Raw genomic sequence first — 115,343 nt, forward strand, 5'->3', positions numbered from 1 at the left:
TCGTGGTCTGACTTCTCTCAAGGACTTACGACATGCACCTGCGCTGGCTCGCTGTACCCGTCCTGATGGCCATCGGCAGTGTCGCAATGGCTGCCGATTGCCCGCCGTTGCTGGAGGGCCAATTGCCCAAGCTGCGTGCCAAGGAATCCATCGACCTGTGCCAGCGCTTTGCTGGCAAGCCGCTGGTGATCGTCAACACCGCAAGCTTTTGTGGGTTCGCCCCTCAGTTCAAAGGCCTCGAAGCCCTGTATCAACGCTACAAGGGCGACGGGCTGGAAGTGATCGGCGTGCCGTCGGACGACTTCAAGCAGGAAGCCAAGACCGGCGAGGAGACCGCCAAGGTCTGCTACGTGAACTACGGCGTGACCTTCACCATGACCGAGCCGCAAAAGGTCAAGGGGCCGGACGCGGTGCACCTGTTCAAGGTGCTGGCCGAGCAGACCAACGCGCCGAAGTGGAATTTCTACAAATACGTGGTGGACCGCCACGGCAAGGTGATCGCCAGTTTCTCCAGCCTGACCAAGCCGGACAGCCCGGATCTGATCGAGGCGGTGGAGAAAGCGCTGGCGTCCAAACCCTGATTGACCGCTATTGAAAAGCCCCGCCTCCTTTGCAGGAGAGCGGGGCTTTTTTGTGCGGCGGTGAATCAGAACTTGTACGTTGCACCCAGCGCGTAGCCCCAGGCGCTGTTTTTGTACTCGGCGTTGTATGGGGTGCCTTTACCGGTACGGTTGACGTTGACTTCTTCTTCCCACAGGTAGGACAGAGCCGCGTCGATAGTCAGGTCATCGGTGGCATTGAAGCCTGCACCGAAGCTCACGATCTTACGGTCGCCCGTCGGGATACGCACCGAGCGGTCCGTGTTGTTGGTCGGCGATTGGTCAACGGTGAAGCCTGTACGCAGGACCCATTGCTTGTTGACCTGGAACGATGCGCCGATGGCCGACGCCCAGGTGTCGTGCCAGTTTTGATCTTCGTTGATGCGGCCGATCGCGCCGTTTGCGCCACCGAGCAATGCGGGTACACCTTCGTTGTTGACCGTAATAGCTTTCAGGCGACTCCAACGTGTCCAGGTGCTGCCTGCGTACAGCGTCCACTGGTCATCGAGTTTATGGGTGACCGAAAAGTCCACGGATTCCGGGGTGGTGATGTCCAGCGAGGCGTCGTAGCGCGCGCCGTTGTACGGACCAAAGCCCACGCCGGAAATGTCCGTATGGCCTTCAAGCTTGTACTTGACCTTGGAGGTGTAGGTAATACCGATGTTGGTTCTATCGGTAGGGCTGACCAGTACACCCACTTTGTAACCCAGGGCGGTGTCGTCACCCTTGATGTCTACCTTGCCGTCGTTGCGGCCGAAGGTGGCTGCCAGTGGGGTGGCGGACGTCAAGTTGCCGCTGATTTTGTTGAACGTAGGACCGAAGCCGACGGACACGTAATCGTTGAAGGCGTAGCTGACGGTCGGCTGGATGGTGATGACTTTAACTTCACTTTTCTTGCCGTAGTACCGGCCGGCGAAGCCACTTTCGTAGTCGGTAATCAGGCCGAACGGAGCGTAGACACCCAGGCCGAATGCCAGGTCGTCGTTGGCTTTCTTGACGGCAAACAGCATGGGCACGGCCGTGAACGGAACCATATCGCCGTCATTGGTGCCGCGTGGGGCGCCACCACTGGTGTTCTTGATATCGGTCTTGGCATCGATTGCCGCAACGCCGGCCGTGATCTGGTCGCGTTTCAGGCGGGACATCCCGGCAGGGTTACCAGCAATGGTACTTGCATCATCGGCAGAAGAAGAGCGACCTGCGAACCCCGTACCCATCCCGCTGACGCTCTGTTCGTTGAGTGCGAAACCGCTTGCGAACAGGTGGGAGGATGCCATGGCAACGGCGAGGCCAAGTGTGGTCTTGAGCATTACTTTTTTCATTATTAGAACTCCGTGTGATCACCGCTGCGGAAAGTATCAATAAATTTAAGATCGCGCTACTGGCTGAAACGCTGGAGATAGAGCGGTTTTGTAGGACAATCCGACCAGGGTTCAGGCTTTTTGGCGAATCTTGCAAATTGCCCGGTCAGCAAACCTCGTGATTCATGGGTGAAACACAGGTTTGCCAAGCTTGAGTGAAATCTCGCAGCCTTCCATGAGGATGAAAAATTTCTTTCCAGATACGTGCCATGGCTAAAACATCGCCTGGCGCGGGCAGTACGCGACGCTGCTGTTCCACCAAAAGCCAGGCAATGGCCGTGGCATAACGCAGGTTGACGGTGAGTTCGAGCTGAGGGGCGGTGAGGAATGCGTGTTGGCTTGCCAGCCCGCGTACCAGGCTGGCACGTTCGGGGTCCAGCGCCAGGTAGTTGTCCCAGAGTGCGCGGTGGCGAGGTTCGGTGATGCTGTACAGGCCGTGCCCGCGCCGGTCGTGCAAGGCCGAGCCCAGTTCGGACTGGCTCGCTGCGATCCCGAGCAAAAGGGCCTCGGCAGTCGGGTTATGGCAGCCCAGGTACTTCAGCGTCGGCTGGATGACATAACGACACAATTCGCTGGCAGCGATTCCCATACAGGCCTCAATCCGTGGAAGTGGTCGACGAGACCTGAGAAGGGGGCTTTGGCAGCAGTGAATCGGATCTCAGGCTCGCCGAAAGCGGATCACGCCGCTTGAGTTGAAGTGTAGTGTCATATTTGTGATGTAAAGGACTGTTTTTAAAACATCTTCGTCATTTAGTTATAACGTTTATATCTATTTGAACTTAGTGCAAAAACTCAATGCTGAAATTCCAGGCAATAAAAAACCCTGTGTTTTAAACAGGGTTTTTTGTGTTTCAGCCACGCGGGTCGATCAGGCGGTGAGCGCCTGACGGGTACGCTCGATCACGGCCTGCAGCGGTTCTGCGCTGGAGTATTGATCGGGGTACAGGCGTTCGCTGTGACGAGCGATGCCGTGTTCGTTGACCAGGGTGAAGCTGAAGCAGCCTTTGCGAGCGGCCATGATCAGGCAATTCATTGGAGCAAAAGCGTTGGTGAGGGTGCGAATGGCATCCTGAGTATGGATTTGAGCGTTCATATTATTGGTGTTCCTACAAATGACACGGGTTAAGAACCGTGCAACGTTAAAACGTTCCAGTAACGTTGATCACCATTGATCAAACGAAGAACCCGACTGGAACAAAGCAGCCAGTTTGAAGCGCTAATAAGTTAGGCGCGCTTGGGCTGGCAGGTAGGTACTTAGGAGGGCAGGCATCACAACAGGGGCAAAGGTTCTAGGCCCGGGGTGAAGATCCTGATCAATTTGCAGGCTGGTTCGGTCAGAGTATTTGAACTTCGCGACACCCTTTGCTTGATCAAAGGCTGTGTCGTCGCAAGCGATACCTGGAAACCATCGAGGTGGTCGATCCCATGTTGTTCAGGGGAGTTGTTCGACCAGAATTGACTTTCAGCTTGGTACTAACGCCGCGGATAGTAACGGATTGAAACGGCGAATGGAAGTGTGCTAGCCAAAAAACTTTGCTCAGCCGCCCAGCAGGTACCGGTAGACCAACACCGTGGCGGCCGCTGCCAGTGAGCAGCCCAACCCGTAGGCTGCCAGCGTCAGTCGAAGCGACTGGCCAGTCTCGACCACCTTCATCACATCGCCCATGTCGTTGATCCGGCCTTCGCCCAGCTCGATGCTGAGGCTCACGGCCGTAAAGGCAGCCGACAGCAGGATGGCAATCGCAAACAACGCACCGTCCGGGGAGGGCAGTGCCGCATTGATCCCCAGGGAAATCGCACAAATAACCAGTAACAACACGGCGAACAACAGAATTCCTTTCATCGACCCACTCACCGTTACGCTCCAGGTCGGAGAGTGTGGCGAGCCAGAGGGGATTTGAAAAGTCCCCTTGCCCAGCCTCCCGGTAACATTTTTGTAGCGTATCGCTTCCAAAAACGCCGGGTATATAACCATCGAGGGGGTACTTGTGCACATTCGTTGCGCACGGTGTAACCCGTGCATCACAGGCGTGTGCGGGCCGCCATTAGCCTGTAATGGAAATTTAAGTCAATGAAAAATCTGGCTTTTTTTTATTGGTGAAAAAATCGTCAGTTTGACTGCGGCCCCCATTCCATGGGGCTTTGCGCGTGATAAAGGGGGGTTGTCCACTGAGTTATCCACAGCTTCTGTGGATTGTCCCGAGCGCTTGCTCTAGATCGGGCATGAAGCGTTTTTTCAGCTTTACGTAGACGAAAAAAAGAGTAGAGTGGCGCGCCTTCCGATCTGTCCCACAGTGCTTTATGAAGTTTCGCTCAGTATCACCTTCTGTTACCGACGCCCCTCAGACTGTTACCGCACCCAAGCGCTTCTCCTTGAAGGTTGCCATGTGGCTGCTTGACAGCCCGCGCCTGGGCCACAGCACCAACGTCAAGCACTTTGCAGGTCGTTTGCTCAAGCAGCCGGCGCGTGAAGGCGTGGTCGCCGCCCAAAGTCGCCTGGGCGAACTGATGTGCCGTGAATGCGGCAACGCTCGCGACCGCCGTATCGGCCACGACCTGCTGCGCCTGGCCGCCCGTGCCGGTGACCGCCGCGCCCAACGCGAACTGGGCCAGGTCGAAGACTGAGGCTGTCGCGCAGCCCTGTGCTCCGTTAACCTTGTTCTTTTTCGGTAATGGCAGATATGGCTATGGTGTTTGACTGGACCAGTATCGCCCTGGGCCTCGCGGGTGCGGCAGTTCCGTTACTGGCGGTGTGCTGGCAGATTCAGCGGCGCTTGAACGCACGGTCGACGGGCTGGGAACTGCTGGAAGAGCGCCTGGCCACTGCCCAGCTCGCCCAGGAAGGCCTCGCCGCCCAGTTGGACGCCAGCCGCGACGAGATCAGCGATCTCAGCCACGCCAATGCCGCCAAGCAAGCCGACCTCGCCGCCGTGCGCCGCGAAGTCGAACTGCTGCAGGTCGATCGCGACAACGCGCGCGACGCCGCCCACGCCTGGAACCTCGATCGCAGCGCCAAGGAGACTGAATTGCGCCGCCTCGACGCGCTCTCGGCGTCCCTGCGCGCCGAACTGCGCGAGCAACAGGACAGCCATCAACAGCGCCTCGCTGACCTGCAAGGCTCACGGGATGAGCTGCGGGCGCAGTTCGCCGAGCTGGCCGGCAAGATCTTCGATGAGCGCGAGCAGCGCTTCGCCGAAACCAGCCAGGAGCGCTTGGGGCAATTGCTCGATCCGTTGAAGGAGCGCATCCAGTCCTTCGAAAAGCGCGTGGAAGAAAGCTATCAGAACGAAGCGCGTGAGCGCTTTTCCCTGGCCAAGGAGTTGGAGCGCCTGCAGCAACTCAACCTGCGTCTGTCAGATGAAGCCACCAACCTGACCCGCGCGCTCAAGGGCCAGAAAACCCAGGGTAACTGGGGTGAGTTGATCCTCGAGCGTGTGCTGGAGCACGCAGGCCTGGAGAAGGGCCGCGAGTATCAGACCCAGGTCAGTCTCAAGGGGCCGGATGGCGAGCGTTTCCAGCCGGACGTGCTGATCATGTTGCCCGGCGATAAACAGGTGGTGGTGGACTCCAAGGTCAGCCTCACCGCCTATCAACAGTTTGTCGCCGCGGAAGACGAGGTGATTGGCCAGGCCGCGCTGAAGCAGCACGTGCTGTCGCTGCGCAATCACGTCAAAGGCCTGGCCAGCAAGGACTATAAACGTCTGGAGGGCCTGCACAGCCTGGATTTCGTCTTGCTGTTCGTGCCCATCGAAGCGGCGTTTTCGGCAGCGTTGCAGGCCGAGCCGAACCTGTTCCAGGAAGCCTTCGATCGCCATATCGTCATCGTCAGCCCGACCACCTTACTCGCCACGTTGCGGGTGATCGACAGCCTCTGGAAGCAGGAGCGTCAGAGCCAGAACGCCCGTGAAATCGCCGAGCGAGCGGGCTGGCTGTACGACAAGTTCGTGTTGTTCATCCAGGACCTGGATGAAGTGGGTAACCGTTTGCAGCAGTTGGATAAGGCTTACAGCGCGGCGCGGAACAAGCTGACAGATGGACGCGGAAATCTGGTCAGCCGCACCGAACAGTTGAGGTTGCTGGGCGCGCGTGCGAGCAAAAGCCTCCCTGCCGATTTGCTGGAGCGCGCCATGACTGATGCGGATGGCGTCGCCCATCTTCCTGAATAAGCCCGCAGCAAAAATGCCGGGTCAAAGAGGCAGGTGGCGACTCAGCAACGCCCGCAACGCCGCTGGCTTGACCGGCTTTGCCAGGTAATCCAACCCCGCCGCATGCACCTCGGCCACCATCTCCGGGCGGCCGTCGGCGCTGATCACCACCCCGGGAATCGGCTCGGCCAATTGCGCCCGCAGCCAACCCATCAACTCGGTGCCGGTTTCGCCATGGTCCAGGTGGTAGTCCACCAGTGCCAATTGCGGGCGCACGCCCTCGGCCAGCAACGCGGCGCATTGCGCCTGGTCGGTGGCAGTCCACACTTCGCAGCCCCAGCGACTCAACAGGCTGCGCATGCCAATGAGGATGCTCTCTTCGTTATCCACGCACAGCACCTGCGCGCCGCTCAGCGGCAAGCCGTTGTCCTGCGTGGGCTTGGGCTGCGCGATGGCTTGGTTGCGTGCCAGCGGCACGCTGACGCTGAACACACTGCCCTTGCCCGGCCACGAGCGCACGCGCAGGCGATGGCCCAACACCCGGCACAGGCCGTCGGCAATCGCCAAACCCAGTCCCAGGCCTTTTTCGGCGCGGGTCTGGTGGCTGTCCAGGCGTTTGAATTCTTCGAAGATCACCTTCTGTTTATCGGGCGGTATGCCGGGGCCACGGTCCCACACTTCCAGGCAGAGTTCGCCCTTGCGCCGGCGTACGCCAAGCAACACGGGCCCGTCGGCATAACGGAACGCGTTAGTCAGGAAATTCTGCAGAATCCGCCGTAGCAACTTGATGTCACTGTCGACGCGCAGGCGACTGCCGCGCAGGCGGAAGCCCAGGCCTTGTTCCTGGGCCAGGGCCTTGAACTCTGCGCCCAGGGTGTCGAATAGCTCATTGAGTACAAACGGCTGGCGCTGCGGATTGATCTTGCCGTTTTCCAGGCGCGAGATGTCGAGCAAGTCGCTGATCAGGTCCTCGGCCGAGCGCAGCGAACTGTCCAGGTGTTGCACCAGTTGCCGGGCCTCAGTGGACAGGCCATCGTTCTGATGCGAGAGGGCGGCGGAGAATAGCCGCGCGGCGTTCAGTGGTTGCATCAGGTCATGGCTGACGGCTGCCAGGAAGCGCGTCTTCGACTGGCTGGCCGATTCGGCAACGCCCTTGGCTTCGGTCAGCGCGACGTTGAGTTGGGACAGCTCATGGGTGCGCTCGGTGACCCGCTGCTCCAGCCCTTCATTGGCCTCGGTCAGGGCCTGCTCGGCTTCGCGGAACGCGGTGATGTCGGTGAAACTCATGACAAAACCACCGCCGGGCATCGGGTTGCCGATCAGCTCGATCACACGACCGTTGGGGAACAGCCGTTCGGACGTATGCGCGCGGCCCTGGCGCATCCAGTGCAGGCGTCGCGCCACGTGCACCTCGGCCTCGCCCGGGCCGCACAGGCCGCGCTCGGCGTTGTAGCGAATGATGTCGGCAATCGGCCGGCCCACGCTGATCAAGCCGTCGGGGTAGTTGAACAGCTCCAGGTAGCGGCGGTTCCAGGCCACCAGCCTGAGCGACTGGTCCACCACACTGATGCCCTGAGTGATGTTCTCGATCGCGCCTTGCAGCAGCGCGCGGTTGAATTGCAGGACTTCAGACGCTTCGTCGGCGATGCGTACTACATCCTCCAGCTGCATTTCCCGACCTTCAATTGCGGCTTTTACTACAGCGCGCGTTGACGATGCGCCGAGTACACCGGCCAGCAGGCGTTCGGTGTGGGCGATCCAGTCATTGTCGGCATTCTGGTTGGGGTTGAAGCCTTTGCCCTGGCGGTAGGCAAAGCGGATGAAGCTCTGCTGTGCGCGTTCCTCGCCGACGAAACGTGCCGCCAGGCTGAGCAGGTCGCTGATCTGTACCGACAGCATCGAACGCGCACTGGCACGCTGGCTGATCTCCTGTCCGATGAAACGCCCGGCCTGCCAGTGTTCGGACACCCGTGTGCGCGACAGCATCGACACCCACACAAACAGCGTGAAGTTACCGGCCAGGGAAAACACTGTGCCCAGGGTCAATGAAGTCACCGACAAGCCCAGCGGGTGTGAATGCATCCATGTCAGCCCTGGGAAAAGGTCGAGGGACCAACCCAAGCTTTTCGCCGTCACCGGTAGGACCAGGGTGTAGAACCACAGGAAGGTGCCCGCGGCCAACCCGGCGAACACGCCGCGCCGGTTGGCCTGCTTCCAATACAACGCACCGAGCATGGCCGGGGCCAGTTGAGTCACGGCGGCAAAGGCGATCTGGCCGATGGTGGCCAGGCTGGCCGTGGAGCCGAGCAAGCGATAGCTCACGTAAGCCAGCAGCAGGATGATCACAATGCTGACCCGGCGCACGGACAGCATCCAGTGGCGGAATACTTCGAACGGCCGCTCGGCGCTGGAGCGGCGCAACAGCCACGGCAGCAGCATGTCGTTGGATACCATGGTCGACAGGGCGATGCTTGCCACGATCACCATGCCGGTCGCCGCCGATGCGCCACCGATGAACGCCAGCACCGCCAGGGCCGGGTGCGCTTCCGCCAGGGGCAGGCTGATCACGTAGGAGTCCGGCAGCACTGAGCCTGGCAACAACATCTTGCCGCCCAGGGCGATGGGGATCACGAACAGCGCGGCGAGAATCAGGTAGGCGGGGAACACCCATTTGGCCAGGCGCAGGTCCTGCGGGTCGATATTCTCCACCACGGTCACATGGAACTGCCGGGGCAGGCAGATGATTGCCATCATCGCTACGCCGGTCTGCACCACCATGGAGGGCCAGTTGACGGTCTCTTTCCAGTATTCCTCCAGGCGTGGCGCGAGCATCGCCTGACTGAACAGGTCGCCGAAACCGTCGTACAGGCCGTAGGTTACAAACGCGCCGACGGCGAGAAACGCGAACAACTTGACCAGAGACTCGAACGCGATCGCCAGCACCATGCCGCGGTGGTGCTCGGTGGCGTCGAGGTTGCGCGTGCCGAACACAATGGTGAACAGCGCCAGCACCAGCGACACGATCAGCGCGGTGTCTTGGGCGCGGGTACCGGTGGTATCGGCGCCGGCGCCAATCAGCAGGTTTACCCCCAGTACGATGCCTTTGAGTTGCAGGGCGATATAAGGCAGCACGCCCACCAGGCAGATCAGTGCAACCACCACGGCCAGGGATTGGGACTTGCCGTAGCGTGCAGCGATGAAGTCAGCGATGGAGGTGATGTTTTCCTGCTTGCTGATCAGAATCATCTTCTGCAGCACCCAAGGTGCCAGCACCAGCAAGATCACGGGGCCCAGGTAGATCGGTAAAAAAGCCCACAGTTGTTCAGCGGCCTGGCCTACAGCCCCGAAGAACGTCCAACTGGTGCAGTAGACGGCCAGCGACAGGCTGTACACCCAGGCACGCACGCGCGGAGGCAAGGGCGCGCGACGGCGATCACCGTAGAAAGCGATGGCAAACATAATGGCCATATAGGCCAGGGCAACGGCGGCGATCAGCCCGCTGGACAGCGTCATGGTAACTCCGAGCATAAGAACACCCGGGCATTCCAGGCCCGGTTGGACAGTCTCGCATGATGCATGGGGTTAGTCAGTGTCGACCAAGGTCGTGTGAGGGCGAATGTCGCAGGGGCCTAGCGCGGTGGCAGGGTTTTCTGGCGCAGGATATAGATTGTCACCAGCACGGCACTGGTCAGCATGAAACCGCGTGCCCAGGGCAGGGGCACCAGGTAGCAGGAGAAGCCGATGCTCACCCACATCAGGCCGATGGCGTAGACCTTGCCCTTGAGGGGGATGCCGTTGCCCTCCAGATAGTCGCGTATCCACGGTCCCAGGCGCGGGTGCTCCACCAGCCAGTGGTAGAAACGCGGGGAACTGCGGGCGAAACAGGCGGCAGCGAGGAGCAGGAAGGGCGTGGTGGGCAGGACCGGCAGGAAAATCCCGATCACCCCTAGCGCTACGCTGAGCCAGCCGATGGCCAGCAGTGCGTAGCGCAGGAGCAGCGAGCGATTGCCCATGGGTGTCACGGGCGACCGGCTCAGTGGTGACGAGGCTTGAGAATCGCCGGTTTTTCGTCAGGAGCGTTGCACAGCAGGTACAGGGCGGTCAGGGCTTCCGGGATCTGGACGATCATGTCGTCCATCAGGTTGGCGTCGGAAGCGATGTCGGCGAACTCCGGTTGGTCGTCGAACAGGCCCGAACCGACCATGATCGGCAGCAGCATTTCGCTGACTTCTTCCTCGGCGGTCTCGAACCAGGCCGCTTCACGCAGGAACACGCCTTCCATGAAGCCGATGCACCAGCCGCGCAGATCGGAGTCGTCCGGTTCTTCGCCCAGGTCCAGCTCGCATGGCAGCTCGAATTCCTCGTCGGAGGCCAGTTGGCGACCGATGTGGGCCTTGAGGGCCAGCAGGGTGGATTCGATCTCTTCGCGTTGGGCAGCGTCGGCGTAGTGCGGTTCTTCGGCGAACAGCGCGTCGATCCACTCACGGTCAGGAACCGGCTCGGAACAGATGGACAGGGCGGTCAGGTAGCCGTGGGCGGCCACGTAGTCCAGCGCCTCGTCATGCAGCTCATCGGCGTCGAGGAAGGCTTGCAGGCGGGTTAGTTGCTCAGCGAAGGACATTGAAGGACTACCTTGGGAATAAACGATGCTGAATTCTAGGCTTTCTTGAGCGCCCAGGCCAGCCGCACTGCATTTTAGATCACGCTCGCTATTCGTCAGTGGCGCCCTTTGCCGGGTGTGCGTCGGGTATACTGCCGCGTTTTGTGATGCCCCTGCAGGCCAAGCGCCAACCCGCGAAAACTTCGCTTACGGATTATTTTGCGTGAGCCCGCGTTTTTTCGGCCAGCCTGTACAGAGGGATTTCGGCGATATTTTGGAGTTTTACATGCTCGAGCAGGCTCAACGCGTCCTCAAGGACATCTTCGGCTACGACAGTTTTCGTGGCCGCCAGGGTGCGATCATTGAGCGCGTGGCCAGTGGCGGTGACGCGCTGGTCTTGATGCCTACCGGCGGCGGCAAATCCCTGTGTTTCCAGGTGCCCGCGTTGCTGCGCAATGGCCTGGCCGTGGTGGTGTCGCCCCTGATCGCTTTGATGGACGACCAGGTGGCCACCCTCGAAGAACTTGGCGTCGCTGCGGCTTCCCTGAACTCCACCCTGAGCCCCGAGCAGCAGCGCGACCTGGCCGCACGGATCAAGCGCGGTGAAGTAAAAATGCTTTACCTGGCCCCCGAGCGCCTGGTGCAGCCCCGCATGCTGGCGTTTCTGCAGAGTCTGGAAATCGCCCTGTTCGCCATCGACGAAGCCCACTGCGTGTCGCAATGGGGTCACGATTTCCGTCGCGAGTACCTGCAACTGGGGCAATTGGCCGAGTTGTTCCCCGATGTGCCGCGCATTGCCCTGACCGCCACCGCCGACAAGCGCACCCGTGAAGAAATCGTCGAGCGCCTGCACCTGCAGAACGCCGAGCGCTTCCTGTCGAGCTTCGACCGTCCCAACATTTTCTACCGCATTGTCCCGAAGGAGCAGCCACGCAAGCAATTGCTGGCGTTTCTTTCCGAGCGGCGCAGCGATGCAGGCATTGTCTACTGCCTGTCACGCAAGAAGGTCGATGAAGTGGCGGCGTTCCTGTGCGAGCAGGGCTACCCGGCGCTGCCGTATCACGCCGGCCTGCCCAACGAAACGCGCTCGGCGCACCAGAAGCGCTTCCTCAATGAGGAGGGCCTGATCATGGTGGCGACCATTGCCTTCGGCATGGGCATCGACAAATCCAACGTGCGTTTCGTGGCGCACATGGACCTGCCCAAATCCCTTGAGGCGTACTACCAGGAGACCGGTCGCGCCGGCCGTGATGGCCTGCCGGCGGACGCGTGGATGGTCTACGGCCTGCAGGACGTGGTGATGCTCAAGCAGATGCTGCAGAACTCCGAAGGTGACGAGCGCCACAAACGCCTGGAGCAGCACAAGCTCGATGCCATGCTGTCGCTGTGCGAAGAGACCCGCTGCCGTCGCCAGACCCTGCTGGCGTACTTCGATGAAGACATGCCCGAGCCCTGTGGCCACTGCGACAACTGCACCGACGGCGTACAGACCTGGGATGCCACCGAACCCGCGCGCCAGGGGTTGTCTGCGATCTACCGCACCGGCCAGCGTTACGGTGTCGGGCACCTGGTGGATGTGTTGCTCGGCAAGGACAACGAAAAAGTCCGCAGCTTTGGCCACGAGAAACTCTCGGTCTACGGTGTCGGCAAGGCCCGCGCCGAGGGTGAGTGGCGTTCGCTGTTCCGGCAGATGGTCGCCCGTGGCCTGGTGGATATCGATATCGAAGGCTTCGGCGGCCTGCGCCTGAACGACAGCTGCCGGCCGTTGCTCAAGGGCGAAGTCAGCCTGGAGCTGCGTCGCGACCTCAAGCCACAGACGACTGCCAAGACCAGCACCAGCCAGGCCAGCCAACTGGTGCGTGGCGAAGAGCGCGAACAATGGGAAGCGCTGCGTACCCTGCGGCGCAAACTGGCCCAGGAGCACAGCGTGCCGCCTTACGTCATCTTCCCCGACTCCACGTTGCTGGAGATGCTGCGCGAACAGCCTACGACGATGTCGGAAATGGCCCGGGTCAGTGGTGTGGGCGCACGCAAGCTGGAGCGTTACGGCCATGCGTTCCTCGAAGTCCTTGGCGGGCAGGCCGAGGCGCCGAAGGAAGTGGCTGATATCCGTCATGAACTGATCAGCCTGGCGCGCGCCGGCATGACCCCGATCCAGATTGCCGGCCAGTTGCAGTGCTCGGAGAAGAACGTCTACACCTTGCTGGCCGAGTCCATCGGCCAACAACAGCTGTCCCTGGAGCAGGCTCTGGATTTGCCGGAAGACCTGCTGGGCGAAATCCAGGATGCGTTCCTCGACGGAGAGGGCGAACTGCCAGCTGTTGCGGAGATTGCACCGCTGTTTACCGGGCGTGTGCCTGAAGGGGTTCTGTACTGCGTTCGCGCCGCTTTGCAGTCGGAATTCGAAATTTAGTACGCCAATTACGACAATGTAACGAATCAGTACAGAGCAGCGCTTGCCTGTTGGCAGGGCTCATGCTTAGCTGACTAATAATTAGCCACACTTTGTTTTCAGTCTAAATCATGAGTTTTTTATGCCGTTAACCGATCAACACCGTTTTGGCATGCAGTTGGCGCAAATGTCCCGAGGTTGGCGCGCCGAGCTGGATCGCCGCCTGGCGGGGCTGGGCTTGTCCCAGGCGCGCTGGCTGGTGCTGCTGCACCTGGCGCGTTTCGAGGAAGCACCTACTCAGCGCGAGCTGGCGCAGAGTGTTGGCGTCGAAGGGCCCACTCTGGCCCGCTTGCTGGACAGTCTGGAAGGCCAGGGCCTGGTGCAACGCCAAGCCGTGGTGGAAGACCGTCGCGCCAAGCGCATCCTGTTGTGTGACACCGCGCGACCTTTGATCGATCAGATTGAGACCATTGCCACCCAGTTGCGCAGCGAACTGTTCGTGGGCGTGGATGAAGAGGACATGAAGGTGTGCATGCGCGTGCATGGGCACATTCTGGCGAATCTGGAAAAGTCCTGATCCCGGATACAGCGCAGATCAAAATGTGGGAGGGGGCAAGCCCCCTCCCACATTAGAACGTCTGGCCCAGGTTCAGGTACACCGCCTTCTGGTTTGCATCGTTGAACCCATAGCTGAAATTCAGCGGCCCCAACGGTGTATCGAACCCCAGGAAAATACTCGCCGCGTTGATGTAGCCACTGTCGAACTCATTGTCGTTGTTCCACGCCCGGCCGCGCTCCAGTGACGCGCCCAGGTATAACGGGAAATCCAGCGGCAAGTAGGAGCGTGGCGTCAGCCGGCGGTAATACACCGCACGCATCAGGCTGATGTTCTGCCCCGAAATCGCATCCTGGCGGAACCCCGACAGTTGCCGCGCGCCGCCCAGCAGGAAGCTGGAAATCACCACGTCCGAATCATCCAGGGTGCGCCCGTAGCGACCGCCCAGCACCAGCGTGTCCGGGCCGTGGCTCATGGCTTTGTCCAGCTTGAATTCCCATTGGCGGTAGCGCTGGTCCGAACCCAGCCCCGGTTCGAATTCGCGGTACGCCAGGCCGATGTCTTCACCGGTGTGAGGGAAGTACACGTTGTCCAGGGAGTCGAAGGAGTACTTGAGCTCGTAGAAGCCTTCGCTGAAGCTCACACTCGGCAGATCCCGGTCGCCGATGCGCACGTCGGCCTTGCCCCAGGCCTCGCCGACGCCAAAGCGTATCTCGCCGCTGTTGCCGATCTGGCGGCCGACGTTCAGGCCAAATCCGTAGCGCTCCAGGCGGTATTCGGAGATGGGGTCGTTGTCCAGGATCAGCTCGACGTTTTGCGCCTGGGCGCTGAGGTAGGGCGCGACGAAGTAGCGCGAGCCGGTGTCCATCGGCTGGTAGAACTCGCTGTAGAGTTCCTGGCGATCACCAATCTGCACGCGGGTCAGCCATTCCGCGCCCAGGCGGTTGATGCCGTTCACGCGGTAGCTGGCGCCGAGGTTGAAGGCACTGTCGCCGCGCATGTCATCCGACAGGTTGAGGCCCAGGCGCAGGTAGTCGGTGCCGGCGCGTTTGCCACGCGCGCTGATCACCAGGGTGTTGTCCTTGCCCTTCTTGACCACGCGGTATTGCACCTGCTCGAAGTAATCCAGGCCATAGAGGGTGCCCATGTCGGTTTGCAGGCGGCCCAGGTTGAGCGGTTCGCCCAAGGGTTGGCGAATGTAATAGCGGATAACGTCTTCGCTGACCTTGGAGTCGTTTTCCACGTTGATCGCGGTGATCACCGGCGTGCGTTCGCCGGGTGTACGCGCTGCGGCCAGTTCTGGGTCGATGGGGGTGGCAGGGCGCAGGTGGGCCAGGCGTGCGTCGAGGGCGCGGGTGGCGCGGTAGCCGGCGTCGATCATGTCCTTGGCGCGACCGAAGTCTGTCACGCCATACGCGGCCAGCGGCGGCTGGATCAGCACGTCCTTGGGGTGCAGGGCCTTCAGTTGTTCTTCGGAATTGCTCCGGGTCATCAGGGTGATGGACTGGTTGAGTACATCCACCACGGTGGCCAGTTGCTTGCGTGAGCGCAGCGGGGTGCCGATGTCGACCACGATGGCGATGTCCACGCCCATCTCGCGCGCCACATCCAGCGGGATGTTGTCGGTCATGCCGCCGTCCACCAGCAGTCGGCCGTCGAGTTCCACCGGGGCGAATACGGCCGGGATCGACATGCTGGCGCGGATCACCTGAGGCAGGTGGCCCTTGCTGAACACCACTTTCTCACCGGTGGTGATATCGGTGGCCACAGCACGGAAAGGGATGGGCAACTTGTCGAAATTACGCGTATTGCTGCTGTGGGCGAACATGCTTTCCAGCAGCAGCGCGAGGTTCTGGCCCTGGATGACGCCCAGTGGCAGGCCCAGGCTGCCATCATCGCGGAAGCTGAGTTTCTGCTTGACCAGGAAGTCGCGGTCATCCTGCTTGCGGCGAAACGGCACGTCTTCCCGGGGTGGCGCGTCGGACAGTGCCTGTTGCCAGTCGATGCTCAGCGCGAGCTTTTCGAGTTCATCGATCTTGTAGCCCGAGGCATACAGCCCGCCGATCACCGCGCCCATGCTGGTGCCGGCAATCGCATCGATCTGGATGCCTTGCTCTTCCAGGGCCTTGAGCACGCCGATATGGGACAGGCCTCGCGCGGCACCGCCGGACAGCACCAGGCCGATTTTCGGGCGTGGGGTTTCGACGGCTTCGGCGAGGAGGGGCAGCAGGCATAGGCACAGGCAGGACAGCAGGCGGCGCATCATGAATCTCGAGGCAGGGCGATAAAGGCCGGTATTATAGCCGCCCGAGCCGCCAAGCCCGTTATGCCAGGAGCCTCTCAAATTATGTCCGCCAGCAAACCCGAGATCGTCATCACCTATTGCACCCAATGCCAGTGGCTGCTGCGCGCGGCGTGGCTGGCCCAGGAGCTGTTGAGCACCTTCAGCGATGACGTGGGCAAAGTGTCATTGGAGCCCGCAACCGGCGGTGCATTTCGTATCACTTGCGATGGCGTGCAGATCTGGGAGCGCAAGGCCGACGGGGGTTTTCCGGAGGCCAAGGTGCTCAAGCAGCGTGTGCGCGACCAGATCGACCCACAACGCGACCTGGGTCACAACGACCGGACGCAGTGAAGGTCACCCCCCATGACGGGGGGTAACCGGGCTGCTGTTACACAGACATCTTTTGCTTGATGAACCCGATGAGCCACGTCAGTACCAGGCCGCCCAGGCCGCCACCGGCGATGTTGGTACCGACCGTCGCCACATCCAGCGCCGCGGCGCCTGACGTGCCGGTGAAGTACGCAAGTATCTGCCCCAGCACCAGGCCGCCAATGCCACCCATGAGGGTATTGAGCCCGGTGCCGAGGGTCTGCTTGGTCATGCCGGCCACATTGCCGCCGACCGCACCGCTGACGATTTGTACCAGTAGGTTGATGAACATTTCCATGATGAAACCCCTGCATAGCGTTAATGGAGTGACCACTCGCTTGCAGCAACTTCAAACGTCACGGCTGTCGTCGAGAAGTCTTTATCCGTTGAACGACGACAGACTGTTGCGGATCGCCGGAGTATAGATCAGGCCGTGGCCGCCGGCTGTTTGGCTTGACTGGCGCCGCCCATCAGGCCTGAAAGCACGATGGCGACGATGATCAGCGCGCCCCCCAGCAGCATGCGCAAGGTCGGGGTTTCGGCGAACAGCAGCCAAGCCATGGTGATGCCGTAGACCGGTTCCATGGCAAACACCACCGAGGCGGTGCGCGCCTTGATCACCGCAAGGCTGGCGACAAACAGGCTGTGGGCCAGCCCGGTGCAGAACACGCCCAGCAGGCCGATCCACAGCCAGTCGAGGGCGCGCACCTCTGCCAGTCCTGGTGCGGCGACGGGCAACAGCAGTGCCGCCACGATCACGTTCTGGCACAGCGCTGCCTGCACCGCAGGAATGCGCCCGGAGCTGGCGCGGTTGTTCAGCGACAGCAGCGAGAACAGCAGCCCTGAGGCAATCCCCCAGAGCAGGCCGCCGGTGGCTTCACTGGCGAGATTGAAGTCGGGGGTGACCAGCACCAGGCCGATGCTGACCAATACCACCAGCACCCCTTCGTTGGCACGGATGCGCTCGCGGAAGATCAGCCCTTCCAGAATCACGGTAAACGCCGGGAACGCCGCGAACCCGAGCGTCGCGACAGCCACGCCGCCGACCTTCACCGCAATGAAGAACGTCACCCAGTGCGCCGCCAGCAACACGCCGCTGACGAGCAAGCGTTGCCAGTCGCGGCGTTCGAGTGTTTTCCAGGGGGCGTTGCTGGCAAAGCGCGCGAACACCGCAAGGGCCAGCACGGCGAATGCGGCGCGACCGAATACGATGATGGCCGGCGAGGCGGCCGCCAGTTTGCCGAATACACCGGTGAGGCCAAACATCAATGCGCCGATGTGCAGGGCGCCAAGGGCTGAGCGGGGAGTCATTGCGATCCTTGTTTCAACAGGAGTGACAAGCACCCAGTCTAGAGGGTCGGGTGTGCCGGTGTCTGTCGTGCGGCTCGCGCTGTTTATCGCCAGACTCTTCCTACACGGCGCGCCGCAATGCTCCAGGCGAGGCGCCAAACTCCCGCAGCATCGCGGCGGCAAATGCGCTTTGCGAGCCATAGCCGACGCGTTCGGCGATTTCGCCGATGGCCAGCGCGGTGGTGCGCAACAGCTCCAGGGCCCGGTGCAGGCGCCGGCTGCGGATGTAGTCCATCGGTGTCTGCCCGCATTCGCTCATGAACCGTGCGTGCAGGCGCGCCACCGACAGCTCGGCGATACGCGCCAGGTCGGCCACCTGCAGCGGGTGCGCGACGTGGCGCTGGATGTGCGCGTCGAATTCGGCGTAGGGCAGGCGTCTGCCCGGCAGTGGTAGAGATGTGGGCGCGTTGAGGCTGGCCAGCAACAGCACGGCACCTTGTTGCACGATCAGCGGATCGTTCACCGGGCTGTGGGCCAACCATTGCACGAGCTGGTGCTGGCGCGCATCCAGCGTCAGGCGCGCCGGTTGATCCAGCAGGCGCCGGCTCGCGTCCGCATGCTCGCCGAGCGATTGCAGCACCCAGTGCTCATTGGGCACATCCAGCACCAGGCAGCGGCTCCCGTCGCGGCTGTCGCATGCGTGATGGGCAGCGTAGGGCAGCACCATCACGCTGCTTTCCCGCACTTGGCTGCCGACGCCTTCGACCTCGAAGTCCAGGTGCCCGGACAGGCCGAATACCAGCTGTGCGTGGTCATGGCTGTGGACGATGGGCGCTTGGGTGTAATGGCGTAGCGTGAGGATCGGTCTCATCGCGGTCTCCTGGGCAGGCTGTGGCAGTCTACAACGCTTCTTGGGCGTCCGGCGCTGTCATCAGACTGACGCACCGCTGTCATGGGCTATTAATCGCGGTGGCGCAAGCTCGCGAAAACAGCGTCGAGGGATGCCCATGACCCGTGCCGAGTTCACCAAGCCCAGCCGCAAGCAGCGAGTTCGTACCCTATGGATTTCCGATGTGCACCTGGGCACCCGGGATTGCCAGGCCGAACATTTGTCTCAATTCCTCAAGGGCTACCACGCCGACAAAGTCTACCTGGTGGGCGACATCATCGACGGCTGGAAACTGCGCGGCGGCATGTATTGGCCCCAGGCTCACACCAACGTGATCCGGCGCTTGCTGACCATGGCCAAGCGCGGCACCGAGGTGATCTACGTGACCGGTAACCACGACGAATTCCTGCGCCGTTATTCCAAGCTGATCCTGGGCAATATCCAGCTGGTGGACGAGGCGGTGCATGTGACCGCCGATGGTCGGCACCTGTTGGTGATCCACGGCGACCAGTTCGATGTGATCACCCGTTATCACCGCTGGCTGGCGTTTCTCGGCGACTCGGCCTACGAATTCACCCTGACCTTGAACCGTTGGCTGAACCACTGGCGGGCGCGTTACGGTTATGGCTATTGGTCGCTGTCGGCTTACCTCAAGCACAAGGTGAAGACCGCCGTGAGCTTCATCAGCGATTTTGAAGAGGCCATCGCGCATGAAGTCACCAAGCGTGAACTGCATGGGGTGGTGTGCGGGCACATCCACCACGCGGAGATTCGTAAGGTGGGCGAGGTGGACTACCTCAACTGTGGGGATTGGGTGGAGTCGTGCACGGCGTTGATCGAGCACTGGGATGGCAGTATCGAGTTGTATCGGCTGGCGGATGCGCAGGCAAAAGAGGCACTGCTGAAGGCTGAAATGGCCACGGTCTAAAGGGCAACTCCGTTTGAATGTGGGAGGAGCTTGCCCCTCCCACATTTTACCCCGGCTCCTTCAGTTGGAGACGTCGGCTATTGCAGCTGCGAGGAATGTAAGGCGTGTCGCATCAATCCCCGCCACGTTCGCCCGCCCTGAACTCACCATGTACACGCTGTGTTTCTCCCGCAGTTGCTTGACCTGCTCGGCACTCAAGCCGGTGTAGGAAAACATCCCGCGTTGTTCGCCAATGTGCGCAAACCGCTCAGCCAATCCGTGGGGCGCCAATGCCTCGACCAGCCCGGAGCGCAAGTGCGCAATCCGCGAGCGCATGGCCTCGACTTCATCACTCCACAAGGTTTTCAGCGCCGTATCGCCGAGGATGGTCGCGACGACGGCAGCACCATGATCCGGTGGTGTCGACCACAGGTTGCGCGCGATATTGGCCAGTTGGCTGCGCACATCCGTCAGCTTCTCGGCGTCCGCTGCGCACACGATCAACGCGCCGACGCGGTCGCTGTAGAGACCGAAGTTCTTCGAGCAGGAACTCGTCACCAGCACTTCCGGCAATTGGGCGGCAAACAGGCGCACCGCCCAGGCGTCCTGCTCCAGGCCATCGCCAAAGCCTTGGTAGGCGAAGTCGATCAGCGGCAGGAGCTGGCGCTCGCGGACGATCTGCAAGACCTGGCGCCAATCGTCCTGTGACAGGTCGAAGCCGGTCGGGTTGTGGCAGCACGCGTGCAGCAGGACCACATCGCCTTGGGGCACCGTGGCGAGGGTCGCCAGCATCGCCGATACGTCCAGGCGGTTGTCCGCGCCGACGTAGGGGTAGTGGCTGACCTTGAGCCCGGCCTTGGCGAAGATGCTTTCGTGGATCGGCCAGGTCGGGTTGCTCAGCCATACGCCACGGCCCGGCAGGCTGTGGGCGATGAAGTCGGCGCTCAGGCGCAGGGCACCGGTGCCGCCCGGCGTCTGGGTGGCGCCGGCGCGGCGTTCGTGGAGCAGGGCGGAGTCAGCGCCGAGCACCAGTTGGCTGACCAGCGTGCCAAAGGCGGCATTGCCGTGGCCGCCGATGTAGGTCTTGGTGGCTTGCGTGTCCACCAGACGCTGTTCGGCCAGCTTCACTGAATGAGGAATCGGCGTCAGGCCCTGGTCGTCCTTGTAGACGCCCACGCCGAGGTCGAACTTGTTCGGGTTGGTGTCCTGGGCGTAAAGGTCCATCAGGCCCAGGATGGGGTCGCCGGGTACGCGGCCAATCGCATCGAAATGCATTACTTGCGGCCCTCGGCGTCCTTGGCCACGTCGTCGGTGCGTGCGGCCATGATGAAGTCGTTGCGGTGCAGGCCTTTGATGGAGTGGCTCCACCAGGTCACGGTGACCTTGCCCCATTCGGTGAGCAGGCCCGGGTGATGGCCTTCGGCTTCGGAGATTTCACCCATGGCGTTGGTGAAGGCCAGGGCGAACTTGAAATTCTTGAACAGGAAAACCTTTTCCAACTGCATCACGCCGTCGCGCACTTCGATGTTCCAGTCGGGAATCTGCTTGATCAGTACCGGCAGCTCTTCATCGCTGACTTGCGGGGCATCGGCGCGGCAGGCTTCGCAGTGGGCTTGGTTCAAGGTGGTCATGTGAAGGTGTCCTGAATTCGAGTAGATGAAGGTCAGTGGCGTTACCCTAAAGCAACGCGGGGCCAGGGAACAGACTCACCTGGCATCAAAACGTGAGGATCATGCTGCCTTGGGTTTTGGTGGGAACTTGGGCGCGTGCAGGCCGAGCTGCATGCCACGCTCGACCATGCCCATGATGTCTTCCTGGGCCACCTCGAACAGGCGCTTGAGGTCGGGCAGCACGAAGTACAGCGGTTGCAGGATGTCGATGCGATACGGTGTGCGCATTGCCTCCAGCGGGTCGAACACCTGGTGCTCGGGTTCGGACGACAGGCTGTACACCGTCTCCTTGGGCGAGGACAGAATGCCGCCACCGTAGATGCGTCGGCCTTGGGGGGTGTCTACCAGGCCAAACTCGATGGTCATCCAGTACAAGCGCGCGAGGTACACACGTTGCTCCTTGGTGGCCGCGAGGCCGAGCTTGCCGTAGGTGTGGGTGAATTCGGCGAACCATGGGTTGGTCAACAGCGGGCAGTGACCGAAGATCTCGTGGAAAATGTCCGGCTCTTGCAGGTAGTCGAGTTCTTCACGGGTGCGGATGAAGGTCGCCACCGGGAACTGCTTGCTGGCGAGCAGCTCGAAAAAGGTCTGGAAGGGGATCAGCGCCGGCACGCGGGCGACCTGCCAGCCGGTGGTCTCGGCCAACACCTGGTTGATTTCGCCCAGTTGCGGGATGCGGTCATGGGGCAGGGCGAGCTTGTCGATGCCGTCCAGGTATTCCTGGCAGGCGCGGCCCTCGATCACCTTCAACTGGCGCGTGATCAGGGTGTTCCACACCGCATGCTCTTCTTGCGAATAGTGGATAAAACCTTGCGCATCGGGCTCGCGGGCCACGTATTGCGTCTGCTTCATACGGCTCTCCTGCTAGGCATTCGTTCTTGTTATGTCCTGCGATACCTCTATAGATAACCCGCTGCGAGCAGGATTCCATCTGCGTGCTGGGCGCTATTGTGGGAAAAATCACCCAGATTCGTAAACTTATCGTTACGCATACCGTGCTTGTCGTTGCGGCGGGCTGGGAAATGGCCGTCAACTGTCACATAATCTTGACGACTATCTGCGCCCAGCAGCAAAAAGACGCGGCGCCTTCCCACTTTTCGGGCTTTTTCATGCGTATCAAAGTGCACTGCCAGAACCGCATCGGCATCCTGCGGGATATTCTCAATCTGCTGGTGGAGTACGGCGTCAACGTCGCCAAGGGCGAGGTCGGCGGTGAGCATGGCAATGCCATCTACCTGTTCTGTCCGAACCTGGTGAACATGCAGTTCCAGGCGCTGCGCCCGCAGTTCGAGGCGATTGCCGGCGTTTTTGGGGTGAAAAGAGTCGGGCTGATGCCCAGCGAGCGCCGGCACATGGAGCTCAACGCGCTGCTCGGGGCCCTGGAGTTTCCGGTGCTGTCCATCGACATGGGCGGTTCCATCGTCGCAGCCAACCGCGCGGCGGCGCAGTTGCTGGGTGTGCGCGTTGACGAGGTGCCGGGCATCCCGTTGTCGCGTTACGCGGAAGACTTCGACTTGCCCGAATTGGTGCGCGCGAGCAAGTCGCGGATCAATGGCCTGCGGGTCAAGGTCAAGGGCGACGTATTCCTGGCGGACATCGCGCCGCTGCAATCCTCCGAGCACGATGACAGCGAGGCCATGGCCGGCGCGGTGCTGACCCTGCACCGCGCCGACCGTGTCGGTGAGCGCATCTACAATGTGCGCAAGCAGGAGCTGCGCGGTTTCGACAGCATCTTCCAAAGCTCCAAAGTGATGGCTGCCGTGGTGCGCGAAGCCCGGCGCATGGCACCGTTGGATGCGCCGCTATTGATAGAAGGCGAAACCGGCACCGGCAAAGAGTTGCTGGCACGCGCCTGCCACCTGGCCAGTCCTCGTGGGCAGTCACCGTTGATGGCGCTCAATTGCGCAGGGTTGCCCGAGTCCATGGCCGAGACCGAGCTGTTCGGCTACGGCCCCGGCGCATTTGAAGGCGCGCGGGCCGAGGGCAAGCTGGGGCTGTTGGAACTGACGGCGGGCGGTACGTTGTTTCTCGACGGCGTAGGGGAAATGAGTGCGCGGCTGCAGGTGAAATTGCTGCGCTTTTTGCAGGACGGTTGCTTCCGTCGTGTCGGCAGTGATGAAGAGGTCTACCTGGATGTGCGGGTCATCTGCGCAACCCAGGTGGATTTATCCGAGCTGTGTGCCCGCGGTGAATTCCGCCAGGACCTGTATCACCGGCTCAATGTGTTGTCGCTGCATATTCCACCGTTGCGTGAATGTCTCGACGGGCTGGCGCCGTTGGTGGATCACTTTCTCGATCAGGCCAGTCGCCAGATCGGCTGCCCGTTGCCCAGGCTGGCGCCAGCGGCCATGGACCGCCTGAGCCACTACCACTGGCCGGGCAACGTAAGGCAGTTGGAAAACGTGCTGTTCCAGGCGGTGTCGCTGTGCGACGGCGGGACGGTCAAGGTCGAGCACATCCGGTTGCCGGACTATGGCGTGCGTCAGCCGCTTGGCGATTTTTCGCTGGAGGGTGGCCTGGAAGAAATTGTCGGGCGGTTCGAGAAGGCGGTGCTGGAAGCCTTGTACGCCGAGCATCCCAGCAGTCGGCAGATGGGCAAGCGTCTGGGGGTGTCGCATACCACCATCGCCAATAAGCTGCGCGACTACGAAATCCTCAAGACCGATAAATAACCCAATGTGGGAGGGGGCTTGCTCCCTCCCACCGTTGTTCTTTGGCACCCATCAGACCTGCGTTTGCCGCAGGCGGCAGTAGTCCGCCGTTTTTTCGACTCGCGCACAACCCGGAATTCACCCCACCTCACGGCAAACCCCCGCCCCGCCTGGACTTCACCCTATTTCAAAAAGTTGGTTCGCAAATTGCTTAAGCCTCATCAGTACAGCGGTGGGCGGCAAGCGTCCGTCAGAAAGAGGAAAGAGCGTGGACAAGTACCTTTATGTGGCAATGACCGGTGCCAGCCAGAATGCTCTGGCGCAGAAGGCCCATGCCAACAACCTGGCGAACATTTCCACCAACGGTTTCCAACGTGACCTGGAGCAGGCGCGTTCGATGCCGGTGTTTGGCGACAGCTTTCCGGCGCGGGCCTTTGCCCTCACCGAACGCCCGGCCACCGACTTCAGCCCCGGCGCGATGATCGAAACCGGCCGCGACCTGGACGTTGCCGTCAGCGGCGACGGCTGGATGGCCGTGCAGACCCCGGACGGTGGCGAAGCCTATGTGCGCAGCGCCAGCATGAACGTCGATGCGCTGGGCGTGCTGCGTGCTGGCAACGGCATGCCGATCATGGGCAACGGTGGCCCGATCGCCGTGCCGCCGCAGCAGAAAATCGAAGTGGGCGCCGACGGCACCATCAGCATTCGCGCCATGGGTGAAGGCCCGCGCGTGATGGCCGAAGTGGACCGTATCAAGCTGGTCCAGCCCGACCTCAAGAACATGACCAAGGGCCTCGACGGTGCCATCCACACCAAGGATGGCCAGCCGGCCCAGGCCGATGCGAACGTCAAGCTGACCTCGGGTTTCCTGCAGGCGAGCAACGTCAATGCCGTAGAGGAAATGACGGCGGTGCTGGCGCTTTCCAAGCAATTCGAGCTGCACGTCAAGATGATGAACAGCGCGAAGGAAGACGACCAGGCCATGACTCGCGTCATGCAGATGAGCTGATTGCAGCCCACTAACTAATTTGTGATGCGGCGCCAACAAACAGGCGCACAGAGGAGAACAGCATGCTTCCGGCTCTATGGGTTGCCAAAACCGGTCTGTCCGCCCAGGACACCAACCTGACCACTATCTCCAACAACCTGGCGAACGTGTCGACCACGGGTTTCAAACGCGACCGCGCCGAGTTCCAGGACCTGCTCTACCAGATCAAGAAGCAGCCAGGCGCCCAGTCCACCCAGGACAGCGAGCTGCCGTCGGGCCTGCAACTGGGTACGGGTGTGGCGATTGTCGGCACCCAGAAGAACTTCAGCGCCGGTAACCTGCAACAGACCGGCCAGCCGCTGGACATGGCCATCAACGGCCGTGGTTTCTTCCAGATCCTGCAACCAGACGGGACCACGTCCTACACCCGTGACGGTACTTTCCACCTGGACTCCAATGGCCAGATCGTCACCGCCAACGGTTTCTCCCTGGAGCCCGCCGTTGTGGTCCCGGCAGATGCCAAGACCTTTACCGTCGGCAACGACGGCACCGTGTCCATCACCGTTGCCGGCAACCCGGCCTCCCAGGTGATCGGCAACCTGCAAACTGCCGACTTCATCAACCCGGCCGGCCTGCAGGCGATGGGCAACAACCTGTTCCTGGAAACCGCTTCCAGCGGTGCGCCGCAAATCGGTACCCCGGGCCTGAACGGTTTCGGCACCACCCTGCAAAGCACCCTGGAAACCTCCAACGTGAGCACCGTTGAAGAGATGGTCAACATGATCACCACTCAGCGCGCCTACGAGATGAACTCCAAGGTGATTTCCACCGCTGACCAGATGCTCTCGTTCGTTACGCAGAATCTGTAATCAAGTCTATGGGGCGCTTTTGAGGCGCCTGCAACACCGTGAGGTAAGGGTCATGAGTCGCTTTGTTTCTGTCTTGGCATTGAGTGGGATCGCCGTGCTCGCGGGCTGCGTTGCCCCGACGCCGAAACCCAATGACCCGTACTACGCGCCGGTGTTGCCGCGCACGCCGTTGCCGGCGGCGGCCAACAATGGCTCGATCTACCAGGCCGGTTTTGAGCAGAACCTGTACAGCGACCGCAAGGCGTTCCGGGTCGGTGACATCATCACCATCACCCTGAACGAACGCACCCAGGCCAGCAAGAACGCCAACTCCCAAGTGGGCAAGAACAGCACCGCCAGCCTTGGCTTGACCTCGCTGTTTGGGGCGGTACCCAACGTCAATAATCCGTTGAGCGATGGTGACCTGACCCTGAACGCCGGCTATAGCGGCACCCGCGCCACCGACGGCAAGAGTGCGGCGGGCCAGGGCAACAGCCTGACCGGTTCGATCACGGTGACGGTGGCGGACGTCTTGCCCAACGGCATCATTGCCGTGCGCGGCGAGAAGTGGATGACCCTCAACACCGGTGACGAGTTGGTGCGCATTGCCGGCATGGTTCGCGCCGATGATATTTCCACGGACAACACCGTGCCTTCCACGCGGATTGCCGATGCACGCATTACCTATTCCGGTACCGGCGCATTTGCTGATGCAAGCCAGCCAGGCTGGCTCGACCGTTTCTTCCTCAGCCCGCTGTTCCCTTTCTAGGTGGCCACTTTGACACTCAAACAGCTGATGGCTGCCGCACTGTTGCTGGGCTTGAGCGCCGTCGCCCAGGCCGAGCGCCTCAAGGACATCGCCAGCATCTCCGGCGTGCGTTCCAACCAGTTGATCGGCTACGGCCTGGTGGTGGGGCTCAACGGTACGGGTGACCAGACCACCCAGACCCCGTTCACCCTGCAGACCTTCAACAACATGCTCTCGCAGTTCGGCATCAAGGTGCCGGCGGGGTCGGGCAACGTGCAGCTCAAGAACGTCGCGGCGGTGTCGATCAGTGCCGACCTGCCGGCGTTCTCCAAGCCGGGCCAGGTGGTGGACATTACCGTGTCTTCCATCGGTAACTCCAAGAGCCTGCGCGGCGGCACCTTGCTGATGACGCCCCTCAAGGGTATCGACGGCAACGTCTACGCCATCGCCCAGGGCAACCTGGTGGTGGGCGGGTTCGACGCCGAAGGCCGCGACGGTTCGAAGATCACGGTCAACGTGCCTTCCGCCGGGCGTATTCCGGGCGGCGCCACGGTGGAGCGCACCGTGCCAAGCGGCTTCAATCAGGGCAACAGCCTGACCTTGAACCTCAACCGTTCGGACTTCACCACCGCCAAGCGCGTGGTCGACAAGATCAACGACATGCTCGGCCCTGGCGTGGCCCAGGCCATCGACGGCGGCTCGATCCGCGTCACCGCGCCGCTGGACCCAAGCCAGCGCGTGGACTACCTGTCGATCCTGGAAAACCTCGAAGTCGATCCAGGCCAGGCCGTCGCCAAGGTCATCATCAACTCGCGTACCGGTACCATCGTGATCGGCCAGAACGTCAAGGTGTCGCCGGCCGCGGTGACCCACGGCAGCCTGACCGTGACCATCACCGAAGACCCCATCGTCAGCCAGCCTGGGCCTTTGTCCAACGGCCAGACGGCGGTGGTGCCACGCTCGCGGGTGAATGCCGAGCAGGAAGCCAAGCCGATGTTCAAGTTCGGCCCTGGTACCACGCTGGATGAGATTGTCCGTGCGGTGAACCAGGTGGGCGCAGCGCCCGGCGACCTGATGGCGATCCTTGAAGCGTTGAAACAGGCCGGCGCCTTGCAAGCCGACCTGATCGTGATTTGAGGCCATGGTCATGGACATGCGCAAGAGCGGTATAAGCAGCACGGCGGACTCGGGGTCTTACTCCGACTTGAACCGGCTTAACCAGCTCAAGGTCGGCGACGACAAGAACAGCGAAGGCAACATGCGCAAAGTCGCGCAGGAGTTCGAATCGCTGTTCCTGAACGAGATGCTCAAGTCGATGCGTTCGGCCACCGATGCCCTCGGTAAGGACAACCCGCTGAACACCCCGGCGGCCAAGCAGTATCAGGAAATGTACGATCAGCAACTGGCGGTTTCGCTGTCTCGCGAGGGCGGCGGCATCGGCCTGGCTGACGTGCTGATGCGCCAGATGCAAAAGAACAAACCGGTGGAAGCCCAGGCGGCCACCTTGCAAGGCCCGGCGGCAGCCGAAGCGACGAAGAAGGCCGACGTGCCAACCGAAATCGCCGCCGGCACCCAGGCCACGGGCCCCTTGGGTCGCTCCAATGGCCAGCGCCCGCTGTGGGCCTACCGCGTCGCCGAGCCCCAGGCCGGCGCGGCGGCTGCCCACGGCAACGACATGGAGCTGATGAACCAGCGCCGTATCTCGCTGCCGAGCAAACTCACCGACCGCCTGCTGGCCGGCATCGTGCCAGGCACCGACACCAGCGTCGCCAAGGCTGCGCCGCTGCGTAACAGCGCCGCCGCTGACAACGTGGTCAACAGCACCGCGCGCAGCGTGGCCGTGCGCAATGACCGCATGCAGGTCTACGGCCGCGCCGTGGCCCAGCCACCACTGGCGCCGGCGAAAAAAGCCTTCAGTTCCCAGGACGAATTTGTCGCCACCATGCTGCCGATGGCCAAGGCGGCCGCCGCGCGCATCGGCGTCGATCCGAAGTACCTGGTGGCCCAGGCCGCGCTGGAAACCGGTTGGGGTAAATCGGTGATGCGCGCCGAAGACGGCAGCAGCAGCCACAACCTGTTCGGCATCAAGGCCGGCCAGAGCTGGCAGGGTGGCCAGGCCCGCGCGATCACCAGCGAGTTTCGCGATGGGGCGATGGTCAAGGAAACGGCGCAGTTCCGTTCCTACGATTCCTATCAAGACAGCTTCCACGACCTGGTGACCTTGCTGCAAAGCAATGATCGCTATAAAGAAGTGGTGAAATCGGCCGACAACCCGGAACAGTTTGTACGCGAGTTGCAGAAAGCCGGTTACGCCACCGACCCGGCCTACGCCAGCAAGATTTCGCAGATCGCCAAAACGATGGACAGTTACCAGAATTATGCTGCCGCTGGCGCAACCACACATTTATAAGGTCTGAACCATGAGTTTGCTCAGTATCGGGATGTCAGGGCTCAACGCCGCTCAAGGATCGTTGTCGGTGTTGAGTAACAACATTGCCAACGCCAACACGGCGGGGTACTCGCGCCAGCAGAGCGCTCAGGTCGCCAATGCGTCGAACCAGTATGGCGGTGTGTTCATCGGCAGCGGCACGACGTTGGCCGACGTGCGTCGGGTGTACAACGAGTTTCTGGATGCGGCGTATCAGAACAGTACGTCGTTGAGTGCGGATGCCACGGCGTACCAAGGCCAGATCGGCAGCGTGGACAAGCTGCTGTCGGATCGCACCACCGGGATGTCGGCAGTGCTCAGCACGTTTTTTGCCACCTTGCAGACCGCGTCGTCGAACCCCAACGACCTGTCGGCCCGGCAACTGCTGGTCACCAATGCACAAACCTTGAGCAATCGTTTCAACTCTCTGTCGACGCAGCTCACCCAGCAAAAAGAAACCATCAACAGTCAGTTGAGCACCATGAGTGATCAGGTCAACCAATTGACCACCTCGATTGCGTCGCTCAATAAAGAAATCGCCCAGGCCCAGGGTTCGGCCAACACGCCGCCGGCCAACTTGCTGGACTCGCGCAACGAGGCCGTGCGCGCACTGAATGAATTGATCGGGGTGACCGCCACTGAAAAGAACGGCCAATTCAGTGTCACCACTGGCAGTGGCCAGTCGTTGGTGGAAGGCAGCATTTCCAACAAGATTTCTGCGGTGCCGAGCAAGACCGACAACAGCCAGTACACCATCCAGCTGAGCGTCAGCGGCACTACCCTGGACCTCGGTTCGGTGATCAGCGGCGGCAGTATCGGTGGCCTGCTGCGTTATCGCAGTGATGCGCTGATGCCCGCGATCAACGAGTTGGGACGCCTGGCGATTGCCACGGCCGATACCATCAACAACCAGTTGGGCCAGGGCCTGGACCTGAATGGTGATTTCGGGATCTCGCTGTTCAAGGACATCAACAGCGCAACCGCCATCGCGTCGCGCAGCCAGGGCGCATCGGGCAACAACCCCGACGCCAGCAACCTGAACGTGACGATCACCGACAGCAGCAAGCTGACGACACAGGACTACAAAGTCACCTTCAGCGACGAAAACAACCCGAATATCGTGACCGTGGTGCGCTCGGACGGCAAAGCCATGGGCACCTTCGACATCACCGCGAATAACCAAGTGCCGATGGACGGCTTCACCCTCGCGCTCGATGGCAAGGGCACCATGAAGTTCGGCGACAGCTACAAGGTCAGCCCGACGGCCACCGGTGCGAGCGCGATTGGCGTAGACATGGCCGACGCCAACAAGCTGGCGTTCGCCGGTCCGTTGATCGGTGAAAGCGGCAAGACCAATTCGGGCACGGGCACCTTTACCCAGCCGACCCTGACCGTGCCGTTGGACATCCATGGTGGCGCTGCCACTGCGCAGTTGCGCACCAATATCGAAGGCCTGATGCCGGTCAAGATGGTGTTCGGCAAGCCTGCGGCCGATGGCACCCAGTCGTACACGATCAACAATGCCCAGGGCAAGGCGATCGGTACCGGCACCATCATCCCGGGGCAGGGCAACAAGATCACGGTCAACGTGCCCGAGCTGGATGCCAGCGGCGCGGTGATCCCGAACTCCGGCTTCAGTTTCGACACCACCGTCAATGGCTCGCCGGCTGACGGTGACAGCACCACGTTTTCGTTCAACAGTGGCGGCAAGTCCGATGGGCGCAACGCCCAGCAGTTGCTCGACCTGCAAACCAAGGCCACCGTTGGCCTGGGCGATGGCAACGTCGGCGTGAGCCTGACCGGCGCCAACAGCCGCCTGGTTTCCCAAGTGGGTGCCAAGGCCAGCCAGTCCGGGGTTGACGTTGCGGCCACCGGTGCATTGCTGGCCGCCAACAAATCGGCGCGCAGCTCGGTGTCCGGGGTCAACCTGGATGACGAGGCGGGCGACATGATCAAGTTCCAGCAGTACTACACCGCGTCCTCGCAGATCATCAAGGCTGCGCAGGAAACCTTCTCCACATTGATCAATAGCCTTTAAGGGAGTCTGGGACGATGCGTATTTCTACACAGCAGTACTTCGAAACCAGTTCCGCCAAGTACCAGGAAAACTATTCCGGTGTGGTGAAGGCCCAGGAACAGACCTCCAGCGGTGTGCGCGTGCAGACGGCGGCGGATGATCCGGTCGCGGCCGCGCGCTTGCTGATGTTGCAGCAGCAGAAAGACATGCTGGGCCAGTACAATGGCAATATCGACACGCTCAAAAACGCGCTCTACAGCGAAGAAAGCGTGCTGAAGAACATCAACTCGGCCATTCAGCGGGCCAGCGAGCTGGCACTCAAGGCGGGTAACCTCGGCATCAGCGACGCGGACCGCAAGTCGACGGCGGCTGAAATCGGCTCCCTGGAAGATCAGATCATGGGTCTGCTCAACACCAAGGATGCCAGCGGCAACTATATGTTCTCCGGCAGCAAGACCGACACGCCGCCTTACTCGCGCAACAACGACGGTACTTACACCTATCAGGGCGATGACACTGCCTTGAACCTGCGGGTGGCAGAAAACCTGTCGGTGCCGATGGGCGACACCGCGAAGAAAATGCTCGAAACAGCCTCCAACACTGGCCGCACGCAAGCGACGCGTGTACTGGCTGACCCGCTCGTGGATGTGGACGACGGCAAGGTGACGATCTCGGCGGGCCTGATTGCGTCGGGCGTCGATGTGAAGTTTGCCGACGGCCAGCCTTACACCGTGAAATTCCTCAGCAGCACCCAGTACACGGTCACTGACGGCACGGGCAAGGACATCACCTCCGAGATCCCGGGCAACGGCACCTTCGACTCGACCAAAGAGGGTGGCTCGACCATCAGCCTGCGCGGGGTCAAGTTCGACATTGGCCTGGACTTGGGCAAGGACGTGTTGCCCGGCGCGCCGGCGGATGCGCTGGTCAAGGACCGCGAGTTTACCCTGGCCCTCAAGCCGGACTCCTTCAGTGTTTCACGCACCGCGAGCAACCCCAGCACGGCGCAGTTGACCGGTGGTTCGGTGAGTGATCCGGCGGCTTATGCGAGCACCTTTCCCAACTCGGGTCTGGTGGTCAAGTTCGGCGCAGGCGGTACCTATAACGTCTACGCGCAGCCCTATTCGGCGGACAGCAAGGCCATCGCCAGCGACACCCTGGCAGCTGGCGCGACCTCGATCACCGTGGCGGGCGTCACGCTGGGCGTCACCACCACACCGGCGCCGGCAGAAGGCGACCAGTTCCTGGTAGGCGCTACCAGCAACAAGAATGAAAACGTGCTCGACACCCTTAGCCGCCTGCGCAGGACCCTCGAGACACCTTCGGATGGCAATCCGGCGGCGCAGAAGGAACTCAAGGACGTGGTTGCCCGGTCCATCGGCAATTTGACCAACGCGTACAGCCAGATCGACCAGGTCCAGGGGGATATCGGTGCACGCTTGAACATCCTCGATATCCAGGCCGAAGAAAACACCAGCCTTGGTCTGGCGAACACCTCGACCATGAACTCGCTGGGCAATATCGATTTCGCCGAAGCCTCCATCAACCTGAACCTGCAGCAAACCATGCTGCAAGCCTCTCAGTTGGCTTTTGTGAAAATCTCGCAGCTGAGCCTGTTCAACAAGATGTAACCGGCCCGCTGCACGACAATGGCCCAGCCTGGAAACAGGCTGGGCCATTGTCGTTTTTGCGGCTTAATTGTTTGAAGGTTTTGCATAAACCACACACAATTAGGTGACCTGCGAGTCATAAAGCGCATCTTCACTGTATCGTGTGAAAAGGATAAGTCGTCTCAGAGTCCTTGCGGGGCGGCTTTCAACGAGTTTTTTTCGGGGTCGTCCCCTTTTATTGTCAGCACCCGGCGGGGCAGTTCGCGGGGTGATCTCCAGCTATTTAGTATTGGGAAGCCACAATGATTGGCATAAAAAGCATCGCCAGTTACGTGCCGGCCGACGGGATCGATAACTACGCCCAGGGTGCCAAATTCGCCAAGGATGAAGAGTTCATCATTGGCAAGATCGGTTCGGCGTTCCTGCCGCGCAAGGAAGCTGCGCAGGAAACCTCCGATCTGTGTGTCGAGGCGGTCAACGCTTTGTTTGCCAATAACCCGGATTTGAAGCGCGAGTCCATCGACGCGCTGATCGTCGTCACCCAGAACGGCGACGAAGAGGGTTTGCCCCACACGGCTGCCATCGTTCAGGACAAACTCGGACTGCCGACTCACGTCGCCGCGTTTGATATCTCCCTGGGCTGTTCGGGCTACGTCTACGGCATCTACGCGATGAAAGGCTTCATGGAAGCCGCCGGCCTGAAAAACGGCCTGCTGATCACCGCCGACCCGTACTCGAAGATCGTCGACCCGGAAGACCGCAACACCACCATGCTGTTCGGCGACGCCGCCACCGCTACGTGGATGGGCGAAGACGCTCCCTGGTTGCTGGGCAAGTCCAAGTTCGGCACCGACGGTTCCGGCGCGCCGCATTTGAAGGTCAGCGACGGCGTGTTCTTCATGAACGGCCGCCAGGTGTTCAACTTCGCCCTGCTCAAAGTACCGGCGCATTTGCACGAACTGCTCAACGAGTCGGACCTCAAGGCCGACGAGATCGATGCCTTCTGCATTCACCAGGGCAGTGCGGCCATCGTCGATGCCGTGGCGCGTCGTTTTGAAGATGCGCCGGTGGACAAGTTCATCAAGGACATGGTCGAGACCGGCAACACCGTGTCGTCGAGCATTCCGCTGCTGCTGGAAAAGCACGTGATGGACGCGTCCTGGAAGCGTGTGGCCATCAGCGGTTTTGGTGTGGGCCTGTCGTGGGGCTCGGCGATTCTCTATCGCCCATGAGGCGGTAATCGTCTCGACAAAAAACGCCGATGATCGCGAGGTCATCGGCGTTTTTTATTTGGCGCCAGAAAAGCCAATGAATGCGGGGTTTTGCTCTACGCTAAACCCTTGAATTGCAAGGGGTGGCACCGCGCCAGCAAAAAAATCAAAAAAAATCCTCAAGCAACTGCCTGCCACGACGATAACTATTACGTAGGTTCTCTAGGCCACACCCGGCGGTTGCCAGGGCCGGAAGCCGCAGTATCCAAACCACGAGGATTTCGTCATGGCATTATCAGTAAACACCAACATCACTTCCCTGGGTGTCCAGAAGAACCTGAACAAAGCTTCCGACGCTCTGAGCCAGTCGATGAACCGTCTGTCCTCCGGCCTGAAAATCAACAGCGCCAAAGACGACGCTGCCGGCATGCAGATCGCCAACCGTCTGAACAACCAGGTCAAAGGCCTGAACGTTGCCATCGCCAACGCCAACAACGGCGTGTCGATTGCCCAGACCGCTGAAGGCGCAATGCAAGAATCCACCAACACCCTGCAGCGTCTGCGTGAACTCGCCCTGCAAGCGGCGAACGGTGATAAAAGCGACGCTGACCGTGTTTCCCTGCAGCAAGAATTCACCGCTAAAGTGGGCGAGCTGAACCGTATCGCCAGCACCACCACCTTCGGTGGTCGTAACCTGCTGGACGGCTCGTTCAACAACGTAGCGTTCCAGATCGGCGCCAACGCTAACGAGACTATCTCGTTCGGTATGACTGATATCAGCTCGACTGCGCTGAAAGGCAACTATAAAGAAGCTAGCGTTAACAGCACTGCGCTGACTGGTCTGGCAGCTACCGCTACCGGTTCGGTACTCACTGATAAAGCCACTGCTACTGGTACTGCTGCTGTCGGCACTACTGTGGCTACTGATAGCATCAAAATCAACGGTACAACGATCAATCTCGTTGCTGCCCTTCCTGCTGACAAGGGCGCAGCTGCAGTTGATGCTATCAACAAGCAGACCGCCACTACTGGTGTTACTGCCAGTGCCGACGCTAACGGTGTTCTGACACTGAGCTCGACCAAAGCAATCACGATTGCAGCGGGTGATACTGCCGCTGCCATCCCAGGCCCACCCGCAGTCCCTGCCAAAACTGATGGTTTGGCAAACCTGAACCTCGCTGCAGCTACCGTTGCCCCAACCAGCAACTTGACCGCTGCCGGTTCGATCACTGTGAACGGTACTGCGGTAGCTTGGGCTAAAGGTGCCACCATGGCATCCGTTCTCACCAGTCTGACCACTGCTGCTGGCGGCGCTGCAACTGGCGCTTCTGCTACCTTCGCCGAAGGTCGTGTCAAACTGACCTCTGGCAACGGTGCAGACATCAAGCTGGCTAACACTGATAGCGGTTCGCTGTCGCAGTTGGGTCTGTCTGCCGGTACCACCCAGGCAAAATTGACCGACGACACTTCTATCTCCGTCAACGGCGTAGAAGTCAAGTTCAAGAAGGGCGACACCGCTGACGCAGTTGTAGCTTCGATCAACAGCGCAAGCACCGGTGTACAGGCCAGCAAAAACGCTGACGGTACTCTGAGCCTGTTCGCAGACAAAGATATCACCATCAAGGACGGCAGCGCTGGTACCGGTCTGAAAGCCCTGGGCCTGACCACTGTTGCTGGTAATGGCACCAAAGCTGCCGTCACCATGGAGACCAGCGTTTCCGACCTGAACATCCTGACTGCCGCTTCCTCGCAGCAGGCCATCCAGGCTCTGGACGACGCCATGCAGCAAATCGACAGCCAGCGTTCGCAGCTGGGTGCCGTACAAAACCGTTTCGCCAGCACCGTAGCCAACCTGCAGAGCATTTCGCAGAACTCCTCCGCTGCCAAAGGCCGCGTAGAAGACGCTGACTTCGCTTCCGAAGCTGCTGAACTGACCAAGCAACAAACCCTGCAACAGGCTTCCACTGCGATCCTGTCCCAGGCCAACCAACTGCCATCCTCTGTTCTGAAGCTGCTTCAGTAATAGGCGGTAGCGGTTAAATAACGGGAGGGTGCGTGAATAACGTGCCCTTCCGTTTTTTCAGTTTGGAGGTGATGACATGGACATGAGCATCAAGCTGAACACGCCGTACCCGGCTGGCGTTACCCCGCCCAGCGTCGCCCCTGCTGCCCAGGCCAAGCCTGCGGCCAACAGTGAAGCGCCTGCGAGCGAAGAGCCACAGCGCGTAGCGCTGGAAAAAGCAGTTACTGATATGCGTGAGTTTGTGCAGGCTTCACAGCGCAACCTGGATTTTTCCATCGATGACTCCACCGGCATTGTGGTGGTCAAGGTGATCGCCACCGACAGTGGTGAAGTGATTCGACAGCTTCCTTCGGAGACTGCGCTGAAATTGGCGCAGAACCTGAGCGATGCCAGCAGCCTGCTGTTCGACAGCAAGGCCTGAGTTGGCACGAAACATGTTTCTGAATGCGCCATAGGCGCGTGAGCGCCAAAAAAACGGCCGCTTCAGGACAAGGAGAATAAGCAAATGGCTAGTTCAACGATTTCCGGCCCAGGTTCGGGCTACAACACCCAAGGTATCGTCGAGGCACTGGTGGGGGCTGAAAAAGCACCCAAGCTCGCGCAGATCACCAGTCAGCAAAAAGACGCGACGATCAAGTTGTCGGCGGTCGGCTCGATCAAGACGGCGTTGGAAGCCTACCAGGCGGCGATCACCAAGTTGAACAGCGCCTCGGCGTTCAACGGCCTGTCTGCGACTTCTTCTGAAGAAAAAAACGTCAAGGTCACCTTGGGTGATGGCGCCTCCAGTGGCAAATACACCCTGCAGGTCACGAACCTGGCGACCGCGTCCAAAGTCACCACCGTGTCGAATGCAGAAGGCGCCTCAGGCAAAGCCAACAGCACCGACGAGGCGCAGACCCTGACCATCAATCAGTCGGGCAAGAGCTACGACGTGGTGATCGCGGGTGGGGCCACGCTCAAGGAAGTGCGCGAGGCCATCAACACCCAGTTGTCTGCGCAAGGCATCAGTGCCAACGTATTGAGCGACTCCAATGGTGCGCGTCTGGTGCTCACGTCGACCAACAGCGGCGAAGGCACCGACATTACGCTCAGCGGTGACTCGGAGCTGGTTGCCGGCTACGACAAGGGCAAGCCGCCGACGAATGCCAAGTACACCATCGATGGCGTCGAAATGTCGTCCGCTACCAACAAGATCGATTCCGCTATCAGTGGCGTGACCCTGGACTTGCTGGACGGCGATCTGACCAAGCCGACCACCATCACCGTGGCCAGCAACACCGATACCCTGAAGACCTCGGTGCAGTCGTTCGTCACCGCCTATAACGCGTTGACGACCGCCATCAACGCCCAGACCAAAGTCACCGCGACCGGCGATGCGTCCACCACCGTTGCGGGTGCGTTGACCGGCGATGCTTCGATGCGTCAATTGGTGAACAGCTTGCGTTCGGAGTTGGTCGGCGGCAGCGGGGCGGGCAGCATCTCCAGCCTGGCGCAGATGGGTGTCACCACCGATCAGAAAACCGGCCTCTTGAGCCTGGACGACAAGACGTGGGACAAGGCCGTGGTCAAGGGCGCAGGCGACATCGCCAAGCTTTTCACGGGCGACAGCGGCCTGATCACCCGTATGAACAAAGCCACTGCCAGCTATGTGGGCACCACCGGTACCTTGGCCACGCGCGCCACCGACCTCAACGACAAGTTGAGCAAGTTGACCACCGAGTCGACCGACCTGGACACCCGCATGGAAGCGCTGAAAAAGTCCCTCACGGCCAAATACACCGCGATGGACACCATGATTGCCCAGCTCAACGCCAGCAGCTCGAGCATCATGACCACGCTCAATTCGTTGAACAACAAGAAAGAGTGATTACCGGGGGCGCTCCGGCGCCCTATAGCGGCATTACCGATGGTCCGGCGCTTTTGGCGCGGATTAAAGAATTATGTGACCGGGTCGACAAACTGGTTAAGCAAACCTATTCGACATTGGCCAGTTACGAGGTAGCAACATGAACCCGATGAGAGCCCTTCGCCAGTACCAGAAGGTCAATTCCCACGCCCAGGTCTCCGAGGCCAGCCCGCACCGCCTGGTGCAGATGCTGATGGAAGGCGGCCTTGATCGTATGGCGCAGGCCAAGGGCGCATTGAGCCGTGGTGATATCGGGCAGAAGGGACTGATGCTGGGCAAGGCGATTGAGATCATCTCCGGCCTGCGTGACGGCCTCGAGCCTGAGAAAGCGCAAGACCCTGCCTCTGTGCAGCAGTTGGATGCCCTGTACGACTACATGAGCAACCGTCTGGTAGAAGCAAACCGTGTGAACGACGCCGACATGATCGACGAAGTCGCCCGCCTGCTGATTACCGTAAAAAGTGGCTGGGATGCCATCGCTCCGCAATAAGGCCAACCGCCTTGAGGTACACGTCATGAGCCACGCACTGCAACGTATCGATGAAGCCCGCGAAGCCCTGATCGGCGCGCTGGCCGAGCGCAACTGGGACGCCGTCGGCGAGCTGGATATGGACTGTCGTGCGGTGATTGACGAGGTGCTCACCGAGGCGCCGGTGGATGAGCTGGCGCTGCGGGAAAAACTGGAAAGCCTGCTGGCCGTTTACCAGCAATTGCTTGAAGTGACGACCGGTGAACGCCAGGCGATTTTCGAAGAGATGTCGCAGATCAACCAAGCGAAAAACGCGTCAAAGGTTTACCATCTGTTCGGCTGAACGGGCGCAGTTAATCCGACCGGCGCGTCATATATTTGACTGTGTCAGCATTTTTGACTTAACTAGTGCTGTTTTCAGATTTCAGACGTCTATAGAGTAAGAAGTCCTACGGTCGTCTCGATTGCCTTCATTCCGGGGCAGGAAGTTTTACTAGGGAAGTTGCTATTGCATGTGGCGTGAAACCAAAATTCTGCTGATTGATGACGATAGCGTCCGCCGCCGCGATTTGGCGGTGATTTTGAATTTTCTTGGCGAAGAAAATCTTCCCTGCGGCAGCCATGACTGGCAGCAGGCGGTTAGCTCGTTGTCGTCGAGCCGTGAAGTCATCTGTGTGCTGATCGGGACGGTAAACGCTCCTGGCGCAGTTCTGGGCTTGTTAAAGACACTGTCTACCTGGGATGAGTTCCTTCCGGTGTTGCTAATGGGCGATATTTCTTCTGTCGACCTGCCTGAAGACCAGCGCCGCCGGGTTCTGTCCACCCTGGAAATGCCGCCCAGCTACAGCAAATTGCTCGACTCCCTGCACCGTGCCCAGGTCTATCGCGAGATGTATGACCAGGCACGTGAGCGCGGTCGCCACCGTGAACCCAACCTGTTCCGCAGCCTGGTTGGCACCAGCCGTGCCATCCAGCACGTGCGCCAGATGATGCAGCAAGTGGCCGACACCGACGCCAGCGTGCTGATCCTCGGCGAGTCCGGCACCGGCAAGGAAGTGGTTGCGCGCAACCTGCATTATCATTCCAAGCGCCGCGACGGGCCTTTCGTGCCGGTCAACTGCGGGGCGATCCCGGCAGAGCTGCTGGAAAGCGAACTGTTCGGCCACGAGAAGGGCGCCTTTACCGGGGCGATCACCAGCCGTGCCGGGCGTTTCGAACTGGCCAACGGCGGCACCCTGTTCCTCGACGAAATCGGCGACATGCCGCTGCCGATGCAGGTCAAGCTGCTGCGCGTGCTGCAGGAACGCACCTTCGAGCGCGTGGGCAGCAACAAGACCCAGAGCGTCGACGTGCGCATCATCGCAGCGACCCACAAGAACCTCGAGAGCATGATCGAGGTCGGCAGCTTCCGCGAAGACCTCTACTACCGCCTCAACGTTTTCCCGATCGAGATGGCCCCGCTGCGTGAGCGCGTGGAAGACATCCCGCTGCTGATGAACGAACTGATCTCGCGCATGGAGCACGAAAAGCGCGGCTCGATCCGCTTCAACTCCGCCGCGATCATGTCGCTGTGCCGCCACGGCTGGCCGGGCAACGTCCGCGAACTGGCCAACCTGGTGGAGCGCATGGCGATCATGCACCCCTACGGTGTGATCGGTGTCGTCGAGTTGCCGAAGAAATTCCGCTACGTCGACGACGAAGACGAGCAGCTCGACAGCCTGCGCAGCGACATGGAAGAGCGCGTCGCCATCAACGGCCATACGCCGGACTTCGGCAACACCGCCATGCTGCCGCCTGAAGGCCTCGACTTGAAGGACTACCTCGGCAACCTCGAACAAGGCCTGATCCAGCAGGCCCTGGACGACGCCAATGGCATCGTCGCGCGTGCCGCCGAGCGCCTGCGTATCCGCCGTACCACCCTGGTGGAGAAGATGCGCAAGTACGGCATGAGCCGCAAAGAAGGTGATGAACAGGCAGATGATTGACGCCTGTTTTTCAAGCCGCTGATTTATCAGCGGTTTTTTTTCGGCACAAGTATTGCTACAGCCCTCGCAACGTTCCGTTTAACTGACGGTCAGCCAAGCGAGAGAGCATGATGCCCCACGCCGCCCAATTAGCTTCCAGCCCTGCCATCCCGGGGCTCGTTCCGTCTGTTGAACAGCAAAGCCGCCAGGGCCTGGAGCAGGCCTTTTCGCTGTTCAACCAGATGTCCAGCCAGCTGACGGACTCCTACAGCCTGCTCGAAGCCCGTGTGTCCGAGCTCAAGGGCGAGCTGGCCGTGGTCAGTGCCCAGCGCATGGAAGAATTGGCCGAGAAAGAGCGCTTGGCCAACCGTCTGCAGAACCTGCTGTCGCTGCTGCCCGGTGGCGTGATCGTCATCGACGACCAGGGGCGTGTGCGCGAAGCCAACCCGGCGGCCTGCGACATGCTTGGCCTGCCGCTGGAGGGCGAGCTGTGGCGTCACGTCATCACGCGCTGCTTTGCGCCCCGTGAGGACGACGGCCACGAAATCTCCCTGAAGGACGGGCGCCGCCTGTCGATCGCCACCCGTTCCCTGGACGCCGAGCCTGGCCAACTGGTGCTGCTCAACGACCTGACTGAAACCCGTCACCTGCAAGACCAGTTGGCGCGGCATGAGCGTTTGTCGTCCCTGGGGCGCATGGTCGCTTCCCTGGCGCATCAGATTCGCACGCCGTTGTCCGCCGCGTTGATCTACGCCAGTCATTTGACTGACGAGCAACTGCCGCCAGCCACGTCCCAGCGTTTTGCCGGCCGCCTGAAAGAGCGCCTGCACGAGTTGGAGCACCAGGTGCGCGACATGCTGGTGTTCGCCCGTGGCGAACTGCCGCTGACCGACCGCGTCACCCCGGCCCAACTGATGCAGGCGCTGCAAGCGGCTGCCGCCACCCATATCCAGGACACCCAGGTGCGCTGGCAGTGCGACGGCCAGCTCGGTGAGCTGCTGTGCAACCGCGACACCCTGGTGGGCGCCTTGCTCAACCTGATCGAGAACGCCACCCAGGCCAGCGGTGCCGGCGCGCGACTCAAGGTGCACCTGTACAGCCGCGGCCAAACCCTGCGCCTGTGCATCAGCGACAGTGGCAGTGGCATCGACCCGGTGGTGCTCAAGCGCCTCGGCGAACCCTTTTTCACCACCAAGACCAACGGCACGGGCCTGGGCCTGACCGTGGTCAAGGCGGTCGCACGCGCCCATCAGGGAGAATTGCAGTTGCAGTCCCGCGTGGGGCGTGGCACCTGTGCATTGATGACCTTGCCGCTGTTTACCAGCACGGCAAGCGCGGAGTAATAGAGAAATGGCTATCAAGGTTTTGTTGGTGGAGGACGATCGCGCCCTGCGTGAAGCATTGGCTGACACGCTGCTGTTGGCGGGCCATGACTACCGGGCGGTCGGTTCTGCCGAGGAAGCCTTGGAGGCGGTCGAGCACGAGGCCTTCAGCCTGGTGGTCAGCGACGTGAACATGCCCGGCATGGACGGCCATCAGTTGCTGGCCTTGCTGCGTGCGCGCCAGCCGCAATTGCCGGTGCTGTTGATGACCGCCCACGGCGCCGTGGAGCGCGCGGTGGACGCCATGCGCCAGGGGGCAGCGGATTACCTGGTCAAGCCGTTCGAGCCCAAGGCGTTGATCGAACTGGTGGCGCGCCATGCCCTCGGCGTGATCCCGGCCAGTGAAGGGCAGGGCCCGATTGCCTTCGAGCCGGCCAGTGCCCAGTTGCTGGAGCTGGCGGCGCGTGTGGCGCGCAGCGATTCCACCGTGTTGATTTCCGGTGAGTCCGGTACCGGCAAGGAGGTGCTGGCGCGCTATATCCACCAGCAATCGACCCGCGCCACGCAGCCGTTCATCGCGATCAACTGCGCGGCGATCCCCGACAACATGCTCGAAGCCACCTTGTTCGGCCATGAAAAAGGCTCGTTCACCGGTGCCATCGCGGCCCAGGCCGGCAAGTTCGAACAGGCCGACGGTGGCACCATCCTGCTCGATGAAATCTCGGAAATGCCCCTGGGCCTGCAGGCCAAACTGCTGCGCGTGCTGCAGGAGCGGGAGGTGGAGCGGGTCGGCGCGCGCAAGCCGATCCAACTGGACATCCGTGTGGTTGCCACCACCAACCGTGACCTGGCCGGCGAAGTGGCCGCGGGGCGCTTCCGTGAGGACCTGTTCTACCGCCTCTCGGTATTCCCCCTGGCCTGGCGACCACTGCGCGAGCGCCCGGCGGACATCATTCCGCTGGCCGAGCGCCTGTTGAACAACCATGTCAAAAAAATGAAGCACGCCCAGGCGCGACTGTCGGCCGAGGCCCAGGCGTGCCTGGTGGCCTACCCCTGGCCGGGCAATGTGCGCGAATTGGACAATGCCATTCAGCGTGCGTTGATTCTGCAACAAGGCGGCTTGATCCAGCCCCAGGATTTCTGCCTGGCCATGGGCAGCGGCGCTGCACCTTTACCCTCCCTGGCGCCCGCCCCCGTGGTCGCCGAAACCGAAACCGCCGGTGCGCTGGGCGACGACCTGCGGCGTCGCGAATTCCAGATGATCATCGACACCCTGCGCGCCGAGCGCGGCCGCCGCAAAGAGGCCGCCGAGCGCCTGGGGATCAGTCCGCGCACGCTGCGTTACAAGCTGGCGCAAATGCGTGATGCCGGAATGGACGTGGAAGCGTATCTGTTTGCTACCTGACCGGTAACAAGGCCGACAAGGTTTGTCGCCTTTTCTTACGGATTGATACAGAGCTGGCACCCTTGTTGCTACCTCCCTGGGTAATCGCTGCGTAGTGTCAAAAATTTGCGGGTCGTCGGAGAGAGAAAGGTCATGAGCCAGGGTATCGAGTTCAATCGGTTGATGTTGGATATGCGCTCCATGCAAATGGACGCCATGTCTCAACCGAAATCCGTCGCGCAAGCGCCGGAATTGGGCCAAAGCAGCTTTGCCGACATGCTCGGCCAGGCGATCAACAAAGTCAGCGACACCCAGCAAGCCTCCAGCCAGTTGGCCAACGCCTTCGAGATCGGCAAAAGCGGCGTGGACCTGACCGATGTGATGGTTGCCTCGCAAAAAGCCAGTGTGTCTTTCCAGGCGTTGACCCAGGTGCGTAACAAGCTGGTTCAGGCCTACCAAGACATCATGCAGATGCCGGTTTAAGGACGAGATTTAAGTCATGGCAGAAGCAGTCGTCGACAACGTACCCGCCAAGGCAGACGGCAAAGCGCCGCTGTTTGGCCTGTCGTTCCTGGAAAACCTCTCGGACATGCCAGTGCTGCGCCAGGTGGGCCTGTTGGTCGGTCTGGCCGCCAGCGTGGCGATTGGTTTTGCCGTGGTGCTGTGGTCGCAGCAACCCGATTACCGCCCGCTGTACGGCAGCCTGGCCGGCATGGATTCCAAGCAGATCATGGAAACCCTCGCCGCCGCCGACATCGCCTACACCGTCGAACCCAACTCCGGCGCCTTGCTGGTCAAGGCCGACGACGTCGCCCGTGCGCGCATGAAACTCGCCGCTGCCGGCGTAACCCCGTCCGACAGCAACATCGGTTTTGAAATCCTCGACAAGGACCAGGGCCTGGGCACTTCCCAGTTCATGGAAGCCACCCGCTACCGCCGTGGCCTGGAAGGCGAGTTGGCCCGCACCATCTCCAGCCTCAACAACGTCAAGGGTGCCCGTGTGCACCTGGCCATTCCAAAAAGCTCGGTATTTGTGCGCGACGAGCGCAAGCCGAGCGCCTCGGTCTTGGTTGAACTGTTTTCCGGCCGCTCCCTGGAGCCAGGCCAGGTGCTGGCTATCGTCAACCTGGTGGCCACCAGCGTTCCTGAACTGAGCAAATCGCAGATCACCGTGGTAGACCAGAAGGGCAACCTGCTGTCCGACATGGCCGAAAACTCCGCGCTGACCCAGGCCGGCAAGCAGTTCGATTACAGCCGTCGCATGGAAAGCATGCTCACCCAGCGTGTGCACAACATCCTGCAACCGGTATTGGGCAACGACCGCTACAAGGCTGAAGTGTCCGCCGACGTGGACTTCAGCGCAGTCGAGTCGACCTCCGAGCAGTTCAACCCGGACCAGCCGGCCCTGCGCAGCGAGCAGTCCACCAGCGAACAACGCACCGCCGCCAACGGCCCGCCGCAAGGCGTACCGGGTGCCCTGAGCAACCAGCCACCGGCCCCGGCGTCGGCCCCGCAAACCACCGGCGGTGCCGCAGCCGCCGCAGGCGCGATCGCACCGGGGCAACCGCTGCTGGACGCCAACGGCCAGCAGATCATGGACCCGGCCACCGGCCAACCGATGCTCGCCCCGTACCCGGCGGACAAGCGTAACCAGTCCACCAAGAACTTCGAGCTCGACCGCTCCATCAGCCACACCAAGCAGCAGCAGGGCCGCGTCAATCGTCTGTCGGTGTCGGTGGTGGTCGATGACCAAGTCAAGGTCAACCCAGCCGACGGCGCCGTCACCCGTGCGCCGTGGAGCGCCGACGAATTGGCGCGCTTCACCCGGCTGGTACAGGACGCCGTTGGTTTTGACGCCAGCCGTGGCGACAGTGTCAGCGTGATCAACATGCCGTTCTCCGCCGAGCGTGGCGAAGTCATCGCCGAAGCGGCGTTCTACACCCAGCCGTGGTTCTGGGACATCGTCAAGCAAGTGCTGGGGGTGTTGTTCATCCTGGTGCTGGTGTTCGGCGTGCTGCGCCCGGTGCTCAACAACATCACCGGCAACGGCAAGAAGCAGCTGGCCCTGGCCGGCGGCGACGTGGAACTGGGTGGCATGGGCGGCCTGGATGGCGAACTGGCCAACGACCGCGTGAGCCTTGGCGGCCCGCAAAGCATCCTGTTGCCAAGCCCGAGCGAAGGTTATGACGCTCAGCTGAACGCAATCAAGAGTCTGGTGGCAGAAGACCCGGGCCGTGTGGCCCAGGTCGTGAAAGAGTGGATCAACGCAGATGAGTGATAATCGAGCCGCTGTTGCCAAGCTCACCAAGGTCGACAAAGCCGCAGTCCTGCTGCTGTCCCTGGGTGAAACCGACGCCGCCCAAGTGCTGCGCCACATGGGCCCCAAAGAGGTCCAGCGTGTCGGCGTGGCCATGGCGCAAATGCGCAATGTGCACCGTGAGCAAGTCGAACAGGTGATGAGCGAGTTCGTCGAGATCGTCGGCGACCAGACCAGCCTGGGCGTCGGCTCCGACAGCTATATCCGCAAGATGCTCACCTCGGCCCTGGGCGAAGACAAGGCCAACGGCCTGATCGACCGCATCCTGCTGGGGGGCAACACCAGCGGCCTCGACAGCCTCAAGTGGATGGAGCCGCGTGCCGTGGCCGACGTGATCCGCTACGAGCACCCACAGATCCAGGCCATTGTGGTGGCGTACCTGGACCCGGACCAGGCTGGCGAAGTGCTGGGTCATTTTGACCATAAAGTACGCCTGGACATCATCCTGCGCGTGTCCTCGCTGAACACCGTGCAGCCGGCCGCGCTGAAAGAGCTCAATACGATTCTGGAGAAGCAGTTCTCCGGCAATTCGAATGCCTCGCGTACCACCTTGGGTGGCATCAAGCGCGCGGCCGACATCATGAACTTCCTCGACAGCTCGGTCGAAGGCCAGTTGATGGACTCGATCCGCGAGATTGACGACACCCTGTCCGGCCAGATCGAAGACCTCATGTTCGTGTTCAACAACCTCTCCGATGTCGACGACCGTGGCATCCAGGCGCTGTTGCGCGAAGTGTCCTCCGATGTGCTGGTGCTGGCCCTCAAAGGCTCGGACGAAGGCGTCAAGGAGAAGATCTTCAAGAACATGTCCAAGCGTGCCTCGGAACTGTTGCGCGACGACCTGGAAGCCAAAGGCCCGGTGCGCGTCAGCGATGTGGAAACCGCGCAGAAGGAAATCCTCACCATTGCCCGCCGTATGGCCGAAGCCGGAGAAATCGTTCTCGGTGGGAAGGGCGGCGAAGAAATGATCTAAGGCGCCTCCCATGTCGAACAAAGATGAGACGCCCAGCGACCTGATTCGCGCGCGGGACGTGGGCGGGTTCGACATCTGGTCGTTGCCCAGCTTCGACCCGCACGTGCCGGAGCCCGAGCCGGAACCTGAGCCTGAACTGCCGGCAGAGATGGAAGAAGTGCCGCTGGATGAAGTCCAGCCACTGACCCTGGAAGAGTTGGAAAGCATCCGCCAGGAAGCCTACAACGAAGGGTTTGCTGCCGGTGAAAAAGACGGTTTTCGCAGCACCACCCTCAAGGTCCGCCAGGAAGCCGAGGCGGCGCTGAGCGCCAAACTGAGCAGCCTGGAACGCCTGATGGGCGGGCTGTTCGAACCGATCGCCGAGCAGGATTCACAGCTGGAAAAGGCCATGGTCGGCCTGGTTCAGCACATCGCGCGCCAGGTGATCCAGCGCGAACTGGTGCTCGACTCCAGCCATATCGAAAGCGTGATGCGCGAAGCCCTCAAGCTGCTGCCTCTGGGCGTCGGCAATGTGCGGCTGTACATCAATCCGCAGGATTTCGAGCAGGTCAAGGCCCTGCGCGAGCGCCATGAAGAAACCTGGCGCATCGTCGAAGACGCGTCGTTGCAGCCCGGCGGTTGCCGGGTCGAGACCGAACACAGCCGCATCGATGCCACGGTGGAAACACGCATCAGCCAGATCATGGCCAAGCTGCTCGATCAAGTTCACGAGCAGGTCCTGAACCCTGCCGAGCCGGATCTCAGCGTGGACCTGGACGCCCCCGATGCGCCTTGATCGCACCAGCTTCGCCAAGCGCCTGGGCAGTTACGCCGAGGCCACCGAGCTGCCTGGCCAGCCGATCCTCGAAGGGCGCCTGCTGCGCATGGTCGGCCTGACCCTTGAAGCCGAGGGCCTGCGCGCTGCCATGGGCAGCCGCTGCATGGTGATCAACGACGACAGCTATCACCCGGTGCAGGTCGAGGCCGAAGTGATGGGCTTCTCCGGCAGCAAGATTTTCCTGATGCCTGTCGGCAGCCTCGCCGGTATCGCCCCGGGCGCCCGTGTGGTGCCGCTGGCGGATACCGGTCGCCTGCCGATGGGCATGAGCATGCTTGGCCGCGTCCTTGACGGCGCCGGCCGCGCGCTGGATGGCAAGGGCGGCATGAAGGCCGAAGACTGGGTGCCGATGGACGGCCCCACCATCAACCCGCTCAAGCGCAACCCCATCAGCCAGCCGCTGGACGTGGGCATTCGCAGCATCAACGGATTATTGACAGTGGGTCGTGGCCAGCGTCTGGGCCTGTTCGCCGGTACCGGCGTGGGTAAGTCGGTGTTGCTGGGCATGATGACGCGCTTCACCGAGGCCGACATCATCGTGGTGGGGCTGATCGGCGAACGGGGCCGCGAGGTGAAGGAATTCATCGAGCACAGCCTGGGCGAAGAAGGCCTCAAGCGTTCGGTGGTCGTCGCGTCGCCGGCGGATGATGCGCCACTGATGCGTCTGCGTGCCGCGATGTACTGCACGCGCATCGCCGAATATTTTCGCGACAAGGGCAAGAACGTCCTGCTGCTGATGGACTCGCTGACCCGTTTTGCCCAGGCCCAGCGGGAAATTGCCCTGGCCATCGGCGAGCCGCCCGCCACCAAGGGCTATCCGCCGTCGGTGTTCGCCAAGCTGCCGAAACTGGTGGAGCGCGCCGGCAATGCCGAGGCCGGGGGTGGTTCGATCACCGCGTTCTACACCGTGTTGTCTGAAGGCGATGACCAGCAGGACCCGATTGCCGACTCGGCGCGGGGCGTGCTCGACGGGCACATCGTGCTGTCGCGACGCCTGGCGGAAGAGGGGCATTACCCGGCCATCGATATCGAAGCGTCCATCAGCCGGGTCATGCCGGCGGTGGTCACCCCGGCTCATATGGCCCGTGCGCAGCAGTTCAAGCAGCTGTGGTCGCGTTATCAACAGAGCCGTGACCTGATCAGCGTGGGTGCCTATGTGGCCGGCGGTGACCGCGACACCGACCTCGCCATCGCCCTGCAACCGCAGTTGGTGACCTATCTGCGCCAGGGCCTCAACGACAAGATCAGCATGGGCGAAAGCGAAGCGCACCTGCAGTCGATCTTCGCCCCTGCGCCCGGCGGCTAAGTCATGGCCAACAGCCGCGCAGCACGCCTGGCCCCGGTGGTGGACATGGCCGAAAAAGCCGAGAAAACCGCCGTGCAGCGTCTGGGGTATTTCCAGGGCCAAGTGCGGTTGGCGGAAAGCAAGCTGGGCGACCTCGAGCGCTTTCGCGGCGAATACCAGCAGCAATGGATCGAGCGCGGCACGAAAGGCGTGTCCGGCCAATGGCTGATGGGCTACCAGGGCTTTCTCAACCAACTTGAAACCGCCGTGGACCAGCAGCGCCAAAGCCTGGCCTGGCACCAGACCAACCTCGACCGCGCCCGCGACAGCTGGCAGCAGGCGTTTGCGCGGGTCGAAGGCTTGCGCAAACTGGTGCAGCGCTACATTGACGAAGCGCGGGCCATCGAAGACAAGCGCGAGCAGAAGCTGCTCGATGAACTGTCCCAGCGTCTGCCGCGCCAAGATGCCTATTGACCCGCGTACCGGTGGCGCGGGTGTTGCCCAGATCCTTTTGAGCTGCTAAACCTTTTCCCTATTGCCAATGACAAGGAATCAGTCGCATGTCAGTCGTTCCTGAAGTGTCCGCGGACGGGAAGAAATTGACCATCGCCATCAAGGGCCGTTTCGATTTCAGCAGTCACCAGCACTTTCGCGAAGTCTACGAGCGCATCTACCCCAAGCCCGATGCCATCGTCGTGGACTTGAAGGAAGCCACTTATCTCGACAGTTCCGCCCTCGGCATGCTGTTGCTGCTGCGCGACCACGCCGGCGGCGATGACGCCGATATCCGGGTGATCAACAGCAACTCCGATGTGCGCAAGATCCTCGGTATCTCCAATTTCGACAAACTGTTCGACATCCGTTGAGCGCCCTGGCCCCGGTCCTTGAGCCGCTGACGATCTTGATTGCCGAAGACAGTGCCGCTGATTTGCTGCTGCTGTCGACCATCGTTCGACGCCAGGGGCATCAGGTTCTCACCGCCACCAACGGTGCCCAGGCGGTGGACGTGTTCACCCGCGAGCGGCCGCAGCTGGTGCTGATGGACGCGATGATGCCGGTGATGGACGGCTTCGAGGCGGCGCGGCGGATCAAGCAGTTGGCGGGGGAGGCCCTGGTGCCGATCATCTTCCTCACCTCCCTGCGCGAGAGCGAAGCCCTGGCCCAGTGCCTGGATGCCGGTGGCGATGACTTCCTGCCCAAGCCCTACAACCAACTGATTCTCGCCGCCAAGATCAACGCCATGGACCGCCTGCGCCGCCTGCAAGCTACGGTGCTGCAGCAGCGTGACCTGATCGCCAGGCACCATGACTATCTGTTGCACGAGCAGCGGGTGGCCAAGGCGGTGTTCGACAAGGTCGCGCATTCGGGCTGCATCAACGCAGCGCCGAATATTCGCTACCTGCAATCGCCCTACGCGCTGTTCAACGGCGATTTGTTGCTGGCGGCCTATACGCCGTCCGGGGACATGCACGTGCTGCTGGGCGACTTTACCGGTCACGGGTTGCCGGCAGCGGTGGGCGCGATGCCGCTGGCGGAGGTGTTCTACGGCATGACCGCCAAGGGCTATGGGCTGGCGCAGGTGCTAAGGGAGATGAACGCCAAGCTCAAGCGCATCCTGCCGGTGGACATGTTCTGCTGCGCCACCTTGTTGTGCCTGAGCGCACAGCGGCGGGTGGTGGAGGTGTGGAACGGTGGCATGCCCGAGGGGTATGTGCACGAAGTCGCCAGCGGCAAGCGCACGCCGCTGGTCTCCCGCCATTTGCCGCTGGGGGTGCTGTCGGCAGAGGCGTTCGACGACCGTACCGAAGTCTGGCCCATGGCCTTGGGGGACCGGGTGTTCCTGCTGTCCGATGGGGTGCTGGACACGGCCGATGCCAGCGACCAGTTGTTCGGTGTCGAGCGGTTGCAGCAGGTATTTGCCGCCAATCGCGAGCCGGACCGGCTGTTCGAGGACATCGAGCAGGCCTTGGCGGCCTTTCGCGGCGAGGCGCGGGATGACGTGAGCATGGTGGAGATCACCCTGCAAGCCGGTCAGGCCCTGCGCGCGAACGGGCCTATCTATGCCGACAGCGGCCAGTCGTGCCCGCTGGATTGGTCGGTGAGTTTTGAATTCCGTGCCGAGACCCTGAAACGTTACAACCCGCTGCCGTACCTGTTGCAATTACTGCTGGAGATCCATGGGTTGCGCGAGCAGAGCGGGGCGCTCTACAGCGTGATGGCCGAACTCTATTCCAACGCGCTGGAGCACGGCGTGTTGGGGTTGGACTCGCGCCTCAAGCGCGATGCCCAGGGTTTTGCGCAGTATTACCGCCTGCGCAATGATCGCCTGGCGCAGCTGAACAGCGGTTATGTGCGGGTGCATGTGCACGTGGTGCCGGTTGAGGGCGGTGGCGGCCGGTTGACCTTGCGCATCGAGGACAGCGGCCAGGGTTTCGATGTGGACCAGGTGCTGGCGCGACCGCTGGATCTTGACCGTCTGTCAGGGCGTGGCCTCAGCCTGGTACGCCAGCTCAGCAGCGCGGTACGCTGGGCCGACGGTGGGCGCAGTGTCTGCGTGGAGTTTTGCTGGGAGCCTCTGGCATAATCCGCCGATTCTTGATCATGGAGCGAGCAAGTGGTCGATATTCATCTGGACCCGCAGGTTTTATCGGGGTTGCAGGAAGTCATGGAAGGCGAGTATCCCAAGTTGCTTGATACCTTTCTCGATGACTCCCAGAAACGCGTCGAGGCGCTGCGCAAGGCGCGCGATGATGCCAAGGCGTTGGGGCGCATTGCCCATAGCTTCAAGGGCAGCAGTGGCAACCTCGGGGCGGTGCGCTTGGCGCAGTTGTGTCAACGGCTGGAGACCGAGGCAGTCGATGAAACGACGGATCTAGGCGCGCTGGTGGACCAGATCGATCATGAATTTGCGCTGGTGAGGCCAATGTACGAGTCGGAGCGGCAGCGGTTTCGGGTTTGAGCTCATATCCACTGCTCCGGTAAGGGCCGCTTAGGGTTTCGCTCTTGCAGCGACTTACTTTTGGAAGGGCCCAAAGGTCCACATTTTGCCCCCCATACATCAGGTAGATGGGGTTCTTTTCCAAAAGTGACTCGCTGTAAGGGCGAGCCCTCACTTAAACAACGAATATGTACCAAAACCTGGCCCAACTCTTGCTATATCTCCTGTCACTGCATCCCCGACCCCCATGCAGCGGAGACCTTTATCCATGCCAGTTGCCCCGAATTCGCTTCTACAGGCTGCCCCCGCGGCCAAGCCTCAAGCGCCTGCTGCCAATCAGCCGGTAGCCGCTGCGGACCCGCGGGACAAGGGCCCTGGCTTCGCTCAGGTGTTCGCCAACCAAGGTTCCAAGCCCACGGTCAAAGCCGACGACAATTCGCCCAAACCTACGCGCGACAAGCCTGCCGACGCCAGCGCCAAACCGGCCGCCGGTGACGACAAGGCTGCCGCCAGCAAGCCGGCGGTTGCCGATAGCGGCAATCCCTTGCCTGCCAAGCCGCCCGCCAAGTCCGACGACAGCGCCAGCAAGGATGACACTGCACCCGCGGATCCGGCCCTGGCGCAGGTGCCACCGACCGACCCGGTCGTGGACCCGGCCTTGATTGCCGCTGTCACTCCGGTAGCGGTGCCCGCGGAGACCCCCGCGCCAGTGGCGGATGCAGCCGAGGACAACGCGCTGCCGTTGGTCACCCTGCCTGTCGCGGCAACCGATGAGGCCAAGCCGGCGTTTGATCCGGAAGCCGACCCGCTGGACGCGCTGCCCGTATTGCGCCTGGCGATGGAGCAGGGCGGGCACGTCTCTGCCAGCAGCCAGGCAAGCGCTAAAAACGCCCCGGCGCCGACGCTGGACCAGCCGACCGCCGCGCAGAATTTCGCTGCAGGCATGGCCACGATGGTCGATCAGCAAGCCACTAAGGACAGCACTGACCAGGGGGGCGACAACGCCTTCAGCGGCCTGATCGACGACGGCCTCAAGGATTTGAAGAACGCCAGCAGCGACACCCGTGTCGATGACTTCGCCAACCGCCTCGCCGCGCTGACCCAGGCTGCCACGCCCAAGACCGCCAATGCCGTGGCGCCGCTGACCAACACGCCGTTGGCCATGCACCAGAGCGGCTGGACCGACGAAATCGTCAACCGTGTGATGTACCTGTCCAGTGCCAACCTCAAGTCGGCGGAGATCCAGTTGCAGCCGGCTGAACTCGGGCGCCTGGACATCAAGGTCAACATGACCGCCGACCAGCAGGCCCAGGTCAACTTCATGAGCGCCCACCCGGTGGTGCGTGAAGCGCTGGAAAGCCAGTCAGGCCGTTTGCGCGAGATGTTTGCCCAGCAGGGCATGGGCCAGGTGGATGTGAACGTGTCCGACCAATCCCGTGGCCAGGAGCAGCAACAGCAGCAGGCGCAGACCCGTGGCGTGAGCGGCAACGGCGGGCGTGGCGGCGATAACGGCGACAGCGGCAACCACATTGATGTGGCTGAAGCGGCGCCGCCGGTAGCCTCCACGGTGATCGGCTCCAGCGCAGTCGACTACTACGCCTGATTCAAACCATACAACGGTCAAAATGTGGGAGGGGGCTTGCCCCCTCCCACATTTGATTTGTGGCGCTGCTGCCACCAGACAACTCTGGCATAACACTTGCTCTTGCCTTTCCGTAGATCTATGAATCCCCGAATAGTGACGGATTATTGGCATGGCGAAGAGCGACGACGCAGCAAAAGCACCCGCAGGCAAAGGTAAGCTCAAGCTTATCCTGTTGATAGTCGTGGGCCTGCTCCTGGCCATCGGCGCCTCGGTGGGTGGCACCTGGTACATCATGCACAGCAGTGCAAGCAAGCCGGCGCCCGCCGCCGAAGCCGCCACCAACGTCAAGCAACCGGCAATCTTCGAGCCGATGCTGCCGGCCTTCGTTGCCAACTTCAATCAGAACGGTCGTCAACGCTACCTGCAGGTGAGCATCACCTTGCTGGCGCGCAACCAGGCGGACCTGGACGCTCTCAAGGTGCACATGCCAGTGATCCGCAACAACCTGGTGATGCTGTTCTCCGGGCAGAGCTTCGAAACCCTCGCCACGCCGGTGGGCCAGGAAATGCTGCGCCAGAAGGTCACTGCCAGCGTGCAGGAAGTGGCCCAGAAGGAACTCGGCAAAGTCGTGGTCGAGCAGGCGCTCTTCACTAACTTCGTATTGCAGTAGGATCACGACATGGCCGTGCAAGACCTGCTGTCCCAGGATGAAATCGATGCGCTGTTGCATGGCGTCGACGATGGTCTGGTACAGACCGAAATGGCTGCCGAACCCGGCAGCGTCAAAAGTTATGACCTGACCAGCCAGGATCGTATCGTCCGTGGACGCATGCCGACCCTGGAAATGATCAACGAGCGTTTCGCCCGTTACACCCGCATCAGCATGTTCAACATGCTGCGCCGGTCGGCAGACGTGGCGGTGGGCGGCGTGCAGGTGATGAAGTTCGGGGAATACGTGCACTCGCTGTACGTGCCCACCAGCCTCAACCTGGTCAAGATCAAACCGTTGCGCGGCACGGCGCTGTTCATCCTCGACGCCAAGCTGGTGTTCAAGCTGGTGGACAACTTCTTCGGCGGCGACGGCCGTCACGCCAAGATCGAAGGCCGTGAGTTCACCCCCACCGAGTTGCGGGTGGTGCGCATGGTGCTGGAGCAAGCCTTCATCGACTTGAAGGAAGCCTGGCAGGCGATCATGGAAGTCAATTTCGAGTACATCAACTCGGAAGTGAACCCGGCCATGGCCAACATCGTCGGCCCCAGCGAAGCCATCGTGGTCTCCACCTTCCACATCGAACTCGATGGCGGCGGCGGCGACCTGCACGTGACCATGCCGTACTCGATGATCGAGCCGGTGCGCGAGATGCTCGACGCCGGTTTCCAATCCGACCTGGACGATCAGGACGAGCGCTGGGTCAAGGCCCTGCGCGAAGACCTGCTGGACGTCGACGTGCCGCTGAGCGCCACCGTCGCTCGTCGCCAGCTGCGCCTGCGGGACATCCTGCACATGCAGCCAGGGGATGTGATTCCCGTGGAATTGCCGGAAGAGCTGATCATGCGCGCCAACGGCGTGCCGTCGTTCAAGGTCAAGCTGGGCTCCCACAAGGGGAACCTGGCGCTGCAGGTGGTCGAGCCGATCAACCGCCGCTGATTCACACCCAATTCATGATTGTTTGCTCCGCCGAGGACATGTAATGGCTACCGAACACGAAAACACTTCCGCCGAAGACCAGGCACTGGCTGACGAATGGGCGGCTGCGCTGGAAGAAACCGGCGATGCTGGCCAGGACGACATTGACGCACTGCTGGCCGCCGACGCCGCCACCGCGCCGGTGGGCAGCCGCCTGCCGATGGAAGAATTCGGCAGCGTGCCGAAGAACAACGACCCGGTGACCCTCGATGGCCCGAACCTGGATGTGATCCTCGACATCCCGGTGTCGATCTCCATGGAAGTGGGCAGCACCGAAATCAACATCCGCAACTTGCTGCAACTCAACCAGGGGTCGGTGATCGAGCTCGACCGTCTGGCCGGTGAGCCGCTGGACGTGCTGGTCAACGGCACCCTGATCGCCCATGGCGAAGTGGTGGTGGTCAACGAAAAGTTCGGCATCCGCCTGACCGACGTGATCAGCCCGAGCGAACGCATCAAGAAGTTGCGCTGATATGAAACGGCTGATGCTAGGACTGTTGCTCTCGCTGCCATTGGACGTGCTGGCGGCGGAGCCGGTGGCCCAGGCGGCCGCTGCGGCACCGGTGGGCAGCGGCGTCGGCGGGCAATTGACGCAGTTGGTGCTGGGCCTGTTGCTGGTGGTCGGCCTGATCTTCGTGCTGGCCTGGCTGATGCGTCGCGTGCAGAGCGTGGGCCCGGGCAATGCCCAGGTCATCGAGCTGGTGGGCTCCCGCGCCCTTGGCCCGCGTGACCGGCTGGTGCTGGTGCAAGTGGGTGAGGAACAGATCCTGCTGGGTCTCACCCCGGGACGCATTACCCCGCTGCACGTGCTCAAGACGCCCGTGAGCGTGGATCAGACCAAGTCCGCCACGCCAGAATTCGCCCAGCGCCTGATGGAACTGCTGGGCAAGGATCAGAAGGATAAGAAGTAATGCGCGTTTTATTGACGCTCATGCTGTTGCTGGCCGCGCCGCTGGCGTTCGCCGCCGACCCGCTGTCGATCCCGGCGATCACGCTGGGGACCAACGCGGCAGGGGCGCAGGAGTATTCGGTCAGCCTGCAGATCCTGCTGATCATGACGGCGCTGAGCTTCATACCGGCGTTCGTCATGCTGATGACCAGCTTCACCCGGATCATCATCGTGTTCTCGATCCTGCGTCAGGCCCTGGGGCTGCAGCAGACGCCGTCGAACCAGATCCTCACCGGCATGGCGCTGTTCCTGACCATGTTCATCATGGCGCCGGTGTTCGACAAGGTGAACCAGCAAGCCCTGCAGCCGTACCTTGCAGAAACCATCACCGCCCAGGTGGCGATCGATCGTGCCCAGGTACCGATCAAGGACTTCATGCTCTCGCAGACCCGTTCCAGCGACCTCGAGCTGTTCATGCGCCTGTCCAAGCGCACCGACATCGCCACCCCGGACCAGGCACCGCTGACCATCCTGGTGCCGGCGTTCGTGACGTCCGAATTGAAGACCGCGTTCCAGATCGGCTTCATGATCTTCATCCCGTTCCTGATCATCGACCTGGTGGTGGCGAGCGTGCTGATGGCCATGGGTATGATGATGCTCTCGCCGCTGATCATCTCGTTGCCGTTCAAGATCATGCTGTTTGTGCTGGTGGACGGCTGGGCGCTGATTATCGGCACCCTGGCCGGCAGTTTCGGAGGGGTATAGCGCCATGACACCAGAAGTCGCCGTCGACCTGTTCCGAGAAGCGCTGTGGCTGACCACCGTGATGGTTGCCGTGCTGGTGGTGCCGAGCCTGTTGGTGGGCCTGCTGGTGGCGATGTTCCAGGCCGCGACCCAGATCAACGAACAGACCTTGAGCTTCCTGCCGCGCCTGCTGGTCATGCTGGTCACCTTGATTGTGGCCGGCCCGTGGCTGGTGCAGTCGTTCATGGAATACATCCTGCAGCTGTACGGCAGTATTCCGCAGTTGATCGGCTGACCCGATGCAATCGTTGCTGGCCTTGACCGACACCCAGATCAGCACCTGGGTGGCTGCCTTCATCCTGCCGATGTTTCGTGTTACCGCGATGCTGATGGCCATGCCGGTGTTCGGCACGACCCTGGTACCCAGGCGCGTGCGCCTGTACTTTGCAGTGGCGATTACCGTGGTGATCGTGCCCGGCTTGCCGCCGATGCCGCCGGTCAATGCCCTCGACCTCAGCGCGCTGCTGCTGATTGCCGAGCAGGTCCTGATCGGCGCGCTGATGGGCTTTTCCCTCACGCTGTTTTTCCAGGCGTTCGTGATTGCCGGGCAAATCATCTCGATCCAGATGGGCATGGGCTTCGCGTCCATGGTCGACCCCACCAACGGCGTTTCCGCGGCGGTGATCGGGCAGTTCCTGACCATGCTGGTGACGCTGCTGTTCCTGGCCATGAACGGTCACCTGGTGGCGTTCGAAGTGCTGACCGAAAGCTTCACGACCTTGCCGGTGGGCTCGGGGCTGGTGGTCAATCATTTCTGGGAGATCGTCGGGCGCCTGGGCTGGGTGTTCGGCGCGTCACTGCTGTTGGTGCTGCCGGCCATCACCGCGTTGCTGGTGGTGAACATCGCGTTTGGCGTGATGACCCGTGCGGCGCCGCAGTTGAACATCTTTTCGATTGGTTTTCCGCTGACCCTGGTGTTGGGGATGGGGATTTTCTGGGTCGGCCTGGCTGACATTCTCAATCAGTATCAACCGCTGGCGACCGACGCCTTGCAGTTCTTACGTGATCTGGCACGGGCGCGCTGAGCCATGGCCGAGAGCGAGAGTGGTCAGGACAAGACAGAAGACCCCACGGAGAAACGGAAAAAGGACTCCCGGGAAAAGGGCGAAATCGCGCGCTCCAAAGAGCTGAACACGGTCGCGACCATGATGGCCGGTGCCGGCGCCCTGTTGATCTACGGCGGTGGCCTGGCCCTGGACCTGATGGAGTTGATGAAACACAACTTCTCCCTGCCCCGCGAAGTGCTGCTCAACCCCGATGCGATGGGCCAGTACCTGCTGCATTCGGGCAAGATCGCAATCCTGGCGGTGCAGCCGATCCTCATCACGTTGTTGCTTGCCGCGCTGATCGGCCCGATTGCCTTGGGGGGCTGGTTGTTCGCCGCCGGCAGCATGGCGCCCAAGTTCAGCCGCATGAACCCGGGCGCAGGGCTCAAGCGCATGTTTTCTGCCAAGGCCCTTGTGGAACTGCTCAAGGCCCTGGCCAAGTTTTTCGTGATTCTGTTTGTGGCGCTGATGGTGTTGTCGTCCGACATCGACGACCTGCTGCGCATCGCCCATGAACCGCTGGAGTCGGCAATCATTCACAGCGTGCAGTTGGTGGGCTGGAGTGCGCTGTGGATGGCCGCCGGGCTGATCATCATTGCGGCAGTGGATGCGCCCATCCAGTTGTGGGAGAGCCACAAGAAACTGTTGATGACCAAGCAGGAAGTGCGCGACGAACACAAGGACCAGGAGGGTCGTCCCGAGGTCAAGCAGCGCATTCGCCAGCTGCAGCGGGAAATGTCCCAGCGCAAGATGATGGCCGCGGTGCCCGACGCCGACGTGGTCATCACCAACCCGACGCACTACGCCGTGGCGCTCAAGTACGACCCGGAGAAGGGCGGCGCGCCGATGCTGTTGGCCAAGGGCAGTGATTTCACTGCGCTGAAGATCCGCGAAATTGCAGTGGCCAATGACATCCTGTTGCTGGAGTCGCCGGCGCTGGCGCGGTCGATTTTCTACTCCACCGACCTCGATCAGGAAATCCCGGCCGGCTTGTACCTGGCCGTTGCGCAGGTGTTGGCCTATGTCTATCAGATTCGCCAGTACCGCGCCGGCAAGGGCAAGCGGCCGGATCCGTTGAAAGACCTGCCAATTCCGCCAGACTTGCGACGGGACACTTGATTCGTCAGGGTTTCGCCGTCTTGACCATTAATCTTTGACCGCTGTCTACCTGTCAACTTTGACAGTAGCCAATGCCGCGCTGTGGGCGTTTCATGGAGCTTTCTACAGCAGTGCACTGGAAGCAGGTCGATCATGGCAACGGGAACGGTCAAGTGGTTCAACGCGGAAAAGGGGTATGGGTTCATAACGCCGGATGACCAGAGTGGTGACTTATTCGTCCATCACACCAAGATCCTGGGGGAAGGCTTCAGGTCGCTGACCGAAGGCCAGAAGGTGGAGTTCGTGACCACCGAGGGGCGCAAGGGGCTGGAAGCCGACAAGGTCCAAGCCGTGTAGGCATATTCCTGGAGCGTCCCTGAGGTGTGATTGAGCTGGGCGCTTGTACCGATCCGGACCGGAAAAGCAAAGTTGGAAGGCTTCTTGCAATACCGCCTTCAAGTCGCCCTGCGGCGTCAAAACTTTGCTTCAAAGGACACGAGGAATACCGGTGGTAGATCGCTCTCAAATGCTCAGCACGGCCCGTGGCACCCTGACTGACCTGTCGCGGGGCAATCTGGGTGTGCCGCTGTTATTGCTGGTCATGCTGGCAATGATGATGTTGCCGATGCCGCCGTTCCTGTTGGACGTGTTCTTCACCTTCAACATTGCATTGTCGGTCGTCGTGCTGCTGGTGTGCGTCTACGCCCTGCGCCCGCTGGACTTTGCGGTATTCCCCACGATCCTGCTGGTGGCGACCCTGCTGCGGTTGGCGCTCAACGTCGCGTCCACCCGTGTGGTGATGCTCCACGGCCAGGATGGCCACGCCGCGGCCGGCAAGGTGATCCAGGCCTTCGGTGAAGTGGTGATCGGCGGTAACTACGTGGTCGGTATCGTGGTGTTCGCGATCCTGATGATCATCAACTTCGTCGTGGTGACCAAGGGCGCCGGGCGGATTTCCGAGGTGAGCGCGCGCTTTACCCTCGACGCCATGCCCGGCAAACAGATGGCCATCGACGCCGACCTCAACGCCGGCCTGATCGACCAGAACCAAGCCAAATCCCGCCGCCTGGAAGTCGCCCAGGAAGCCGAGTTCTACGGTTCCATGGACGGTGCCAGCAAGTTCGTGCGCGGTGACGCCATCGCCGGCTTGCTGATCCTGTTCATCAACCTGATCGGCGGCATGGCCGTCGGTATCTTCCAGCACGGCATGACCTTCGGCGATGCGGGCCGTGTCTACGCCTTGCTGACCATCGGTGACGGTTTAGTGGCGCAATTGCCATCACTGTTGTTATCCACAGCGGCCGCCATCATGGTGACCCGTGCTTCGGGCTCCGAAGACATGGGCAAGCAGATCAACCGGCAGATGTTTGCCTCGCCCAAGGCCCTGGCCGTGGCGGCGGGCATCATGGCGATCATGGGCATCGTGCCGGGCATGCCCCACGTGTCGTTCCTGTCGATGGCGGCCCTGGCCGGCGGTGCGGCTTACCTGTTCTGGAAGAAGCAGAACGCGGTCAAGGTGCAAGCCCTGCAAGAAGTTGCGCGCCAACAGGAAATGCTGCCATCCCCGGCCCGCGCTTCGGAAACCAAGGAGCTGGGCTGGGATGACGTGACGCCTATCGACATGATCGGCCTGGAAGTCGGCTACCGCCTGATCCCGCTGGTAGACCGCAACCAGGGCGGCCAACTGCTCGCGCGGATCAAGGGCGTGCGCAAGAAACTGTCGCAGGACCTGGGCTTCCTGATGCCCACCGTGCACATCCGCGACAACCTCGACCTGGCCCCGAGCGCCTACCGCCTGACCCTGATGGGCGTGATCCTGGCTGAAGCCGAGATTTACCCGGACCGCGAACTGGCGATCAACCCCGGCCAGGTGTTTGGCAGCCTCAATGGCATAACCGCCAAAGATCCGGCTTTTGGCCTGGACGCGGTATGGATTGAGATCAGCCAGCGTAGCCAGGCGCAGTCCCTGGGCTACACCGTGGTCGACGCCAGTACCGTGGTGGCGACCCACCTCAACCAGATTCTGTACAAACACTCGCACGAGCTGATCGGTCACGAGGAAGTCCAGCAATTAATGGGTCTGCTGGCCAAGGCGTCGCCTAAACTGGCGGAAGAGCTGGTGCCGGGCGTGCTGTCATTGTCGCAATTGCTCAAGGTGTTGCAGGCGCTGCTGGCCGAACAGGTGCCGGTGCGCGACATCCGCAGCATTGCCGAAGCCATCGCGAACAATGCCGCCAAGAGTCAAGATACTGCCGCGCTGGTTGCCTCGGTGCGCGTCGGATTGTCGCGTGCAATCGTGCAAAGCATTGTAGGCACTGAGTCTGAGCTGCCTGTGATCACCTTGGAGCCAAGGTTGGAACAAATATTGCTCAATAGTATTCAGAAGGCAGGACAAGGCCAGGAAGAGGGCGTTCTGCTGGAGCCAAGCATGGCTGAGAAACTGCAGCGTTCGTTGATCGACGCCGCGCAACGCCAGGAAATGCAGGGCCAACCGGTGATTCTGCTGGTGGCAGGCCCCGTCCGGGCGATGTTGTCGCGGTTTGGCCGCCTGGCAGTTCCGAATTTGCACGTTTTGGCTTATCAGGAAATTCCTGACAACAAGCAAGTGACTATCGTCGCGACAGTAGGGCCCAACGGCTGAGGGTAGTGGGTTATGCAAGTTAAGCGTTTTTTCGCCGCCGATATGCGTCAGGCCATGAAACTGGTCCGTGATGAGCTGGGCGCCGACGCCGCGATCATCGGTAACCGTCGTATTGCCGGCGGTGTCGAGCTGACGGCTGCCCTGGATTACACCCCCCAGGCCCTGGCCCCGCGCGTGCCGAACATGGAACTCGAGGACGAGCTGCGCAAGACCGCGTCGCGCATCGTCTCTGCCCAGGCTGAACTGAGCATGCGTGGCGACAGCGATGCCACCACCAATCGCCAGTTGTTCGCCGGCCTGCCACTGACCGCCGCCGAGCCGCTGGTTGAGCCGACGTTCAAAGAACCGCCGCGTCCTGCTGCGCCAGCACCGGCTGCGGCAGTTGACCAGCGCGCGCTCGACTCGATGCGCTTCGAACTCAACGGCCTGCGCGAACTGCTGGAAGTACAGCTCGGCTCGCTGGCCTGGACCCAACTGCAAGGCAGCAAGCCGCACCAGGCCAACCTGTGGCGCCGTCTGCAGCGCATCGGCCTGTCTGGCCCGTTGTCCCGCGACCTGCTGGCCCTGACCACTGACATCGAAGAGCCTCGCCAGGCCTGGCGCATGTTGCTGGCCCACTTGGCGCGGATGATCGCCACCCCGGAAATCGAACCCCTGGAAGAGGGCGGTGTGATCGCCATGGTCGGCCCGGCTGGCATGGGCAAGACCACCACCCTGGCCAAGCTGGCGGCGCGTTATGTGCTCAAGTACGGCGCGCAGAATATTGCGCTGGTGAGCATGGACAGCTTCCGCATCGGTGCCCAGGAGCAACTCAAGACCCTGGGGCGTATCCTCAACGTGCCGGTGACCCACGTCGACCCGGGCCAATCCCTGGCGAACGCCCTCGACCCGCTGCTGCGCAAGCGCGTGGTGTTGATCGACACCGCCGGCCTGCAAGCCAGCGACCCGGCACTGCGCATGCAGCTGGAAACGCTGGCGGGTCGTGGCATCAAGTCGAAAAATTACCTGGTGCTTGCAACCACCAGCCAGAAACAGGTTCTTACCGCTGCGTATCATAGTTACAAGCGTTGTGGCCTGGCCGGCTGCATCCTCACCAAACTCGATGAAACCGCGAGCCTGGGCGAAGTGCTGAGCCTGGCCATCAGCCACGAATTACCGGTTGCGTACCTGACCGACGGGCCGCGGATTCCGGATGATCTGCATCTGCCGCGCCGTCATCAGTTGGTCAGCCGTGCAGTGAGTGTGCAAATGCAAGACGAGCCTAGCGAGGAAGCGATGGCCGATATGTTCGCCGACCTCTATCAGCACCCGGCAAAGCGGGTGGGTTGAGGGCAGGACGAACACCGTGAAATGTACCTACATGGGTGGTCTGCAAGATACACGCGGCCAAGCCATGTAGCCTGCGTCTAAGCAAGACAAGGTAAAGAAATAAAATGGGCAGCATGCATCCCGTACAGGTGATCGCGGTGACCGGCGGCAAAGGTGGCGTCGGGAAAACTAACGTGTCAGTGAATTTGTCCCTGGCCCTGGCAGAGCTTGGCCGTCGCGTCATGCTGCTGGATGCTGACCTGGGGCTGGCGAACGTCGACGTTCTGCTGGGGCTGACGCCCAAACACACCCTTGCCGATGTGATCGAAGGGCGCTGTGAGCTGCGCGATGTGCTGCTCCAGGGGCCAGGCGGGATTCGCATCGTGCCGGCTGCCTCCGGCACCCAGAGCATGGTGCACTTGAGCCCGGCGCAGCACGCCGGCCTGATTCAGGCATTCAGTGACATCGGCGACAACCTTGACGTGCTGGTGATCGACACCGCCGCCGGGATCGGCGAGTCCGTGGTCAGCTTCGTGCGCGCGGCGCAGGAAGTGTTGCTGGTGGTCTGCGATGAACCCACCTCGATCACCGACGCCTACGCCCTGATCAAACTGCTCAACCGCGACTACGGCATGAACCGCTTCCGCGTACTGGCCAACATGGCCCAGAGCCCGCAGGAAGGGCGCAACCTGTTCGCCAAGTTGACCAAGGTCACGGATCGCTTCCTGGATGTCGCCCTACAATACGTCGGCGCAGTGCCCTACGACGAAAGTGTGCGCAAGGCCGTGCAAAAGCAGCGTGCGGTCTACGAAGCGTTCCCACGCTCCAAGTGCGCACTGGCGTTCAAGGCCATTGCCCAGAAGGTCGATACCTGGCCATTGCCCGCCAATCCGCGCGGGCATCTGGAATTTTTCGTCGAGCGATTGGTGCATCAGACGAGCGCAGGACCGGTGCTATGACATCCAGCGGCTACAACCTTTACAAGAAATCGGCACGTGACAGCCAAGGTGAGCTGATCGAGCGCTATGCGCCCCTGGTCAAGCGCATCGCCTATCACTTGCTGGCACGCCTGCCCGCCAGCGTCCAGGTCGAAGACCTGATCCAGGCGGGCATGATCGGCCTGCTCGAAGTGTCGACCAAGTACGACGCGAGCAAGGGTGCGAGTTTCGAGACCTATGCGGGTATCCGTATCCGTGGCGCGATGCTCGATGAAGTGCGTAAAGGTGACTGGGCGCCGCGTTCGGTACACCGCAATACACGCATGGTCAGTGACGCAATTCGCGCAATTGAAGCAAAAACCGGTCGCGACGCTAAAGATCACGAAGTTGCGGCCGAACTCCAATTGAGTCTCGACGATTACTACGGGATTTTGAACGATACCTTGGGCAGCCGCCTGTTCAGTTTCGACGACCTGTTGCAGGACGGCGAACACGAAGGGCTGCACGAGGACGGCGCGAGTGCTCATCTTGAGCCGTCGCGTGACCTGGAGGATGAACGCTTCCAGGGCGCGCTGGCGGACGCGATTGCCAATTTGCCGGAGCGTGAGCGACTGGTGTTGGCGCTGTACTACGACGAAGAGCTGAACCTCAAGGAAATCGGTGAGGTCCTGGGGGTCAGCGAATCGCGGGTCAGCCAGTTGCATAGCCAGTGCGCAGCCCGCTTGCGGGGGCGTCTGGGAGAGTGGCGAGCGCGCTGAACAGGCAGTGTGGGGACACTGCGACGAGACCGTGACAGCCCAGGCTTTCGCGGTGTCATACCGTGGTGACCCCGGCAGTCCTTTTTGTGTAATGCCTGTTGATTGAAATGGCGCGTCCAGGTGCTGGGCGCGTTTAAGACTGCTTGGAGGTCGAATTGGACAAGAACATGAAAATCCTCATCGTTGATGACTTCTCAACGATGCGGCGGATCATAAAAAACCTGTTGCGTGACCTTGGGTTCACTAACACGGTCGAGGCGGATGACGGCATTACGGCGATTCCGATCCTCAACAGCGGGAGCATCGACTTTCTGGTAACAGACTGGAACATGCCGGGCATGACCGGTATCGACTTGCTGCGTCACGTGCGCGCGGATGAAAAACTGCGCAGCCTTCCCGTACTGATGGTGACCGCCGAAGCCAAGCGTGAACAGATCATCGAAGCCGCCCAGGCCGGTGTGAACGGTTACGTGGTCAAGCCATTCACCGCATTGGCCTTGAAAGAGAAGATCGAGAAAATCTTCGAACGCATCCACGGCTAATGCCATCTCGGGGGAGCTATGGAGCAGAACGAAACGTCACAGGGCGACTTTGAGTCGACCCTGAAAAAACACGCTCACCAGTTGGTCGACAGCCTTGAAAAAGGCCAGTTCGGCGACGCGGTGCAGTTGATCCATGAGCTCAACCAGACCCGTGACCGCGGCCTGTACCAGGAAGTGGGCAAGCTCACGCGCGAGCTGCACAGTGCGATCGTCAATTTCCAGATTGACCCGCACATGCCCCAGGCCGAAGAAATTTCCCAGATCACCGATGCCACCGAGCGCCTGTCCTATGTGGTCAGGCTGACCGAGGCTGCGGCCAACCGCACCATGGACCTGGTGGAAAGCGCCACGCCACTGGTGAACGGCATGGCCACTGAAGCCCAGGCCCTGAGCCACGACTGGGGCCGCTTCATGCGCCGCGAAGTCGGGGCTGAGGAGTTTCGTGAACTGGCACGTCGGGTCGAGGGTTTCCTGTCACGCAGCGAGCAGGAAAACCGCACGGTTTCCAGCAACCTCAACGACATTCTGTTGGCCCAGGATTACCAGGACCTCACCGGTCAGGTGATCAAGCGAGTGACCCAGTTGGTCACCGAAGTGGAAAGCAATTTGCTCAAGTTGGTGCTCATGGCAGGCCAGGTTGACCGCTTTGCCGGCATCGAACATGACCGCGCAGCGATCCTCTCGGAAAAAGATCCAAAAAAACATCTCGCCAAGGGTGAAGGTCCGCAGATTCATGCCGATAAACGTGAAGACGTTGTATCGGGTCAAGATGATGTCGATGACCTGTTATCCAGTTTAGGCTTCTAAGGAGCACCCACATGAGCTTCGGCGCCGATGAAGAAATCCTTCAGGATTTCCTTGTAGAGGCCGGCGAAATTTTAGAGCAGTTGTCCGAGCAACTGGTCGAGCTGGAAAGCCGACCGGATGATGCGAACCTGCTCAATGCAATTTTTCGCGGTTTTCACACTGTAAAAGGGGGCGCCGGCTTCCTCCAGCTCCATGAGCTGGTGGAGTGCTGCCACATCGCCGAGAACGTGTTCGACATCCTGCGCAAGGGTGAGCGTCACGTTGATTCGGAATTGATGGACGTGATTCTCGAAGCACTGGATGCGGTCAACGGCATGTTCAGCGAGGTGCGTGACCGTGCCCCGATCACGGCGGCCACCCCGGAACTGCTGGCCGCCCTGGCGCGCCTGGCGGAACCTGCCGACACGTCGGCGGCGCCTGCCGTTGAGGCAGTGGCGGAGCCGGTGGTTGAAGCCGAGCCGGACGTGACCGACAGTGAGTTCGAGCAACTGCTCAACTCTCTCAGCGCGGTGAAAGCCGAGGCCGAAGCACCGGCGGCGGCCGTTGCGGCGCCGACCAGCGAAGACATCAGCGACGCAGAGTTCGAATCCCTGCTCGACCAGTTGCACGGCAAAGGCCAGTTCGCGGCCGACGCCGTTGCACCCGTGGTAGCCGAAGTGCCTGCCGCGTCGGCCAGCACTGACATCACCGACGACGAATTCGAAGCGTTGCTGGACCAACTGCACGGCAAGGGCACCTTCGTTGCCGACGCCTTGCCGGCGGTCGCCGCCACTGCCGCCGCACCGGCGGCCAGTGCAGCGCCTGCGGGCGATGGCCTGATTTCCGACCACGAATTCGAATCCCTGCTGGACGAACTGCACGGCAAGGGCAAATTCAGCGAAGTCGCTCCGGCGGCTGCTGTTGCCACGGCGGCACCGGTGGCTGCCAAAGCCGCAGCACCTGCGCCGGCGGCCAAGCCTGCGCCAGCTCCGGCTGCAGCGCCTGCTCCGGCACGTGCCGCTGCCGCACCGGTGGCCGAGAAACCTGCCAGTGAAGCCGAAACCACCGTGCGGGTCGATACCGCACGCCTGGACGACATCATGAACATGGTTGGCGAACTGGTACTGGTGCGTAACCGCCTGGTGCGCCTGGGCCTGAGCAGTGGCGATGAAGCCATGCAAAAGGCGGTGTCGAACCTGGACGTGGTCACCGCCGACCTGCAGACCGCCGTGATGAAAACGCGGATGCAGCCGATCAAGAAAGTCTTCGGCCGCTTCCCGCGCCTGGTTCGCGACCTGGCGCGCCAGTTGAAGAAAGAGATCAACCTGGAACTGGTGGGTGAAGAAACCGACCTCGACAAAAACCTTGTCGAGGCCCTGGCCGACCCGCTGGTCCACTTGGTGCGCAACGCCGTCGACCACGGCGTGGAAACCCCGGAAGAACGCGAAGCCTCGGGCAAGTCCCGCAATGGCAAGGTGATCCTGGCGGCGGAGCAAGAGGGCGACCACATCCTGCTGTCGATCACTGACGACGGCAAAGGCATGGACCCGACCATCTTGCGCAATATCGCGGTCAAGCGTGGCGTGATGGACAAGGATGCCGCCGACCGCCTGACGGACACCGAGTGCTACAACCTGATCTTCGCCCCGGGCTTCTCGACCAAGACCGAGATCTCCGACGTGTCCGGCCGTGGCGTCGGCATGGACGTGGTCAAGACCAAGATCAGCCAGCTCAACGGCTCGATCAACATTTACTCGACCAAGGGCCAGGGCTCCAAGATCGTGATCAAGGTGCCGTTGACCTTGGCGATCATGCCGACCCTGATGGTGATGCTGGGCAACCAGGCCTTCGCCTTCCCGCTGGTCAACGTCAACGAGATCTTCCACCTCGACCTGTCGCGCACCAACGTGGTGGACGGCCAGGAAGTGGTGATCGTGCGCGACAAGGCGTTGCCACTGTTCTACCTCAAGCGCTGGTTGGTGGCCTCGGCCAAGCATGAAGAGCAGCGTGAAGGTCATGTGGTGATTCTCTCCGTGGGCACCCAGCGTATCGGCTTCGTGGTCGATCAACTGGTGGGCCAGGAAGAAGTGGTCATCAAGCCTTTGGGCAAAATGCTGCAGGGAACCCCGGGCATGTCGGGTGCGACCATCACCGGTGACGGTCGGATCGCGCTGATTCTCGATGTTCCGAGCATGCTCAAGCGTTACGCCGCTCGGCGTATTTGATTCTGGTGGGGTAGGGCGGTTCGCCCGCCCCGCCTAACGGAGTGTTTATGGCAGTCAAGGTCCTGGTGGTGGACGATTCGGGTTTCTTCCGCCGCCGCGTCTCGGAAATTCTTTCCGCCGATCCAAGCATCCAGGTGGTCGGTACGGCCACCAATGGCAAGGAGGCGATTGATCAAGCCATGGCGCTCAAGCCGGACGTGATCACCATGGACTACGAGATGCCGATGATGGATGGCATCACGGCTGTCCGTCATATCATGCAACGCTGCCCGACCCCCGTGCTGATGTTCTCCTCGCTGACCCACGAAGGCGCCCGGGTGACCCTGGATGCGCTGGACGCTGGCGCGGTGGATTTCCTGCCGAAGAATTTCGAAGACATCTCGCGCAACCCCGAGAAGGTCAAGCAACTGCTGTGCGAGAAAGTCCACAGCATTTCCCGCAGCAACCGTCGCAGCCTGTTCAGCACCCCGGCGCCAGCACCTGCTCCGACGCCGGCACCGGTGGCTGCGCCGGCCTCGTCGTTTGCGCGACCGGCGCCTGCACCGGTTGCACGCCCCATCGCGCCGCCGGTACGGACCCCTGCGCCAGTTGCGGCCCACTCGCCGGCACCGAAACGCAAGGCCTACAAACTGGTTGCCATAGGTACGTCCACCGGCGGCCCGGTGGCTCTGCAGCGGGTGCTCACGCAACTGCCGGCCAACTTCCCTGCGCCGATCGTGCTGGTGCAACACATGCCGGCGGCGTTTACCAAAGCCTTCGCCGAGCGTCTGGACAAGCTGTGCCGCATCAGCGTCAAGGAAGCCGAGGATGGCGACATCCTGCGTCCGGGCCTGGCGTTGCTGGCACCGGGCGGCAAGCAAATGATGGTGGACGGGCGTGGCGCGATCAAAATCCTGCCGGGTGACGAGCGCCTGAACTACAAGCCATGCGTGGATATCACCTTCGGTTCGGCGGCCAAATCCTACGGCGACAAAGTTCTGGCGGTGGTGCTCACCGGCATGGGCGCCGACGGCCGTGAAGGCGCGCGCCTGCTCAAGCAGGGCGGCAGCGCGATCTGGGCCCAGGACGAAGCCAGCTGCGTGATCTATGGCATGCCGATGGCCATCGTCAAGGCCGACCTCGCCGACGCCGTCTACAGCCTGGACGACATCGGCAGGCATTTGGTGGAGGCCTGTCTCTGATGGATGTATTGAGCCTGATCGGCATCATCATGGCGTTTGTCGCGATCATTGGCGGCAACTACCTCGAAGGCGGCCACCTTGGAGCCCTCGCCAACGGCCCGGCCGCGTTGATCGTGATCGGCGGCACCGTGGGTGCAGCGCTGTTGCAATCGCCGCTGAGCTCGTTCAAACGCGCCATGCAGATTGTCGTGTGGATCATCTTCCCGCCGCGTGTGGACCTGGCCGGCGGTATCGACCGCGTGGTCAACTGGAGCCTCACCGCCCGCAAGGAAGGCCTGCTGGGCCTGGAAGGCGTGGCGGACGCCGAGCCCGACAGCTACGCGCGCAAAGGCCTGCAATTATTGGTAGACGGCGCCGAACCGGAGGCGATCCGCAGCATCCTGGAGGTGGATTTCTACACCCAGGAAAGCCGCGACATCAATGCCGCCAAAGTCTTTGAAAGCATGGGCGGCTATGCGCCGACCATTGGCATCATCGGTGCGGTGATGGGGTTGATCCACGTGATGGGCAACCTGGCGGATCCTTCGCAACTGGGCAGCGGCATTGCCGTGGCGTTCGTCGCCACCATCTACGGCGTGGCCAGCGCCAACCTGGTGCTGCTGCCGGTGGCGAGCAAGCTCAAGTCGATTGCCATGCGCCAGTCGCGTTACCGCGAAATGTTGCTCGAGGGCATCCTGTCGATTGCCGAGGGCGAGAACCCGCGCTCCATCGAACTGAAGCTCCAGGGCTTCATGGATTGATGAACATGCACCCTGTAGGAGCCGGCTTGCCGGCGAAAATCGCCAACGATAATGCGGGTTGCCTGATGCCCCGCGGCGCTCTCGGGTTTTTCGCCGGCAAGCCGGCTCCTACAGGTGTTTTGTGTTGCTGGGGGTATTGCCTGTGAGCCGTCGCCGTCGCGAGCCTGAAGAGCACGTCAATCACGAACGCTGGCTGGTGTCCTACGCGGACTTCATCACCTTGCTGTTCGCGTTTTTCGTGGTGATGTATTCGATCTCGTCGATCAACGAGGGCAAGTACAAAGTCATTTCCCAGGCGCTGGTCGGGGTGTTCAACGATGCCGACCGTTCGCTCAAGCCGATCCCCATCGGCGACGAGCGGCCCAAGACCGTGACGCCGGCCAAGCCGCTGGTCAACGACAGCGACGAAACCGCCGCGGGCGTGGGCGGTACCAGCGACCCGCTGAAAAGCATCGCCGACGACATCAGCGCCGCGTTTGGCGACCTGATCAGCTCCAACCAGATGACCGTGCGCGGCAATGAGTTGTGGGTGGAGATCGAACTCAATTCCAGCCTGTTGTTCGCCAGTGCCGACGCGCTGCCCAGCGACCAGGCGTTCACCATCATCGACAAGGTCGCGGCGATTCTCAAACCGTTCGAGAACCCGATCCACGTCGAAGGCTTTACCGACAATTTTCCCATCAGCACGGCGCAGTACCCCACCAACTGGGAGCTGTCTTCGGCGCGGGCGTCGAGCATCGTGCGCATGCTGGCGATGCAGGGCGTGAACCCCGGACGCCTGGCCTCGGTGGGGTACGGCGAGTTTCAGCCAGTGGCCAATAACGCCACGGTAGAAGGTCGCGCGAAGAATCGCAGGGTGGTACTGGTGGTCTCGCGCAACCTGGATGTGCGCCGCAGCCTGACCGGTACCGGCACGGCCAATGCAACACCGGATGCCGCGTTGAAGCGCGCTGGCACACAAACTGCACCGGCCACGGTAAAACCGCCGGTTCGCCAGAGCAACGTCAATACTCCGTCACCGGCTCAATAACCTATGCAATGTCTCGGTCGCGGCTGTGCCTGCCGGGAGGAATCAACCGAATGAGAGTCTGGGCAGTTGCCAATCAAAAAGGTGGGGTCGGCAAGACCACCACCTCCATCGCCCTGGCCGGCTTGCTGGCCGAGGCGGGCAAGCGCGTGGTCGTGGTGGACCTAGATCCCCATGGCTCGATGACCAGCTATTTCGGCTATGACCCGGATGCGCTGGAACACAGCTGCTACGACCTGTTCCTGCACAAAGGCAGCGTACCGGCCGATTTGCCGGGGCAACTGCTGCTGCCCACCAGCAACGAGAGCATTTCCCTGCTGCCGTCCAGCACCGCCCTGGCCACCCTTGAGCGCCAGTCGCCGGGGCAGAGCGGGTTGGGCCTGGTGATCGCCAAGACCCTGGCGCAACTGTGGCAGGACTTCGACTACGCCATCATCGACAGCCCACCTTTGCTCGGCGTGCTGATGGTCAACGCCTTGGCGGCCAGCCAGCAGCTGGTGATCCCGGTGCAGACCGAACACCTGGCGGTCAAGGGCCTGGAGCGTATGGTCAGCACCCTGGCGATGATCAACCGTTCACGCAAGCAGGCGCTGCCGTTCAGTATCGTGCCGACCCTGTTCGACCGCCGCACCCAGGCGTCTCTCGGCACTTTGCGCGTGTTGCGCGACGCTTATCCGGACACTATCTGGAACGGCTACATCCCGGTGGACACGCGCCTGCGTGACGCCAGCCGTGCAGGGCTCACCCCGTCGCAGTTCGACGGTAAAAGCCGTGGCGTGCTGGCCTACCGCGCGTTGCTCAAGCACCTGCTGGCCCAGCAGCTTGTGGCGCAGGTGGCGTGATGAACCGGCCCATCGAATTCAAGACCCGGCCGCAGCTGGCGCTGGAATCCTATCTGGATAACCTGCTGCAGGATGCGACCGAAGAGGCGTTGCCCGAGCCGATCCTGGTGCTCGAGCCTGCCGTCGAACGGGAAGCAGCGCTGGATGAGTTCCAGCTGGCGGTGCTCGAAGAGCAGGCGCGCGACGCCAACGTCGTGGTGCCGATTGTGCCCGTTGTGCCGGAGGTGGCAGAGCCGGTGGCGGCGGTTGTCGAGCCAGTGGTGGAAGTGCATCTGCCGCCGAGCATCACGCCGCCTCCCGCCACCCCTGACGGGCGCCCTGGCTGGGCCGCCGAGCCGTTCGAATGCCTGTTGTTCGATGTCGCCGGCCTGACCCTGGCCGTGCCGCTGGTGTGCCTGGGCTCGATCTATTCGCTGGAAGGCCAGGAGTTGACGCCGCTGTTCGGGCAACCGGAGTGGTTCCTGGGCATCCTGCCCAGCCAGGCCGGCAACCTCAAGGTCCTCGATACCGCGCGCTGGGTGATGCCCGACCGCTACCGCGACGACTTCCGCCAGGGCCTGCAATACGTGATCTCGGTGCAGGGCTACGAGTGGGGGCTGGCGGTGCATCAGGTCAGCCGCTCGTTGCGCCTGGATCCGAACGAAATCAAATGGCGCAGCCACCGGGGCCAGCGGCCTTGGCTGGCAGGCACCGTGATCGAACACATGTGCGCGTTGCTCGACGTCGCCGAGCTGGCCGAGTTGATCGCCAGTGGCGCCGTCAAAACGCTGCCAGTGACTAAACGTAGTTGATTGAACAATAAGGACCACGCCATTGCGTGGCCATTTTTGAAGGGGTCAGGGGTATGAACAAGTCAGCGTCCGCACAAGGTTTGGATGATCCGATCCTGCAATGGGTAACCTTCAAGCTGGACAATGAGTCCTACGGCATCAACGTGATGCGCGTGCAGGAAGTGCTGCGCTACACCGAGATCGCGCCCGTACCAGGTGCGCCGAGCTATGTGCTGGGCATCATCAACCTGCGTGGCAACGTGGTGACGGTGATCGACACCCGCCAGCGTTTTGGCCTGGTGCCGACCGAAGTCAACGACAACACCCGAATTGTCATCATCGAAGCCGACAAGCAAGTGGTCGGGATCATGGTCGACAGCGTGGCTGAAGTGGTCTATCTGCGTCAGTCCGAGGTCGAAACCGCGCCGAACGTGGGTAACGAAGAGTCCGCCAAATTCATCCAGGGCGTGTGCAACAAGAACGGCGAGCTGCTGATCCTGGTTGAGCTGGACAAGATGATGAGCGAAGAAGAATGGTCGGATCTGGAGAACATCTGATTGTTTCTTGAAGCGGCGGTGATCGTCCTGGCCCTGTTGTGGGCCGGGACGCTGGCATTTGTGCTGCGCTACGTGCGCCAGCAACGGGAATTGGCTTTGCAACAGGCCGAGCGCGATGCGGTGCGTGACCGGCGCGTGGTGGAATTGGCCAAGCGCGTGGATCACTTCCAGCAGACTGCGGTGAAGGTCGGGGACGAGGTGCACGAACTGCGCGCGATTCTTGCGCCGTTGCCGGACAAACTGGCGCAGATCGAGCAGCGCGATCCCTCGAGCCTGTCATTTGCCCAGGCGGCCAAGCTGGTCGGCATGGGCGCGACCGTGGATGAGCTGACGCAGTCGTGCGGGCTGACCCAGGCGGAAGCGCAGTTGATGAGCAAGCTGCATAAAGGCTGAGCCCCCGCTGGTCAAAATGGGGGGGCTTGTTTTGGGGGGCGCTGCGCCCCCCCGCGCGGGGCAAGCCCGCTCACCACGGCAAGCCCTCTCAGCACCTCTGGCGTGCTTCCCTATGGTTATCTCCACGGCTCGGGAAATTATTTTCCAGCCGCACGACCTTTTTCCTTCCAGCCGCGGTCAACATCCTTCAAGCACCTTTGAACTCGAGAGAACCCACTCATGACCAGCCCCAACGCCCTGTTGATTCTCCATGGCAAGCAAGCCCTCAACGAGGACGTGCGCGCGGCGGTGCAGGAGCGGCGGGAGCAGGGCTGGGAACTGGCGGTGCGGGTGACGTGGGAGGGTGGCGACGCCCAGCGCCTGGTCAACGAAGCCCTGGCCAACGGCTACACCCACATTATTGCGGGCGGCGGCGACGGTACCTTGCGCGACGTGGCTGAAGCCATGGCCGAGGCCAAGACTGAAGCCAGCCTGGTGCTGATGCCCCTGGGCACCGCCAACGATTTTGCCAAGGCCGCCGGTGTGCCGCTGGAGCCCGCCCAGGCCCTGGCCCTGCTGGATGTGCCACCAAGGGCCATCGACCTCGGCCAGGTCGGCGGGCAGGTGTTCCTCAACATGGCCACCGGCGGCTTCGGCAGCCAGGTCACCGCCAACACCTCCGAAGACCTGAAAAAAGTACTGGGCGGCGCTGCCTACTTGTTCACCGGCCTGACGCGCTTCAGTGAGTTGAAAGCCGCCTACGCAGAGCTGGCTGGCCCCGACTTCCATTGGAAAGGCGAGCTGCTTGCACTGGGGATCGGCAACGGTCGTCAGGCGGGGGGCGGGCACGAGCTATGCCCGGGCGCCATGGCCGATGATGGCTTGCTGGACGTCAGCATCCTGCCTGCGCCCCAGGAAGTGGTCGGCACGCTGCGCACCCTGATGACCGACGGCGGCATGGACAACCTGTTCGTGCGAGCGCGCCTGCCGTGGGTGGAGATCAAGGTGGCCGACGGCTTGTACATCAACCTCGACGGCGAGCCGCTCAAGGGCGACGACCTGCGCTTCGAAGCCTTGCCCAAGGCCTTGCGCGTGCACCTGCCAGCGGGTTCGCCGCTAGTCGTCCAGGCTGATGATCTGCTCACGCACGGCAAATAGCACCAGGCCCGCCACGTCGAAAATCTGCAGCCGCTTCATGATCTGCGAGCGGTGCGCTTCCACGGTCTTGACGCTCAGGCCCAGGCCGTGGGCGATTTCGCGGGTGGACTTGCCGCGCACGATCAGCCGCAGGATCTCCAACTGGCGTGCGGTAAGGTTATGACTGTGGCCGGCCGGTGTGGCCGGGCCGTTGGCGCGCACCAGCGCCTGGTTGATCACGGTGTGGGCGATCGCGGGGCTCAGGTAGCGTTCGTTGTTGCGCAGGGCCAGCAGCGCGTGTTCCAGCTCGTTGGCGGTGGTGTCCTTGAGCAGGTAGCCATGGGCGCCGGCTTCCAGCGCACACATGATCAGCTCGGGGTCGGTGTGCATCGACAGGATCAGCACGCGGCTCTTGGGGTAGACGCGCTTGAGCTGCTGCAAGGCGTCCAGGCCGCCGGTGTGTTTCATCGACAGGTCCAGCAGCACGATATCGGGCTGCAAGGCGCTGAATGTCTCCAGCAGTTGCGTGCCATCGCTGGCTTCGCCGGTCACGGTGTAGCCTGGGATGTCCTGGACCAGCGCGCGTACGCCGGCCCGAATCAAGGCGTGGTCATCCACCAGAAGTAATGTACAGCTCAATCGAAAACCTTAGGGGAACTGGCCCGTTCGAGGGCGCGAGGCGCCCAGGGGAAAAGCGCTTCGATCCGAGTCCCTTTGCCTGGCTGGCTGCTGACGGAGAATGAACCGCCAAGCTGATCTATCCGCTCTGACATGCCGGCCATGCCCCGTTGGCCTTCCAGGCCGGGGTTGATGGCAGGCGAAAAGCCCACGCCGTCGTCGCTGATGCTCAGCGCGAGGCCTTCGGGCAGGCGTTGCAGGCGTACCAGCAGATTGCGCGCCTGGGCGTGGCGTAGCATGTTGGTTACCGCTTCCTGGGTAATGCGAAAGGCCGCCACGGCGATGGCTTCAGGCACGCCATCCAGTTGCTGCCGGCATTCCAGGCTCCAGTGCACCTGGGTGTTTTCAAGCGTCTTGAGCAGGTGGGCGCGCAGGCTGGCTTCCAGCCCCAGGCTCGCCAGTTGACGAGGGTTGAGGATCGCGGACACGTCGCGCACCTTGGCCAGGGTTTCGTCGAGGGTGCTGGACAGTGTGGCGCACTGGCTGTGCAGCTCGTCGGGCAAGCGGCGCATGAGCCAATCGGTTTGCAGCTTGGCGGCGGTGAGCAGTTGGCCGATATCGTCATGCAGTTCGCGGCTTAGCCGGTGACGTTCGTTTTCCTGCACTTGCAGCAGGCGGTCAGCCAATTCCTGGGGTTGTAACTTGATGGCTTTGCGGCTGCTCCATTGCTGCAGCCCAACCACCACGACAATGATCAGATTGATCAGCAATTCCAGCACTGGCAGCGACCCAGAGCGGGTATAGGCCAACGCACTGAGCAGCAGCGAACCCAGGCACAGGGCGAGGATCAGGCGGCGCACATTGCTGTGGGACGCATACCTGGCGAAGGAGGGCTTTAGGTTGGCGTACATAGCGGATGGAGCCAATGGAAGTTCGCTGCGGGAAGTCCCGTCAGGGTGTCTGACCGGACTTTGTTTGGAATGCGTTTTGTAATCGGTTTTATACATGATGAAGTTGAGTCACTTCGCGTGGCGCATAGTACCACTACTCTTCACGGCCGGTCGCCTGGTGCCCGTCCTGGCAGGCTTTTAAGCCACTGCGATACCCTGAGCGGTAATCCCAGAGTTGTTCAAAGTAAAAAGTTATATTGCGTCAGTATGTTTGTATCGTTATTACCGTTAGTGGCTAATTGATATCTGCGCCACTGCGCGAATGTCGTTTTCAGATAACATTGAGTTGATAAGTGCCTGATAACGACTCAAGACGCGTGATGCATCCGCTGTTGCGGTTTAAAACCGAACACCTTTTGTGGGATTTGCAGCGTCACCGTCGCAATCAAGGTGGCTTGCTCGCTGTCATCCATTGCCAGCTCGCCCGTGCGGGTATCGATCAGTTCCAGTTGCCAGGCCAACAGCGTCAGGCAGGCATGCAGAGCATCCAGCGCCTGGTCATGCAATTGCATGGGGCTGGCGGCATTGGCGATCAGGTATTGGATGTGCCTTGAGAACTCGCTGATCGCCTGCAACGCCAGGGTATCGGCTTTTTCGGCGAGCAGGGTCAGGCTGGTTTTCATGCAGTCGATGGCGTCGTTGTCGTCGCGAATCAGGTGCAGGTGGTTCAGGCATTCTTCCGATTTGGCCAGCAACGTTTCCGCTTCGAGCAAAAAGCCGAGCAGTGAGGTTTGCCATTCATTTGCGCTGTTCATCTTGCAAGTCTCCACAACGTAAGGTCGGGTGATGAGATGTCGCACCGGGTGAATGACTTAAAACTAGCGCTGAAAGATGACTGAAATCTGTAGGTCGCTTCTGAGTTTTCAGTAGGACGTTTATTAGAATGTAAGGGAAGGTCACGGGTGACCACCCTGAGCGACGTCAGTTGCACCCCTTCAGTTGCCGACACGGATGTGCCTGGAAGACCCGTGGGCCGAGGGCTTGGCATGGCAAACAAAAGCCTGACTCCATTCATGCAGTGAGAATGGCGTCACATTAATGGCTATTAGATACTGCGAATATCAGGTTTTACCTGATTGCGCGTAAGGGAATCCCTTATATGGCGGAACCTTGCATCGATACGAGTGTCGTGCGAGGACGCTGTGGAGCCCTGTGGAAGGTGAGTCAGTAAAGCATGATGTCAGTGTGACATCAATTGATTTGTATGGCATTTTTCCGGGGTCAAGATCTGAAGCTCGCCGCCGATAACCCCCCTTATGTGAGCGGCACAACCCCTTAGCGCACCAGGAGCTTTTAATGGCCGGCATTCTCGATACGGTAGACCAACGCACGCAATTGGTGGGTGAGAATCGCCTGGAGATCCTCATGTTTCGCCTGGCCGGGCGGCAGTTGTTCGCGATCAACGTGTTCAAGGTGCAGGAAGTGTTGCAGTTGCCCAAGCTGACCCTGATGCCTCAGCGTCACCCGTTCGTGTGCGGCGTGGTCAACCTGCGCGGTCAGACGCTGCCGGTGATTGACCTGTCCCAGGCCATTGGCATGCGCCCATTGGTGCCGGGCCCCAACAGCACCATCATTGTCACCGAGTACAACCGCTCGGTGCAGGCATTCCTGGTGGGCGGTGTGGACCGTATCGTCAACATGAACTGGGAAGCCATCCTGCCGCCGCCGACCAGCGCCGGTCGCCAGCATTACCTCACTGCCATCAGCAAGGTCGACGACCAGTTGGTGGAAATCATCGACGTGGAAAAAGTCCTCGCCGAGATCGTGCCGTACAACGCCAAGGTCTCCCGCGAAAAGCTCGAGGACCCGGTGCTCGAACGCGCCCGTGGCCGCGAAGTGCTGCTGGTGGATGATTCCAACGTGGCCCTCTCGCAACTGCGCGGCACCCTGGGCCAGTTGGGGCTGAAGATGCACATCGCCAGCGACGGCCTCAAGGCGCTGAATATGCTCAAGGCCTGGGCCGACAGCGGTGAAGACATGACCGAAAAACTGCTGATGGTCTTCACTGACGCCGAAATGCCCGAGATGGACGGCTACCGCCTCACCACCGAAATCCGCAATGACCCACGCCTGCGCAAGCTGCATGTGGTGCTGCACACGTCATTGTCCGGAAGCTTCAACGACTCGATGGTCAAGAAGGTCGGTTGCGACAACTTCCTGTCCAAATTCCAGCCCGACAAGCTGGTGGACGTGGTGCGCCAGCGTCTGCTGCTGGACGAAGTGCCGGCTTGACCTTAGGGTAGCGTCTCCCCTCCTAAGGAATGCAGGCCATGCTCCGTCTCAGCGCGTTGTACCGTTACCCCTTGAAGTCCGGCAAGGCCGAAGTCCTGCAACAGATCGGCCTGGATAAACTCGGGCTCGACGGCGACCGACGCTGGATGCTGGTGGATGAGGCCAGCGGACGCTTTCTCACCCAGCGCGCGGTGGCGAAGATGAGCCAGCTGTCGGCACTGTGGAACCCCGTTGGCGGGCTCACCCTGAGCTCCGCCGGCCATCCCGTGCTGGACGTGGCACTGCCTGGCAGCGATGCCGAGCTGCGTGGGGTGACCATCTGGCGCGACACCTTGCGCGTGCCGGACGCCGGCGATGAGGCCGCGGCGTGGGTCAGCGGCTTTATCGGCAAACCCACGCGGCTGGTGCACATCCCCCTCGACCGCGCGCGCACCACCCAGGCCGGGTACGGCAAGGACGATGACCAGGTGGCCTTTGCCGATGGTTATCCGTTGCTGGTGATCGGTCAGGCGTCGCTCGATGACCTGTCGCAACGCATCGGCCGTCCCATGGAGATGCTGCGTTTTCGTCCCAATCTCGTGATCGAAGGCAGTCAAGCGTTTGCCGAAGATGGCTGGAAGCGCCTGCGCATCGGCGATGTAGAGTTTCGGGCGGTCAAGCCGTGCTCGCGCTGCATCCTCACCACCATCGATCCGCAGACGGGCGAGCGCAGCCCTGATCGTGAACCTTTCGCCACGCTGGAGGCGTATCGCAAGACGGAGGACGGCGCGATTTTCGGCCAGAACCTGGTCAACGATGGCATCGGCCGCCTGGAAGTGGGCATGCCGGTCACGATCCTGGAATAAAAAAAAGCCCGTCTCCTGCGAGACGGGCATTTTTTTACACGGGCTGGATCAGCCGCGGTATTCGCACAGGTACGCGGTGTCTACGGCAACCTTCAGTTGGAACTTGCTGTTGGCCGGCACGTTGAACTGGCTGCCGGCGGCGAAGGTTTCCCACTCGCTGGCGTCAGGCAGCTTGACGGTCAGGGCACCGGAGACCACGTGCATGATTTCACGCTGGGCCGTGCCGAATTCGTACTCACCCGGGGCCATCACGCCGATGGTCGCCGGACCCTCTGCGGTGCCGAAAGCGATCGACTTGACGGTGCCGTCGAAGTACTCGTTGACTTTGAACATGGGCGAATCCTCGGAAGAAGGGTTGAACTGGCTGCAGGTGCCGGCTTTGCGTGGCGAGGGAGCCGGCGCCTGAGTGAGCGCAATCACGATAAAGGGCGGCCAGTATGCCCAAGCCTGTGGAAGCTGCCTAGACCGGCAATGTCAGCGGCAACAGCCGGGCGGTATTGCGCGCATCTTCCAGTGCACGGTGCTGTTGGCCATGAAACTGCATCCCCGCCAATTGCAACGCGCCATTGAGCCCCAGCGGCTTGTCCAGGCGACGCGCCTTGGCGAAGCGCTGCTTGAGATTCACGTGGGGGGTTTGCGCAAGCGCACTGACGAGGCCATGGCGCTGCCACTCCAGCTCCAGTTGCTTGCGGTCGTAGTCACCCCAACTGGCCCAGCCTTCCAGGCGCGACAGATGCTGGCCCAGCCAACGCTCGAACAACGGCCAAACCTCGGTGATCGGCGCGGCGCTGTCGATATTGGCCTGGGTAATGTGGGTCAACTGCCTGCAGAAGGGCGTCAGCAGCGGTCGCCGCAGCGGCCGCACGAAACGCTGGAAGTGATCGAGCTCACGGCCCTGGCGGTTCACCAGGCTCGCGCCGATCTCGATGACTTCCATCTCGGTCACGGGCCAACCGCCGTCATCCGTGGTGGCTTCAAGATCAATAATCAGCCAATGAGGCATGGTGCAGGTTCCCGTCTCTTTCCTTCTTGATGGGGATAGAGCGTAGCCGGGCCCTGTAGTTCCGCACAGGGGGCAAGTGCAGAATGCCCGTGCGCAGGGTTGTGAAGGGCCAAAAGGGCGCAAGGTATTAATTTGACGGTGGAAAGTTGTCTCCCCAGACAAAAAAGCCTAGCTTATCGCCATCAGAGAATTGAACGGTGTGTGTGCCTTGATGTGTTCGCCATGGCGGCTGGCTGCAGGACTTACTTTATGGGCACTCGGCACCGGGTGCATGCCTGTGTCGGCGGCGCAATTGGTGCGCATCGGCGCGGCGCATTTCCCGCCTTATACCGTGCGCCCCGAGCAGGGTGCGGATACCGGCCTGCTGCCGCAACTGGTGGAAGCGCTCAACGCCTCGCAAACCGATTATCAATTTGTCCTGGTGCCCACCTCGATTCCTCGTCGCTTTCGCGATTTCGAGCAGGGCCGGGTTGACATGGCCATCTTTGAAAACCCGCAATGGGGCTGGCAGAAAATTCCCCACACCAGCGTCGACATGGGCCTGGAAGACGCAGAAATCTTCGTCGCCCAACGTGCGGCGGGTCGCGACCAGGCTTATTTCGCTGACCTCAAGGGCAAACGCCTGGCGGTATTCAGCGGGTATCACTACGCCTTTGCGAGCTTCAACGCCGACCCCCGGCACATGGCCGAACAGTTCAACGCCAGCTTGACCTACTCCCACGACAGCAACCTGCTGATGGTCGCGCGCGGGCGGGCTGATATCGCCTTGGTGACCCGTTCCTACCTGAGTGATTTCATGGCGCGCAATGCCGAGATGGCTGCGCAGTTCCTGGTGTCGGAGCGCATCGACCAGGTCTACCACCACTACGCGTTGCTGCGACCCAAGGCGCCGATCACCCGCGAGGCGTTTGCCGGGTTGCTCAAGCGCCTGCGGGATAACGGCGAAATGCTGAAAATTTTCGAGCCGTATCGCATTGATGTGATGCCCGTGCCCTGAGATGTATGCGAAAAAGCCCGCTCATCACATAGAGCAAGCAAGCTCCCTCGCCACACAAGCACAAGCCTGATGGGCTGCGGTGTTTCAAACCCGTCGCGCAAACGTATCGCTATGGTTGCCCGACACCTTGCGGCAATGCACCAGCGCATCGCGAATCATGAAGTTCACCAGGGTTGGCGACACGCCCAGTTCCTTGGCGATGTCCTTTTGCGGCACACCGTGCAAACGGTACATCTCGAATGCATACCGGGTGCGCTGCGGCAGCTCGGTCAGGGCGTCGGCGATGTTTTCCAGGGTATTGAAATTGATATGCGAGGTTTCCGGTGAAGCGCCGTGAATAACCACATTCAAGCCTTCCTCTTCCGTCCCGGAGTACTTGAGCTCCAGGGCCTGCTTACGGTAGTGATCAATGGCCAGGTTGCGCACGATCTGGAACAGATAACTGAGCTGGGCCTTGAACGATGACGTAATCGTCGGCGCCGACTGCAGCCGAAAGTAGGCATCCTGCACTACGTCTTCGGCGCGGGAGCGGCACCCGGTAATGCGCGCCGCGATCTTCACCAGGATCAGCCGATTATCGACAAAAGCCTGGAGAAGCGGTGAGTCGCACCTGCCTGTGGATACTTGTTCCGTCATGGAAATCACCTTGTTGCAAAAAGGTTGGGGGAGGGCGTCCTTGCTGAGGCCTCCTACACATCGGGCAACAAATTATGCTGAATGATAATGATTGTCAAATGAGAAGACGAAGTAATCCTATGCGATTTTTTGCGTTGTGAACCACGTCTCGCTCCCCTCCCGCGACTAATTATTTGGCGGTGCCGTCCGTTCTCAAGGGTGACAGGTCTGTTAGCAAAACGACCAAGGATCAGCACCCGCAGGAGGGCGAGATGGGTTTCTATCGTGCACACAGCGTGTTTCAGTCTGGAGTCCTCAAGGGATGAGTACTGCAACGCGATTGCGCCTGTTCTGCCTGCCGTACTCGGGCGCCAGTGCGATGGTTTACGCACGCTGGCGCCGGTCTTTGCCGGAATGGCTGCAGGTCTGCCCGCTGGAATTGCCCGGTCGCGGCATGCGCATGGACGAACCCCTGCAGCGCGATATCAAGGCCTTGGCCGCACAGCTTGCCGATGAGATCTGCCGCGACCTGAGCAGCCCCTACGCCTTGTTCGGCCACAGCCTCGGCGGCTTGCTGGCTTTCGAACTGGTACATGCCCTGAACGCCCGCAACGCCCCCGCGCCACTGGCACTGTTCGCCTCCGGTACTGCCGGGCCGGCGTGTCGGGATGTCAGCGAATACGCGGTCGAAAAGACCGACGAACACCTCATCGCCCGCCTGCGCGAGCTCAAAGGCACCGCCGAAGAGGCCTTGGCCAATCCCGAATTGATGGCGCTGATGCTGCCGATCCTGCGCGCCGACTTCCTGCTCTGCGGCAGCTTCAGCTACGGCCAGCGTGCGCCGCTGGAGATGCCGATCCACGTGTTCGGCGGCAAGCAGGACAGCGTGCGTGTCGACCAGTTGCTCGACTGGCAACGCGACGCCGCCAGCGGCTTTTCCCTGGACATGTTCGACGGCCACCACTTCTTCATCACCCAGCACGAAAGCGCCGTGCTGCGCTGCCTGCGTCGTTACGCCGACGAGCACCTGGCGCGCTGGCGCAACAGTGTGGCGCGGCAACTGGCCGCTGGCTGAACGCCCCCCACTTCCCCGATTTCCCCGTAAGCCGATTTCAGGCAGGAACCCCATGATGGACGCCTTCGAACTTCCCCGCACCCTGGTCCAGTCCCTTCAACGTCGCGCCGCCCAGAGCCCGGACCAGGTAGCCCTGCGCTTCCTGGCCGAGTCCGCCGAGCACAGCGTCGTGCTCAGTTACCGCGACCTGGACCGACGCGCCCGCACCATCGCCGCCGCGTTGCAAGCCAATGCCGCGCTGGGTGACCGTGCGGTGCTGTTGTTCCCCAGCGGCCCGGACTATGTCGCGGCGTTTTTCGGTTGCCTGTACGCCGGGGTCATCGCCGTGCCGGCCTATCCGCCGGAGTCCACTCGCCGGCATCATCAGGAGCGCCTGCTGTCGATCATCGCGGACGCCGAGCCGCGCCTGCTGTTGACCATCGCCAGCCTCGCCGATGGCCTGGCGCAGATCGACAACGCGCCGCCGGTGATGAGTGTCGATACCTTGCAGGACGCCGACAGTTGGATCGCCCCCGACCTGCACCCTGACGACATCGCCTTCCTGCAATACACCTCCGGCTCCACCGCGTTGCCCAAGGGCGTGCAGGTCAGCCACGGCAACCTGGTGGCCAACGAAGTGTTGATCCGTCGCGGTTTCGGCATCGATTTGAACCCGGACGACGTGATTGTCAGCTGGCTGCCGCTGTACCACGACATGGGCCTGATCGGCGGCCTGCTGCAACCGATCTTCAGCGGCGTGCCCTGTGTGCTGATGTCGCCGGCGTACTTCCTCGGCCGGCCCTTGCGCTGGCTCGAAGCGATCAGCGAATACGGCGGCACCATCAGTGGCGGCCCGGATTTCGCCTACCGCCTGTGCAGCGAACGGGTCAGCGATTCGGCCCTGGAGCGCCTCGACTTGAGCCGATGGCGCGTCGCCTATTCGGGCTCCGAACCGATCCGCCTCGACACCCTGGAACGCTTCGCCGAGAAGTTCGCGACATGCGGCTTCACCTCGGACCATTTCTTCGCCTCCTACGGGTTGGCCGAGGCGACCCTGTTCGTCGCCGGTGGCACCCGCGGTCGCGGCATCCCGGCGTTGCGTGTCGATGAGCAGGCCCTGGCCGCCAACCGCGCCGAGCCGGGGCAGGGCAGTGCGATCATGAGTTGCGGCACCAGTCAGCCGGACCATGCGGTGCTCATTGCGGATCCACATACCCTTGCCGAACTGCCCGACAACTGCGTCGGCGAACTCTGGGCCACGGGACCGAGCATCGCCCACGGCTACTGGCGCAACCCCGAGGCCACGGCCAAGACCTTCGTGCAACATGCCGGCCGGACCTGGCTGCGCACCGGTGACCTGGGCTTTATCCGCTTTGGCGAGGTGTACATCACCGGGCGGTTGAAAGACCTGCTGATCGTGCGCGGCCACAACCTGTATCCGCAGGACATCGAACAGACCCTCGAGCGCGAAGTGGAAGGGGTGCGCAAGGGCCGGGTCGCGGCGTTTTCGGTGCAGGAAGAGGGCCTGGAGGGGATCGGCATTGCGGCTGAAATCAGTCGCAGCGTGCAGAAAATCCTGCCGTCTGAAGCCTTGATCAAAGCCATCCGCCAAGCGGTGGCCGAGGCTTGTCAAGAGGCGCCGAGCGTGGTGGTGCTGCTCAACCCTGGCGGCTTGCCCAAGACCTCCAGCGGCAAGGTGCAGCGTGCGGCGTGCGCGCTCCGCCATGCCGATGGCAGCCTTGACCAATATGCGCAGTTCCCCACGCTGCAAACCGCTGCCGGTGACGGGGTGCTGGAATCCGAATTGCAGCGCCAGATCGCAGCCATCTGGTGCGAACACCTGAAAGTGCCCAGCGTGGCCGCCGATGACCATTTCTTCCTGCTCGGCGGCAACTCCATCACCGCCACCCAGGTGGTCGTGCGCCTGCGTGAAACCCTCCGCCTGGAGCTGAACCTGCGCCTGCTGTTCGAAGCGCCGACCCTGCAAGCCTTTGCTGCCAGCGTCGCGCAATTGCAGCAGGATGGTGGTGTCGCTCAAGGCGCGATCCACAGCCTGTCGCGCCAGGACGAACTGCCCCAATCCCTGGCACAAAACCGCCTGTGGATCACCTGGCAATTGGACCCGAGCAGCAGCGCCTACACCATCCCCGGCGCCCTGCGCCTGCGCGGCGAGCTGGATGAGGACGCCGTGCGGTCCAGTTTCCAGCAGTTGATCCAGCGCCACGAAGCGCTGCGCACGCGCTTCTACGAGCGCGATGGCCACGCCTTCCAACGCGTGGACGCCACCACTCGATTCGACTTGCACATCATTGACCTCGGCGACCTGCCCGGCGCCGAGCGCGAAGCCCGCGCGCAGCAGATCCGTGAGGACGAAGCCCGCACCCGGTTCGACCTGGAAACAGGCCCGCTGCTGCGGGTGACCCTGGTGCGCCTGGATGATGAAGACCACCAACTGCTGGTGACCTTGCACCACATCATCGCGGATGGCTGGTCACTGAACATCCTCATCGACGAATTCTCGCGCCTCTACGCCGCCGCCTCCCAGGGCCAAGCCCTGGCGCTGCCACCCCTGGCCCTGCAGTACGCCGACTACGGCAGCTGGCAGCGCCAATGGCTGGCCGAAGGCGAAGGTCAGCGCCAGTTGGCCTACTGGAAAAACCAGCTCGGCGACGAACACCCGCGCCTCGACCTTGCCACCGATCACCCACGTTCGGCGCAGCACCGTCACAGCGCCGCGCGCCATAGCGTGCGCCTGGGCATCAGCCTCAGCGACGCGATCCGCCACACCGCCCAGGCCCATGGGGCCACCCCGTTCATGCTGTTGCTGGCGGCGTTCCAGACCTTGCTCTACCGCTACAGCGGCCAGCGCGATGTCCGCATCGGCGTGCCCAACGCCAACCGCCCGCGCCAGGAAACTCAAGGCCTGATCGGCTTCTTCATCAACACCTTGGTGTTGCGCGCCGAACTCGATGGACGCTTGCCGTTCGACGAGCTGTTGGCAACCACCCGCCAGACAGCCCTGGGCGCCCAGGCGCACCAGGACTTGCCCTTCGAACAACTGCTGGAAGCTTTCCCACAGGCCCGCGAACACGGCTTGTTCCAGGTCATGTTCAACCACCAGCAACGTGATCTCAGCGCCTTGCGCCGCCTGCCGGGCATGCTCGCCGACGAGCTGCCGTGGCACAGCCGCGAGGCCAAGTTCGACCTGCAACTGCACAGCGAAGAAGACCACAACGGGCGCCTGAGCCTGTCGTTCGACTACGCCGACGAATTGTTCGACGCCGCCACCGTCCAGCGCCTGGCCGGGCACTTCATCAACCTGCTGCACGCTGTGTGCGACAACCCCCAGCAGGCCATCGGCGAGCTCACGCTGATGCAAAACGACGAACAGGCGCTTTACAGCGAAGCGCCCTGCGCACCGGCCCAACAGTGGCTGCCGCAATTGCTCGAGCTGCACACCTCGGACAGCACCGCGCTGGTCTGGCAGGACGGCAGCCTGACCTTCGCCCAACTGCACACCCAGGCCAACCGCCTGGCCCATTACCTGCGCGACAAAGGCGTCGGCCCGGATGTCTGCGTGGCCATCGCCGCCGAGCGTTCGCCGCAATTGCTGATCGGCCTGCTGGCGATCATCAAGGCCGGCGGCGCCTATGTGCCGCTCGACCCGGACTACCCCGCCGAGCGCCTGGCCTTCATGCTCAAGGACAGCGGCGTCGAACTGCTGCTGACCCAAACCCCGTTGCTGGCGCAATTGCCCGCGGCGCAGGGCGTCAGCGTCATCGCCATGGACAGCCTGCACCTCGACAGCTGGCCGACCCAGCCGCCGGGCCTGCACCTGCACGGCGACAACCTTGCCTACGTGATCTACACCTCCGGCTCCACCGGCCAGCCCAAGGGCGTTGGCAACACCCATGCGGCCCTGGCCGAGCGCTTGCAGTGGATGCAGGCCACCTACTCACTGAATGACACCGATGTGCTGATGCAGAAAGCGCCGATCAGCTTCGACGTGTCGGTGTGGGAATGCTTCTGGCCGCTGATCAGCGGTTGCCGCCTGGTGCTGGCCGGCCCCGGCGAACACCGCGACCCGCACCGCATCGCGCAGTTGGTGCAGCAGCACGGCGTGACCACGCTGCACTTTGTGCCGCCGTTGTTGCAGCTGTTCATCGAGGAGCCGTTGGTGGCTGAATGCACCAGCCTGCGGCGCCTGTTCTCCGGCGGCGAAGCCTTGCCCGCCGAACTGCGCAACCGCGTGTTGGCGCAGTTGCCGGCGGTGCAGTTGCACAACCGTTATGGCCCGACCGAAACCGCGATCAACGTGACCCACTGGCACTGCCGCGCGGAAGACGGCGAGCGCTCGCCGATTGGCCGCCCGCTGGGCAATGTGATCTGCCGCGTGCTCGACGAGCAGCTCAACCCCGTGCCGCTGGGCGTGCCGGGTGAACTGTGCATCGGCGGTCTCGGCCTGGCCAGGGGTTACCTCGGCCGCGCCGGGCTGACGGCCGAGCGGTTTGTCGCCGACCACGGCGGTGCTCGCCTGTATCGCACCGGTGACCGTGCGCGTTGGAGCGCCGACGGCGTGATCGAATACCTCGGTCGCCTCGACCAGCAGGTCAAGCTGCGCGGTTTCCGTGTAGAGCCGGAAGAAATCCAAGCGCGCCTGCTGGCCCTCGACGGCATCGCCCAGGCCGTGGTGCTGGTGCGCGAGGCGCAGTTGATCGGCTACTACACCGCCCACACCGCGTTGGACGAAGACGAGGTCAAGATCGCCCTGGCCGCCGAGCTGCCGGAATACATGGTGCCCGCGCTGCTGATGCGCCTGGACGCCATGCCCCTGAGCCCCAGCGGCAAACTCGACCGGCGCGCCTTGCCCGAACCGGTGTGGCAAACCCGCGAACACGTCGAACCCGAAACGGCCCTGCAACAGCAGGTTGCCGCGATCTGGCGCGAAGTGCTCGGCCTGTCACGCATCGGCCTGCGCGATGACTTTTTCGCCCTCGGTGGGCACTCATTGCTGGCCACGCAAATCATCTCGCGAACCCGCCAGGCCTGTGACGTCGAGCTGCCGCTGCGCACCTTGTTCGACGCCAGTGAGCTGGGCGCGTTTGCCGAGCAAGTCGGCTTGATCCAGGCCTCCGGGCAGCGCAACCAGCAGACCGCCATCGCCACGGTGGACCGCCGCCAGCGGGTGCCGTTGTCGTATTCTCAGCAACGCATGTGGTTCCTGTGGCAGATGGAGCCCGACAGCCCGGCATACAACGTCGGCGGCATGGCGCGCCTGCGCGGTGTGCTGGACGTGGGCCGCTTCGAGGCCGCGCTGCAGGCCTTGGTCATGCGCCACGAAACCCTGCGCACCACGTTCCCGAGCGTCGACGGCGTGGCCTATCAGAAGGTCGCGGCGCAGACCGGCCTGCGCATGGACTGGCAGGATTTCTCGGCGCTGAATGACACCGAACGCCAGCAACGCCTGCAGCAACTCGCCGACCATGAGGCGCACACCCCGTTCAACCTGGAAACCGGCCCGCTGCTGCGCGCCTGCGTGGTCAAGGCCGGCGAGCGCGAGCACTACCTGGTGCTGACCCTGCACCATATCGTCACCGAAGGCTGGGCCATGGACATTTTTGCCCGTGAACTCAGCGCGTTGTACGAAGCCTTCATCGACGAGCGTGCTTCGCCGCTGGCGCCGTTGCCGGTGCAATACCTTGACTACAGCGTGTGGCAGCGCCAGTGGCTGGAGTCCGGCGAGCGCCAGCGTCAACTGGATTACTGGACCACTCAATTGGGCAGCGAACACCCGCTGCTGGAATTGCCCGGCGACCGTCCACGCCCAGCGGTGCAAAGCCACCAGGGCGAGCTGTACCGCTTCGATTTGAGCGATGAGCTGGCCGCCCGCGTGCGCGCCTTCAATGCCGAACGCGGCCTGACCCTGTTCATGACCATGACCGCCACCCTGGCCGTGTTGCTCTACCGCTACAGCGGCCAGAACGACCTGCGCATCGGCGCGCCCGTGGCCAACCGCATCCGCCCGGAAAGCGAAGGTTTGATCGGCGCATTTCTCAACACCCAGGTGCTGCGCTGCCAGCTCAACGGGCAAATGCCGGTCGCCGAGCTGTTCGAGCAGGTGCGCCACACCGTGATCGAAGGCCAGTCTCATCAGGACCTGCCCTTCGACCATTTGGTGGAAGCCTTGCAGCCACCGCGCAGCGCCGCTTACAACCCGCTGTTCCAGGTGATGTGCAACGTGCAGCGCTGGGAATTCCAGCAACGCCGCGAACTGGCTGGCATGACCGTCGAGTACCTGGCCAACGATGCGCGCGCGACCAAGTTCGACCTCAACCTGGAAGTCACCGACCTCGACCATCGCCTGGGTTGCTGCCTGACCTACAGCACTGACCTGTTCGACGAGCCGCGCATTGCGCGCATGGCCGAGCATTGGCGCAACCTGCTGGAAGCGCTGATCGCCGATCCGCAACAACGCCTCAGTGAACTGCCGTTGCTGAGCGCCGACGAACAACGCGCCTTGCAGGACAGCCTGGGGGTCGAAACCGGTGAGCATCGCCTCGACCAGTGCATTCACAGCCTGTTCAGCCAACAGGCTGCGAGCCGTGGTGATGCGCCTGCGCTGACGTTCGCCGGCGAAACCCTTGGCTACCGCGAACTGAACGAACGCGCCAATCGCCTGGCCTGGATGCTGCGCGAGCGCGGCGTCGGCCCGCAGGTGCGCGTCGGCCTGGCGTTGCCGCGCTCGCTGGACATGGTGGTCGGCCTGCTGGCGATCCTCAAGGCCGGCGGCGCCTATGTGCCGCTGGACCCGGAGTACCCGCTGGACCGTTTGCACTACATGATCGACGACAGCGGCATCGGCCTGCTGCTCAGTGATGCGGCGATGTTCCAGGCCCTTGGCGAGCTGCCGGCGAGCGTCGCGTGCTGGTGCCTGGAGGATGACCTGCCGATGCTCGCCCACTACCCGGCGCAGGAACTGCCATTTATCAGCCTGGCGCAGCATCAGGCGTACCTGATCTACACCTCCGGGTCCACCGGCAAGCCGAAAGGCGTGGTGGTGTCCCACGGGGAAATCGCCATGCATTGCGCGGCGGTGATCGAGCGTTTCGGCATGCGCGCGGATGACTGCGAGCTGCACTTCTATTCGATCAACTTCGACGCCGCCACCGAGCGTCTGCTGGTGCCGTTGCTCAGCGGCGCGCAGGTGGTTCTGCGCGCCCAGGGCCAGTGGGACGCGGAAGAAATCTGCACGCTGATCCGCACCCATGGCATCAACATCCTGGGCTTCACCCCGAGCTACGGCAGCCAACTGGCGCAGTGGCTCGCGACCCAGCAACAGACTTTGCCGGTGCGCATGTGCATCACCGGCGGCGAGGCGCTGACCGGCGAACACCTGCAGCGCATCCGCGCGGCGTTCCAGCCCCAAGTGTTCTTCAACGCCTACGGCCCGACCGAAACCGTGGTGATGCCGCTGGCCAGCCTGGCCCCGGAGCAACTGGAGGAGGGCGCCGGCAGCGTGCCGATCGGCAGCATCATCGGTGACCGCGTGGCCTACATTCTCGACGCTGACCTGGCGTTGGTGCCTCAAGGCGCGACGGGCGAGTTGTACGTCGGCGGCGCCGGCCTGGCGCAGGGGTATCACCAGCGTCCGGGCATGACTGCCGAGCGTTTTGTCGCCGACCCGTTCGTTCGCAATGGCGGGCGCCTGTACCGCACCGGCGACCTGGTGCGCCAACGCGCCGACGGGTTGGTGGAGTACTTGGGGCGGATCGACCATCAGGTGAAGATCCGCGGTTTCCGCATCGAGTTGGGCGAGATCGAAACCCGCCTGCTGGAACACCACGCCGTGCGTGAAGCGGTGGTGCTGGCGCTGGATGCGCCGAGCGGCAAACAGCTGGTCGCGTACCTGGTCAGCGATGCCGAGCATGGCGCCCTGCGTGACGCGCTGAAGGCCCACCTCAAGGCGCAACTGCCGGACTACATGGTGCCCGCGCACCTGATCGTGCTGGACAGCATGCCGCTCACCGCCAACGGCAAGCTCGACCGCCGCGCCTTGCCGCAGCCGGACCCCGAGGCCAATCGCCAACAGTATGTGGCGCCGCGCAATGAGCGGGAACAAACCCTGGCAGCCATCTGGGCAGCCGTGTTGAACGTGCAGCAAGTCGGCCTGGACGATAACTTCTTCGAGCTGGGCGGCGACTCGATCCTGTCGATTCAGGTGGTCAGCCGCGCGCGTCAGGCAGGGCTTCATTTCAGCCCCCGCGACCTGTTCCAGCACCAGACCGTGCAGACCCTGGCCGGTGTTGCCACACGTTCCGAGCGGGTCATGGCGGAGCAGGGCCTGCTCACTGGCCGCTCGGGGCTGACGCCGATCCAGCACTGGTTCTTCGACACCGAGATCCCCCAGCGCCAGCACTGGAACCAGGCGCTGGTGCTCAAGCCGCTGCAACTGCTGGAGCCGCATCGGCTGGAACACGCCCTGCTGGCCGTGTTGGAACACCACGATGCCTTGCGCTTGAGCTTCTCCAAACGCGACGCGCAGTGGCACGCCGAACACTTGGCCGTGCCCCAGGGCGGCGTGCTGATGCAGGCACAGGTGCGCGACATGGACCAGTGTGCGGCGCTGTTCACAGACACTCAGCGCAGCCTCGACCTGCACAATGGCCCGCTGCTGCGCGCCTTGCTGGTGGACGGCCCCGGAGGCCAGCAACGCCTGATGATCGCGATCCATCACCTGGTGGTGGATGGTGTCTCGTGGCGCGTACTGCTCGAGGACGTGCAGAACGTCTACCGCCAGTTGAGCGACGGCCAGTCCGTCAGCCTGCCGGCCAAGACCAGCGCCCTGCGTGACTGGGCCGCGCGCCTGCAGACCTATGCCAGCAGCGAGTCCCTGCGCGAAGAACTGGCCCTGTGGCAAGACCAGTTGGCCGGCCCGGCTGTGGCCTTGCCGGTGGACCGTCCGCAAGGTTCGCTGTGCCACCGCGACGCCGACACCGTCAGTGTGCGCCTGGACGCCGAGCGCACCCGTCAGTTGCTGCAACAGGCGCCGAGCGCCTACCGCACCCAGGTCAACGACCTGCTGCTGACCGCCCTGGCCCGCGTGCTGTGCCGCTGGAGCGGCCACGAATCGGCGCTGATCCAATTGGAAGGCCATGGCCGCGAACCGCTGTTCGATGACCTCGACCTGACCCGTAGCGTCGGCTGGTTCACCAGCGCTTACCCGCTGCGTTTGACACCGCAGGCGGAGCAGGGCGCGTCGATCAAGGCGATCAAGGAACAACTGCGCGGCGTGCCGCACAAGGGCCTGGGCTATGGCGTGCTGCGCTACCTGGCCGACGACTTGATCCAGCACAGCATGGCCGCGCTGCCCGGCGCCGAGATCACCTTCAACTACCTCGGCCAGTTCGACCAGAGCTTTGGTAGCGACGCGCTGTTCCATCCGCTGGACGCATCCGCCGGCCTCGCCCATGACCCGAACGCGCCGCTGCCCAACGTCTTGAGCGTCGACAGCCAGGTGTACGCCGGTGAGCTGGTGCTGCGCTGGACCTTCAGCCGTGAACGCCATGCCCCCCAGACCATTCGCGAACTGGCTGACGCCTACCTCGCCGAGCTGCAGGGTTTGGTTGCCCACTGCCTCCAGGACGACGTTGGCGGCCTCACGCCGTCCGACTTCCCGCTGGCGCACCTGACCCAATCGCAACTCGACAGCTTGCCGATTGCCGCCAGTGCCATCGAAGACGTCTACCCGCTGACCCCAATGCAGGAAGGCCTGTTGCTGCACACCCTGCTGGAACCGGGCACCGGCCTGTACTACATGCAGGACCGCTACCGTATCAATAGCGCCCTCGACCCCGAGCGTTTTGCCCAGGCCTGGCAGGCAGTGATCGCCCGTCACGAGGCCCTGCGCGCATCGTTCTGTTGGAACGTCGGCGAAGACATGCTGCAAGTGATCCACACGCCGGGCAGCACGCCGATTGAGTACCTGGATTGGAGTGCCGACCCGGAAGCCGAACAGGAACCGCGCCTGCAAGCCTTGCTCAAGGCCGAGCGTGAGGCGGGTTTCGATCTGCTCAACCAGGCGCCGTTCCACCTGCGTTTGATCCGGGTAGGCGCCGAACGCTACTGGTTCATGATGAGCAACCACCACATCCTTATCGATGCCTGGTGCCGCTCATTGCTGATGAACGACTTCTTCGAACTCTACCTGGCGCTGGGCGAAGGCCGCGACGCGCAACTGGCCGCGCCGCCCCGCTACCGCGACTACATCGCGTGGCTGCAACGCCAGAACCTCGCCGAGGCGCGCCAGTGGTGGCAGCAGAACCTGCAAGGCTTCGAGCGCACCACGCCGATCCCGAGCGACCGGCCGTTCCTGCGTGACCACGCGGGCCACGGCGGCATGGTGGTGGGCGACTGCTACACCCGCCTCGATGCCCGCAACGGTGTACAGCTGCGTGAACTGGCCCAGGCCCATCAGCTCACCGTCAACACCTTCGCCCAGGCGGCATGGGCGTTGGTGCTGCGCCGTGTGAGCGGCGACCGTGACGTGGTGTTCGGCGTCACCGTGGCCGGGCGCCCGGTGGCAATGCCCGAGATGCAGCGCACCGTCGGCCTGTTCATCAACAGCATCGCGCTGCGGGTGAAACTGCCCGAGGACGATCAACCGTGCAGCGTGCGCCAGTGGCTGAGCGGCCTGCTCGACAGCAACATGCAGCTGCGCGAGTACGAATACCTGCCGCTGGTGACGATCCAGGAGCACAGCGAACTGCCCAAGGGCCAGCCGCTGTTCGACAGCCTGTTCGTGTTCGAAAACGCGCCGGTGGAAGTCTCGGTGCTGGACCGCGCACAAAGCCTGAATGCCACCTCGGACTCCGGCCGCACCCACACCAACTTCCCACTGACGGCGGTGTGCTACCCGGGCGATGACCTCGGCTTGCACCTGTCCTACGACCAGCGCTACTTCGACGAAACCACCGTGCAAAGCATGCTCGGCGAGTTCAAGCGCCTGCTGCTCGCGCTGGTACAGGGCTTCCATGGCGACATGGCCGAACTGCCGCTGATTGGCGAGCAGGAGCGTGAATTTCTCGTAGAGGGCTGCAACCAGAGCGAACACGATTACCCGCTGCACAGCAGCTATATCGAGCTGTTCGAAACCCAAGTGGCCGCGCATCCGCAACGGGTTGCCGCGAGTTGCCTGGACCAGCAGTGGACGTATGACGAACTGAACCGCCGCAGTAACGGCTTGGGCCACGCGTTGATCGCAGCGGGTGTCGGCCTGGATCAGCCGGTGGCGTTGCTGGCCGAGCGCAGCCTCGACCTGCTGGGCATGATCATCGGCAGCTTCAAGGCCGGTGCCGGTTACCTGCCGCTGGACCCGGGCCTGCCGAGCCAGCGCCTGCGCAGCATCCTTGAACTGAGCCGCACACCGTTGCTGGTGTGCACCGAGGCATGCCGCGAGCAGGCCATCGAATTGCTGGAGGGCTTCGACTGCCAGTTGCTGGTGTGGGAAGAAGTGCCGGCCCGTGGCGCCAACCCTGGCATCTACAGCGGCCCGGACAACCTCGCCTACGTGATCTATACGTCGGGGTCCACCGGCCTGCCCAAGGGCGTGATGGTGGAACAGCGCGGCATGCTCAACAACCAGTTGAGCAAGGTGCCTTACCTGGCCTTGAGCGACACGGATGTGATCGCGCAAACCGCCTCGCAAAGTTTCGATATTTCCGTGTGGCAGTTCCTGGCCGCGCCGCTGTTCGGTGCGCGGGTGGACATCGTGCCGAACGTGCTGGCCCACGATCCGCACGGTTTGCTTGAGCATGTCCAGGTGCAAGGCATTACGGTGCTGGAGAGCGTGCCGTCGTTGATCCAGGGCATGCTCGCCCAGGATCGCATCAACCTCGACGGTCTGCGCTGGATGCTGCCGACCGGTGAAGCGATGCCCCCTGAGCTGGCGCACCAGTGGTTGCAGCGTTATCCCGAGATTGGACTGGTCAACGCCTATGGCCCGGCGGAGTGTTCGGATGACGTGGCCTTCTTCCGCGTTGACCTGGCATCGACCCGTGGCACTTACCTGCCGATTGGCACGCCGACCGACAACAACCGTCTGTACCTGCTGGACGGCGCGTTGGAGCTGGTGCCCCAAGGCGCGGTCGGCGAGTTGTGCGTGGCCGGTACCGGCGTTGGGCGCGGCTACGTCAGCGACCCGCTGCGCACCGCACCAGTGTTTGTGCCGAACCCGTTTGGCGCGCCGGGCGAGCGTCTGTATCGCACCGGCGACCTGGCGCGCCGGCGCAGCGACGGCGTGCTGGAGTACGTCGGGCGTGTCGACCATCAGGTGAAGATTCGTGGCTACCGCATCGAACTGGGCGAAATCGAAGCGCGCCTGCATGAGCAACCGCACGTGCGCGACGCAGCGGTGGGCGTGCAGGAAGGCGTCAACGGCAAGCACCTGGTCGGCTACCTGGTGGCCGCCGATGAAGCCCTGACCCCAAGCGAACGCCTGGACCGCATCAAGCAACGCCTGCGTGCCGAACTGCCGGAATACATGGTGCCCTTGCACTGGCTGTGGCTTGAGCGCCTGCCGCTGAACGCCAACGGCAAACTCGACCGCAAGGCTTTGCCAGCGCTGGAGATCGGCCAGTTGCACAGCCAGGACTACCTGGCGCCGCGCAATGAACTGGAGTCTGTCCTGGCCGCGATCTGGGCCGAGGTGCTGAAGGTGGAGCGGGTAGGGGTGCAGGACAACTTCTTCGAACTGGGCGGGCACTCGTTGCTGGCCACGCAGATTGCTTCGCGGGTGCAGAAGACCTTGCAGCGGGATGTGCCGTTGCGGGCGATGTTCGAGTGCAGCACGGTGGCGGAGTTGGCTGAGTACATCGACGGGTTGGCGGGGAATGAAATCAGCGCGGAGAAGGTGGATCGGTTAAGTGATTTGATGGCGGAGTTGGAGGGACTTTAATCGTCATTGCCTGTCAGGGCCTCTTCGCGGGCAAGCCCGCTCCCGCATTTGAAGGTGTTCACCGATGGAAAGGTGTGAATACCTTCAAATGTGGGCGCTGGCTTGCGCGCGAAAGCGCCAGTGCAGTCGCCGCCTATTTCGGCCCCAGGATTTTCACCAACTTCTCCGGCGACGGCGCCCCCTGCTGTTGCTGCAACCCACCCTTGTCATCCAGATAGAAAATCGCCGGCGTGGCCGACAACTCGAGCTCATCCATCAACTTCATGTTGCTGTCCAGCTTGGCCTCGATATCTGCCGGGATCTTGGCCAGCGCCTGCAACTTGCTGCCCTTGCCGGCGGCTTCGTGTTCTTCCAGGGCTTTTTGCGGATCTTTGGCGGCGAACAGCGCGGCGGATTTGGCCGCGCTGTCTTCGCGGATGATGCCGACCATGATGTGGCGCAGCTGCACCTTGCCGGCTTTCACCCATGGGCGGGCCTGTTCCCAGAACATGTTGCAGTAAGGGCAGTTGGGGTCGCTGAACAGGTAGACGATGCGCGGCGCCTTGACGTCGCCGTCCTGGATCCAACTGCTGTTTTCCATCTTGGCCCAGACTTCCTTGGCCATCGGCGCATACACCAGTTTTTCCAGGGGCGCGCTGCTCAGGTCATTGCCCTGGGCGTCGTACAGGTTGCCGGCGATCACGCTTTTGCCATCGGCGGTCAGGTACAGCGCCATGCCCCGGTTCTGGTATTGCGCGGCGTAGCCGGTGAGGCCGCTGGGGGCGTCGAACTTGCCGATGATTTTGGCGCCCTTGGCCTCGATCTGTTTGATCGGCGCGGGCCATTCTTCGGCCTGGGCCAGGGTGGCTGCAAGCGTCAGCGGCAGCAGGGTCAGCAGGTGGCGGAGGCTTGGCATGTGGGTTTCCTTGTGGGGACGGTGTCGAAGGGTTCCATGGCACGGGCCAGGCTGGCCTGGGACAGTTCGCCGAGGTGGCTGTTGAGCAGGCGGCCATCGGCGCTGTAGAACAAGGTGGTCGGCAGGGCCATGGAGCCCACGGCCTGGCCGAGCCGGCCACTGGCGTCGAACAGCACGTTGTCCAGCGTCAGGCCCTGGGTGGCGAGGAAGGTGCTGACGCTCTGCATGCTCTCGGCCTGGTTGACGAACAGGAAGGTCACGTCGGGGCGTTGGTGTTGCGCGCGCTCCAGCACCGGCATTTCGCGACGGCACGGCGGGCACCAGGTGGCCCACAGGTTGATCACCAGCGGGCCGCCCTTGTAGCTGCTCAACTCCACCACCTCGCCATTGGCGTTGCGCAGGGTGATTTCCGGCAACTGCGAACCCTTGTCATAGAGGTGCAATGCCAGGCTGGTCATGCCCCAGAACAACAGGCCGGTGATCACGCCAGCGCTCAGCGGCTTGCGCAGGGCCGGGCGTTTCCAGCCGTAGGCAAGCGCGCCGAGGATCAGCACGACCACGCCGGGCCAGGCGAGGAAACCGCCGTCGCGCAGGTCGACCATCTGCAGCCAGTCGTTGCGGTAGTCACTCCAGTACATCAGCACGAAACTCACCCGCGCCGCCAGCATGCCCAGCAGGAACAGGCTGAACAGCACCGACTCCGGGTTCTCGCCACCGCGCTTGGCCACGCGCCAGCCCACCAGGGTGGCGAGAATCAGCGCGCCAATCAGCAGGATGTGATTCAGGGCAATGGCGAAGGTGCCGATGGTCAGGGTCAGCATCAGAGGGCGTCCCGGGCTTGGGTCCAGCGTTGCAGGAAGGCGTCGGCGTCGACTTCGCCGGTGATGCGCTGGGCGCGGCGTTCTTCGCCGTCCGGGCCGATCCACACGAAGCTGGGTGGCCCTGGCACCTTGTAGCGACCGAGCAGTTCGCGGCTGGCCGCGTTGTCGGCGGTGACGTCCAGGCGCAGCAGGCGCACGTCTTTCAGGGCGGCGAGTACTTCTGGTTTGCCGAACACCTGTTTTTCCATGATCTTGCACGACACGCACCAGTCGGCGTAGTAATCCACCAGCAACCATTGGCCCTGGGCCTTGGCGCTGTCGAGCTGGTTCTGCAGCACGGCAGGGTCGCTGAGGGTCATGAAGGCGTCGTGGGCGGTGGGTGCCCCGGCGACCTGCGTGCCGCTGTAGACCTTGAGCGGTTGCCACAGGTCATCGCTGCCACCGGCCGCGCCTACCACCAGCACCGCGCCCCACAGGCCCAGCACCAGCGAGCCGGCGCCGAATACCTTGGCGGCCAGGCCGTATTCGCGGGCCAGGGCCCAGCCGCTGTAGGCCATGATCAGCGCGAGCGCGCCCCACAGGCCAATCCACAGGCTTTCGCCGACCACCGGGCGAATCATCAGCACGGCGGTGCCGAGGAACAGGAAGCCGAAGATGCCCTTGAGGACATTCATCCAGGTGCCGGGTTTGGGCAGGAAGCGGTTGCCCACGGTGACCAGCAGCAACAGCGGGATACCGATGCCAATGCCCATGGCGAACAGGATCAGGCCGCCGTGCAGCGCATTGCCGCTCTGGGCGATGTAGAGCAGGGCGCCGGCCAGGGGGGCGGTCATGCACGGGCCCACGAGCAGGCCGGACAGCGCGCCGAGCACGCCGGCACCCACCAGGCTGCCGCCACTTTGCTGGCGGCTGACGTTGTCGAGGCGGTCGCGCAGGAAGGCCGGCAACTGCAGCTCAAAGAAGCCGAACATCGGCAGGGCCAGGATCACGAAGAGGGCGGCGAAACTGCCAAGAATCCACGGCGTTTGCAGCCAGGCGGCGAGGTTGCCGCCGAGCAGCGCGGCGAGTACGCCAAGTGCCGCATACACCAGTGCCATGCACACCACATAGCTGCTGGCCAGGGCAAAACCGCGGCGCGGGCTGGCGCCACTGCCGACCACCAGGCCGGCAAGAATCGGCAGCATCGGCAGCGAACAGGGCGCGAACGCCAGCAGCAGGCCCAGGCCAAAGAACACCAGCAGGCTCCAACCCAGGCTGCGTTGCTGCAAGCCGCTGGCCAGGCTCTGGTCCTGGGCTTCGGCGGTGGCCGCGACGGCAGGGTTGCCGCCCAGGTCCACGGTGAGCGATTGCGGCGGATAGCACAGGCCCGCATCGGCGCAGCCCTGCCAGCCGAGCTTGACCTTGCCGGTGACGCCGGCGGGGATCTTCACTTCCAGGCCCTGGCGATACACTTGTTGCTCGCCGAAGAACTCATCGCTATGGGCTTCACCCTGGGGCAGCACGGGTTTTTCGGCCAGGCCGTCGAATTTCATGCGCTGCTGGTACAGGTAATAACCGTCGGCAATCTGCCAATACAGTTGGGTCTCGCCGCTGTCGAGACGTTCGGAAGTAAAGGTGAAGGCTTTGCCCACCGGGAGGAAGTCGGGTTTGGTCGCGAAAGGGTCGTTGGCCTGGGCCACCCCCGCGAACACCACCAGCAGAAAGATAAAAAAATGCCGCATGATCAAGCCTTGATTCGTTGCAAGTGGGCACACAATGTGTGGTGTTGATTAACCGATGATTAACCGGAGGCTATTCTAGAGTGTAGGGAATCTCTGAGCGCGCCTCTTTTCACGGCATAATCTGCGCTTAATCCGCTGCCCCTTTAATCACCCCATCATTCATGAAGGGTTCACCATGCACGTACTGGTCTGTGAAGACGACGAACTGATCGCCAGCGGCATCGTGGCCGGCCTCACCGCCCAGGGCTTTACCGTCGAGCGCGTGGCCACGGCTTCGGCTGCACGCGCGATGCTCAAGGCCGCGACCTTCGACATCATGGTGCTCGACCTCGGCCTGCCCGACGAAGACGGCCTCAAGCTGCTGCAACAACAGCGCAGCCAGGGCCTCGAGATTCCCGTACTGATCCTCACCGCACGAGATTCAGTGACCAACCGCGTCGACGGCCTGCAAGCCGGCGCCGATGACTACCTGCTCAAACCCTTCGACCTGCGGGAATTGGCCGCACGTCTGCAAACCTTGCTGCGCCGGGTGGCGGGGCGCAGCGTCAACCTGATCGAACACGGCCGCCTGAGCTACGACCCCAGCAGCCGCGAAACCTTATTGGGTGGCGAACCGGTGGACCTGTCGCGCCGTGAGCAAGCGTTGCTGCAAGCCCTGTTGCACAACAAGGGCCGCGTGTTGTCCAGCGAGCAACTCAAGGACAGCGTCTACGGTTTCAACGACGAGCTGGAAAGCAACGCGTTGAACGTGCACATCCACCACCTGCGACGCAAATTGGGCAACGGCATCGTCGAGACCGTGCGCGGCCTCGGCTACCGCCTGGGGCCGGCTGACGGTGGAGACAGCCCGTCGTGAAAAGCCTGCGCCTGCGCCTGACGTTCAAGCTGGGAGCCGCTTTTGTGTTGATCTGGGCCCTCGCGGCGGCCTGGATGCTCAACGACTTGCGCAATCAGATGATGTTTTCCCTCGATCAGCGCCTGGTGGCGTCGGCGCGGATGGTCGCCGGGCTCACCGAGCAGATGCCGGGACTGGCCAGCGTCAGTGGCGGTGCGCATTTCAGTGCCGAACACCTCAAGGTGCCGGGCGGCATGGCCTGCCAGGTCAGTTCATTGCGCGGGGAAATCCTCGCGCGCAGCCACACCACGCCCGAAGAGGGGCTGGAGTCGCGCAAGAGCGGCTTTCGCGACCAGGTCATCGACGGCGTGGGCTGGCGCAGTTTTACCCTGTCCCGGGGCGACCTGCTGATCACCACGGCCGACCGCCAGGTGGAGCGCGAGGCGTTGAACATGTCGATCCTGCTCGCGGCTTCTGTGCCCGTGGGCGTAGCGATGCTGGGTTGCCTGTGCCTGTTGTGGCTGGGCATCGGCCAGAGCCTGCTGCCGCTCAATCGCATGCGTGACGCGCTGATGCGGCGCAGCGCCGATTCCCTCGAGCCACTGCAGATCCACCCACTGCCGAGCGAACTCAAACCGCTGCTCGACACCCAGAACCAACTGCTGCAACGCATCGCCAAGACCATCGAACGCGAGCGCCGCCTCACGGGCGATGCCGCCCACGAACTGCGCAGCCCGTTGACGGCGATCAAGACCCACCTGCAAGTGGCGCGCATGACCGACGGTGCGGCCCGCGACCAATCCCTGGCCCATGCCGAGGAGGGCGCCGACCGTTTGCACCGTACCCTGGAGCAATTGCTGCTGCTGGCACGGGTGGAGGGCAGCCTGTCGTTTGACGATGGCGTGCAGTCCAGCGCCGAGGAGGTCGCACGGTTGGCGATCCAGGACGCCAACGCCGGCGACAATCAACGCATCGACCTGCTCCTGCCGGACAACCTCACCGACACACCGGTGGAAATGCCGGTGGGCCTGGCGGTCGCGGCCCTGCGCAACTTGCTGGACAACGCCTTGCGTCACACTCCGGCGGATACCCGGGTGGCACTCAGCGTATTCACCACCGCCGATCAGGTGGTGTTCCGGGTGCGTGACCACGGCAAGCAGATCTCCAGTGAAGACCTGCAATACCTGACCCAGCGTTTCTGGCGCAACGGCAGCAGCGAAGGCTGTGGCCTGGGCCTGGCGATCGTTCAGGCGATTGTGCAGCGGTGTGGCTGCTCGTTGACATTCGACAGCCAGGCCGATGGGCTGCGCGTCGATTTGGGTATGCCGCTGCGTCGCTGATTTTTTCCTTTCAAGCCACACATAGTTACCGCCCGCCTGAGATCCACGCCTTCAGGATGGCGGTAATTTTTTGCGCTTGAACGGGCCGAATGATTTGGCCTGAATTGGAAAAGGACAGCGTTTATGTTGGTGATCGATACCAGTTTTCCCGCCAGGGGCTTCAACGAACGGGGCGACGAGCCCGTGCGGCAGGTGGTCCTGCATTACACGGCGGCGCCTTTTGCCCCCTCCCTGCGCGTGCTGACCCAGGAGGGGGTCAGCGCACACTATCTGTTGCCCGACCCGGATGAGTCGAGCTACCGCGCCGCCGGTTATGACGAGCTGCGCGTGTTTCGCCTGGTGGACGAGGGCAAGCGAGCCTGGCACGCCGGGGTCAGCCACTGGCGCGGTCGGGAGAACCTCAATAGCCGCTCGATTGGCATCGAGATCGTCAACCTGGCGCGGGATGACAAGGGTGTGTTCACCTTTCCCACGTTCGCAGACGAGCAAATCTCGGTGTTGATTGCGCTGCTTCGCGACATCCTCGGGCGGAATCCGCAGATTGGACCCACCGACATCCTCGGGCACTCGGACGTCGCCTACGGGCGCAAGAGCGACCCGGGGCCTCGACTGCCGTGGCGCGGCCTGCATGAAGCGGGTGTGGGCGCGTGGTTTGACGAGGCGTCGCGGGCAATGTACCAACGCCGGTTCTGCCTCGGCTTGCCGCCGGAGGTAGAGGTGGAGCGGGCGTTCCAGCGCTACGGGTACGCGCCGGCCAAGAATCGGCAAGCGTTTGAACAGCGTACGCGGGCCTTTCAGATGCACTTTCGGGCCAGGGATTACTGTGGATTTCTGGACGCGGAAACCTGCGCGATCCTGTATGCGTTGAATGAAAAATACCAGGGGCTGTGAAGTCGAGCGCCCTTCATCCATCAGTTAATGCTCGGCGATCACTAAATCCTTTCCTCGCTGAGCCGTTTCCAGAACAGGAATCAGATGAGGGATCGAGCAATGTCCGTCGCTATCAGCCATATCGAACACGCTCCGCTTCAAGAAACGCTTTACCAGTTCGACGACAGCCCGTTGCTCGCTCGCCAGCGCCAGCAGGAATCGAACGCCCGCAGTTACCCGCGGCGTATTCCCCTGGCGCTCAAACGCGCCAAGGGCATCTATGTAGAGGATGTGGAAGGTCGCACTTTCATCGACTGCCTGGCCGGGGCCGGTACGTTGGCGCTGGGGCACAACCACCCGGTCGTCATCGAGGCGATTCAGCAGGTACTGGCGGACGAGTTGCCCCTGCACACCCTGGACTTGACCACACCGATCAAGGATCAGTTCGTGCAGGACCTGTTTGGCCTGTTGCCGGTCGAGCTGGCGCGGCAGGCGAAGATCCAGTTCTGCGGGCCCACCGGCACCGACGCGGTGGAAGCTGCGTTGAAACTGGTGCGCACTGCCACCGGACGCAGCACCGTACTGTCGTTCCAAGGCGGCTACCATGGCATGAGCCAGGGTGCACTGAGCCTGATGGGCAGCCTGGGGCCGAAGAAACCCTTGGGCGCTTTGCTCAGCAGTGGCGTGCAATTCCTGCCATTCCCCTACGACTATCGCTGCCCGTTCGGCCTCGGCGGTGCTGAGGGGGTGCGGGTCAACCTGCATTACCTGGAAAACCTGCTGAATGACCCGGAAGCGGGCGTGGCGCTGCCGGCGGCGGTGATCGTTGAAGTGGTGCAGGGCGAGGGCGGCGTGATCCCCGCCGATCTCGACTGGCTGCGCGGCCTGCGCCGCATCACCGAGCAGGCCGGTGTGGCGCTGATTGTCGATGAGATCCAGAGCGGTTTTGGCCGCACCGGCAAAATGTTTGCGTTTGAACACGCCGGCATCGTCCCGGACGTGGTGGTGATGTCCAAGGCCATCGGCGGCAGCCTGCCCCTGGCGGTGATGGTCTACCGCGACTGGCTCGACACCTGGCTGCCGGGTGCCCATGCCGGGACCTTCCGAGGCAATCAGATGGCAATGGCAGCCGGCTCGGCGGTGATGCGCTACCTCAAGGAACACAACCTGGCCGGCCATGCGGCGGCGATGGGCGAACGTCTCGGCGAACACTTGCGCATCCTGCAGCGTGACTTCCCGCACCTTGGCGACATTCGCGGTCGCGGGCTGATGCTCGGCGTCGAGCTGGTGGACCCGCATGGCGCGGCGGACATCCAGGGCCACCCGCCCGTGCACCGCCAGTTGGCGCCTTTGGTGCAGCGCGAATGCCTCAAGCGCGGCCTGATCCTGGAGTTGGGCGGGCGGCACGGCAGCGTGGTGCGCTTCCTGCCGCCGCTGGTGATCACGGCGGCCGAAGTCGACCGGGTCGCCGAGATCTTCGGCCGCGCCCTGGCGGCAGCAGTGGCCAGTCTCTAATTTTTCGACGCCTTGGTACGTTTCTACAGATATCCGTGCTGCGCGCGTTGCGCAGCCAGTCTTTCAGCGATGGAGAACAGCAATGACCTCAGTATTCGACCGCGACGACATCCTGTTTCAGGTAGTGGTCAATCATGAAGAACAGTATTCCATCTGGCCCGACTACAAAGCCGTGCCGGATGGTTGGCGTACCGTGGGCAAGAGCGGCCTGAAGAAGGAGTGCCTGGCCTACATCGAAGAAACCTGGACCGACATGCGCCCCCTGAGCCTGCGCCAGAAAATGGACGGCGCTGCGCTGACCCACTGATACACCGCGACCCACTGAGGGAGCGAGCGAGCCCGCTCCCTCAGAAAAGCTTTACAGTGCCTGGTTGGCGTACAGGTAGTCCGTCGCCAACGACGCCAACGTCCTCACCCCCACCACCAGCGCCGATTCATCCACAAAAAATCCCGGATTGTGGTTAGGCGCCGCCTTGCTCATGTCCTGGTCCCTTGGCGTCACGCCCAGGAACACAAACAGCCCCGGCGCCTCCTTGGCATAAAACGAGAAGTCTTCGGCGCCACCCACGAGTGGGCCCTGCACCACGTCATCCTTGGCCGCCCAACGCAGGCTCGGCAGCATTTTTTCGGTCAGTGCCGGGTTGTTAATGGTGGGGTCGTATTTCTCAATAATGGTGACTTCGGCCCTGGCGCCACCGCTTTCGGCGATTTTTTCCACGGTCTGTCGGACATCCGCGTGCAGTTTCTGGCGGATGCCATAGTCGTAGGAGCGAATGGTGCCGCTCATGTCCACCGACTCTGGAATGATGTTGTAGCGCGTGCCGCCGTTGATGGTGCCAATGCTCACCACCGAGGGAAATGACGAGATGTCGGTGCGGCGGCTGACCACGGTCTGCAGGCCAACGATGGTTTGCGCGCCCACGGTGATCGGGTCGATACCGTCCCAGGGGCGACCGGCGTGGGTCTGTTTGCCAAGGATCTTGATGCGCAGGTCATCCGAACTGGCCAGGGTCGGTCCCGGACGGTAGGCAATCTGGCCGGCGGGCACACCGGCCCATACGTGGAGGCCGAACACCGCGTCTGGCTTGGGCGCTTTCATCACGCCTTCCTGCACCATCATTTTTGCGCCCCAGGTGTTCTTGCCGTCGGGGATGAAGTCGCTAGGGCCTTCCTCGGCCGGTTGGAAGTAGAACACCACGGTGCCCGGCAGGCGTTCGCGCATGCCGGTAAGAATCTTCGCCGTGCTCAGCAGGATGGCGACGTGGGCATCGTGACCACAGGCGTGCATCACGTCGACTTCCTTGCCCAGGTAGGTGCCTTTGGCTTTGGAGGCGAAGGGCAGGTCGGCGACTTCCTTCACCGGCAGCGCATCCATGTCGGCGCGCAGGGCGACGGTGGGGCCGGGCAGGGCGCCTTTCAGTACCGCCACGACGCCCGTGCGGGCGACGCCGGTTTTCACCTCAAGGCCCAGGTCTCGCAGTTGTTTGGCGACCAGTTCGGCTGTACGGGTCTCGGTGTTGCCCAGTTCCGGGTGGGCATGGATGTCGCGTCGGGTTTCCAGCAGTGTCGGCTCAAGCGCTTTTGCCTGGGCGGCGATTTCCTCCCGGGCACTGTCCTGGCCGCTGCTGGCGGCAATCACGGCACTGCTGGCGACCCCGCACAGCACGCCGAATATCCATTGATGTGTCAAACCGGTTAACCGCATAAGGACCTCTCCTGAGTTATTGTTGTTGATCTTTCTCCTGCACAGTGCCGGCGGTCACCACCTGCACACTCAAGCGCGGCGTGGCCAGGTCCAACCCTGCTTCATCCAGATGCCGCTTCAACGACAGGTTGAACGCCCGGGACACTTCCCACTGCTTGATCGGCGCCGTCTTGAACCGTGCGCGCAGGATCGCGCTGCCCGACTCGAAACTTTCCACCCCTTGAATCTCCAGCGGCGACCAGATATTGCGGCGCTGCAGCGGGTCGTTGCGCATCTTCTGGCCGACGTCGCGCATCAGCTTGATCGCGTCGTCGATCTCCATGTTGTACGGGATCGCCACCCGGAAGATCGCGTAGCCGAACTCCCGCGAGTAGTTCTTGATGCTCTTGATCTCGCTGAACGGAATGGTGTGCACGATGCCGTCGATGTCGCGCAGGCGCACCGTGCGGATGGTCAGGCCTTCGACGGTGCCGAGGTGGCCGCCTACGTCCACGTAGTCATCGATGGCCAGAGAGTCTTCGATGATGATGAACAGGCCGGTGATCAGGTCCGCCACCAGCGACTGCGCACCAAAGCCGATGGCCAGGCCGATCACACCGGCACCGGCCAGCAGTGGCGTGACGTTCATGCCCATGTTCGCCAGGGCAACGATGGCGGCGATGATGAAGATGGTCACGAACAGCACGTTGCGGATCAACGGCATCATGGTCTGCGCGCGCGCATTGGCCAGGCCTTTGCGTGAGCGGGTGAGGGCGTGGTGGATCGCGGTGTCGCTGAGGATCCAGATCAGCCAGGCGAACAGCAGCGTACCCGCCAGCCCGAACAACTTGACGCTGACTTCGTGGCCATCGCCTTCGGTAAAGCGGATCAGGGACAGGCCCCACACCCGCAGGCCCAGCTCGATGAACACCAGCCAGACCAGCAGGTGGGCAAGGGTGTAGAAGAAGCTTTTCAACCGCTCTGAGTACAGCGCATGGCGCTTGTGCCCGCGATTGGGCTTGAGCGCGTGCCGACGCACCAGGCCGTTGATCACCATGCACAGCACCAGCAACACCGTGCACAGCAGTGACTGGCGCAAGGCGGTGCTGGTGTCGCCGGCGGACACGAAGGTGGCGAACAGCGAGATACCCACGAGCAGCAAGGCCGGGATGTACCAGAACGAACCGACGATTTCGATGGTATCGCTGAGCGCCCGGCGGGTGAGACGGCGGGACAACGGTTGGTTGCGGATCAGGTGGGCGATCGGCCGGCGGAACCGCAGGATGAATACGCCAGTGGACAGTGCGGCCATGACATTGGCGACCGTCGCGGCGGTATGGGACAGGTGCTGACCGAGGGCGAGGACCAATCGCGGATCGCTCAAGGCTTCGCCGAACGCCGCGAAGCTGCCGATCCACCACAGCGGGCGGAAGGCCTGGTGGCGCAGGATATACAGCGCACGGTGACGGTGCGGGCCGTCGAGCAGGGAAAACGCAATCACGCAGATCGCCGAGAAACAGGTGCCGACCACCAGCGCGTAGGCCAGCACCATCGCCAGTGACTTGCCCAGGGACGAGGGCAAGGCGTAGCTGAGGTACACCGTGATCACCAGGGCGATCAGCCACGGGCCGAGTTTGCGCAGGGCGAAGCGAACCATGTCCCAGGTGCGCGGGTGTTGCGGCAGTTCTTCAGGCAGGCCGAAACGCTCGCGCACGCGGTGGCTGAGCCAGATCAGCGCGTACGCCAGCAGGCTCCACACGGCGAGGATCAGGGCGAAACCGAAAATGATCGGCAGCCATTCACTGGCCGGCAGCATCAGTGCGTTGAATTCATCCTTGGCCTGATCAATCTCGCTGGACCAACGCCCCAGGGGGCTGTCGTCACCGGTAAATTGCGCTTCCAGGCTGGACAGGGTGCCGCCGATCAAGCCCAGCACGCCTTCTTCGGCGGCCGGTTGGGCTTTTTGCGTGGCGGCGCGCAGTTTTTTCAGGTCGCTGAGCAACTGAGTGCGCTGCTGGTCGTTCTCCAGGGTCTTGATCACCTCGTCCAGCGACTGGCCCAGCGGCACGTCGGCCTGGGGTTGGGTCTTGGTGCCGCTGCCGAGCAGGCCGGGCAAACCCACGGCGTGGGCAGGCGCGAGTGGCAGCAGGGTGAGCAGGGCGATCAGCAGGTAGCAGGGCAGGGCAAACAGGCGGGAGAACACGAGGCGGTCAACCTTGAAAACGACGGATCAACCGAGTGTACGAGGGCAGGGGTCATTCGGCCAGTTTGGCGAGGATTTTGTAGACCACCGTGCCGAGGATCAGCAGCATGCCGATCCACATGCCGAATACGCCCAAGGGTTTGTCTCGAAAGTTGAAACCCACGGCGAGCATGATCATGCCGATCAGAATCGGGATCAGCATGGCGTGGAACGAGGACATGGAGATCATGGTGCGACGGCCTTGTCGGAGTGGGAATACTGACAAGTCTAGGTCGGATTCATGGAAGTGGAAGTGATATGGGTCAGGTTAATGCAGACCCCAATGTGGGAGGGGGCAAGTCGAGTCGTCGCACCGCCCCTCCCACATCTGGTTTTGCATCGGGCCTTGAGATCAGGGCAGGTCACGACTCGCGTAAAACGCTCCCAGCACTTTCACCAAATGCGCCAGGTCATGGCTACCGCACAACTCGCGAACCGAGTGCATGGCAAACGTCGGCAAGCCGATGTCCACGGTGCGCACGCCCAGGTGGCTGGCGGTGATCGGGCCGATGGTGGAGCCGCAGCCCATGTCGCTGCGTACCACAAAGCTTTGCACCGGCACTTCTTCGGCCATGCACAGGTGGCGGAAGAACCCGGCGGTTTCGCTGTTGGTCGCGTAGCGCTGGTTGCTGTTGACCTTGATCACCGGGCCCGCGTTGAGCTTGGGGCCGTGGTTGGCGTCATGCTTGTCGGCGTAGTTCGGGTGCACACCGTGGGCGTTGTCCGCAGAGACCAACAGGGATTTCTGAATGGTGCGTACGAATTCGTCACCTTCCGGCAGCAGGCGGCGCAGGGTCTGTTCCAGCATCGGGCCATCGGCACCGCAGGCGGAGCAGGAGCCGACTTCTTCGTGGTCGTTGCACACCAACACGCAGGTTTCGTCGCTGTCGCTGGTGAGCAACGCTTGCAGCCCGGCGTAACAGGACAGCAGGTTGTCCAGGCGGGCGCCGGCGATGAAGTCACCGTTCAGGCCGATCACTGCAGCGCTCTGCGTGTCGTAGAAACTCAACTCGTAATCAAGCACCACGTCGGCGTTCAGGCCATGCTCGCGTGCCAACTGCTCGGTGAGCACAGCGCGGAAGTCGACACGCTCGTCGCCGGCAAACTGGGCGAGGATCGGCGGCAGTTCGGTCTGGGCATTGATCGGCCAGCCCTGGTTGGCTTCCCGGTTCAGGTGAATCGCCAGGTTGGGGATGATGGCGATCGGCAGCTTGAAGTCGATCAACTGGCTTTCGACCTTGCCGTCGCGGCGGAAGGTCACGCGGCCGGCGAGGGACAGGTCGCGGTCGAACCACGGCGCCAGCAGCGCGCCGCCGTAGACCTCCACACCCAATTGCCAGAAGCCCTGGCGTTGCAGCTCCGGCTGGGGCTTGACCCGCAGGCACGGGCTGTCAGTGTGGGCGCCGACCAGGCGGATGCCGCCTTGCAACGGTGAGTGGCGGCCGAGCTTGAAGGCAATGATCGAGGAATCGTTGCGGGTCACGTAGTAGCGACCGTTGGCTTCGGTGGTCCAGGTGTCGCGCTCGTCGAGACGCTGGTAACCGGCTGCTTCCAGGCGCTGGGCCAGGGCAGCAGTGGCATGAAAAGGAGTAGGGGAGGCCTTGAGGAAGTCGATCAGGCCTTGATTCAACGCTTCGCGCATAAATAGCTCCAGACAGCAATGCGCGGAGTTTACCGTATTCTAAATGTGGTAGGGGGCTTGCCCCCTCCCACATTTGACTGTGTTCACAGCGTTAGAAAGGCGCTGGGCACTCGAAGCGCAAACGCTCGCCGCTCTGCGGGTGGGTGAAGCTGAGCATGCTCGCGTGCAGGCACAGGCGCGGCCACGCAGCCAGGGCCTGCTCATGGGCGTACAGGCCGTCACCCAGCAGCGGATGGCCGATGGAAAGCATGTGCACACGCAACTGATGCGAACGCCCGGTAATCGGCGTCAACTCCACACGGCACCAGTCGCCGCACCGCTCCAGCACTTTCCAGAAGGTCAGCGCGTGTTTGCCGAATTCATGGTCTACCACATGGCGCGGCTTGGTCGGCGGGTCGTAGCGCAGGGGCAGGTCGATGCTGCCGCTGTCCAGTTCCGGTTGGCCCCAAGCCAGGGCGGTGTAGGCCTTTTCTGTTTCGCGGTCATGAAACTGGCGGGACAGTTCGCGGTGCGTATCGGCATCGCGCGCCAGCAGGATGATCCCCGAGGTTTCCCAGTCCAGGCGATGGACAATGCGGGCTTCGGGGTAGCCGTTTTCCTGCAGGCGGGTGATCAGGCAGTCCTTGTTGTCATCGGCGCGGCCAGGCACCGAGAGCAGCAGGGTCGGCTTGTTCACCACCAGGACAGCATCGTCCTGATGAAGGATATGAATATTGGACAACGGCATTAAACAGCCTCGTAACAAACGCCAACGGCGGCTCCGTTACGATCCCCTGCTCTGTAGGAGCGAGCTTGCTCGCGAAAGGCTCAAGAACGCCACATTCATTCTGAATGAATGCGGCGCCCTCAGGTTTTTCGCGAGCAAGCTCGCTCCTACAGTGTGGTACAGGGAACCGGGTAACGGAGCCGCCGTGGCGGTTGCCTGTTCGCTTAGCGATCAGGCAGGGTGATGTTGAGTTCCAGAATCGAGCAGCTGCCGTCATTTTCCAGGGCGACATGCACGTCATCGTTGCCGATGTTGACGTACTTGCGGATCACCTCGACCAGTTCCTTCTGCAAGGCTGGCAGGTAGTCCGGCGTGCTGCGTTGGCCGCGTTCGTGCGCCACGATGATCTGTAGACGCTCTTTCGCTACCGACGCGGTCGTTGGCTTTTTGTTGGCGCGAAAGAAGTCGAGAAATTTCATTGTTTAGTTGCCTCCAAAGATACGCTCGAAGAATCCCTTCTTCTTGACATCGAGGAAGCGATGTTCCACGGACTTGCCCAGCAGGCGATCGACGGCATCGCTGTACGCCTGGCCGGCGTCGCTCTGGTCGTCAAGAATCACCGGAACACCCTGGTTGGAGGCTTTCAGGACCGCCTGGGATTCCGGAATCACGCCCAGCAGGGTCACTGCGAGGATTTCCTTCACGTCTTCAACACCGAGCATTTCGCCATTGCTGACACGCTCAGGGTTGTAGCGGGTGAGCAGCAGGTGCTCCTTGATCGGGTCCTGACCTTCTTCGGCGCGCTTGGACTTGCTGGCCAGCAGGCCGAGCATGCGATCAGAGTCACGTACGGAGGAGACTTCCGGGTTGGTCACGACGATGGCCTCATCGGCGAAGTACATCGCCAGGTGAGCACCGGTCTCGATACCGGCCGGGGAATCACACACTACGTATTCGAAGTTTTCCTTCAGCTCAGCCAGGACTTTGCCTACGCCTTCCTTGGTCAGCGCATCTTTGTCGCGGGTCTGGCTGGCGGCCAGTACGTACAGGTTCTCAAGGCGCTTGTCCTTGATCAGGGCCTGTTGCAGGTTGGCTTCGCCGTTCACCACGTTGACGAAGTCGTACACCACGCGGCGCTCGCAGCCCATGATCAGGTCGAGGTTACGCAAACCGACGTCGAAGTCGACGATGACTGTCTTGTGGCCGCGCAGAGCGAGGCCGGTACCGATAGCGGCGCTGGTGGTGGTCTTACCCACACCACCCTTGCCGGATGTAACCACGAGAATCTTGGCCAAGGTGTTTCACCCCTAAGGAAAAAGGACTTTTCGGTCCCTGAAAAACATCTCTTGGAACTCGCTGCAGGCGGACAGCCTTTGTAAGAAAAAGATGTGATTTCCGTGAGGAAACGCCAACTTCCATTTATTCCTACACAAGTAATGCCGGTTTCGCTGTGCTATCAGAGTTTAGAGATGCTTGGAAAATGCGGCAGTATCCGTTAAAGACGGGTGATGTTCAACACATCGCCCGACAGGCTGACCTGCACCCCGGCCCCCCACAGTGGATCGCGGCGCAAATCTTCTGAAACCTTGTACTGACCCGCGATGGACACTAGCTCAGCGGTCAATTGCTGGCAAAAAATACGGGCCTTTGTATCACCCTTGATGCCGGCGAGGGCACGCCCACGCATTGGGCCGTATACATGGATGTTGCCATCGGCGAGAAGTTCCGCCCCCGGGCTGACCGACGCGACCACCACAAGGTCACCGCCCTGGGCGTAAATCTGCTGTCCGCCCCGTACGGGAGAGGTGATGATCTTTGTAGGCCTGATCACCGGCTCGGGCGGTTTTTCCGGTTTTTTCTTCTCTTCACCGACCAATGGTTCCAGCGGACGCTCGCGCGCACCGGACGGTGGAAGTACTGGCAATTCAATAGCAATGGCGGCGGCGATGTCTTCGATACGGCTGGCACGGATCGCCAGGGTGCGCAGGCCATGGGAGCGGCACACCCGCATCAGGCCCGGCAGGTCGATGGTGCCTTGGCCGGCGGGCAGTTTGTCCAGGGCCAGCACCAGCGGGGCATTGTTGAAGAAATTCGGCGCGAGGGCGACCTTGGCGGCGAGCTGGCGGTCCAGGGCGTCGAGGTCGTTGCGGGCCAGTTCCAGCACGGTAATGGCGAGCATGCTGCCTTTCAGCTGGAACACGGGATCTTGGTCTAGCGGTTCGGTTTTGCTCATGGTCGGCGAAAGCGGCTTGTCACGAAAAGTGTCGAGACTTATAACGAGAACACTCACTGGCCGCAAGCCGAGTCGAACCGTTGTAGAATGCGCGGCCCTGTCTTTACCGGAATCTGTAATGGATCGCCCGCGTTTTCGAGCTGTATTTTTTCACCCGCGTTTCTGGCTGCTATGGCTGGGGCTCGGCCTGCTGTGGCTGGTCACCCAACTGCCGTATCGCGTGCTGCTGACCATTGGTCGCCTGCTGGGTGCCGGCATGTACCACGTGGCCGGTGAACGTCGCCGCATTGCCGCGCGAAACCTGGAACTGTGCTTCCCGGAAAAAACCGCCCAAGAGCGTAAACATTTACTAAAAGAAAACTTTGCCTCCACCGGCATTGCCTTCTTTGAAATGGCCATGAGCTGGTGGTGGTCGCGTCAGCGCCTGGCGCGCCTGGCCCATGTCGAAGGCCTGGAACACCTCAAGCAGGCCCAACTGGATGGCCGGGGCGTGATCCTCATGGCCCTGCACTTCACCACCCTGGAAATCGGTGCGGCCCTGCTGGGGCAGACGCACACCATCGATGGCATGTACCGTGAACACGGCAACCCGCTGTTCGACTTCATCCAGCGCCGTGGCCGTGAGCGTCACAACTTCGATTCCCTCGCGATCGAACGCGAAGACGTGCGCGGCATGCTCAAGCTGCTGCGTGCCGGCCGCGCTATCTGGTACGCACCGGACCAGGACTACGGCGCCAAGCAAAGCATCTTCGTGCCGTTGTTCGGTATCCAGGCCGCCACCGTGACGGCCACCAGCAAGTTCGCGCGCCTGGGCAAGGCGCTGGTGGTGCCGTTCACCCAGGAACGCCTGGCCGATGGCAGCGGCTACCGACTGGTGATCCACCCGCCGCTCACCGACTTCCCCGGCGAAAGCGATGAAGTCGATTGCCTGCGCATCAACCAGTGGATCGAAGCCTCGGTGCGCGAATGCCCCGAGCAGTATTTGTGGACCCATCGCCGCTTCAAGAGCCGACCACCGGGTGAGCCCAAACTGTACGAAAAGCGCCGAAAATAATAACGACCTTCCCCCACATGGAGTGATGCGATGCGCCCAGCTGAACCGGTTACAGGTTTGATTCTTTCCGGCGGCGGGGCGCGAGCGGCGTATCAGGTGGGGGTGCTGGCGGCGATAGCCGAGCTGTTGCCGCCGGGAGCACCCAACCCCTTCCCAGTGATCGTCGGCACTTCAGCGGGTGCGATCAATGCAGTGACCCTGGCCAGCGGCGCCATGGATTTCACGGCGGCTGTTCAACGGCTTACTGCGTTCTGGCAGGGCTTTCGCAGCCATCTGGTGTTGCGCAGCGATTGGCCAGGGGTGATTCGCCAGGCCGGCCGTTTCTTTATCCATAGCCTGCTGGGCCTTGGAGCCCAGGTGCCAGTGGCATTGCTCAACAGTTCACCCTTGCGTGACTTGTTGCAAGAGCGCTTGAACCTGGACGGCATCGACGAAGCCATTCGTAACAAACACCTGCATGCGGTGGCAGTCACTGCCTTCGGTTACGAGTCTGGCCAGGCAGTGACGTTCTACCAAGGCGGCGGCACCATTGACGCCTGGTTGCGCCATCGTCGCATCGGCATGCCGACGCAACTGACGGTTGAACACCTGCTGGCCAGCTCGGCGATTCCCTTGCTGTTTGCTCCGGTCAAACTCGACCAGGAGTACTTCGGCGATGGCGCCGTGCGCCAATCCGCGCCCATCAGCCCGGCGTTGCACCTGGGGGCTAGTCGCGTGTTGGTGGTCGGCGTCAGTGGCAACCCGCGCGGCAATGAACCCGCAGCGCAGCGCACCTTCACCGGCCAGCAGCCAACGTTGGCGCAGATTGGCGGGCACATGCTCAACAGCACGTTCATTGACAGCCTGGAAAGCGATATCGAATTGCTGGAGCGCTTGAACCAGTACAGCCATGCCGCGCCCGGAGTGGCAGCGGTGGAGGTGCTGGTGATTGCGCCCAGTCAGCCTATCGACGAAATCGCGGCACGGCATCGCCAGGAATTGCCGGCGGCGTTGCGCTTGTTTTTACGTGGGCCGGGGGCGACCAAGACGAGCGGGGCGGGGGTATTGAGCTACTTGCTGTTCGAGGCGGGGTATTGCAGCGAGTTGATTGAATTGGGGCGCCGGGATGCGTTGGCCAAGCGTGAGGAGTTGTCACGATTCCTTGGCATTGCACAGATCTAAATGTGGGAACTGGCTTGCCTGCGATAACGGTGTGTCAGCCAATGAATGTGGCACAGACAGATTGCTATCGCAGGCGAGCCAGCTCCCACAGGAGGCCGCGGTCAAATTTTAGAAGTGGTACTTGACCAGGAAGCTCGCCGTGTCCTGGGTGGTCTTGAACGCGCCGGAATCTTCGATGCCGTACTTGTTCTTCCAGTAGTCGTATTCAAAACCTACGTACAACTGCTTGTCGCCCCAATGCAGCGCCTTGCCCAGGTCGTATTTGACCTGTGGGTTGAAGTGCAGGTTGGCGTGGTAGGTGCCCCGTGCATTCTTGTCGTTGTCCACTACCCAATCCATGAAGCCGTCGATCAGCACGTCGGAATTGCCGACGGGAATGGTGTAGGACCACACCGGCGTGATCTGCCAGACGCCATCACCAGCGCGATTGCCTTCGGTCTGGCGCTGGTAGAAGTTCAGCTGGAAATAGTCGAAGCCAGGGATGTTCAAATCAAACGCCGGGCCGAGCAGGTACGACTCGTTGTCGCCTTCGCCAAATTCGTAGGTGAAGGCCAGCAGCACGTCCTTGATAGGGCCGAAGGACAGGTCCTTGTCGAAAATTTTGCCGAACGACAGGCGCGGGCTGATCTCGCCGTAATAGGTGCTTGGGCCGACGTTGCCGTCTTCCTTGCCGTTGTAGAAGATGCGGTCGACGAAGATGAAGTTGTCACCGTACTTCCACGCGTCAGCGTGTTCGAACGTGACGGTCTGCTGGATCTGCGGGTTGACGGTAAAGCTCTTGCCCCACAGGTAGGTCAGGCTGTTGTTCTGCCACTGCAGCAAATCACCGGCCACGGCTTGGCCGCCGGCCAGCAGGGATCCTGCCAGCATCAGGCTTTTGAACATAGGTTTCATTCGGTGCTCCCGAGTTAAAGTTTTATGTTTTTTCTACGCTGGCGCTCTGGGGTGGCGCCTTTGGGTTCGCTGAAAAAAGTCGTCTGATTGGTCAGCTTTATTGCTACAGCAAAAGCCGCGCCAAGGCGGTGAAACCACCGTCGATTCAAGCGGGCGCGGAGAATACTGGCTCCCACGTCTGGGCTCAAGTGCGCCGTTACAGCGCGCACAGGGCGACAATGGGGCATGCCTCAGGTGTGGGCGTGGTCGACCGCAGGTCGTTCGGCGCCGCCGAGGATGTTGAACAGCACATTCAGCGACAGCGCGCTGAGGGTGGCCATGGCGATGCCACTGTGGGTGATCGGGCTCATCCACAGCGGCAATTGCGCGAAGAACTCCGGGCGCACCACGGGAATCAGGCCCATGCCGATGCTCACCGCCACCAGCAACTGGTTGCGGCGGTCGGCGATATCGGCTTCCTGGAGGATCTTGATCCCGGTGGCTGCGACCATGCCGAACATGGCAATCGCTGCACCGCCCAGTACCGCGGGCGGAATCGATGCCACCAGGTAGGCGGCTTTTGGTAGCAGG

The 115,343-nt window shown here is 62.2% G+C and carries 103 protein-coding genes (1 of these 103 running past the window's edge); 70 read left to right on the forward strand and 33 right to left on the reverse strand.

From position 1 onward, the window contains the following. The first annotated feature begins 32 nt into the window (after positions 1-32). Positions 33-581 (forward strand): glutathione peroxidase, encoded by a 549-nt coding sequence (locus CQ041_RS14260; protein WP_105523099.1) that lies wholly within the window; start codon positions 33-35, stop codon positions 579-581. A gap of 65 nt (positions 582-646) precedes the next feature. Here the strand turns inward: CQ041_RS14260 and CQ041_RS14265 are convergent, their stop codons facing one another. The 4 genes from CQ041_RS14265 to CQ041_RS14285 form a co-directional block, all read right to left on the reverse strand. Continuing rightward, positions 647-1,921: an OmpP1/FadL family transporter gene (locus CQ041_RS14265; protein WP_105523100.1), complete on the reverse strand. Its 1,275-nt coding sequence runs from the start codon at positions 1,919-1,921 to the stop codon at positions 647-649. A 145-nt stretch (positions 1,922-2,066) separates the two neighbouring features. Further along, positions 2,067-2,549: a hypothetical protein gene (locus CQ041_RS14270; protein WP_105523101.1), complete on the reverse strand. Its 483-nt coding sequence runs from the start codon at positions 2,547-2,549 to the stop codon at positions 2,067-2,069. Positions 2,550-2,828: 279 nt separating this feature from the next. Then, positions 2,829-3,053 carry a hypothetical protein gene (locus CQ041_RS14275; protein WP_005790139.1) on the reverse strand — a complete coding sequence of 75 codons (225 nt, stop codon included), beginning with the start codon at positions 3,051-3,053 and terminating at the stop codon, positions 2,829-2,831. 444 nt (positions 3,054-3,497) lie between these two features. Next, positions 3,498-3,803 carry a hypothetical protein gene (locus CQ041_RS14285; protein WP_105523102.1) on the reverse strand — a complete coding sequence of 102 codons (306 nt, stop codon included), beginning with the start codon at positions 3,801-3,803 and terminating at the stop codon, positions 3,498-3,500. A 458-nt stretch (positions 3,804-4,261) separates the two neighbouring features. Here CQ041_RS14285 and CQ041_RS14290 point away from each other — a divergent pair, with 458 nt between their 5' ends. Both CQ041_RS14290 and rmuC read left to right on the forward strand, forming a co-directional pair. Beyond that, complete coding sequence (locus CQ041_RS14290; RefSeq protein WP_105523103.1) at positions 4,262-4,585, forward strand: hypothetical protein; 324 nt, start codon at positions 4,262-4,264, stop codon at positions 4,583-4,585. Positions 4,586-4,761: 176 nt separating this feature from the next. Continuing rightward, the gene (gene rmuC / locus CQ041_RS14295) at positions 4,762-6,126 is read left to right on the forward strand and encodes a DNA recombination protein RmuC (protein ID WP_177429387.1); all 1,365 of its coding nucleotides are present in this window, start codon (positions 4,762-4,764) and stop codon (positions 6,124-6,126) included. A 21-nt stretch (positions 6,127-6,147) separates the two neighbouring features. Here rmuC and CQ041_RS14300 read toward each other — a convergent pair whose 3' ends face one another. From CQ041_RS14300 to CQ041_RS14310, 3 genes are all read right to left on the reverse strand, one after another. After that, the gene (locus CQ041_RS14300; protein WP_105523105.1) at positions 6,148-9,618 is read right to left on the reverse strand and encodes a PAS domain-containing hybrid sensor histidine kinase/response regulator; all 3,471 of its coding nucleotides are present in this window, start codon (positions 9,616-9,618) and stop codon (positions 6,148-6,150) included. A 116-nt stretch (positions 9,619-9,734) separates the two neighbouring features. Beyond that, entirely contained in the window at positions 9,735-10,118 is a 384-nt protein-coding gene (locus CQ041_RS14305; protein ID WP_105523106.1) for a YbaN family protein, read from the reverse strand. A 20-nt stretch (positions 10,119-10,138) separates the two neighbouring features. Continuing rightward, on the reverse strand, positions 10,139-10,726 hold the full coding sequence (locus CQ041_RS14310) for a YecA family protein (RefSeq protein WP_105523107.1): 588 nt from the start codon (positions 10,724-10,726) through the stop codon (positions 10,139-10,141). A gap of 265 nt (positions 10,727-10,991) precedes the next feature. Between CQ041_RS14310 and recQ the strand changes: the two genes are divergently transcribed. Then, positions 10,992-13,118 (forward strand): DNA helicase RecQ, encoded by a 2,127-nt coding sequence (gene recQ, locus CQ041_RS14315; RefSeq protein WP_105523108.1) that lies wholly within the window; start codon positions 10,992-10,994, stop codon positions 13,116-13,118. Between the two features lie 121 nt (positions 13,119-13,239). Next, the gene (locus CQ041_RS14320; protein ID WP_105523109.1) at positions 13,240-13,674 is read left to right on the forward strand and encodes a MarR family transcriptional regulator; all 435 of its coding nucleotides are present in this window, start codon (positions 13,240-13,242) and stop codon (positions 13,672-13,674) included. 52 nt (positions 13,675-13,726) lie between these two features. On the opposite strand, the gene CQ041_RS14325 is transcribed toward CQ041_RS14320, so the two are convergent. Further along, a complete protein-coding gene (locus tag CQ041_RS14325; RefSeq protein ID WP_105523110.1) occupies positions 13,727-15,916 on the reverse strand; it encodes a patatin-like phospholipase family protein in 2,190 nt (729 codons plus the stop codon). Between the two features lie 84 nt (positions 15,917-16,000). Between CQ041_RS14325 and CQ041_RS14330 the strand changes: the two genes are divergently transcribed. Beyond that, positions 16,001-16,288, forward strand: a complete 288-nt coding sequence (locus CQ041_RS14330) for a SelT/SelW/SelH family protein (RefSeq protein WP_105523111.1) — start codon at positions 16,001-16,003, stop codon at positions 16,286-16,288. A 37-nt stretch (positions 16,289-16,325) separates the two neighbouring features. Here CQ041_RS14330 and CQ041_RS14335 read toward each other — a convergent pair whose 3' ends face one another. The 3 genes from CQ041_RS14335 to CQ041_RS14345 all read right to left on the reverse strand — a co-directional run bounded on the left by CQ041_RS14335 (position 16,326) and on the right by CQ041_RS14345 (position 18,467). After that, positions 16,326-16,604 (reverse strand): hypothetical protein, encoded by a 279-nt coding sequence (locus CQ041_RS14335; protein ID WP_105523112.1) that lies wholly within the window; start codon positions 16,602-16,604, stop codon positions 16,326-16,328. Between the two features lie 128 nt (positions 16,605-16,732). After that, positions 16,733-17,617 carry a DMT family transporter gene (locus CQ041_RS14340; RefSeq protein ID WP_105523113.1) on the reverse strand — a complete coding sequence of 295 codons (885 nt, stop codon included), beginning with the start codon at positions 17,615-17,617 and terminating at the stop codon, positions 16,733-16,735. 100 nt (positions 17,618-17,717) lie between these two features. After that, complete coding sequence (locus tag CQ041_RS14345; RefSeq protein ID WP_105523114.1) at positions 17,718-18,467, reverse strand: AraC family transcriptional regulator; 750 nt, start codon at positions 18,465-18,467, stop codon at positions 17,718-17,720. A gap of 136 nt (positions 18,468-18,603) precedes the next feature. On the opposite strand from CQ041_RS14345, the gene CQ041_RS14350 reads away from it, so the two are divergent. Continuing rightward, on the forward strand, positions 18,604-19,413 hold the full coding sequence (locus tag CQ041_RS14350; RefSeq protein WP_105523115.1) for a UDP-2,3-diacylglucosamine diphosphatase: 810 nt from the start codon (positions 18,604-18,606) through the stop codon (positions 19,411-19,413). A 60-nt stretch (positions 19,414-19,473) separates the two neighbouring features. On the opposite strand, the gene CQ041_RS14355 is transcribed toward CQ041_RS14350, so the two are convergent. The 3 genes from CQ041_RS14355 to phhA all read right to left on the reverse strand — a co-directional run bounded on the left by CQ041_RS14355 (position 19,474) and on the right by phhA (position 21,914). Next, the gene (locus tag CQ041_RS14355) at positions 19,474-20,667 is read right to left on the reverse strand and encodes an amino acid aminotransferase (protein ID WP_105523116.1); all 1,194 of its coding nucleotides are present in this window, start codon (positions 20,665-20,667) and stop codon (positions 19,474-19,476) included. After that, entirely contained in the window at positions 20,667-21,023 is a 357-nt protein-coding gene (locus CQ041_RS14360) for a 4a-hydroxytetrahydrobiopterin dehydratase (RefSeq protein WP_105523117.1), read from the reverse strand. The genes CQ041_RS14355 and CQ041_RS14360 overlap by 1 nt, the downstream gene beginning before the upstream one ends. 99 nt (positions 21,024-21,122) lie before the next feature. Next, positions 21,123-21,914 carry a phenylalanine 4-monooxygenase gene (phhA, locus tag CQ041_RS14365; RefSeq protein ID WP_105523118.1) on the reverse strand — a complete coding sequence of 264 codons (792 nt, stop codon included), beginning with the start codon at positions 21,912-21,914 and terminating at the stop codon, positions 21,123-21,125. Between the two features lie 257 nt (positions 21,915-22,171). On the opposite strand from phhA, the gene CQ041_RS14370 reads away from it, so the two are divergent. The 51 genes from CQ041_RS14370 to yegS all read left to right on the forward strand — a co-directional run bounded on the left by CQ041_RS14370 (position 22,172) and on the right by yegS (position 73,915). Further along, positions 22,172-23,734 (forward strand): sigma-54-dependent transcriptional regulator, encoded by a 1,563-nt coding sequence (locus CQ041_RS14370; protein ID WP_105523244.1) that lies wholly within the window; start codon positions 22,172-22,174, stop codon positions 23,732-23,734. 247 nt (positions 23,735-23,981) lie between these two features. After that, a complete protein-coding gene (locus CQ041_RS14375; RefSeq protein WP_105523119.1) occupies positions 23,982-24,722 on the forward strand; it encodes a flagellar basal body rod protein FlgF in 741 nt (246 codons plus the stop codon). Between the two features lie 62 nt (positions 24,723-24,784). Beyond that, positions 24,785-25,570 (forward strand): flagellar basal-body rod protein FlgG, encoded by a 786-nt coding sequence (gene flgG / locus CQ041_RS14380; protein ID WP_105523120.1) that lies wholly within the window; start codon positions 24,785-24,787, stop codon positions 25,568-25,570. A 52-nt stretch (positions 25,571-25,622) separates the two neighbouring features. After that, complete coding sequence (gene flgH, locus CQ041_RS14385) at positions 25,623-26,318, forward strand: flagellar basal body L-ring protein FlgH (RefSeq protein WP_105523121.1); 696 nt, start codon at positions 25,623-25,625, stop codon at positions 26,316-26,318. Positions 26,319-26,345: 27 nt separating this feature from the next. Further along, complete coding sequence (locus CQ041_RS14390; protein WP_163001906.1) at positions 26,346-27,434, forward strand: flagellar basal body P-ring protein FlgI; 1,089 nt, start codon at positions 26,346-26,348, stop codon at positions 27,432-27,434. 4 nt (positions 27,435-27,438) lie between these two features. Further along, the gene (gene flgJ / locus CQ041_RS14395) at positions 27,439-28,707 is read left to right on the forward strand and encodes a flagellar assembly peptidoglycan hydrolase FlgJ (RefSeq protein ID WP_105523123.1); all 1,269 of its coding nucleotides are present in this window, start codon (positions 27,439-27,441) and stop codon (positions 28,705-28,707) included. A 10-nt stretch (positions 28,708-28,717) separates the two neighbouring features. After that, positions 28,718-30,763 (forward strand): flagellar hook-associated protein FlgK, encoded by a 2,046-nt coding sequence (gene flgK / locus CQ041_RS14400; protein ID WP_105523124.1) that lies wholly within the window; start codon positions 28,718-28,720, stop codon positions 30,761-30,763. Between the two features lie 14 nt (positions 30,764-30,777). Further along, on the forward strand, positions 30,778-32,373 hold the full coding sequence (locus CQ041_RS14405; protein ID WP_105523125.1) for a flagellar hook-associated protein 3: 1,596 nt from the start codon (positions 30,778-30,780) through the stop codon (positions 32,371-32,373). A gap of 281 nt (positions 32,374-32,654) precedes the next feature. After that, the gene (locus CQ041_RS14410) at positions 32,655-33,584 is read left to right on the forward strand and encodes a ketoacyl-ACP synthase III (protein WP_033900741.1); all 930 of its coding nucleotides are present in this window, start codon (positions 32,655-32,657) and stop codon (positions 33,582-33,584) included. A gap of 265 nt (positions 33,585-33,849) precedes the next feature. Beyond that, on the forward strand, positions 33,850-35,586 hold the full coding sequence (locus tag CQ041_RS14415; protein ID WP_105523126.1) for a flagellin: 1,737 nt from the start codon (positions 33,850-33,852) through the stop codon (positions 35,584-35,586). Between the two features lie 76 nt (positions 35,587-35,662). Next, entirely contained in the window at positions 35,663-36,007 is a 345-nt protein-coding gene (locus CQ041_RS14420; RefSeq protein ID WP_105523127.1) for a flagellar protein FlaG, read from the forward strand. Positions 36,008-36,091: 84 nt separating this feature from the next. Then, positions 36,092-37,453 (forward strand): flagellar filament capping protein FliD, encoded by a 1,362-nt coding sequence (gene fliD, locus CQ041_RS14425; protein WP_105523128.1) that lies wholly within the window; start codon positions 36,092-36,094, stop codon positions 37,451-37,453. 139 nt (positions 37,454-37,592) lie between these two features. Continuing rightward, a complete protein-coding gene (gene fliS, locus CQ041_RS14430) occupies positions 37,593-37,982 on the forward strand; it encodes a flagellar export chaperone FliS (RefSeq protein WP_105523129.1) in 390 nt (129 codons plus the stop codon). A 25-nt stretch (positions 37,983-38,007) separates the two neighbouring features. Next, positions 38,008-38,304 (forward strand): flagellar protein FliT, encoded by a 297-nt coding sequence (locus CQ041_RS14435; protein WP_105523130.1) that lies wholly within the window; start codon positions 38,008-38,010, stop codon positions 38,302-38,304. 169 nt (positions 38,305-38,473) lie between these two features. Beyond that, positions 38,474-39,946, forward strand: coding sequence for a sigma-54 dependent transcriptional regulator (locus CQ041_RS14440; protein ID WP_105523131.1), 1,473 nt, complete (start codon positions 38,474-38,476; stop codon positions 39,944-39,946). A gap of 110 nt (positions 39,947-40,056) precedes the next feature. Further along, the gene (locus CQ041_RS14445; RefSeq protein WP_105523245.1) at positions 40,057-41,268 is read left to right on the forward strand and encodes a PAS domain-containing sensor histidine kinase; all 1,212 of its coding nucleotides are present in this window, start codon (positions 40,057-40,059) and stop codon (positions 41,266-41,268) included. Positions 41,269-41,275: 7 nt separating this feature from the next. Beyond that, on the forward strand, positions 41,276-42,652 hold the full coding sequence (locus tag CQ041_RS14450; protein WP_105523132.1) for a sigma-54 dependent transcriptional regulator: 1,377 nt from the start codon (positions 41,276-41,278) through the stop codon (positions 42,650-42,652). 132 nt (positions 42,653-42,784) lie between these two features. Continuing rightward, complete coding sequence (gene fliE / locus CQ041_RS14455; RefSeq protein WP_105523133.1) at positions 42,785-43,114, forward strand: flagellar hook-basal body complex protein FliE; 330 nt, start codon at positions 42,785-42,787, stop codon at positions 43,112-43,114. A gap of 16 nt (positions 43,115-43,130) precedes the next feature. Then, positions 43,131-44,909 (forward strand): flagellar basal-body MS-ring/collar protein FliF, encoded by a 1,779-nt coding sequence (gene fliF, locus CQ041_RS14460; RefSeq protein ID WP_105523134.1) that lies wholly within the window; start codon positions 43,131-43,133, stop codon positions 44,907-44,909. After that, positions 44,902-45,921: a flagellar motor switch protein FliG gene (gene fliG, locus CQ041_RS14465; protein WP_010563975.1), complete on the forward strand. Its 1,020-nt coding sequence runs from the start codon at positions 44,902-44,904 to the stop codon at positions 45,919-45,921. The genes fliF and fliG overlap by 8 nt, the downstream gene beginning before the upstream one ends. Positions 45,922-45,931: 10 nt before the next feature. Continuing rightward, positions 45,932-46,696 carry a flagellar assembly protein FliH gene (gene fliH / locus CQ041_RS14470; protein WP_105523135.1) on the forward strand — a complete coding sequence of 255 codons (765 nt, stop codon included), beginning with the start codon at positions 45,932-45,934 and terminating at the stop codon, positions 46,694-46,696. Continuing rightward, positions 46,686-48,044 carry a flagellar protein export ATPase FliI gene (gene fliI / locus CQ041_RS14475; RefSeq protein ID WP_105523136.1) on the forward strand — a complete coding sequence of 453 codons (1,359 nt, stop codon included), beginning with the start codon at positions 46,686-46,688 and terminating at the stop codon, positions 48,042-48,044. The genes fliH and fliI overlap by 11 nt, the downstream gene beginning before the upstream one ends. A gap of 3 nt (positions 48,045-48,047) precedes the next feature. Next, positions 48,048-48,497 carry a flagellar export protein FliJ gene (fliJ, locus tag CQ041_RS14480; RefSeq protein ID WP_105523137.1) on the forward strand — a complete coding sequence of 150 codons (450 nt, stop codon included), beginning with the start codon at positions 48,048-48,050 and terminating at the stop codon, positions 48,495-48,497. A gap of 86 nt (positions 48,498-48,583) precedes the next feature. Continuing rightward, positions 48,584-48,889 carry an STAS domain-containing protein gene (locus tag CQ041_RS14485; RefSeq protein ID WP_105523138.1) on the forward strand — a complete coding sequence of 102 codons (306 nt, stop codon included), beginning with the start codon at positions 48,584-48,586 and terminating at the stop codon, positions 48,887-48,889. Next, positions 48,886-50,607 carry a fused response regulator/phosphatase gene (locus CQ041_RS14490; RefSeq protein WP_105523139.1) on the forward strand — a complete coding sequence of 574 codons (1,722 nt, stop codon included), beginning with the start codon at positions 48,886-48,888 and terminating at the stop codon, positions 50,605-50,607. Before CQ041_RS14485 ends, CQ041_RS14490 begins: the two co-directional genes overlap by 4 nt. 30 nt (positions 50,608-50,637) lie before the next feature. Continuing rightward, a complete protein-coding gene (locus tag CQ041_RS14495; RefSeq protein WP_105523140.1) occupies positions 50,638-50,982 on the forward strand; it encodes an Hpt domain-containing protein in 345 nt (114 codons plus the stop codon). Between the two features lie 247 nt (positions 50,983-51,229). Beyond that, positions 51,230-52,564, forward strand: a complete 1,335-nt coding sequence (locus CQ041_RS14500; RefSeq protein ID WP_105523141.1) for a flagellar hook-length control protein FliK — start codon at positions 51,230-51,232, stop codon at positions 52,562-52,564. Between the two features lie 151 nt (positions 52,565-52,715). Beyond that, positions 52,716-53,216 (forward strand): flagellar basal body-associated protein FliL, encoded by a 501-nt coding sequence (fliL, locus tag CQ041_RS14505; RefSeq protein WP_105523142.1) that lies wholly within the window; start codon positions 52,716-52,718, stop codon positions 53,214-53,216. 9 nt (positions 53,217-53,225) lie between these two features. Continuing rightward, positions 53,226-54,194 carry a flagellar motor switch protein FliM gene (fliM, locus tag CQ041_RS14510; protein WP_105523143.1) on the forward strand — a complete coding sequence of 323 codons (969 nt, stop codon included), beginning with the start codon at positions 53,226-53,228 and terminating at the stop codon, positions 54,192-54,194. A gap of 43 nt (positions 54,195-54,237) precedes the next feature. Next, complete coding sequence (gene fliN, locus CQ041_RS14515) at positions 54,238-54,705, forward strand: flagellar motor switch protein FliN (protein ID WP_105523144.1); 468 nt, start codon at positions 54,238-54,240, stop codon at positions 54,703-54,705. 1 nt (position 54,706) lies between these two features. After that, entirely contained in the window at positions 54,707-55,144 is a 438-nt protein-coding gene (gene fliO / locus CQ041_RS14520; RefSeq protein ID WP_105523145.1) for a flagellar biosynthetic protein FliO, read from the forward strand. Continuing rightward, entirely contained in the window at positions 55,144-55,887 is a 744-nt protein-coding gene (fliP, locus tag CQ041_RS14525; RefSeq protein WP_105523146.1) for a flagellar type III secretion system pore protein FliP, read from the forward strand. Before fliO ends, fliP begins: the two co-directional genes overlap by 1 nt. 4 nt (positions 55,888-55,891) lie before the next feature. Continuing rightward, positions 55,892-56,161, forward strand: coding sequence for a flagellar biosynthesis protein FliQ (fliQ, locus tag CQ041_RS14530; RefSeq protein WP_034099472.1), 270 nt, complete (start codon positions 55,892-55,894; stop codon positions 56,159-56,161). Between the two features lie 4 nt (positions 56,162-56,165). Then, positions 56,166-56,951, forward strand: a complete 786-nt coding sequence (fliR, locus tag CQ041_RS14535; RefSeq protein ID WP_105523147.1) for a flagellar biosynthetic protein FliR — start codon at positions 56,166-56,168, stop codon at positions 56,949-56,951. A 3-nt stretch (positions 56,952-56,954) separates the two neighbouring features. After that, complete coding sequence (gene flhB / locus CQ041_RS14540) at positions 56,955-58,091, forward strand: flagellar biosynthesis protein FlhB (RefSeq protein WP_105523148.1); 1,137 nt, start codon at positions 56,955-56,957, stop codon at positions 58,089-58,091. A 132-nt stretch (positions 58,092-58,223) separates the two neighbouring features. Further along, positions 58,224-58,427, forward strand: a complete 204-nt coding sequence (locus tag CQ041_RS14545) for a cold-shock protein (RefSeq protein ID WP_105523149.1) — start codon at positions 58,224-58,226, stop codon at positions 58,425-58,427. A 169-nt stretch (positions 58,428-58,596) separates the two neighbouring features. Continuing rightward, positions 58,597-60,711 carry a flagellar biosynthesis protein FlhA gene (flhA, locus tag CQ041_RS14550; protein ID WP_105523150.1) on the forward strand — a complete coding sequence of 705 codons (2,115 nt, stop codon included), beginning with the start codon at positions 58,597-58,599 and terminating at the stop codon, positions 60,709-60,711. Between the two features lie 12 nt (positions 60,712-60,723). Continuing rightward, a complete protein-coding gene (gene flhF, locus CQ041_RS14555) occupies positions 60,724-62,040 on the forward strand; it encodes a flagellar biosynthesis protein FlhF (protein ID WP_105523151.1) in 1,317 nt (438 codons plus the stop codon). A 104-nt stretch (positions 62,041-62,144) separates the two neighbouring features. Further along, positions 62,145-62,978, forward strand: a complete 834-nt coding sequence (gene fleN / locus CQ041_RS14560) for a flagellar synthesis regulator FleN (RefSeq protein WP_105523152.1) — start codon at positions 62,145-62,147, stop codon at positions 62,976-62,978. After that, a complete protein-coding gene (gene fliA, locus CQ041_RS14565) occupies positions 62,975-63,715 on the forward strand; it encodes an RNA polymerase sigma factor FliA (protein ID WP_065909829.1) in 741 nt (246 codons plus the stop codon). The genes fleN and fliA overlap by 4 nt, the downstream gene beginning before the upstream one ends. A 167-nt stretch (positions 63,716-63,882) precedes the next feature. Continuing rightward, positions 63,883-64,257: a chemotaxis response regulator CheY gene (locus CQ041_RS14570; protein ID WP_015885173.1), complete on the forward strand. Its 375-nt coding sequence runs from the start codon at positions 63,883-63,885 to the stop codon at positions 64,255-64,257. A gap of 18 nt (positions 64,258-64,275) precedes the next feature. Beyond that, positions 64,276-65,064 carry a protein phosphatase CheZ gene (locus CQ041_RS14575; RefSeq protein WP_105523153.1) on the forward strand — a complete coding sequence of 263 codons (789 nt, stop codon included), beginning with the start codon at positions 64,276-64,278 and terminating at the stop codon, positions 65,062-65,064. An 11-nt stretch (positions 65,065-65,075) separates the two neighbouring features. Then, entirely contained in the window at positions 65,076-67,268 is a 2,193-nt protein-coding gene (locus tag CQ041_RS14580; protein WP_105523154.1) for a chemotaxis protein CheA, read from the forward strand. Between the two features lie 47 nt (positions 67,269-67,315). Continuing rightward, entirely contained in the window at positions 67,316-68,449 is a 1,134-nt protein-coding gene (locus tag CQ041_RS14585) for a chemotaxis response regulator protein-glutamate methylesterase (protein ID WP_105523155.1), read from the forward strand. Beyond that, entirely contained in the window at positions 68,449-69,189 is a 741-nt protein-coding gene (locus tag CQ041_RS14590; RefSeq protein ID WP_105523156.1) for a flagellar motor protein, read from the forward strand. The genes CQ041_RS14585 and CQ041_RS14590 overlap by 1 nt, the downstream gene beginning before the upstream one ends. 142 nt (positions 69,190-69,331) lie before the next feature. After that, positions 69,332-70,219, forward strand: a complete 888-nt coding sequence (motD, locus tag CQ041_RS14595; RefSeq protein WP_105523157.1) for a flagellar motor protein MotD — start codon at positions 69,332-69,334, stop codon at positions 70,217-70,219. 50 nt (positions 70,220-70,269) lie between these two features. Then, on the forward strand, positions 70,270-71,058 hold the full coding sequence (locus CQ041_RS14600; protein ID WP_105523158.1) for a ParA family protein: 789 nt from the start codon (positions 70,270-70,272) through the stop codon (positions 71,056-71,058). Beyond that, the gene (locus CQ041_RS14605; protein ID WP_105523159.1) at positions 71,058-71,849 is read left to right on the forward strand and encodes a CheW domain-containing protein; all 792 of its coding nucleotides are present in this window, start codon (positions 71,058-71,060) and stop codon (positions 71,847-71,849) included. The genes CQ041_RS14600 and CQ041_RS14605 overlap by 1 nt, the downstream gene beginning before the upstream one ends. 53 nt (positions 71,850-71,902) lie before the next feature. Further along, a complete protein-coding gene (locus CQ041_RS14610; RefSeq protein WP_003236843.1) occupies positions 71,903-72,385 on the forward strand; it encodes a chemotaxis protein CheW in 483 nt (160 codons plus the stop codon). Further along, the gene (locus CQ041_RS14615; protein WP_105523160.1) at positions 72,386-72,778 is read left to right on the forward strand and encodes a DUF2802 domain-containing protein; all 393 of its coding nucleotides are present in this window, start codon (positions 72,386-72,388) and stop codon (positions 72,776-72,778) included. It abuts the gene before it with no gap. Positions 72,779-72,997: 219 nt separating this feature from the next. Beyond that, the gene (gene yegS / locus CQ041_RS14620) at positions 72,998-73,915 is read left to right on the forward strand and encodes a lipid kinase YegS (RefSeq protein ID WP_105523161.1); all 918 of its coding nucleotides are present in this window, start codon (positions 72,998-73,000) and stop codon (positions 73,913-73,915) included. Here the strand turns inward: yegS and CQ041_RS14625 are convergent. From CQ041_RS14625 to CQ041_RS14635, 3 genes are all read right to left on the reverse strand, one after another. Then, complete coding sequence (locus tag CQ041_RS14625; protein ID WP_105523162.1) at positions 73,874-74,533, reverse strand: response regulator transcription factor; 660 nt, start codon at positions 74,531-74,533, stop codon at positions 73,874-73,876. The genes yegS and CQ041_RS14625 overlap by 42 nt on opposite strands. Continuing rightward, positions 74,530-75,423: a sensor histidine kinase gene (locus tag CQ041_RS14630; RefSeq protein ID WP_105523163.1), complete on the reverse strand. Its 894-nt coding sequence runs from the start codon at positions 75,421-75,423 to the stop codon at positions 74,530-74,532. Before CQ041_RS14630 ends, CQ041_RS14625 begins: the two co-directional genes overlap by 4 nt. A 347-nt stretch (positions 75,424-75,770) precedes the next feature. Beyond that, positions 75,771-76,217 carry a hypothetical protein gene (locus tag CQ041_RS14635; RefSeq protein WP_105523164.1) on the reverse strand — a complete coding sequence of 149 codons (447 nt, stop codon included), beginning with the start codon at positions 76,215-76,217 and terminating at the stop codon, positions 75,771-75,773. A 541-nt stretch (positions 76,218-76,758) separates the two neighbouring features. Between CQ041_RS14635 and CQ041_RS14640 the strand changes: the two genes are divergently transcribed. After that, positions 76,759-77,694 (forward strand): chemotaxis protein CheV, encoded by a 936-nt coding sequence (locus CQ041_RS14640; RefSeq protein ID WP_105523165.1) that lies wholly within the window; start codon positions 76,759-76,761, stop codon positions 77,692-77,694. Positions 77,695-77,732: 38 nt separating this feature from the next. Beyond that, positions 77,733-78,539, forward strand: a complete 807-nt coding sequence (locus tag CQ041_RS14645) for an MOSC domain-containing protein (RefSeq protein ID WP_105523166.1) — start codon at positions 77,733-77,735, stop codon at positions 78,537-78,539. Positions 78,540-78,587: 48 nt separating this feature from the next. On the opposite strand, the gene CQ041_RS14650 is transcribed toward CQ041_RS14645, so the two are convergent. Then, a complete protein-coding gene (locus CQ041_RS14650) occupies positions 78,588-78,872 on the reverse strand; it encodes a pyrimidine/purine nucleoside phosphorylase (RefSeq protein WP_010208796.1) in 285 nt (94 codons plus the stop codon). A gap of 127 nt (positions 78,873-78,999) precedes the next feature. Continuing rightward, positions 79,000-79,542 (reverse strand): exonuclease domain-containing protein, encoded by a 543-nt coding sequence (locus CQ041_RS14655; protein ID WP_105523167.1) that lies wholly within the window; start codon positions 79,540-79,542, stop codon positions 79,000-79,002. Between the two features lie 211 nt (positions 79,543-79,753). On the opposite strand from CQ041_RS14655, the gene CQ041_RS14660 reads away from it, so the two are divergent. Further along, positions 79,754-80,539 carry an ABC transporter substrate-binding protein gene (locus CQ041_RS14660; protein ID WP_105523168.1) on the forward strand — a complete coding sequence of 262 codons (786 nt, stop codon included), beginning with the start codon at positions 79,754-79,756 and terminating at the stop codon, positions 80,537-80,539. Between the two features lie 84 nt (positions 80,540-80,623). On the opposite strand, the gene CQ041_RS14665 is transcribed toward CQ041_RS14660, so the two are convergent. Further along, the gene (locus CQ041_RS14665) at positions 80,624-81,175 is read right to left on the reverse strand and encodes an RNA polymerase factor sigma-70 (RefSeq protein ID WP_027603895.1); all 552 of its coding nucleotides are present in this window, start codon (positions 81,173-81,175) and stop codon (positions 80,624-80,626) included. Between the two features lie 301 nt (positions 81,176-81,476). Here CQ041_RS14665 and CQ041_RS14670 point away from each other — a divergent pair, with 301 nt between their 5' ends. Together CQ041_RS14670 and CQ041_RS14675 are read left to right on the forward strand one after the other, a co-directional pair. Further along, the gene (locus CQ041_RS14670) at positions 81,477-82,229 is read left to right on the forward strand and encodes a thioesterase II family protein (RefSeq protein ID WP_105523169.1); all 753 of its coding nucleotides are present in this window, start codon (positions 81,477-81,479) and stop codon (positions 82,227-82,229) included. A 52-nt stretch (positions 82,230-82,281) separates the two neighbouring features. Further along, complete coding sequence (locus CQ041_RS14675; protein WP_105523170.1) at positions 82,282-95,160, forward strand: non-ribosomal peptide synthetase; 12,879 nt, start codon at positions 82,282-82,284, stop codon at positions 95,158-95,160. Positions 95,161-95,293: 133 nt separating this feature from the next. On the opposite strand, the gene dsbG is transcribed toward CQ041_RS14675, so the two are convergent. The 3 genes from dsbG to dsbD are packed head-to-tail and all read right to left on the reverse strand — an operon-like array spanning position 95,294 to position 98,597. Then, complete coding sequence (gene dsbG / locus CQ041_RS14680) at positions 95,294-96,055, reverse strand: thiol:disulfide interchange protein DsbG (protein ID WP_105523171.1); 762 nt, start codon at positions 96,053-96,055, stop codon at positions 95,294-95,296. Beyond that, on the reverse strand, positions 96,031-96,876 hold the full coding sequence (locus CQ041_RS14685; RefSeq protein ID WP_105523172.1) for a TlpA disulfide reductase family protein: 846 nt from the start codon (positions 96,874-96,876) through the stop codon (positions 96,031-96,033). Before CQ041_RS14685 ends, dsbG begins: the two co-directional genes overlap by 25 nt. Further along, entirely contained in the window at positions 96,876-98,597 is a 1,722-nt protein-coding gene (dsbD, locus tag CQ041_RS14690) for a protein-disulfide reductase DsbD (RefSeq protein ID WP_105523173.1), read from the reverse strand. The genes CQ041_RS14685 and dsbD overlap by 1 nt, the downstream gene beginning before the upstream one ends. A 175-nt stretch (positions 98,598-98,772) precedes the next feature. Between dsbD and CQ041_RS14695 the strand changes: the two genes are divergently transcribed. From CQ041_RS14695 to CQ041_RS14715, 5 genes are all read left to right on the forward strand, one after another. Continuing rightward, entirely contained in the window at positions 98,773-99,453 is a 681-nt protein-coding gene (locus CQ041_RS14695) for a response regulator (protein WP_105523174.1), read from the forward strand. Then, positions 99,450-100,772, forward strand: coding sequence for an ATP-binding protein (locus CQ041_RS14700; protein WP_105523175.1), 1,323 nt, complete (start codon positions 99,450-99,452; stop codon positions 100,770-100,772). The genes CQ041_RS14695 and CQ041_RS14700 overlap by 4 nt, the downstream gene beginning before the upstream one ends. 123 nt (positions 100,773-100,895) lie before the next feature. Continuing rightward, positions 100,896-101,663, forward strand: coding sequence for an N-acetylmuramoyl-L-alanine amidase (locus tag CQ041_RS14705; RefSeq protein ID WP_105523176.1), 768 nt, complete (start codon positions 100,896-100,898; stop codon positions 101,661-101,663). Between the two features lie 99 nt (positions 101,664-101,762). After that, positions 101,763-103,157, forward strand: a complete 1,395-nt coding sequence (locus CQ041_RS14710; RefSeq protein WP_105523177.1) for an aspartate aminotransferase family protein — start codon at positions 101,763-101,765, stop codon at positions 103,155-103,157. An 82-nt stretch (positions 103,158-103,239) separates the two neighbouring features. Further along, positions 103,240-103,464 (forward strand): MbtH family protein, encoded by a 225-nt coding sequence (locus tag CQ041_RS14715; RefSeq protein WP_105523178.1) that lies wholly within the window; start codon positions 103,240-103,242, stop codon positions 103,462-103,464. A 51-nt stretch (positions 103,465-103,515) separates the two neighbouring features. Here the strand turns inward: CQ041_RS14715 and CQ041_RS14720 are convergent, their stop codons facing one another. The 8 genes from CQ041_RS14720 to minC form a co-directional block, all read right to left on the reverse strand. Continuing rightward, entirely contained in the window at positions 103,516-104,862 is a 1,347-nt protein-coding gene (locus tag CQ041_RS14720; RefSeq protein WP_105523179.1) for an amidohydrolase, read from the reverse strand. A gap of 16 nt (positions 104,863-104,878) precedes the next feature. Further along, positions 104,879-107,044, reverse strand: coding sequence for a mechanosensitive ion channel family protein (locus tag CQ041_RS14725; RefSeq protein WP_105523180.1), 2,166 nt, complete (start codon positions 107,042-107,044; stop codon positions 104,879-104,881). Between the two features lie 52 nt (positions 107,045-107,096). Beyond that, positions 107,097-107,273, reverse strand: coding sequence for a hypothetical protein (locus CQ041_RS26400; protein WP_010208820.1), 177 nt, complete (start codon positions 107,271-107,273; stop codon positions 107,097-107,099). 162 nt (positions 107,274-107,435) lie between these two features. Continuing rightward, positions 107,436-108,725 carry a M18 family aminopeptidase gene (locus tag CQ041_RS14730; protein ID WP_105523181.1) on the reverse strand — a complete coding sequence of 430 codons (1,290 nt, stop codon included), beginning with the start codon at positions 108,723-108,725 and terminating at the stop codon, positions 107,436-107,438. Between the two features lie 91 nt (positions 108,726-108,816). After that, positions 108,817-109,452 (reverse strand): RluA family pseudouridine synthase, encoded by a 636-nt coding sequence (locus tag CQ041_RS14735; RefSeq protein WP_005789965.1) that lies wholly within the window; start codon positions 109,450-109,452, stop codon positions 108,817-108,819. A gap of 203 nt (positions 109,453-109,655) precedes the next feature. After that, positions 109,656-109,910 (reverse strand): cell division topological specificity factor MinE, encoded by a 255-nt coding sequence (gene minE / locus CQ041_RS14745; protein ID WP_010208824.1) that lies wholly within the window; start codon positions 109,908-109,910, stop codon positions 109,656-109,658. Positions 109,911-109,913: 3 nt separating this feature from the next. After that, positions 109,914-110,726 carry a septum site-determining protein MinD gene (gene minD, locus CQ041_RS14750; protein ID WP_105523183.1) on the reverse strand — a complete coding sequence of 271 codons (813 nt, stop codon included), beginning with the start codon at positions 110,724-110,726 and terminating at the stop codon, positions 109,914-109,916. Positions 110,727-110,926: 200 nt separating this feature from the next. Further along, positions 110,927-111,664 carry a septum site-determining protein MinC gene (gene minC / locus CQ041_RS14755; RefSeq protein WP_105523184.1) on the reverse strand — a complete coding sequence of 246 codons (738 nt, stop codon included), beginning with the start codon at positions 111,662-111,664 and terminating at the stop codon, positions 110,927-110,929. Between the two features lie 118 nt (positions 111,665-111,782). Here minC and CQ041_RS14760 point away from each other — a divergent pair, with 118 nt between their 5' ends. Next, positions 111,783-112,718: a lipid A biosynthesis lauroyl acyltransferase gene (locus CQ041_RS14760; RefSeq protein WP_105523185.1), complete on the forward strand. Its 936-nt coding sequence runs from the start codon at positions 111,783-111,785 to the stop codon at positions 112,716-112,718. Positions 112,719-112,748: 30 nt separating this feature from the next. Then, entirely contained in the window at positions 112,749-113,879 is a 1,131-nt protein-coding gene (locus CQ041_RS14765; protein ID WP_105523186.1) for a patatin-like phospholipase family protein, read from the forward strand. A gap of 108 nt (positions 113,880-113,987) precedes the next feature. On the opposite strand, the gene CQ041_RS14770 is transcribed toward CQ041_RS14765, so the two are convergent. After that, positions 113,988-114,773, reverse strand: a complete 786-nt coding sequence (locus CQ041_RS14770; RefSeq protein ID WP_105523187.1) for an outer membrane protein OmpK — start codon at positions 114,771-114,773, stop codon at positions 113,988-113,990. 230 nt (positions 114,774-115,003) lie between these two features. Then, a protein-coding gene (locus CQ041_RS14775; RefSeq protein WP_105523188.1) for a nucleobase:cation symporter-2 family protein crosses the window boundary here: on the reverse strand, positions 115,004-115,343 show its 3' portion. Its footprint extends 1,010 nt past the window's final position; only the last 340 of its 1,350 coding nucleotides appear in the window; its start codon lies beyond the right edge, outside the window; its stop codon occupies positions 115,004-115,006.

The organism is Pseudomonas sp. MYb60, from assembly GCF_002979555.1.
Lineage (GTDB): Bacteria > Pseudomonadota > Gammaproteobacteria > Pseudomonadales > Pseudomonadaceae > Aquipseudomonas.

What these genes read in the sequence shown, in the direction of transcription:
- CQ041_RS14260 (WP_105523099.1), top strand. Translation starts at nt 33, where the DNA reads ATGCACCTGCGCTGGCTCGCTGTACCCGTCCTGATGGCCATCGGCAGT.
- CQ041_RS14265 (WP_105523100.1), bottom strand. Translation starts at nt 1,921, where the DNA reads ATGAAAAAAGTAATGCTCAAGACCACACTTGGCCTCGCCGTTGCCATG.
- CQ041_RS14270 (WP_105523101.1), bottom strand. Translation starts at nt 2,549, where the DNA reads ATGGGAATCGCTGCCAGCGAATTGTGTCGTTATGTCATCCAGCCGACG.
- CQ041_RS14275 (WP_005790139.1), bottom strand. Translation starts at nt 3,053, where the DNA reads ATGAACGCTCAAATCCATACTCAGGATGCCATTCGCACCCTCACCAAC.
- CQ041_RS14285 (WP_105523102.1), bottom strand. Translation starts at nt 3,803, where the DNA reads ATGAAAGGAATTCTGTTGTTCGCCGTGTTGTTACTGGTTATTTGTGCG.
- CQ041_RS14290 (WP_105523103.1), top strand. Translation starts at nt 4,262, where the DNA reads ATGAAGTTTCGCTCAGTATCACCTTCTGTTACCGACGCCCCTCAGACT.
- CQ041_RS14300 (WP_105523105.1), bottom strand. Translation starts at nt 9,618, where the DNA reads ATGACGCTGTCCAGCGGGCTGATCGCCGCCGTTGCCCTGGCCTATATG.
- CQ041_RS14305 (WP_105523106.1), bottom strand. Translation starts at nt 10,118, where the DNA reads ATGGGCAATCGCTCGCTGCTCCTGCGCTACGCACTGCTGGCCATCGGC.
- CQ041_RS14310 (WP_105523107.1), bottom strand. Translation starts at nt 10,726, where the DNA reads ATGTCCTTCGCTGAGCAACTAACCCGCCTGCAAGCCTTCCTCGACGCC.
- recQ (WP_105523108.1), top strand. Translation starts at nt 10,992, where the DNA reads ATGCTCGAGCAGGCTCAACGCGTCCTCAAGGACATCTTCGGCTACGAC.
- CQ041_RS14320 (WP_105523109.1), top strand. Translation starts at nt 13,240, where the DNA reads ATGCCGTTAACCGATCAACACCGTTTTGGCATGCAGTTGGCGCAAATG.
- CQ041_RS14325 (WP_105523110.1), bottom strand. Translation starts at nt 15,916, where the DNA reads ATGCGCCGCCTGCTGTCCTGCCTGTGCCTATGCCTGCTGCCCCTCCTC.
- CQ041_RS14330 (WP_105523111.1), top strand. Translation starts at nt 16,001, where the DNA reads ATGTCCGCCAGCAAACCCGAGATCGTCATCACCTATTGCACCCAATGC.
- CQ041_RS14335 (WP_105523112.1), bottom strand. Translation starts at nt 16,604, where the DNA reads ATGGAAATGTTCATCAACCTACTGGTACAAATCGTCAGCGGTGCGGTC.
- CQ041_RS14340 (WP_105523113.1), bottom strand. Translation starts at nt 17,617, where the DNA reads ATGACTCCCCGCTCAGCCCTTGGCGCCCTGCACATCGGCGCATTGATG.
- CQ041_RS14345 (WP_105523114.1), bottom strand. Translation starts at nt 18,467, where the DNA reads ATGAGACCGATCCTCACGCTACGCCATTACACCCAAGCGCCCATCGTC.
- CQ041_RS14350 (WP_105523115.1), top strand. Translation starts at nt 18,604, where the DNA reads ATGACCCGTGCCGAGTTCACCAAGCCCAGCCGCAAGCAGCGAGTTCGT.
- CQ041_RS14355 (WP_105523116.1), bottom strand. Translation starts at nt 20,667, where the DNA reads ATGCATTTCGATGCGATTGGCCGCGTACCCGGCGACCCCATCCTGGGC.
- CQ041_RS14360 (WP_105523117.1), bottom strand. Translation starts at nt 21,023, where the DNA reads ATGACCACCTTGAACCAAGCCCACTGCGAAGCCTGCCGCGCCGATGCC.
- phhA (WP_105523118.1), bottom strand. Translation starts at nt 21,914, where the DNA reads ATGAAGCAGACGCAATACGTGGCCCGCGAGCCCGATGCGCAAGGTTTT.
- CQ041_RS14370 (WP_105523244.1), top strand. Translation starts at nt 22,172, where the DNA reads ATGCGTATCAAAGTGCACTGCCAGAACCGCATCGGCATCCTGCGGGAT.
- flgG (WP_105523120.1), top strand. Translation starts at nt 24,785, where the DNA reads ATGCTTCCGGCTCTATGGGTTGCCAAAACCGGTCTGTCCGCCCAGGAC.
- flgH (WP_105523121.1), top strand. Translation starts at nt 25,623, where the DNA reads ATGAGTCGCTTTGTTTCTGTCTTGGCATTGAGTGGGATCGCCGTGCTC.
- CQ041_RS14390 (WP_163001906.1), top strand. Translation starts at nt 26,346, where the DNA reads ATGGCTGCCGCACTGTTGCTGGGCTTGAGCGCCGTCGCCCAGGCCGAG.
- flgJ (WP_105523123.1), top strand. Translation starts at nt 27,439, where the DNA reads ATGGTCATGGACATGCGCAAGAGCGGTATAAGCAGCACGGCGGACTCG.
- flgK (WP_105523124.1), top strand. Translation starts at nt 28,718, where the DNA reads ATGAGTTTGCTCAGTATCGGGATGTCAGGGCTCAACGCCGCTCAAGGA.
- CQ041_RS14405 (WP_105523125.1), top strand. Translation starts at nt 30,778, where the DNA reads ATGCGTATTTCTACACAGCAGTACTTCGAAACCAGTTCCGCCAAGTAC.
- CQ041_RS14410 (WP_033900741.1), top strand. Translation starts at nt 32,655, where the DNA reads ATGATTGGCATAAAAAGCATCGCCAGTTACGTGCCGGCCGACGGGATC.
- CQ041_RS14415 (WP_105523126.1), top strand. Translation starts at nt 33,850, where the DNA reads ATGGCATTATCAGTAAACACCAACATCACTTCCCTGGGTGTCCAGAAG.
- CQ041_RS14420 (WP_105523127.1), top strand. Translation starts at nt 35,663, where the DNA reads ATGGACATGAGCATCAAGCTGAACACGCCGTACCCGGCTGGCGTTACC.
- fliD (WP_105523128.1), top strand. Translation starts at nt 36,092, where the DNA reads ATGGCTAGTTCAACGATTTCCGGCCCAGGTTCGGGCTACAACACCCAA.
- fliS (WP_105523129.1), top strand. Translation starts at nt 37,593, where the DNA reads ATGAACCCGATGAGAGCCCTTCGCCAGTACCAGAAGGTCAATTCCCAC.
- CQ041_RS14435 (WP_105523130.1), top strand. Translation starts at nt 38,008, where the DNA reads ATGAGCCACGCACTGCAACGTATCGATGAAGCCCGCGAAGCCCTGATC.
- CQ041_RS14440 (WP_105523131.1), top strand. Translation starts at nt 38,474, where the DNA reads ATGTGGCGTGAAACCAAAATTCTGCTGATTGATGACGATAGCGTCCGC.
- CQ041_RS14445 (WP_105523245.1), top strand. Translation starts at nt 40,057, where the DNA reads ATGCCCCACGCCGCCCAATTAGCTTCCAGCCCTGCCATCCCGGGGCTC.
- CQ041_RS14450 (WP_105523132.1), top strand. Translation starts at nt 41,276, where the DNA reads ATGGCTATCAAGGTTTTGTTGGTGGAGGACGATCGCGCCCTGCGTGAA.
- fliE (WP_105523133.1), top strand. Translation starts at nt 42,785, where the DNA reads ATGAGCCAGGGTATCGAGTTCAATCGGTTGATGTTGGATATGCGCTCC.
- fliF (WP_105523134.1), top strand. Translation starts at nt 43,131, where the DNA reads ATGGCAGAAGCAGTCGTCGACAACGTACCCGCCAAGGCAGACGGCAAA.
- fliG (WP_010563975.1), top strand. Translation starts at nt 44,902, where the DNA reads ATGAGTGATAATCGAGCCGCTGTTGCCAAGCTCACCAAGGTCGACAAA.
- fliH (WP_105523135.1), top strand. Translation starts at nt 45,932, where the DNA reads ATGTCGAACAAAGATGAGACGCCCAGCGACCTGATTCGCGCGCGGGAC.
- fliI (WP_105523136.1), top strand. Translation starts at nt 46,686, where the DNA reads ATGCGCCTTGATCGCACCAGCTTCGCCAAGCGCCTGGGCAGTTACGCC.
- fliJ (WP_105523137.1), top strand. Translation starts at nt 48,048, where the DNA reads ATGGCCAACAGCCGCGCAGCACGCCTGGCCCCGGTGGTGGACATGGCC.
- CQ041_RS14485 (WP_105523138.1), top strand. Translation starts at nt 48,584, where the DNA reads ATGTCAGTCGTTCCTGAAGTGTCCGCGGACGGGAAGAAATTGACCATC.
- CQ041_RS14500 (WP_105523141.1), top strand. Translation starts at nt 51,230, where the DNA reads ATGCCAGTTGCCCCGAATTCGCTTCTACAGGCTGCCCCCGCGGCCAAG.
- fliL (WP_105523142.1), top strand. Translation starts at nt 52,716, where the DNA reads ATGGCGAAGAGCGACGACGCAGCAAAAGCACCCGCAGGCAAAGGTAAG.
- fliM (WP_105523143.1), top strand. Translation starts at nt 53,226, where the DNA reads ATGGCCGTGCAAGACCTGCTGTCCCAGGATGAAATCGATGCGCTGTTG.
- fliN (WP_105523144.1), top strand. Translation starts at nt 54,238, where the DNA reads ATGGCTACCGAACACGAAAACACTTCCGCCGAAGACCAGGCACTGGCT.
- fliO (WP_105523145.1), top strand. Translation starts at nt 54,707, where the DNA reads ATGAAACGGCTGATGCTAGGACTGTTGCTCTCGCTGCCATTGGACGTG.
- fliP (WP_105523146.1), top strand. Translation starts at nt 55,144, where the DNA reads ATGCGCGTTTTATTGACGCTCATGCTGTTGCTGGCCGCGCCGCTGGCG.
- fliQ (WP_034099472.1), top strand. Translation starts at nt 55,892, where the DNA reads ATGACACCAGAAGTCGCCGTCGACCTGTTCCGAGAAGCGCTGTGGCTG.
- fliR (WP_105523147.1), top strand. Translation starts at nt 56,166, where the DNA reads ATGCAATCGTTGCTGGCCTTGACCGACACCCAGATCAGCACCTGGGTG.
- flhB (WP_105523148.1), top strand. Translation starts at nt 56,955, where the DNA reads ATGGCCGAGAGCGAGAGTGGTCAGGACAAGACAGAAGACCCCACGGAG.
- CQ041_RS14545 (WP_105523149.1), top strand. Translation starts at nt 58,224, where the DNA reads ATGGCAACGGGAACGGTCAAGTGGTTCAACGCGGAAAAGGGGTATGGG.
- flhA (WP_105523150.1), top strand. Translation starts at nt 58,597, where the DNA reads ATGCTCAGCACGGCCCGTGGCACCCTGACTGACCTGTCGCGGGGCAAT.
- flhF (WP_105523151.1), top strand. Translation starts at nt 60,724, where the DNA reads ATGCAAGTTAAGCGTTTTTTCGCCGCCGATATGCGTCAGGCCATGAAA.
- fleN (WP_105523152.1), top strand. Translation starts at nt 62,145, where the DNA reads ATGGGCAGCATGCATCCCGTACAGGTGATCGCGGTGACCGGCGGCAAA.
- fliA (WP_065909829.1), top strand. Translation starts at nt 62,975, where the DNA reads ATGACATCCAGCGGCTACAACCTTTACAAGAAATCGGCACGTGACAGC.
- CQ041_RS14570 (WP_015885173.1), top strand. Translation starts at nt 63,883, where the DNA reads ATGAAAATCCTCATCGTTGATGACTTCTCAACGATGCGGCGGATCATA.
- CQ041_RS14575 (WP_105523153.1), top strand. Translation starts at nt 64,276, where the DNA reads ATGGAGCAGAACGAAACGTCACAGGGCGACTTTGAGTCGACCCTGAAA.
- CQ041_RS14580 (WP_105523154.1), top strand. Translation starts at nt 65,076, where the DNA reads ATGAGCTTCGGCGCCGATGAAGAAATCCTTCAGGATTTCCTTGTAGAG.
- CQ041_RS14585 (WP_105523155.1), top strand. Translation starts at nt 67,316, where the DNA reads ATGGCAGTCAAGGTCCTGGTGGTGGACGATTCGGGTTTCTTCCGCCGC.
- CQ041_RS14590 (WP_105523156.1), top strand. Translation starts at nt 68,449, where the DNA reads ATGGATGTATTGAGCCTGATCGGCATCATCATGGCGTTTGTCGCGATC.
- CQ041_RS14600 (WP_105523158.1), top strand. Translation starts at nt 70,270, where the DNA reads ATGAGAGTCTGGGCAGTTGCCAATCAAAAAGGTGGGGTCGGCAAGACC.
- CQ041_RS14605 (WP_105523159.1), top strand. Translation starts at nt 71,058, where the DNA reads ATGAACCGGCCCATCGAATTCAAGACCCGGCCGCAGCTGGCGCTGGAA.
- CQ041_RS14610 (WP_003236843.1), top strand. Translation starts at nt 71,903, where the DNA reads ATGAACAAGTCAGCGTCCGCACAAGGTTTGGATGATCCGATCCTGCAA.
- yegS (WP_105523161.1), top strand. Translation starts at nt 72,998, where the DNA reads ATGACCAGCCCCAACGCCCTGTTGATTCTCCATGGCAAGCAAGCCCTC.
- CQ041_RS14630 (WP_105523163.1), bottom strand. Translation starts at nt 75,423, where the DNA reads ATGTACGCCAACCTAAAGCCCTCCTTCGCCAGGTATGCGTCCCACAGC.
- CQ041_RS14635 (WP_105523164.1), bottom strand. Translation starts at nt 76,217, where the DNA reads ATGAACAGCGCAAATGAATGGCAAACCTCACTGCTCGGCTTTTTGCTC.
- CQ041_RS14640 (WP_105523165.1), top strand. Translation starts at nt 76,759, where the DNA reads ATGGCCGGCATTCTCGATACGGTAGACCAACGCACGCAATTGGTGGGT.
- CQ041_RS14645 (WP_105523166.1), top strand. Translation starts at nt 77,733, where the DNA reads ATGCTCCGTCTCAGCGCGTTGTACCGTTACCCCTTGAAGTCCGGCAAG.
- CQ041_RS14650 (WP_010208796.1), bottom strand. Translation starts at nt 78,872, where the DNA reads ATGTTCAAAGTCAACGAGTACTTCGACGGCACCGTCAAGTCGATCGCT.
- CQ041_RS14655 (WP_105523167.1), bottom strand. Translation starts at nt 79,542, where the DNA reads ATGCCTCATTGGCTGATTATTGATCTTGAAGCCACCACGGATGACGGC.
- CQ041_RS14660 (WP_105523168.1), top strand. Translation starts at nt 79,754, where the DNA reads ATGTGTTCGCCATGGCGGCTGGCTGCAGGACTTACTTTATGGGCACTC.
- CQ041_RS14665 (WP_027603895.1), bottom strand. Translation starts at nt 81,175, where the DNA reads ATGACGGAACAAGTATCCACAGGCAGGTGCGACTCACCGCTTCTCCAG.
- CQ041_RS14670 (WP_105523169.1), top strand. Translation starts at nt 81,477, where the DNA reads ATGAGTACTGCAACGCGATTGCGCCTGTTCTGCCTGCCGTACTCGGGC.
- CQ041_RS14675 (WP_105523170.1), top strand. Translation starts at nt 82,282, where the DNA reads ATGATGGACGCCTTCGAACTTCCCCGCACCCTGGTCCAGTCCCTTCAA.
- dsbG (WP_105523171.1), bottom strand. Translation starts at nt 96,055, where the DNA reads ATGCCAAGCCTCCGCCACCTGCTGACCCTGCTGCCGCTGACGCTTGCA.
- CQ041_RS14685 (WP_105523172.1), bottom strand. Translation starts at nt 96,876, where the DNA reads ATGCTGACCCTGACCATCGGCACCTTCGCCATTGCCCTGAATCACATC.
- dsbD (WP_105523173.1), bottom strand. Translation starts at nt 98,597, where the DNA reads ATGCGGCATTTTTTTATCTTTCTGCTGGTGGTGTTCGCGGGGGTGGCC.
- CQ041_RS14695 (WP_105523174.1), top strand. Translation starts at nt 98,773, where the DNA reads ATGCACGTACTGGTCTGTGAAGACGACGAACTGATCGCCAGCGGCATC.
- CQ041_RS14705 (WP_105523176.1), top strand. Translation starts at nt 100,896, where the DNA reads ATGTTGGTGATCGATACCAGTTTTCCCGCCAGGGGCTTCAACGAACGG.
- CQ041_RS14710 (WP_105523177.1), top strand. Translation starts at nt 101,763, where the DNA reads ATGTCCGTCGCTATCAGCCATATCGAACACGCTCCGCTTCAAGAAACG.
- CQ041_RS14715 (WP_105523178.1), top strand. Translation starts at nt 103,240, where the DNA reads ATGACCTCAGTATTCGACCGCGACGACATCCTGTTTCAGGTAGTGGTC.
- CQ041_RS14720 (WP_105523179.1), bottom strand. Translation starts at nt 104,862, where the DNA reads ATGCGGTTAACCGGTTTGACACATCAATGGATATTCGGCGTGCTGTGC.
- CQ041_RS26400 (WP_010208820.1), bottom strand. Translation starts at nt 107,273, where the DNA reads ATGATCTCCATGTCCTCGTTCCACGCCATGCTGATCCCGATTCTGATC.
- CQ041_RS14730 (WP_105523181.1), bottom strand. Translation starts at nt 108,725, where the DNA reads ATGCGCGAAGCGTTGAATCAAGGCCTGATCGACTTCCTCAAGGCCTCC.
- CQ041_RS14735 (WP_005789965.1), bottom strand. Translation starts at nt 109,452, where the DNA reads ATGCCGTTGTCCAATATTCATATCCTTCATCAGGACGATGCTGTCCTG.
- minE (WP_010208824.1), bottom strand. Translation starts at nt 109,910, where the DNA reads ATGAAATTTCTCGACTTCTTTCGCGCCAACAAAAAGCCAACGACCGCG.
- minC (WP_105523184.1), bottom strand. Translation starts at nt 111,664, where the DNA reads ATGAGCAAAACCGAACCGCTAGACCAAGATCCCGTGTTCCAGCTGAAA.
- CQ041_RS14760 (WP_105523185.1), top strand. Translation starts at nt 111,783, where the DNA reads ATGGATCGCCCGCGTTTTCGAGCTGTATTTTTTCACCCGCGTTTCTGG.
- CQ041_RS14765 (WP_105523186.1), top strand. Translation starts at nt 112,749, where the DNA reads ATGCGCCCAGCTGAACCGGTTACAGGTTTGATTCTTTCCGGCGGCGGG.
- CQ041_RS14770 (WP_105523187.1), bottom strand. Translation starts at nt 114,773, where the DNA reads ATGAAACCTATGTTCAAAAGCCTGATGCTGGCAGGATCCCTGCTGGCC.